The organism is Jeotgalibacillus terrae, from assembly GCF_016908195.1.
Classification (GTDB): Bacteria; Bacillota; Bacilli; order Bacillales; family Jeotgalibacillaceae; genus Jeotgalibacillus; species Jeotgalibacillus terrae.
Genome location: NZ_JAFBDK010000012.1, coordinates 1 through 108,108, shown reverse-complemented (window position 1 = coordinate 108,108; position 108,108 = coordinate 1). Strand labels below are relative to the sequence as shown.

Sequence of the window (108,108 nt, the reverse complement as noted above, 5' to 3'; positions counted from 1 at the left end):
TTTATGTGGATCTCGTATGGCAACGGTGGATCAAATGGATGTCATTGGTGGGTCAAAAAGATGGCAACACTGGATCTATCCCTTGGCTGTAGTCATTGGAAGATTTAATCTTTTCACTTGCCCGTTCTAGCATCTTATAAGGATTATAGATCACCTCATTTTTCCCCACTGCGAGAAATACCGGCATTGTAAGTTTTTCAAGCTCCTGATCCTTAAACAGTTTTGGCGGTGTCATTACATATTCCCATTGCACAAATTTTTGTCCGTTATAATATACTTCAAAAAGTTTTTGATTCTCAGGTTTTTTAATACTAGTCAGCCAATCGCAAAAATGCTTGATGACAATTGTTCTTGAAGGAATCATATTAGTAAAGAAAAGTCTGAAATAGAAGGAAATATTCATTCTTTTAATTGATGCTGCGGGTGAAAGTATAACGAGTGATTTTACTCTGTCAGGTTTTAGGCAGGCATAATTAATTGCATGCCATCCGCCATTTGAGTGACCGATAATTGATACGCTGGCAAATTGTAATTGGTCAAATACTTCTGTTATCCAGGAATCATAGTCTTCCCGCTCATTTAGATGCTCCTTTGTGTTACTCTGGTTAAACTCCCCTAAAACATCAATAAAGTAAAGTTCAAAATCATCAGCCAGTCTCTCTGCACACTTATACCATTCTAAAGAACTGAATCCAAAAGCATGAAAAAATACAAGCGGTTCTTTGCTTTGATCACCGGCAACGATGATTGATACATCACCAAATGATGTAGAAATTGTCTCCCGTTTAAATTGAACATCCCATAATTTAGTCATTTCATTATAAGCAGTCTGATAGATTTCATATCCTTCTTTGGATTTAAATCCTTTATATGCGTCTCCCACAATTCTCCCCCCTTTGCATTTATGTATACCCAAAAGTGCAAGATCTGAGCGAAAAAAATGTTATAACGCAAAAAAATTAATTAAAAACCCCTTAAAGCATTGAATGCTCTAAGGGGTTGAATATTAATACATTTCTAGATACTGTTCTCTCTCCCATGGGTGAACCTGTGTGCGGAACATATCCCATTCGATTTCCTTCGCTTCAACGAAGTGCTCAAAAATATGATCTCCAAGTCCGTCAATAATAACCTGGTCTTTTTTAAGCTCTTCAAGTGCTGCATAAAGCGTTCCAGGAAGATCTTTGATTCCTGCTTCTTCACGTTCCTCTTTATCCATCACGTAAATGTTTCTGTCGATAGATTCTGGTGGCGTTAAGCCGTTTTTGATTCCGTCAAGACCCGCTTTAAGCATAACAGCCATCGCAAGGTATGGGTTAGCGGACGGATCGACAGAGCGCACTTCAACTCGTGTACTCATACCTCTTGATGCCGGAATACGAACGAGCGGACTACGGTTTTGAGCTGACCATGCAATATAACATGGAGCTTCATAGCCAGGAACAAGACGCTTATATGAGTTAACTGTAGGATTAGTTACCGCCGTAAAACCTGACGCATGTTTAAGGACTCCAGCCATAAACTGCTTCATTGTCTCACTCAACTGGTTTTCACCATTCTCATCAAAGAAAGAGTTCTTACCATCTTTAAATAGAGACATATTAAAGTGCATACCAGATCCGTTTACACCAAATAATGGTTTAGGCATAAACGTTGCGTGAAGACCGTGCTTTCTGGCAATCGTTTTAACAACCAATTTAAATGTCTGAATGTCATCACACGCTGATACAGCATCTGCATATTTAAAATCGATTTCGTGCTGACCTGGTGCTACTTCATGGTGTGATGCTTCGATTTCAAAGCCCATTTTTTCAAGTTCGATTACAATATCACGTCGGCAGTTCTCACCAAGATCTGTTGGCGCTAGGTCAAAGTATCCGCCTTTATCGTTTAATTCAAGTGTCGGTTCACCGTTCACATCAAGCTTGAACAGGAAGAATTCCGGCTCAGGTCCAAGGTTAAAATCTGTAAATCCGAGCTCTTCCATCTCTTTAAGAACACGCTTCAGGTTATTACGAGGGTCCCCATCAAATGGAGTTCCGTCAGGGCTGTAAATATCACAAATCAATCTTGCAACTTTACCATCGCCAGCAGTCCATGGGAATACTACCCATGTATCAAGATCCGGGAAAAGATACATATCTGATTCCTCGATACGTACGAATCCTTCGATAGAAGAACCATCAAACATCATCTTATTGTCTAAAGCCTTTTCAAGCTGGCTTACAGGAATTTCAACATTTTTAATGGTACCAAGAATATCAGTAAACTGCAGTCTGATAAAGTTTACGTTTTGCTCTTTAGCCAATTTCATAACATCTTCTCTTGAATACTTACTCATTAATAATTCCTCCTGTTTTATGTAATTTTTAACGGAAAAATCTTGATAGATCTCCCGCTCGTAAATTGTTTTTGCTGTACTTACCATTACCCATCATTTCCTGTTTCAACAGTTTTTTCAGGTCGCTTTCTGATAAGTCAGGCTTTTTTGCACGTTTTTCTGCTTCGGCTTTTGTGCCATCCCCCAGGATCCGCTTAATACCAGCCATATTAACTCCCTGCTCAAGTAAATCTTTAATCTCAAGCAACTTGTCAATATCATTTAATGAAAATAGACGTCTGTTACCTTCTGTTCTGGCTGGAGATACTAAACCATGCTCTTCATAATAGCGAATCTGACGGGCGGTTAAATCGGCCAGCTGCATGACAGTCCCAATAGGAAATAGCGGCATGCTGCGTCTAATATCACTGCCCATCATACAACCCCTTTCTTGCTCGTCGACAACCTAACTATACAACATGTTAAATTTTCTGTCAACTACACGTGAGGTTTTATTACATAGAAATTTATTCACTATTTTTTTCTTCCCTGATTTCTAATGATATATGCATAAATTTAAAAACATTTTATTTTTTATTCAAAAAAAAGCAGAACTATCTATAGTTCTGCTGCGAAAAATGTATCTTTATTCCTGAAGCATTTTGTGAAGCGCCGCAGAAATTGCAATTTTAATATGCTCATAAGTTAAACCGCCCTGGATATAAGCGGCGTAGGGCGGTCTGAGCGGACCATCTGCTGACAGTTCAATACTTGAACCTTGAATAAATGTGCCGGCAGCCATAATGACATCGTCTTCATACCCGGGCATATAATCAGGATACGGTGTGAAATGTGAGTTGACCGGCGAAAATTCCTGTACACCCTGACAAAAAGCGATCATTTTATCTCTATCAGCAAATTCTACTGCCTGGATTAAGTCGGTTCTGTAAGCATCCCATGAAGGGGCAGTCTTTAAACCTGCTTCTTCTAGAAGTGCGGCAGTAAATACGGCTCCTTTTAAAGCCTGACTGACCACATGCGGTGCAAGGAAGAACCCCTGATACATTTCCTGTAATGCATTCAGACTGGCACCAGCTTCCGCTCCAATACCGGGCGACGTCATTCGATAAGCACATTTTTCAATCAGATCTTTTCTGCCTGCAATATAGCCGCCTGTCTTAGCAAGCCCCCCACCCGGATTTTTAATCAGAGAACCTGCAATCAGATCTGCTCCTGCTTCAATCGGCTCCTCTTTTTCAACAAACTCCCCGTAGCAATTATCCACAAAGATCACGACTTCAGGAAAGTTGGCTTTAATTTTCTTCACTGCATGACGGATTTCTTCAATCGTAATTGAAGGTCTTACAGCATACCCTTTAGAACGCTGAATACCCACAACTTTCGTATTTGATGTCATGTTATTCATAACAGCATCAAGATCAATCGCACCATCAGTAAGATCAGTCTGCTGATATGAAATACCAAAGTCTTTCAGGGACCCATTACCGTTACCTCTTAGACCGATAATTTCTTCCAGCGTGTCATAGGGTTTACCCGTTATATAATGCAGTTCATCTTCAGGTCTTAATACCCCAAAAAGCGCTATATTAATTGCATGGGTACCTGATATAATCTGGGGCCTGACGAGTGCAGCGTCTGCTTTAAATGTATCTGCATAAACCGCTTCAAGCGCATCCCTTCCCTGATCATCGTAGCCATAACCTGTTGTCGGATTAAAATGACTGTCGCTTATTTTCTGGTTTTTAAATGCCTGCAGCACTTTCAGCTGATTATATTCAGCTATGCGTTCAATTTCTTTGTGTTTATCTGAGATTTTCTCTTCAGCTTTATTTGTTAATTCAATCATTTCTTCTGTATAATATGTGTTTACATTCATTGAAATCTCCCTTTACCTTTTCCCTGCAAGCGGATGGTTCTCAGCTATAAATCCTTCAGCGATATAACATTCCTTATCTTCAAGAAAATCAAGTCTGACCAGCATACTTTCCTTTTTTAATTGAGCCAGAATCTTACCATCATCTGAAGCAATCATCATATGATAGGGTTTCAGTATCTGTTTTACTTCATGTTCTACCTTTTTCAATACTTTATGCTGCTCTTTTTTTGCTGCGCTCATTAACACAAATGGATCACTTGTATCAGCTACAAATGATTCTGTCAGTAAATCCTCTTTGTTATAAACAGTCATTCTCGGAATCTGCTCCATGTGAAGATCAGCGAGCAGCTTTTTTACTGTCGATTCGTGTTCAGCATGATTTTGATGAGAAGCATCGACGATATGAAGCAGTAAGTCTGCTTCATTCACTTCCTCTAATGTGGATCTGAACGAAGCAATTAACGAGGTAGGCAGATCTTTAATAAATCCTACAGTATCCGTCATGATCACTTCAAATCCGCTTGGCAGAACACATTTTCTTGATAAAGGATCGAGCGTGGCAAAGAGCTGATCCTCTTCATAGGAATCTGCATTAGTCAGCAGGTTAAACAGCGTGGATTTCCCTGCATTCGTATAACCGATTAAAGCCACTTGAAATGCCTGATTCTGCTTTCTCCGGTCACGATAGATCGCACGATGCCGGACAACCTGTTCCAGCCTCTTCTTTATTTCCCTGATTTCTCTTCTTATGTGACGTCTGTCAGTTTCAAGTTTTGTTTCACCAGGTCCCCTGGTACCAATCCCTCCACCTAGCCTTGACAGTTCGGTTCCCTGTCCTGCAAGCCTCGGCAGCATATATTCAAGCTGAGCGAGCTCTACCTGCAATTTACCTTCTTTGGATCTTGCACGCTGGGCAAAAATGTCCAGAATCAGCTGTGTTCTGTCAATTACTCTGGCCTCTAAAACTTCAGACAAATTTCTGTTTTGACTCGGTGAAAGTTCACTGTTAAATATAATCAGATCGGGCTGAAGCTCTTCAGCTGCCGCTGTCAGTTCTTCAAGTTTTCCTTTTCCAATATATGTAGCCGGGTGAACCTTGTCCATATTTTGAGTCACATTTAAGACTGAAACAGCACCTGCCGTTTCAGTTAATGCGTGTAATTCGTTCATTGATTCATTAAAATCATATTCTTCTCTATCAGTATTTACACCGACTAAAATCGCTTTTTCCAATTGCTTATCCAATCAAACACCCGCTTTCTATAATTATGTTAAAAGTTTTGAATGCTGCAGATTGAAATGCGTTCGATTCATGATACAATCAACTTTGGTTCAATTCAAGAGGAAGGGAGGATGATCATCAGTGACATGGGAAGTACTCAGCATGATTGGCACAATTGCATTTGCCATATCCGGGGCAATTATTGCTATGGAAGAGGAATATGATATTTTAGGGGTATATATCCTGGGGATCGTCACTGCGTTTGGCGGCGGTGCAATCAGAAATCTGCTGATTGGTGTTCCTGTAGCTGCACTATGGGAACAGGGGATGTTTTTCCAGGTGGCCCTTTTATCGATAACAGCTGTTTTTTTATTCCCTCATAACCTGCTGAAACACTGGAGACGATGGGGGAATATTTTTGATGCAATGGGCCTTGCAGCTTTTGCGATTCAGGGCGCACTGTACGCTGTTGAGATGAATCATCCTCTCAGTGCAGTCATTGTTGCCGCTGTTTTAACCGGTAGCGGAGGCGGCATCATACGGGATCTTCTCGCCGGAAGAAAGCCTCTCGTTTTGCGTGCTGAAATATATGCAGCATGGGCAATACTTGCAGGTTTTGCCGTGGGACTTGGTATCGCTTCAGAGCCATGGCAGCTTTATATACTATTTGTCATAACGACTGCCCTCAGAATCCTTTCATATCTATATAAATGGCGTCTGCCATTTAAATCTATTCATACAGCACCATCCTAAGCAGGACATCACTAGATCTCCTGCTTATTCTTTTTATATTCAGCCATTCCTTCCATCACGTCTTCTTCAGTAATCAGCATACAATCCTTTTTAGTAAGCGACTCATACTTTAATAGCCTGACTGCCTGCGCTCTGATGATACACTCGGTCAGATTCCTGACGAATCTGGCATTACCATCACTGCTGTCCTGTTCTCTGATCAGCTGCACCAGCCGTTCATTTGCAATCTTTGACATTTGATAATCTCTTTCACTGAACATACTGTTTGCAATCCTGTTAAGTTCATTAAGCCGGTAATCAGGAAAATAAAGAATATGAGAAAATCTGCTTTTCAGGCCAGTATTCATCTTAAGAAAACCTGTCATCTCCTTTTTGTAACCTGCCAGCACACAAATGAACTGCTCATTTTGATCCTCCATATGTTTAACCAATGTATCAATCGCTTCTCTTCCGAAGTCCTTTTCTCCCCCTCTTGAAAGAGAATACGCTTCATCAATAAACAAGACACCACCTTGCGCTTTTCTGATTAAGTCCCTTGTTTTTAGCGCAGTATGTCCAATGTATTCCCCTACAAGGTCAGCACGCTCAGCTTCCACCAGATGACCTTTTTCAATAATTTTCAGGTCTTTCAGGCATTTTGCCATAACTCTCGCTGCTGTTGTTTTGCCTGTTCCCGGATTTCCGTAAAACAGCATATGGTGCGTCTGGATATTAGTCTTCAAACCAAACTCTGCACGTTTTTGATTAATGACAGACCAGGCAGCTATCGATTTCAGGGCATCTTTCACCTGATCGAGCCCAGTAAAAGATTTAAAAGCCCGCTCAATGAGTGCACCTTCCTGACTTTCAGGCTGCTGAGATGAATGTTTCTGGCTTATGATAAATTTTACCTGCCCGTTCATAATTCACCCTCTTCTGAATGACTCAGTGATTCATTATATGAACAGGTTGAACTTCAATGATTAATGGAGCACAAATAAAAAAGAACGCCCCAGGGCGCCTTTTTTACTCTGCTTCAGTTTGAATGGCAACATTTTTAGAAGGAACAAATGTTGAGATTGCGTGTTTATAAACGAGTTGCTGCTTTCCTTCAGATTCCAGCATGACAGTAAAATTATCAAACGCCTTAATCTGACCCCGAATCTGAAAACCATTTAATAAAAATACAGTTACAAATGTATTTTCTTTTCGTAATTGATTTAAAACCTGATCCTGAATATTAACAGCTTGTTTCATCTGAGCGCCTCCTAAAATTGACTGTCTCTATATGTTCGCCTCAAATTACTAATTTCCTGCAAAATAATCAATTATTTCTTTAATCTTCTTTTCTCTGTTTTCAGTCATGTCAAACCACGTAAAGCGCATTTTGTTACGAAACCACGTTAATTGCCTCTTCGCATACCTTCTTGAATTCTGTTTAATCTTATCAACTGTCTGATCATAACCCATTTTACCTTCAAAGTAATCATAAAACTCTTTATAGCCAATCGCCTGTACAGAAGTTACTCCTCTGATACCGGCATCATAGAGATCCCTCACTTCAGCTTCTAGTCCTGACTGTATCATTAAATCAACCCTCAGGTTAATCCTCTCATACAAGACGTCTCTATCCATATCAAGGCCAATCAGCTCGTGATGAAAGAGAGGCTCAGGCTGCTGCTGTTCTTTTAATTCTGAGGGACTTTTACCAGTACTTTTGATTATTTCAAGCGCTCTTATCACTCTTCTTACGTTGTTAGGATGAATTTCAGCTGCTGCTGTGGAATCGAGTTCAGAGAGTTGTTTGTGCAGATCAATACCTGCTTCGTGCTCTTTTTCAAGTTCTGCCCTGATCTCATCATCTTTTCCCTTATCAGAAAACTGATAGTCATATAATACCGACTGAATATACAACCCTGTGCCACCTGTCAGAACAGGAACCGCGCCCCGGTCGTGCACTTCTCTGATTTTCTCTCTGACAGCCAGCTGATATTCAGCTGCAGAAAAAGACTGATCAGGTTCTTTAATATCAAACAGATGATGAGGAACTCCATCCATTTCTTTCTGAGTGATTTTTGCCGTTCCTATATTGAGACCTTTATATACCTGCATAGCATCACCATTAATTACTTCACCGTTTAAAGCTTGGGATAGTTTGATACTTAATTCTGTTTTCCCTACAGCTGTTGGTCCTGCGATTACAATTACTTTGTTTATCATTGTTTCTCCTTGTTTCTCTGTATATTAATCCATGTTAAAACGTCAGTCATAACCCGCTCAGATATTGTTTCATTGATCATTTCATGACGGCCGTTCTCATAAAGCAGTACTTTTACAGAACTCAATCCAGCTTCAGTATACATACCGGCAGATTTAAATACCCCTTTACCAAAATCACCTACCGGGTCATTTGCACCACTTACAAATAACAAGGGAAGATCTTTTCTGATGTTTTGGTTATCCTTTGTTTTATAAATCATCTGGATCCCATTAAATAACGTTTGATAAAAGCGGTTGGTGGAAACAAACCCGCACTCAGGATCATCTATATATCGCCTTACTGCCTTTTCATCAGATGACAGCCAGTCAAAAGGAGTGTTAGATTCAGGAAAAGAACGATTATAGCCGCCAAATGATAATTTATTTAATAACGCAGCTTTTTCAACAGGTTTATAGCGGCTCAAAACACCTGCAAGCATAGTAGCAGGGACACCGATTAATCCAAGCGGTCCGTTTGTGCCTGACAAAACTACACCGTCATAGAGCTTCGAATACAACTGCATGACTCTGCGGGAGACAAAAGAACCCATACTGTGTCCAAATAAGAAAACCGGTTCATTCTCAAACTGTTTTCTCACTTCAATGACATCAAGTGCCAGGCGATTAAAGTCGACATGTTCTCCGTAATCACCATACATCCCTGATAATTCAGCTGTCTTTCCATGACCCCGGCAATCATGGCCAATCACATGATATCCTGCTTTATTTAAAAATTGTGCAAAATCTTCATAACGGCCAATATGCTCTGCCATTCCATGACAGAGCTGTATTGATCCGTTTATGTGTGACTGGTCAGAACGCCACACGACTGTGTAAAGGTTCTGACCATCTGATGTTTTGGTGTAAAATGATTCTTTCATCAAAGCACCCCGGTTCACCGTTATTTTACTGGTTCAACTGCATCCTGAAGCTCTTTTTCAAGTTCTTCTTTATAAGTCTGATATGCAGATTCACTCCAGCCCAACAGGTTTTGCATTAATCTTAACACAACTTCCTTCTGCTGGTGAACAGCGTTAATATCAAAAAACAGTCTGCCGGTTCTGCGGATAAAGAAATCGACAGGTTTTACAGTCATCTCTTCCTGGATTGCATAGACAACTTCAGCATAAAGAACTGGTGTCATAGGCGCAGTCAGGTTCATCCCCTTTGCAGCATGCGCAAGCGTATACAGCTTATCCGCATTTGTACCGTAAAACTCAGCAATCTTTTTGCCTTCCTGCTCTGTTAAACCATATTGAAGCGCTTCTTTAGCTTTACGTTCAATAAATTGACGATAGCCTTTAGATCCGCCAAAATCAGCTCCTGATAGCGGCATGTTTTTGGTTTTACCTTTAGGGAATGATTTTTTCGCTTCTTTTTTCAATCGCTCCGCTGCAAGGTCCACTACGTGTTCAGCCATTTTGCGGTAACCAGTGAGCTTACCTCCCGCAATTGTGATCAGGCCGCTGTCGTGCTCCCATACTTCATCTTTACGGGAGATTTCAGAAGGATCCTTGCCTTTTTCAAAGATCAGTGGACGTACACCAGCCCAGCTCGATTCAACGTGATCCTCTGTTACATTGACTTCAGGGAACATATAATTGATAGCATCAATGATATATCGCTGGTCTTCATAGGTCATTTTAGGGTTTGCCGTATCTTTATCAGTGCCATAAAACGTATCAGTGGTACCGATATATGCTTTTCCATCTCTCGGGATCGCAAACATCATTCTTCCATCAGGCGTATCAAAGTAAAGTGCCTGATTCAGCGGGAATACTGACTGATCAAGAACCAGGTGCACCCCTTTTGTCAGCTGAAGCTCTTTGTCATTTGTTGAATAATCTTTATTTCGCACTTTATCAACCCATGGCCCAGCAGCATTAATCACTTTTCTGCCTAAAATGGTCTGCGTGGTACCATCCAGCTGATCTTTCACTTCTATACCTGACACTTTTTTCTTATCATATGTGAAGCGTTCAGCTTTTACATAATTAATAAAGTCTGCTCCATTTTCAACTGCTTTTTTAATGATTTCCATAGTCAGTCTTGCATCATCTGTACGGTACTCAACGTAGTAGCCCGCTCCTTTAAGTCCTTCCTGTTTAACCAGGGGCTCTTTTTCAGTCGCTTCCCGGGCACTGAGCATTTTTCTCCGTTCCTGCTTTTTAACTCCCGCTAAATAGTCATAAACGCGCAGTCCGACTGAAGTCGAGAACTTTCCGAATGTACCGCCTTTATGGATCGGCAGCATCATCCATTCAGGAGATGTTACATGAGGAGCATTTTCATACACAATCTCTCTTTCTTTACCTACTTCTGCAACGAGTTTCACTTCAAACTGTTTTAAATATCTTAAACCGCCATGCACGAGCTTGGTAGAACGGCTAGATGTACCGCCGGCAAAATCCTGCATTTCAATTACTGCCACACTCATACCGCGCGTAACAGCATCGAGTGCGATACCTGCACCCGTGATGCCTCCTCCGATAATAACGAGGTCATAAACTTCTTCAGACATTTTTTTTAATTTCTCTGCTCTGTTCACACTTGAAAAATTCATCGTATATTTCCTCCTTCATATTAACTGCTAAAACGAAGTGACAATTTAATCAGCTTCAAAAAATTGTAAAAGTAAAAAAAGAGAGACCGAATCCATATGAATAATTCCATAATGAATCCAGGCCTCTCTGCTCTCTACCCCGTTTATTAACTTACAATCATTTTATCATAAAACAGGATTACTTAAAAGCCTGAGCTGCCTTCACTGCTTTTTGCCATCCTTCATACAGTTCCGCACTGCGCTCCTGGTCCATACCAGGTTCAAATTCTTTATCAGTCTTCCACATTTCCGCAATTTCATCTTTACTTTCCCAGAAACCGACAGCAAGACCTGCAAGATAAGCCGCTCCGAGTGCAGTTGTTTCACTGATAACAGGTCTTTCTACATCCGCATGCAGCAGATCACTCTGGAACTGCATCAGGAAGTCATTCTGAACAGCTCCGCCATCCACGCGAAGTTTCTTCAGTTCAATACCTGAATCTTTTTCCATCGCATCAAGGACATCTTTCGTCTGATAAGCAAGACTTTCAAGTACGGCACGAACAAAATGCTCTTTTGAAGTACCGCGTGTCAAACCAAATACTGCTCCTCTGACGTCACTATCCCAATAAGGTGTACCAAGACCGACAAATGCAGGAACAACGTATACGCCGTCAGTAGAGTCTACCCGCTTTGCATAATCTTCACTCGCTGCAGCTGTTTTTAACATGCGCATTCCGTCACGCAGCCATTGAATCGCACTGCCGGCCACAAAAATACTGCCTTCAAGTGCATATTCCACTTTCCCGTCAATTCCCCACGCAAGTGTTGTCAACAGGCCACTGTCTGATTTAACTGACTTTTCACCTGTATTCATCAGCATAAAACAACCTGTTCCATAAGTGTTTTTAGCCATTCCCGATTTATAACAGGCCTGACCAAATAGAGCAGCCTGCTGGTCGCCTGCCGCACCGGCAATCGGAATTTCCTTTCCAAAGAAGTGGTGCGGTGCTGTCGTACCATAAACTTCTGAGGACGGCTTTACTTCAGGCAGCATTGACTCAGGAACAGTCAGATGTTCCAGCAACTCTTTATCCCACTTCAGATCATAGATGTTATACATCAGTGTTCTCGAAGCATTGGAGTAATCAGTTACGTGTGCAGCACCGCCAGTTAACTTCCAGATTAGCCAAGTGTCAATCGTTCCAAATAACAGATCACCATTATCAGCTTTTTCTCTCGCACCATCAACATTATCTAAAATCCATTTTACTTTAGTTCCCGAGAAATAAGCATCTATTAATAGGCCGGTTTTGTCTCTGAATGTATCATTTAAGCCCTGTTCTTTCAGTTCATTACAAATATCTGCGGTCTGTCGCGACTGCCATACAATCGCATTATAGATCGGCATACCTGTATTTTTATCCCAAACAACTGCAGTTTCACGCTGATTTGTAATGCCGATCCCTTCAATCTGATCCGGTTTTACTTCTGATTCTGAAAGTACTGAAGCGATTACAGAAAGGATCGAACCCCAGATTTCATTTGCATTATGTTCTACCCAGCCAGGTTTTGGAAAAATCTGCTCGAATTCCTTTTGAGCAATTTTGACAATCTCACCTTTCTGATTAAAAAGAATCGCTCTTGAACTTGTTGTCCCCTGATCGAGTGAAAGAATAAACTTTTCCATACATATTACCTCCTGAGTATTATTGAATTAATTTTGTTTGTTTCTGATCAACTAAGTACGCACCGAGCAGACAAACGACAATGATCCCTGCCATTACCCAGAACATGATGTGAAAATCCCCTGAGAATATATATCGGTAAAATAGACCGCCGAATGAGCCGCCAAGTGCCGGTCCGAGAATTGGAATCCAGCTGTAGCTCCAGTTAGAATTACCCTTCCCGCTGATCGGTAAAACAAAATGCGCAATTCTTGGTCCCAGATCTCGTGCAGGATTAATCGCATAACCTGTTGTCCCACCTAACGAAAGACCGATTGCTACAATCAGCATACCTACAATAAACGGGTTCAGCCCTTCAGTAAAATCATTCGCGCCAATAAACAGAATTCCTGCAACTAAAATGAATGTGCCGATAATTTCACTTAACAGATTTGAAAAGTTGTGCGGGATCGCCGGGCCAGTTGAAAATACCCCAAGCTTTGTACCTTCATCCTCAGTTTCTTTCCAATGCGGTAAGAAATGAAGCCATACCAATATCCCACCTATAAATGCACCTGCTACCTGAGCCACTATGTACCCCGGTACCTTTAACCATTCCAGGTCCCCATTGAATGCAAGACCCAATGTCACAGCCGGATTCAAGTGAGCACCACTGAACTCCCCGACTGCATAGACACCCATTGCAACCCCGAGACCCCAACCAAAAGCAACCGCTACCCATCCGGCACCTTCAGCGAGAGATTTTTTCAAGTTTACGTTTGCTACTACACCGCCACCAAACAAGATCAGAATTGCTGTTCCAATCAATTCTGCGATATATTCATTCATATCTGATCCTCCTTCCGGAAAAGAAAAAGACTCACAGAATCCCCCTTTTTGTTAAATGCAGGATCTGTGAGTCTCTTAGTCTCTTCACGTCTTATTAACTTGTAAACGATATTATCAGATTTTGAAAACGCTGTCAAACTATTTCCCGAAATATGACCACAACTCTTTTGATGAGGTTGTGATCGCACTCGCACCGGCTTCCAATGCTGAAAACACTTCATCATGATGATCGATTAACCCGCCGGCTATAATCGGTTTACCAGTCTCTTCTTTCATTCTTCCAATCATTTTTGGAATCACTCCAGGAAGCAGTTCAATGTAATCGGGATCAGAGTGTCTGATCTGTTCAACACTTCTTTTAAAGGCATTTGAATCGATGACAAAAGTCCTCTGAATCGCTTTAACATTTAGTTCACGCGCTCTTTTTATGACATTTTTTCTGGTAGATATAATTCCGTACGGTTTAACTGTCTGACATATATATTCAGCAGCATATTCATTATTGGATAAACCCTGAATTAAATCCATGTGCAAAAACATTTTTTTATCATGCTGATTAGCATACGCGAACACGCTCTTTAGCATGCCAACGTGAAGGTCCAGAAAAACACCATATTCAAATGAATACTTCAGCATTTTATCAAAATCCTTCATCGAATGAATTGCCGGAAGTATTTTTTGTTCTCCTATTTCCATGGGGCACATCCTTTACAAATTTAAAATTACATCACCCGTTTAAACATTTTTTCCATCTCATACGATGAAAAATGAATCACAACCGGTCTGCCATGCGGGCAAGTAAAAGGATCATTACATTCAGAAAGCTGACTGATCAGTGATTCCATATCATTTTGAGTTAAATAGTGATTTGCTTTAATTGATTTTTTACAACTCATTAAAATCGCTGCTTCTTCTCTTAATTTATACCGGTCTATCTTTTTTTCAGTCAGAATCTGCTCGATCATGTCTTCAATGATCCCACTTTCTTCACCCTTTGGAAACCACACAGGATGTGACCTCACAATTAAACTGTTACCTCCAAATTCTTCCGCTTCAATCCCGGATTGATAAAGCAGATCAATATCTTCTTTAATTCTGAGAAATTGATCAGGTGGAAAGTCAAACGTAATGGGTACTAGCAAATCCTGCATCTCATGATGATCCTCAGCAAGCTTTTCCCTGAAATACTCATACTTGATTCTTTCCTGTGCCGCATGCTGATCTATCATATACACTCCATCTTCACTCTGACAGATAATATACGTGCCATGAGCCTGTCCGATAACAGACATATCCGGCATCCTTTTTCTTTCAGGTTCAGCTGTTTTTTCAGGTCCGGTAATTTCAGGACTTGCAGGGACTGGTCCGGTTGCTGCCCGCTCGTCAAAGAGCTGTTCCTCCGGCGCTTTCACATCAGTCATTTCAGCACTGGTTTCTTTAACCGTTTCGGACTCTTTGTAACTGTTTGTGGGTTTCGCAGCTTGTACCTTCCAGTCAAATGAAGTCTGCTCAGAAACTTTTTTAGGCTCTTTCTTTTCACTTACCCCGCTTGGAATTAATGTTTCATTACGGAATGAACGTTTCAGTGTTTCACCAATGACATGCTGCAATTCTTTCTCTTTACTGAACCTTACTTCCTGCTTGGATGGATGAACGTTAACATCGACTAACAGCGGGTCCATTTCCACAGACAAAAGGATGACAGGAAACCTCCCGATCGGAAGGAGCGTTCTGTACCCTTCAAGCACAGCCTGTGTGAGCCCATAATTCTTAATATACCTCCCGTTCACTAAAAGAGAGATATAACTCTTTGAAGCACGTGTGACTTCAGGGTATGCTGCCCACCCTGATATTTTAAAGTCGAGCGACTCTCCTTCAAAAGGAATCATTTTCTTTACAGTCTGCATCCCATAGATTGCAGATAATACCTGTCTAACGTCACCCTGACCATTTGTGTGAAGGAGCGTTTTACCGTTGTGAATAAGCCTGATCGAGATTTCAGGGTGAGAAAGCGCCAACCGGTTAACGATATCACTAATATTGCCGAGCTCCGTATTAATGGTTTTCATATATTTCAGCCGTGCAGGCGTGTTATAAAACAATTCCTCCACTTTAATATCCGTTCCTTTTCTAGCAGCAGATGCCTCCCGGCTGATTAATTTTCCACCATGAATGACTGCTTTTGTCCCCTGATCACCTGTTGAAGAAGTGATTTCCACTTTAGCCACTGAAGCAATACTTGGAAGCGCCTCACCCCTGAAGCCAAGCGTTTTAATTCTGAAAAGGTCATGCTCGTTTTTAATTTTACTGGTCGCATGCCTTGAAAAAGCTTTAAGCAGATCTTCTTCTAATATACCGTCTCCGTTATCCTTAATTCTGATTTTAGAGAGCCCCGCTTCTGTAAGATCAATTTCAATAATGGTTGAATGGGCATCAATGGCGTTTTCCATGAGCTCTTTTACAACTGAAGCAGGACGCTCCACTACTTCTCCGGCAGCAATTTTATTGGCCAGAAATTCATCAAGCTGCTGAATGTTTCCCATCATCTGCCCCTCCTTTTATGATTTGGCTAACAGTTTTCCCGCTTTTTTCTGAAGCTTATATAGTTCATTCATTGCTTCCATAGGTGTCATTTCAAGTACGTTTATTTTCTGAATGTCTTTCAGTATTTTTCTATCATCCTGATTGGACTTCTCGGGCAGTTCGAACAATGTTAACTGCTCTTTATCTGTATGATGTTTTTCAGCTTCGAATTCTGAGAGCAGTTCATTGGCACGCTGGATCAGTGTAGATGGAAGTTCAGCCAGTTCGGCAACATGAATACCATAACTTTTATCAGCAGGTCCTTCTTTCACTTTATGAAGAAAGATTACTTTCCCATCCTGTTCAGCTGCTGCAACATGAACATTTTTTAATCTATCAAGCTTCGATGACAATTCAACCAGTTCGTGATAATGCGTGGAGAAAAGTGTTTTGGCACCAATTGAATCATGTACATATTCAATAATTGCCTGCGCAAGGGACATGCCGTCATAAGTGGACGTTCCACGGCCGATCTCATCAAATAAGATGAGACTGTTTTCAGTTGCATGATCAAGTGCATGTTTTGCTTCAAGCATTTCGACCATAAAAGTACTCTGTCCACTCACCAGGTCATCTGCCGCCCCGATTCTTGTAAAGATCCGGTCAAAAACAGGCAGCTCTGCATGATCAGCCGGCACAAAACAGCCAATCTGCGCCATCACTGCAATCAGTGCCACCTGACGCATATAAGTGCTCTTACCGGACATATTTGGCCCTGTAATCAGCAGCATGGAACGCGATTCATCCATATCGCAGGAATTAGGCACGTATTCATTGATATCCATTACTTTTTCAATAACCGGATGTCTTCCTTCATCAATATTGAGTATTTGACGGTCTGAAAACACAGGTTTTACATAATGTCTTTTTTCACTTACAAATGCAAATGCCTGCAGTACATCAATTTCACTAATATCTTTTGCAAGCTTTTGGATACGCGGAATTTCTTTTTTCACCAGATCCCTTACAGTTTGAAAAATACGATGTTCAAGTTCAACTGACTTTTCCTCCGCCTGTAAAATAAGCGTCTCTTTTTCTTTCAGTTCAGGCGTTATAAAGCGTTCAGCATTTGCGAGTGTCTGGCGTCTCTCGTAGCGATCATCATCTAAAGCAGCAAGATTCGCTTTTGTCACTTCAATATAATAACCGAATATTCTGTTGTAACCGATTTTGAGCGACTTAATGCCTGTCAGTCCTTTTTCTTTCTGTTCCAGTTCAGCAATCCATTTTTTCCCGTTTCTGCTTGCATCTTTATATTCATCAAGTTCTGCAGAATAACCGTCTTTAATAAAATTTCCATCTTTAATTGTAATCGGAGCGTGCTCATCAATTGCTGCCTCCAGCAGATCTGCAATCTCAACGCAGGCATCCATTGACTCTCCCCGCTTATTTAATCCCGCATCAGGTATGTCCTTCAACTTCTCTTTTATAAAAGGAACCTGCTGAAGCGATCTTTTCAGCTGCAGCAGATCCCTCGGACTGACTGAGCCGAATGATACCTTCCCGGCAAGTCTCTCAAGGTCATATACATTCTGCAGCTGTTCCCTGAGTGATTCTCTTTCAAAGAAATGATTTTTCAGACTTTCAACCAGTGACAGTCTTTCATATATTTCCGATCTGTTGATAAGAGGCCGCTCAACCCAGGCTTTTAGCTGCCTGCTTCCCATTGCTGTTACAGTTTCATCAAGCAGCCAGACCAGTGAACCTTTTTTTGCACCGCTTCTGCTGTTCTCAGTCAACTCGAGGTTACGCTTAGAATTCGGATCAATCTGGAGGTAAGAACTGACTTCATACGGTTCTGTCAGCTGAAGATGGTCCAATGATCTTTTCTGTGTATCTGCAGTGTAATGAAGGAGAAGACTGATCCCCTCTTTTATATCCTGACCCTGCAGATTTTCAAGAAGTGATTCATTAAAGTTCAGAGAATCAGCACTCACTTTAGAAATCGCTGCATGTCCACGATCTCTGAATGTCTTTATAAATGAATCGCTGACGGTTGAAGGAAAAACTAATTCTTTCGCCTTGATTAATGCCATCTCCTGAATCAGCAGATCAACATTTGCTACCACCGCCGCTTTAGACTCTCCTGTAGACAAGTCAAGATAAGCAATACTGTAACGCCCTCCTGAACATTCAACTGCGGCTCCGAGAAAATGATTCTCTTTTTCCTCAACTGCATTGACCGCTGTACCCGGTGTAATCATTTGAACGATTTCCCGTTTTACAACGCCCTTAGCCTGCTTGGGGTCTTCAGTCTGTTCGCATAAAGCAACTTTATATCCTCTTTCTACAAGCTTTTCTATGTAAGCAGCGGCTGAATGATAAGGCACACCGCACATCGGAATTTTATCCTCCGCTCCACCGCCCCTGGCTGTCAGAGTAATTTCAAGCTCTTTTGATGCTTTTAAGGCATCATCAAAAAACATTTCATAAAAATCACCGAGCCTGAAAAACAAAAAGGCATCAGGAACCTCTGCTTTAATTCTTAAATACTGTTGCATCATAGGTGTATACTTCGTCAAAACTGCTCTCTCCGTTCATAACTTTTTATAGGAGAAAGTATAGCACAAATCCATTCTTTTCACTTTAAATACAGTCAGTGAAAACTTGCTGGAAAAATTAAAAAAACACTGCCCGGAGACAGTGTTCTATTCATTACCATAAACTTTAGTATTAATATGTTCGAGCCCTTCATCGATCTCATAGTCATCCCAATCATCATCGAGATGATCCCTGGTAAAAGCAACGCGTACTTTTGTCTCTCCCACACATTCAGCCGCAATCTCACGTTCAGCATGGACAATAATATGCTGTCCGTGCTCATCAATCTCAGCTTCAAGACAGTTAGGCTGCTGCAGTACTCTCGCAATAACTTCATGATCATCTCTTATATCCTTATCGCGGTACCTGAGACTGATATCATCCTGGTAGGTCACACTTTCAATTATGACTGAGGTTTTCGTGTTGTGATGATGGGAATACCAGACGTTTACCTCATATGACCCTTTAACCTCTACCTTATCCCCTGACTTTTTAGCCGCATATTTATGGTTGATAATCCAGCACCCGAGAATACTCGAAGGCTTATGAGGCGGCTGCACAATATGCTTTGATTTCACATACTTTCTTCCTTTTGCCACTACAGACTTCGTAATAATTTCACGATATTCAGTCACAAAAGCGGCCTCCTTTCGTTTCTCACTTATCTTATGCACCCACTTAAAAACATGTGTCAATCACCCGGATCTATATAAATAACAACGTTATTATTTATACTATAGTTATATGAAGATTGTTATCGTGTTTAATCACTTGTATAATGTAAATAATAATAACGTTATTATTTTTAAGGGTGGTGTTATAGTGACAGTCACTATAAAAGATATTGCAAAAGCGGCTAACGTCAGTTTCTCAACAGTTTCTAAAGCTTTGAATGATAGTCCGCTTGTTAAAGAACCCACAAAACAGATGATTATCAGTATCGCCAAAGAAATGGGATATGAGGTTAATACGGCTGCTAAGATCCTTGCAACCGGTAAATCTAATTCAGTGGGGATCTACTGTCCGGATATCAGCAGACCGGAATATGCTGAATATAGTCAGGAAATCAGCCTCCAGCTTAAAAACAGAGGATTTCTTCCGTGTATTTCATCATCAGGTTTTGAGGATGCCAAAGAGTTGTTCACGCGGTTAAAAGCAGCAGCAGTTATTACAATCGATCAAAATGACATGTCTTTCAGCGGAATTGAATGTAATATCCATGCATTCGGATATAACGAAGAGTCAAACCACCACTCATTAAAAAAAGAAGCAGCTGCAAAAGCAGCTAACCTCTTATTCAAAACCGGACATCAGACAGTACTGGTTGTAAGTGAGTATTCTGATTCAGACTGGCTATACCGCGAGTTCAAAAATGTCGCATTAAAATCCGGCAATCATCCGCCTTCTATACATCATCAGCGTATTAGCTACAACACAGATGAGTTCTTCGCATCTATGAGATCTATACTCGATCATATGATGCCGGATGCGGTTGTATGCACGTCAGGAAAAATTGCTGAACTAAATCTTCTCGTTACAAACGCACTCGGACTTAAAGTACCTGAAGATTTGTCAATTATGGGCTATGATGAACTGATGAACTCCACCTCCCCTGTTTCACTTTTCGGTTTACATATTCATAAACTGGCGGAGAGAACAGCAAATGAAGTGTACAACTTTTTAAATCAACAGGAAAATAATTATGTAAACCTCTCCCCTGGGTTTATGCTCAATTACACAGTAAAGCTCCAATAACAACGTTGTTATTGGAGCTTTACTTAATTATTTATAATTTTTTCATATGCTTCTTTGTCCAAATGAGCTTCTGTTTTGCTTAGAACTGATAACACTTCTTCTCTGTCATTTTCATTTACATAAAATTCGATTAAGTAATGAAAAGTCTCCGAGGAGTCAGCTTCACTTATTGCGTCACGATCAGTTATTACACCAGTTTGAGGTGCTGAGCTTGAGCTGAAGCTTAAAGCCGGTAAAAGGAATGGATTGCGATCTGTATCAGGTATAGCATCAATTCTCGGATCTCTGATTGGACACCTTTGTAAAGATGCCAGAGCTGATTCCGCGTCGCTTTCTGTTTTAAAATACGCCTGTAAGTGATGTTCCATATTACTCCTCCTAATGTTCGATTTACCCATTATTACCCTGCTGGTGTTTCTTTAAACTATTGAAAGCAGCTTAAGGATTGATATTTTGGATATCATCATAAAAGCCGGGACCACTTTTTAGTGATCCCGGCTTCTAATTTTAAAAGAATCCAAGTTTTTTCGGGCTGTAGCTGACAAGCATGTTTTTTGTCTGCTGATAATGATCAAGCATCATTTTATGATTCTCACGACCGATACCTGACATTTTATATCCGCCAAATGCTGCGTGCGCAGGATATTGGTGGTAACAGTTTGTCCACACACGCCCTGCCTGGATGCCTCTTCCGAATCTGTAGGCTGTATTCACATTTCGCGTCCAGATGCCTGCACCCAGACCGTAGAGCGTATCATTCGCTATTTTCATCGCTTCTTCATCGTCTTTAAATGTTGTCACAGATAGAACAGGTCCAAAAATTTCCTCCTGGAAGATCCTCATATCATTTGTACCTTTGAAGATTGTTGGCTGAATGTAATATCCTTCAGCGAACTCACCTTCTTTTTTATTAATATCTCCACCAGTGACCAGTTCAGCACCTTCTTCTTTACCAATTTGAAGATAGGATTGAATTTTTTCCATTTGTTCTGTTGAAGCCTGTGCACCCATCATTGTATTAGGATCGAGCGGGTTACCAGTATTAATTTCTTTAACCCTCTTTACTACTCTTTCCATGAATGCATCATAAATATCTTCATGAACCAGTGCGCGCGAAGGACATGTACAAACTTCACCCTGGTTTAGAGCAAACATGAGTAAGCCTTCAACGGCTTTGTCGACAAATTCATCATCCTGATCCATAATATCTTTAAAGAAAATGTTCGGTGATTTACCACCAAGTTCAAGCGTTACAGGAATCAGGTTTTGTGAAGCATATTCCATAATCATTCTGCCGGTAGTTGTTTCCCCTGTGAACGCAATCTTTGCAATACGTTTACTTGAAGCCAGCGGTTTACCTGCTTCAAGTCCAAATCCATTGACGATATTTACGACACCCTTAGGAAGAAGATCTCCTACAAGTTCCATCAATACCAGAATAGATGATGGCGTCTGCTCAGCAGGCTTCAACACGACACAGTTACCTGCAGCAAGAGCCGGAGCAAGCTTCCAGATCGCCATTAATAACGGGAAGTTCCATGGAATAATCTGACCTACTACCCCAAGCGGCTCGTGGAAGTGATAAGCCACAGTATCATGATCAATCTCTCCAAGCGTTCCTTCCTGTGCACGAATTACACCTGCAAAGTATCTGAAGTGATCAATCGCCAGAGGCAGATCGGCATTCAGTGTTTCTCGAACGGCTTTACCATTTTCCCACGTTTCAGCAACTGCGAGCATTTCAAGATTTTCTTCCATGCGGTCTGCAATTTTGTTTAAAATGACTGACCTTTCTGTAACTGACGTTTTACCCCAGACATCTTTAGCAGCATGTGCAGCATCCAGCGCTTTTTCGATGTCTTCTTCAGTTGACCTTGCCACCTGACAGAAAACTTTTCCGTCTACCGGAGATGGATTATCAAAATACTGCCCCTTAACCGGAGCAACCCATTCCCCTCCTATGTAATTCTCATATTTATCTTTAAAGTTTACTAATGAACCATCAGTATTCGGATTTGCATATGTCATGTTTATTCCCCCTGTTTTTTCAGCTTTCTTCCCTTTAATTAAAACAACGGCCCTCCTTTTTGTAATCGCTTACATTTATACAGTTAAAATAATGACTTTTTTAAGCCATACCTCATTTTTATCAAATATTATGATCATTGTCAATTTTCTGAACATAATATCATAAAAAAGCAGCAGGGAAATCGTAACCCTGCCGCTTTTTACCATTATGAACAGCTGCCGCCTGCACCATTTTGAACCTGTGCTCCTGTTTCACCTTTTAGTACATCTCCGCCTGTCTGACGGATAATTTCGTCCGTTACCGTATTGGATACCGTGTTAGCAACCATTTGCAGAAGATCATTCACTTCAGTCTGCGATTGTTTAAATTCCTGTACAATCGGAATCTCATCAATTTCTTTTTCAACTTTTTCAATCTTTGCTTCGATCATCTTAAGTGCTTCGTGCTTACCGTAATGCTGAAAGTTAACAGCTTGTTTTTGAAGACTTTTCAAGCTTGCAATTTTTTCTCTGATTTTCTGGTTTTCCTGAATCTGAGCTTCCGCACGCTTAAAGAAGTCCACTTCTTCAGTCTCTGTAATCATTTGTGCAAGATCTTTAGCTTTTGCGATAATTTCTTTTTTTGTATATTTCTTTTCCATTATCCATTCACCCCTGCTGGTTCTTCTGCTGTGACCAATTCACCATTCAGGCTCCAGGTTTTAGCATCTGTTATTTTTACCATGACTCTGTTTCCGACAATTTGTTTTGGACCCCTGAAGTTAACAAGTTTACTTGTTCTTGTATAGCCGGAAAGCACTTCAGGATTTTTTCTGCTTTCCCCTTCTACAAGCACTTCCATTGTTTGTCCTTCAAGATTCTTCATTGCTTTTAATGACATTTCATTTACTAAGTTATTTAAGCGCTGCAGACGCTCTTTTTTAACTTCCATTGGCACATTATCTTTCATACGCGCAGCAGGTGTTCCTTCACGCGGAGAATAAATATAAGTAAAGGCTGTTTCAAAACCAACTTCTTTATAAAGTGATAATGTTTCTTCAAACTGTGCTTCCGTTTCATTCGGGAAGCCGACAATAATATCAGTCGTTAATACAGCACCAGGAATGGCTTTTTTGATTTTAGCTGCAAGCGTCAGGAATTGTTCACGCGTATATTTTCTCGCCATTAACTTCAGAACTTCCGAAGACCCGTGCTGCACCGGTAAATGGATATGCTCTACCAAGTTACCGCCTTTTGCAAGTACTTCAATCAGATAATCATCAAAGTCTCTCGGGTGACTTGTTGTGAACCTGATTCTTGGAATATCAATTTTACGGAGTTCATCCATCAGCTGACCAAGCCCATAATCCATATCCTTTAAATCTTTTCCGTATGCATTTACGTTTTGGCCCAGCAGTGTAATCTCCTGATATCCCTGTGCAGCAAGGTGTCTGACTTCCTGAATAATGTCTTCAGGCCTCCTGCTTCGCTCTTTCCCTCTTGTATAAGGGACAATACAATAGGTACAGAACTTATCACAGCCATACATGATATTAACCCAGCCCTTGATCGCACCTTTTCTTACTTTCGGAAGGTTTTCAATGACGTCTCCTTCTTTGGACCATACTTCAATCACCATTTCTTTACTCATATATGCTTCATTCAGAATGTTAGGGAGCCTGTGAATGTTATGAGTACCGAAAATCATATCGATGTGCGGATGCGTTTTAAGTATTTTGTTGACGACTGATTCTTCCTGGGACATACACCCACAAACACCGATTAGTAAATCCGGCCTTTCAAGTTTCAGTGGTTTCAGATGCCCGATTTCACCAAACACTTTATTTTCAGCGTTTTCACGAATCGCGCATGTGTTCAGTAAAATGACGTCCGCATCTTCTGTCGTGTCAGTTGCTTCATACCCAAGCTGGAGGAAGATCCCCGCCATAACCTCGGTATCATGTTCATTCATCTGACAGCCATACGTGCGAATATAGAATTTTCTGCCTTCGCCCATCCCTTGAAGTTTCTCATCTATTTTAAAATCTTCATGATAGTTTACATCTTCTTTACCGCGTCTTTTGGCATCTTTTAACGATGGCGGGCTGTAGACAGTCTGGAAGTATTGACTGTAGTCTTTTTCCTTTTTCTGTCCAGGAGATGTCTGAGTAGCCTCTTGACTGGCAAGTCGCTGCTCTTCATTCATCTGAAATGTCCCCTTTCTATCTGAATGATCCTGAATGCTTTTAAAACCCGAAGCGGGTATCAGGACCTTTATATTCATGTAAAAAACCCATGTTATCTAAGTATAAATGGTAAGTGACTGACTGACAACATTCTCCTTACTGTTGTCGCCAAATTGACTCAATTAGCTGGACTAACGTTTTAAAAAGCGCACGCTGCCTGAGCGTGCGCTTAAAAATTTACATAAATTCTTTCACCAGATGATTAAAATAATCCTCATCTAAGTTCAGGTTCTGATGGCTTAACGGTTTTTCATCATACCCGTCAATCAACTCCTGGTAAGAAGGCTGTTCAGAATCATGATAAATCAGGCCTGTTACAAGGCCATCATGCTTCATTAACATCTGCATTGCCGATTCTTTATTGCCGTGATCGTAATCTTCAATATCTGAAAGTTTCACCAGATTTTCTTTAAACCAGTCATAAGTATTGACTTTATTATAAGTCACACAAGGGCTGAATACGTTAATTAATGAGAACCCCTTATGGTTGAGCCCCTGTTCAATCAGACTTGTCAGTTCTTTTAGATCAGACGAAAAACCCTGGGCTACAAAAGTTGCACCGGATGTTAATGCCATTTCCATCGGGTTAATAGATGGTTCAATCGCGCCCTTCGGTGTTGACTTGGTTTTAAAACCTGCAGAAGATCTTGGAGATGTTTGTCCTTTAGTTAACCCGTATATCTGGTTATCCATCACAATGTAGGTCATATCAATGTTTCTTCTGATTGCATGAATTGTATGACCAAGGCCAATGGCGAACCCGTCACCATCCCCGCCTGAGGCGATGACTGTCAGGTCACGGTTAGCCATTTTCACTCCCTGAGCCAGCGGCAGCGCGCGGCCGTGAATACTATGGAAACCATAAGAATTAATATAACCTGAAATACGTCCGGAGCAACCGATTCCTGATACGACTGCCAGATTTTCTGGTGTCAGTCCAACGTTTGCTGAAGCGCGCTGTATAGCTGCCTGCACTGAGAAATCCCCGCAGCCGGGACACCAGTTTGGTTTTACGTTATTTCTAAAATCTTTAAATGTCACCATTTATATCAGCTCCTTTGTTAACAGCTCAACCTCAGATGGCAGAAATGGTGTACCGTCATATTTTTTTAAGCTGTGAATTTTTGCAGCCATACCAACATTCATTTTAATCAGCGATGCAAGTTGACCTGTAGCATTATGTTCAGCTACCACAACTTTTTTCGCACTTTCCATTAAAGGCAATAATTTATCCGCCGGGAACGGATGCATCAGCCTGATATGTGCATGATTGACTTTCAGACCGTCTGCTTCAAGTCTTTGCTGCGCTTCTTCTAAAGCTCCTCTGGTGGAATTAAAACCAATTAACAAAATGTCTGCTTCGCCGTGCTTGGCATTATCAATATCTACCGCTTTATGAAGTTCCACATGCTCAAGTTTTCTCATCCGTTTATCCATTTGCATCTGACGGTTTAAAGAGGATTCAGACGGTTTACCTGTCTCATCGTGCTCTACACCTGTAACGTGATGAATACCGTTTTTCATCCCTGGAAGTACACGCTTTGACACACCATCTTCTGTGAGTTCATAACGTTTAAAATACTGTTTCGGTTCGAGTTCATCAAGTTCACCTTCATCTGAAACGAGTTTACCGCGGCCAATTTGAACTTTAGCGTAATTGAGCGGATCTACAGACTGCTTTCCTAATGAAAGCTGCAGGTCTGATAACACAATAACCGGACACTGATAAGTTTCTGCAAGGTTGAACGCGTCAATCGTGTCATAGAATGCCTCTTCAGCGGTACTTGGAGCAAGTACGATCTTCGGGATATCTCCGTGTGAGCCATAGATCATCTGCATAAGGTCAGATTGTTCCTGCTTTGTGGGCAGCCCAGTGGATGGGCCGCCACGCTGTGTATCAATAATCACCAACGGCTGCTCCGTCATACCTGACAGACCAATTGATTCCATCATCAGTGAGAGACCTGGGCCTGCTGAAGCTGTCAACGCTCTGACGCCTGCATAGTTAGAACCGATTGCCATCGTTGCGGCTGCGATTTCATCTTCAGTCTGAATGACTGCTCCGCCGAGCGCAGGCAGTTTTTTAATCAGATACTCCATAATCTCAGAAGCCGGAGTAATTGGATATGCCGCCATGAATCTTACGCCTGCTGCTATAGCACCAAGTGCAATGGCGTCATTACCGATCATATACATGCGCTGAATGCCATCAGCTTCAGCGAGTTTATGTGAACCTCTCTTTTCACCAAGCAGTTCAGAAGCTGACCTAAAGCCCGCTTCAATCGCCTCCATGTTTTTCTGGACGACGACTTCCCCTTTTCTTTTAAATGTCTCCTGCAATACCCCTGTGAATACTGCGACCGGGAGATCCATGATTGCACACGTCGACCCAATTGCAACCATGTTTTTCATCAGGGAGGTACCCAGGCCGGACGCAATTTCTGTAAATGGAACGATAATCAGCTCCGCCTGACAATCATCAGGGTTAACGGGCTTAAATTTTGCATCAGCAATAATAATTCCGCCTGATCCCATTTCATGATAATTAACATCGATTGTTTCCTGATCAAAAGCTACTAATATATCAAGACGGTCTTCTACCGCTCTTACTCGTTTTGTACTCACTCTGATTTTATTATTTGTATGACCGCCTTTAATTCTTGAAGAAAAGTGACGGTATCCATACAGGAAGTAACCAAGACGGTTCATAGCCATAGAGAAGATTTCCCCGGTACTCTCGATTCCTTCTCCCTGCTGTCCGCCTACTTTCCAGGAAAGCTGCTGTTTCATATTTTATCTCTCCTTAAACTTACGCATTATGTATAAATTCATCATTGATCATTCTATCATGTTTAAAGGGCAGAGACACCTTTTAAACAGGCCTGAAGACAAATTCAACCCTTAGAACGAAAATTAGTTGACATAATATATTTATCGTACACAAAGAAGCTGTGACGATATCGTCACAGCTTCTTTACATCTAACGGGGTTCAATAATTAATTTGATGGCGGTTCTTTCTTCACCTTCGATCTGAATATCTGTAAAAGCAGGTATACAGATCAGATCAATGCCGGACGGAGCTACAAAACCACGTGAAATTGCCACTGCTTTTACTGCCTGATTCAGCGCTCCAGCTCCGATCGCCTGCACTTCGACGAATCCTTTTTCTCTTAACACTCCTGCTAATGCTCCTGCCACTGAATTTGGATTCGATTTGGATGATACTTTTAATACATTCAACTGCAGTTCTCCCTTCCTCAACCGCTAACGTATGCTAGTGTCCATTCACTATATTCTGAATCAGGGGAAGTTATGCAGGATTGCGGGAAACTCAATTAAAATGGATGGTCCTCATTAATTAATAATCTTTCAATTGATTCCGCCTTGCCCGTTTTACGGTTCAGACTAATCAGACAGCCGCTTAGTATCGCGCGCCCGGTCTTAGGTACCTCGAAGCGTGAAGGAAGACCTGTAACAAATCTTTTTAATACGGCCTCTCTCTCCATACCCAGGATGGCATCATATGGTCCTGTCATTCCTACATCTGATAAGTATGCAGTACCCTCAGGAAGAATACGGTTATCAGCAGTCTGAACGTGTGTATGTGTTCCAACGACTGCAGATGCTTTACCATCGAGATACCAGCCCATCGCCTGCTTCTCGCTTGTAGCTTCAGCATGAAAGTCTACAAATACAAAAGGAGTCTGTCTTTTCGCTTCTGTAACAGCCTGCCTTACAGCCGGAAATGGATCATCAACCGGGTTCATAAAAGTCCTGCCTAATGCATTTACAACAGCAACTTCTGCACTACCTGCCTGAAAATAGCGAATCCCTTTTCCGGGCGTGCCTTTTGGATAATTTAGAGGTCTTACAAGCTGATCAGCTTTATCTATAAAGTTAAAAAGATCTTTATTGTCCCACGTATGATTTCCCAATGTGATGATATCTGCTCCTGCACTAAGGAGCTGATCATAAATTTTTTGCGTAATACCTCTGCCTGATGCAGCATTTTCACCATTTACGATCGTAATATCAGGACTATGTCTTTCTTTTAGCTGAGGAAGATACTCTTCAACCATTTCTCTTCCGGGTGAACCTACTACATCTCCAATAAAAAGTAATTTCATGTTATGCCTCTTTCTTCGTTTACTTTATTCAGCTAAACTTTAGCACGATTAAAGACGGGTTTCAACTTCACTAAAGCATATAAGTCCTGAGCCCGCACAAAAAAATAGCGTTGCACCTAAAAGGCACAACGCTATTTTTATTTTGCGTATTCTACTGCTCTTGTTTCCCGAATCACTGTTACTTTGATGTGACCTGGATAATTAAGCTCTTCTTCAATTTGCTTTCGGATATCTCTTGCAAGGCGATGAGCAGTTAAATCATCGATCTGTTCAGGTCGCACCATGATACGAATTTCTCTACCTGCCTGAATCGCGAATGACTTCTCTACACCTTCATATCCTTCTGAGATCTCCTCAAGCCGCTCAAGGCGTCTGATATAGTTCTCAAGTGTTTCACTTCTTGCACCAGGGCGCGCTGCTGAGAGGGCATCTGCAGCAGCAACCAGTACTGCGATAACAGATGTTGCTTCATAATCTCCGTGGTGAGAAGCGATACTGTTAATGACAACAGGGTGTTCTTTATATTTCGTAGCAAGCTCAACGCCAATTTCAACATGGCTTCCTTCTACTTCATGGTCGATTGCTTTCCCGATATCATGCAGTAGTCCTGCTCTTCTTGCAAGTGCTACATCTTCACCAAGTTCTGCTGCGAGCAGACCTGAGAGATATGCAACTTCAGTTGAATGCTTCAGAACATTCTGGCCATAACTCGTACGATATTTTAACCTTCCGAGAATCTTAATCAGATCCGGGTGGAGGCCGTGAACGCCGATATCAAATGTCGTCTGTTCACCAATCTCACGAATATGTTCATCCACTTCACGTCTTGCCTTATCAACCATTTCCTCAATTCTTGCTGGATGAATACGTCCGTCCTGAACAAGTTTTTCGAGGGCAATTCTTGCTGTTTCTCTTCTGATCGGATCAAATCCTGATAAAATAACCGCTTCCGGCGTATCATCAATAATCAGATCGATACCTGTCAGTGTTTCTAGTGTTCTGATGTTTCGTCCTTCTCTTCCGATGATGCGTCCTTTCATTTCATCATTCGGCAGATTTACGACGGAAACAGTGGTTTCAGCTACATGGTCTGCCGCACATCTCTGAATTGCCAGTGAAAGTAATTCTCTTGCTTTCTTCTCTGACTCTTCTTTTGCGCGGTTTTCCTGTTCCTTCACCATAATTGCAATGTCCTGTGACAGTTCTTTCTCAACCTGATCCAGTATAATGGCCTTCGCTTCTTCGCGCGTCAGACCGGATACACGTTCAAGTTCAAGCTCTTGCTTTTGAACCATCTCCTCCACTTTGCTTTCCATCTCTTCAATATGTTGTTGTCTTTCATGCAAAGACTGATCTTTGCGTTCCTGCATAGACTCCCGCTTATTAAGCGAGTCATCTTTTCGATCCAGATTTTCTTCCCGCTGCATCAGGCGGTTCTCCTGCTTTTGCAACTCATTTCTGCGTTCACGAAGTTCTGCTTCAATTTCTGAACGAAGCTTATGATTCTCGTCTTTCGCTTCAAGCAGTGCTTCTTTCTTCAGTGCTTCTGCTTCGCGTTTCCCGTTAGCCAGGATTTGTTCTACAGTACCTTTTGCACCGCCGACTTTAGCATCCATCATGAATTTGTGAATCAAATACCCAACAATCACACCGACGATAATGCCAATCAAAATGAAGGTGATTTCGAGTCCTTCCATCGTATTCACCTCCTCTTGCTATTTTCTTTTCACACTTTGTCTTTTCAGGATCTCCTGAATGTCTTCAGAAGACTTCATGACATTTACTAATCAATTAGAAAAATTGAAAAATATACAATCTTAATTTTAAGTCTGCAAATTTTCATTGTCAAGTAACCTAGAATAATCTGCCTCATAAGTTTTCATAAGAAAAGAGACAGGAATCATTTTCCTGCCTCTTTTTTACAATATTTACTCTTCATCAAGCAGATTGAAATCTTCAGCCTCTGCTTCATTCTTTTCATTTTCAGGCGCTTTGTGAGCCTGATCCATACCGTGATGCTCACGGATTTTGAGAAGGATCTGCTGACGAAGTTCCGTATTTTCTTTCAGGAACTGCTTCGCATTTTCTCTTCCCTGTCCAAGACGTTCTCCTTCGTAAGAGTACCATGAACCGCTCTTTTGAACGATGTCTGCCTCTGAACCAAGGTCAATGATTTCTCCTTCTTTAGAAATCCCTTCCCCGTACATAATATCAACTTCTGCAATACGGAATGGCGGTGCAACCTTATTTTTGACAACTTTAATACGCGTTTTGTTACCCACCATGTCATTACCCTGCTTCAATGTTTCAGCACGGCGCACGTCAAGACGGACAGATGAATAGAATTTAAGCGCGCGTCCACCAGGTGTTGTTTCAGGACTGCCGAACATCACGCCGACTTTTTCACGGATCTGGTTAATAAAGATTGCGATTGTATTCGATTTGCTGATTGCACCTGAAAGTTTTCTGAGGGCCTGAGACATCAGTCTTGCCTGAAGACCGACATGGGAATCACCCATTTCGCCTTCGATTTCTGCTTTAGGAACAAGTGCTGCTACTGAATCGACAATAACGATTTCAACTGCGCCACTTCTTACTAATGCTTCAGCGATCTCAAGTGCCTGTTCGCCGGTATCCGGCTGGGATAACAGAAGCTCATCTATATTTACACCCAGTTTTTGAGCATAAACCGGGTCAAGCGCATGTTCTGCGTCTATAAAAGCAGCCTGACCGCCATTTGCCTGAACTTCAGCAATTGCGTGCAGTGCTACTGTTGTTTTACCTGAACTTTCAGGACCGTAAATTTCAATTACACGTCCACGTGGATAACCGCCAACACCAAGTGCTGCATCTAAAGATACAGAACCACTTGATACAGTGTTAACTCTTCTGTCAGTCTGTTCTCCAAGCTTCATAATAGAACCTTTTCCGAACTGTTTTTCTATTTGCTTAAGCGCCATATCTAGCGCTGCCTGACGATCACTCACATAAATTCCTCCTTTAATATAGACGCCTTAGATGACGTCTCATAACCTAACTCTACTATACTCCTTTTGCGAACAGATAACAAGCAAAAAGCGAACATTTATTCGCATTTTTTTATAAAAGCAGACTTATGCCTTCACGCTGAGTAAAACTTATTTATTTTCACTTACGAACGGCCCTTTGTTTTGCTCAAGAAGCTGAATGAGGGCATACATTCCGTGTTTTACTGCTCTGATTCTTTTGAAATTACGATCACCCTTCAGCGTAACCATAAAGGAAGATACCGTTTCTTTGTAGGAGACACCTATCCAGACTGTACCTTCAGCAATCCCATTATCATCTCCAGGTCCGGCAACACCTGTAAAACTGATACCTATATCGCTTGAGAACCGCTCCTGTACTTTGATTGCCATATTCTCAGCACATGCTCTGCTGACTGCCCCGTACTGTGTAAGAAGATCTCCGGGCACGTCAAGAACCTGTTCTTTTATATTGTTATTATATACTGTCAGGCTTCCCGAGAGATATTGACTCGCACCGGGAATAGACGCGAGTTCAGAGGAAAACAAGCCGGCAGTCAGGCTTTCTGCTGAAGCTATTGTAAGACCTTTTTCTGTAAGCAATTCAGAGGTTTTATACAGCAGATTATGAGCGTCATAGCCGTAGCAGAATTCCCCTACTCTTTGTTCAAGCTTATGAATCATATCATTTACTAGTTTTCGTCCTGTTTCTTCGTCATCACTTGAAGAAGTGATTCTGAGTGTTACTTCCCCATCTTCAGCTAACGGTGCAACCGTCGGGTTCGTCTGTTGATCCAGAATATCTTCAATTCGTGACTCGAGCTCAGCTTCCCCTATTCCGAAAAACCTCATTACTTTCGAATAAATTAAACGGCTGCTGTTATTGGTATTTAAGTAAGGAAGCAGCTGATTTGCAACCATCGGCCTCATTTCTCTCGGAGGACCTGGAAGGAGAACATAAGTGATTCCCTGTTTTCGGGCAACCATTCCTGGCGCCATTCCATAAAAGTTAAACAGTACGTGACTGCCTTCTAATACAAGTGCCTGTTTTTTGTTGTTATCAGTCATTGGTTTACCGACCTGAATATAATACTGCTCTATTGCCTCCAGAGATTTTTCATCATATGAAAGACTGCAGCCAATATGAGCGGCTGCAGTTTCCTTTGTCAGATCATCTTTTGTTGGACCGAGTCCACCGGTAATCACAATTAAATCAGAGCGGCTTTCTGCAGTTTCAAGCGTTTTTAAGAGCCGGTTCTTGTTGTCACCAATAACCGTATGATAATAGACATTGATCCCTGACTCTGCAAATCTTGCAGAGATGTACTGCGCATTCGTATTGGCAATCTGTCCTAAAAGCAGTTCTGACCCTACTGCAATTATTTCTGCATTCATCAAACCATCTCCTTACTTGGAGTCGCGGAAAGCTCCCCAGTTTTTAACAAAATAATCCACACCTGACCAGACTGTAAAGATCGCAGCGATATAAAGTGTAATGATATCAAACGGGATATTAAACATCGTAAAGAATATGTTGTGCAGCAGCAGAGCAGAAATCGCAACAATCTGCATCCACATTTTAATTTTACCGAGCATGGCAGCAGCATGTACTTCTCCAGAGCCTGCTAGAACGAGTCTGAGACCGGTAATAGCAAACTCACGTGAGATAATCAGGATCACAATCCATGATGGGGCCATTTGAAGCTCAACCAGAATAATGAGTGCTGCAGAAACGAGCAGTTTATCTGCAAGCGGATCAAGGAATTTCCCCAGGTTTGTCACCTGGTTAAACTTTCTCGCATAATAACCGTCAACCCAGTCAGTAGATGCTGCAAAAATAAATATAAGTGCTCCGATCAAATGGCTGACAGGCATGTCAGCGCCAAGCAAAGTAATGTCTCCCCAATTAAAATCAACTAGCATAATAATCATAAATAACGGAATAAGAAAAATTCTCGATATCGTAATTTTATTCGGTGTATTCATAAAACCTCTCCTCTTATATCCTGTAATTTCTTATTATTAAATCATTTCCTTATTTATTATGTAAACAAACCCTGATCAAAAAAATAGTCATCGCACTGGATGACTATTTATTGATTATGAAGGGTTTTGTACCTGGAATACCATATTTTGAGGAGTGACATCAGTTAAGCCGAACTCAACCTGTTCACCGTTAATTTCCACAGTCGTACCTGGAACACTGCCAATTCTTAACCTGAACCAGTCAAGTTCAGCTGCGTCAAATGTGTACGTGCCGGAAATTTCTTCTCCTACAAGCTGTTTGCCTGACTGATCTGTAATACCTAACCAGGTTGTATTCGTATTGATCGTTACTGTCAGACCTTCAGTAGAAGTCACCTGAAAGTTTGTTGTCTCGCCCTCTGTACCCGTGCTCTCAATCGTCAGAGGCGGCGTTTCAGGCTCTTCTGGCGGCTGTTCAGCTTCCACAGGTTCTTCTGCCGTGTCCACACTATCACTTTCAGGGCTGTTTTCCTGATCTTCAGCACTGTCTTCAGGCTGATCAAGAGAAACCGGTTCTTCCTGCTGCACTTCTTCATTTTCAGCTGGCTCCTGGGCATCTGATGCCATGAATGTCTGAACAAGATAATACGCCAGGACAAAAATTCCAATCACAAAGATCGTCATCACTGCCGTTGGGATAAACCTGAAAGCAGCAGAAGATTTTTTGCTTGGACCTCTTGTTTTGACTCTGGAAAGCTGTGAGGGGACATTGTCATCATGATTAGATGGAATGTCTTTTGAATAAGTCTCAAAAAGTTCCTCTGCATCAAGACCAACAGCCTCGGCATACTGCTTAATAAAAGCCCTGACATAAAATGCTCCGGGCATCATTGAATAATCTCCTTCTTCAATTCCCTGGAGATATCTTTTTTGTATTTTCGTTAAGCCTTGAAGCTCTTCTAAAGAGTACCCTTTTGACTCTCTTGCTTCTTTAAGTCGGCTTCCTAGTTCTGTCAATGTTTACACCTGCCAATACTTAAAATTCAAATTCCCCAAAATCGCCGAAATCAGATCCGCTGAACATTGTATTCTTATGCATTAATTCGTATGTAATTTCTTCATCCGGATCATGTCTCAGCTCTATAATATAATCGAAATCCTCAATGGTATATTCGCTGTTTTCAACAAATATATCGGGATGTTCAATTACTTTTATTGATGGCATCCGCATAATTTCACGGACTAATTGCCAGTGTTTTTCTGATGCACGTCTGGTCGATACGACCCCATCAATAATAAACAAATTATTTTCATTGTATTCATCTTCAATTAATTTATCACGAACAGTCTGTTTTAATAATGTAGATGAGACGAACAGCCATTTTTTATTCGCACATACACTTGCCGCTACAATGGATTCTGTTTTCCCTACTCTAGGCAGACCGCGGATTCCAATCAACTTATGGCCATCCTGTTTGTATAGCTCTGCCATAAAATCAACCAGTAAGCCAAGTTCATCACGGATAAACCTAAACGTTTTTTTGTCATCTGCATCCCTTTGTATATATCTGCCATGACGGACTGCCATTCTGTCACGCAGTTTCGGTTCTCTTAGTTTAGTCATTTGAATCGTATCCATTGTTCTTAGGATCAGTTCAAGCCTGACAATCTGCTCATCGCTCCGGGCTAACAGCAGCATACCTCTGCGACCCTCATCGACACCATTAATCGTCACGATATTGATTGAAAGCATCCCCAGAAGGGAAGAAATATCACCAAGCAGACCGGGACGGTTTTTTTGAATTTCATACTCGAGATACCATTCCTTTTTCTCCATGGTGCCAGCTCCTTAATATAAAAACTTTCCTATCTATATCGTTAATAATAAAGCATTTACATGGAATAGAAAAGGAAAAACAAAAAATGCTTCGAAATAAGCAGAAAAATGCCTTCCTTTGTCGACAGGAAGGCATTTTTAAAGATTAATGACTGACAGAACCGCCGGCTAAACGGATCATCAGATTAGCAAGTACATGCTGCTCATTTTCATCTGCAGCTTTCCATAGATCAGCAAGTACTCTTTCCTGCTCATTTTTAGGATCCACATTTTTAGCTAAATAATCCCCGATCTGAAATGCTACCTCTGACATTTTCTCTTTTTCCATACCGGTTTTCTGAGCAGTAATCACTTTTTCACCAAGGAAGTCTTTCCACTGTTGCCAGTTATCAAGAATTGACATATATACTCCTCCTTTACTGATGCACCATCCGGGCTCATCAGTAGTATGTACTGCTTGTGAAGTAAATATGCCTCTCAGCTGTACCAGCCGCCGTTAACTGACAATACGTGAGATTGAATGTATGAAGCACGGTCACTCATTAAGAATATAATGGCTTCTGCAATTTCTTCTGGTTCAGCAAACCTGCCGGCAGGAATTTCCTGTTCAATTCCGCTTATCACTTCTTGTGGGTAATGAGCAGTCATATCTGTTCTGACGGCCCCGGGTGCCACCGCATTCACTCTGATCCCGTTTGGCGCAAGTTCTTTACCAAGCGCTTTAATAAATGAGATCTGAGCACCTTTAATTGCAGAATACATGACTTCATAGGAGGCTCCGGTTTCACCCCATACCGAACTGACAAAAACAATTGAAGCACCTTTTTTATGGCGCATATTCGGAATCAGCTTTTTAAGCATTCTTGCAGGCTGATAAAGGTGAACGTTCCATAACATCTCCATTATCTCATCCGATGTATCTTCAAACAGCCCCTCATAATGCAGCCCTCCTGCATGTACAACTGCATCAGGCTGCAACGAAAAGCTGATTGCCTGATCGACTTCTGCCCGGTCATTCAGGTTTAATCTAAGCGGAATCAGCTGATCAGCTTCTGCTGCGAAATCTTTTAAACGTTCGATGCTTTCATGGTTGCGATAGTATTGGCCTATGACAGTATGGCCCGATAATAAAAGCTTTTTGCTTAATTCAAAGCCGATACCTCCACTGCTTCCCAGTACCAGAACAGTTTTAGGCATTTTCTTTAGGCAATATATAGAAGCTTGTAATCCTGTCTTCCTGTACTAGCGAAGAGAAAGCTTTATGCACATCATCAAGTGTCAGTGTTTCAAGAACAGGTACAGCTTCAAACAGGTCCATATCATTGAATGCATATCTTGTGAATTGGTTGGCGATAAATTCAGGGGAATTAAGTGACCTCAGGAATCCGCCAATATTCTTTTTCTTAACTGATTGCAGCTGATCTTCTGTGATAGAAGGTGACTGGACTTCATTTAATAGAATTTCTTTTATTTGAGCAGATAATTTTTCAGGATCAGGTGTGTTACTACCCACTAGTGCAAAACCAAAGTTATTTTCCTGTGTAAAATCATATGAAAAGTGATCGTCAATTAACCCTTCATCGTAAAGTGACGTGTAATGCTTAGAGGTTTTTCCAAACAGAATATCAAGCGCTGTATTCACTGCCAGTTCTTTTTTCATCAATTCTTTTCCACTGATCTCTTTAGCATCAGACTTAATCCCAACCATACATTTTGATACCTGTACATCCATCTTTAACTCATGGTGTACTCTATTTACGGTATCCGGTTCATCTGCGAATCTTCTGTTAATTGTTTCTTCAGGCTCAAAGCTTTTTGCAGACTGATTATCCCTCACATGGTTCATGACTTCCTCGGGATCCACTGCCCCCACAATAAAGAGCATCATATTAGAAGGATGATAAAACGTATTGTAACACTGGTAAAGGTGATCTTTAGTAATCTCAGAAATCGATTCAACAGTTCCTGCAATATCCACTTTGACAGGGTGATTTTTAAACATATTTTCTATCGCCCCAAAATATAGCCGCCAGTCAGCGTTGTCATCATACATCGTAATTTCCTGACCGATTATACCTTTTTCTTTTTCAACCGTTTCTTCAGTAAAGTAAGGAGCCTGGACAAAATCGATCAGCACATCAAGGTTCTTTTCAAAATTGGATGTACTTGAAAACAGGTATGCAGTTCTTGTAAACGAAGTAAAGGCATTTGCAGAAGCTCCGTTCATACTGAATTTCTGAAACACATCGCCTTCTTCTTTTTCAAACATTTTATGTTCGAGAAAATGTGCAACACCATCCGGCACACGGATATAATCTTCTTCACCGAGTGGGATAAATTGATTATCAATGGAGCCGTATTTTGTTGTAAAGGTAGCGAAAGTTTTATTAAAATCTTTTTTAGGAAGAATACATACCTGCAGACCGTTAGTCATTTTTTCAATATATAGTTCTTCATCCAGCTGAGCGAACATTTTTTTATGCACTTTCAGCCACCTCCTTTGCCGTCAAAATATAAGTAGTATCTTTCAGCAGTTTTTTAGCCGCTTCTGTCACATCTTCTTTGGTTACACGGTCAATGCCATCAAACCAGTCCTGAATCTTTACAGGTATGCCTGCGGTTTCCCCCTGATACAGCACTTCGATTATGCCTCTTGGGGAGTCAAGTGTTTCAAGCATCTGATTTGTCATAACCGCCTTGGTCTGACTTAACTCCTGATCACTGATATCACCATTTTTAATGGCTTCAAGCTGCTCTTCAATGATCGTTTCAGCGCGTTCAATTTTTGCCGGTTCCACACCTGACATAATGACAATCAGGCCTTTATGACTCTCAAGACGGCTTGCTGCATAATAAGCCAGGCTTTCTTTTTCACGCACATTCATAAACAGTTTAGAATGCGGGAAGCCGCCAAGAATCCCGTTCATCACTGCCATTGAAAGATAATCGCTGTCTCCGTAAAAAGTATTTGATCTGTAGCCAATATTGAGTTTACCCTGTTTGATCTGCTGTTTTTCAATTATTTTTTTCGAGTCTTCTATTGCGATATTTTTTTGAATGGCTTTAACATTGTCTCTTGAAGCAATGGAGAACTTCTCCTTACAAAGCTCTTCCATTTGTCCGCTGTCGATATCCCCTACAATATACAGGTCTACTTCATCACTTGAGATCATCTGTTGATAAGCTTCCATCAATTTTTCGGGTGTGATTTTTTCAAGTTCAGATTCTATACCGTTTGGATGCAGAGCGTATGCCTCTCCACTGCACATTTCCTCTACGAGACGCTGAGATGCGTAGCGCATCTTATCATCTTTTACTGCTTTTAATTTTTGATTAAGTGTTCTCTTTTCCGACTCTACAACTTTTCGGCTGAACGCCCCGTCTTCTAACAAGGGGTGAAATACCATTTCATTTAATACGTTCAGTGCCTGTTCTGTTAAAGGCGTATTGTCCTGAAGATATTTTTCATTTGCAATATCCACGGCAAAAGTCAGGATATGATACTCACCCTTTTTATTCACGTCTACCGATGCACTGGCACCATACAAATCGTCAAGATGACTTCTGAATAAAGCTGTCGTCGGCCACTTTTCAGTACTGCTTTGCAGCACATATGGTAATAATGCTCTCGCAGTCACCTTTTCTTCTGATAAAAGTGATTTAAATTTTAAAACTAGCTGGTTTGTTTTAAACTTTTTTGTTTGAATGATCCTGATGTTCAGTCCATCCTGTCTGATCTTCATCTCGTCTAGTTGCATACATGTTCCTCCCGGTTGTGAAGTTGCATTAGTAGTATTTATATTCACTATCATCACTATACATTTCCTGATACCTTTACAACAAGCATTTATCATTAAATGAAAAAAACCGCCTGATCAGAATCAGACGGTTCATTCATTTTATCGGCTGCCTTTAATATAGGGCTGTCCGTTTGCTTTAGGTGCATCGGCGCGTCCGATAAATCCTGCAAGTGCAAGGATTGTCAGGATATAAGGAGCTGACAGTAATATCCAGTTCGGCACATCTGCAAGGAATGGGAAACTTGATCCGATAATTGCCAGAGACTGAGCAAGACCAAAGAACATTGCTGCTCCCATGGCACCAAGCGGATGCCACTTACCGAAAATAACGGCTGCAAGTGCAATAAAGCCCTGTCCAGTGATCGTACCGGCACTGAAATCCTGGGTAATAGTCTGTGCATACACACCACCGCCAAGACCTCCAAATACACCAGAAAGCACAACAGCGATATATCGCATTTTATATACGTTAATCCCCATCGTATCAGCAGCCATCGGGTGCTCCCCTACAGAACGCAGGCGCAGGCCGAATGGCGTTTTGAATAGAACGAACCATGCAATGATCGCAACAAAAATTGCAAGGTAAGATGTAATATAGTTATTAAAGAAGATAGGTCCGATAATTGGAATATCATACAGTAATGGTATTCTCTCATAATAAAGCGGCTGAGGAATTTTTGGGGTCTGACCTGCTCCATACCAGTCCTTTATTAAGTATACACCGAGCCCTAGTGCGAGGAAGTTAATTGCTACCCCGCTGACAACCTGGTCTGCACGGAATGATACGGACGCCACTGCGTGCAGCAATGAAAATAAACCTCCGACAATCATTGCGATTAAGAGTGCAACCCAAGGCGTTGCCCCTCCAAGAGTCGATGCAAAAGTAATATTAAATACAACTGCAGCAAAGGCACCAATGACCATCAGACCCTCAAGACCAATATTAACGACACCAGACCGCTCTGAGAATACGCCGCCGAGTGCTGTAAAAATTAGCGGGGCTGATGCAAATAGCATGGATTTTACTAATATTTCAAACGCTGATAAAACATCCATTTATTTTGCCCCCTTTTTAAGACGCTGCAACAGATACGCAATAATGTAGCTTGATGCAACAAAGAAAATAATAATGGCAATAACGATTTCAACAAGCTCAGTTGGTACACCTGACTCAAGAGGCATAATCAATGCACCCTGTTTTAAAATACCAAATAATGCTGCTGCCAAAATGACACCTGAAGCGACGTTACCACCAAGCAGTGCTACCGCGATCCCGTCAAAACCTACGCCTGAGAATGCACCGTGAATGAATCCGTAACCGAATGTTCCAAGCCCTTCCATCGCACCGCCGAGACCTGCAAAAGCGCCTGAGATAACCATTGAAAGGATAATATTACGGTTTACATTCATTCCTGCATATTCAGAAGCATGCTGATTAAAGCCTACTGAGCGCAATTCAAAACCAGTTGTCGTTTTTTCAAGAACAACGAAATAAATAATAGCTGCTGCGAGCGCAAGGAATATCCCATAGTGCATAGTGGAAAATTCAGTCAGCGTTTCGAAAAATGGTGACTTAAGTGATGCGGATTCAGGTACGCGTTCTGTTGTATTCTGCTCATCAGAAATGACATAACGTACTAGGTAGTTACAAAGATGAAGTGCAATATAGTTCATCATAATCGTAACAATTACTTCATGAACGCGAAGTTTTGCTTTTAAAAGACCCGGAACAAATGCCCAAAGCGCACCTGCTGCCGCACCTGCAAGAACGGCCATTGGCAGGTGAATAATTTTCGGCAGATCAAATGCAAGACCTACCCAGACAGATGCAACCCAACCAACTAAAAGCTGACCTTCCACACCGATATTAAATAGTCCAGTACGGAATGCAAATGCGACTGCAAGTCCCGCAAAAATATAGGGTGTAATCTGTCTGACTGTTTCACCGATATAAAATCCTTCTCCAAGCGAACCGCTCAGTAAAGCTGCATACCCTTCAATCGGATTATAGCCTGAAACCAGCATTACAATGGCTCCAACCAGTAAACCGAGGATAACAGAGATAACAGGGATCAGGATTTTCTGCCATCTGTTAAATTGACTAAACATTCTCTGTCTCACCTGCCTTATTCTTAGAACCCGCCATCAGTAATCCGAGCTCCTGTTCAGTTGTTGTCTTCGGGTCAACAATTTCAATAATACTGCCATCGTAAATAACAGCAATCCGGTCACTTACATTAATAATTTCTTCAAGTTCAAATGATACAAGTAGAACCGCTTTGCCGTTATCACGCTGTTCAATCAGACGCTTATGAATAAACTCAATTGCACCTACGTCAAGTCCGCGCGTCGGCTGTGCAGCAATCAAAAGATCCGGATCTCTATCAACTTCGCGTCCAATAATCGCTTTCTGTTGATTACCGCCTGAAAGTGCACGTGCAGGAGTGTGTTCAGATGGCGTACGGACATCGAATTCCTGAATCAGTTTTTTAGCTTGCTTATTAATCTCTTTATTATTCAGCATACTGTATTTAGAATACGGCTTATGATAATACGTCTGAAGCACCATATTATCGCCGATTGGGAAGTCAAGTACCAGACCGTGCTTGTGTCTGTCCTGCGGAATATGACCAACCCCGGCTTCTGTAATTTTTCTTGTTTTATATGAAGATAGATTTTTTCCGTTCAGCTCGATTTTACCGGAAGTAACTTTTCTGAGACCTGTAATTGCTTCAATCAGTTCTGACTGACCATTACCGTCTACTCCGGCAATACCTACAATCTCACCGGCACGCACAGTGAGGTTAAGGTCCTTTACTGCATTCACTCCACGTGAATCTTTTACATTTAAATTAGTAACCTCTAAAACATTGTGCTTTGGATTAGAATCAGTTTTATCTGTTTTAAAAGTGACTTCTCTTCCAACCATCAGACTTGCAAGCTGAGTTGGTGTTGTCCCTTCTACATCCAGCGTATCAATCCCTACACCTTTTCTGATTACTGTTACTCGATCACATACCTCAATAATTTCTTTCAGCTTGTGGGTGATCAGAATAATCGACTTACCTTCAGCAATTAATGTTCTGAAGATCTGAATCAGTTCTTTAATTTCCTGTGGTGTCAGAACAGCTGTCGGTTCATCAAAAATCAGGATTTCTGCTCCGCGGTACAGCGTTTTAAGGATCTCTACACGCTGTTGCATTCCAACTGATATATCTGCAATTTTAGCCCTGGGATCTACTTTTAAACCGTATCGGTCTGAGATTTCCTGTACTTCACGTTCAGCTCTCTTCAAATCAATATTGATCCCATTTTTCGGTTCCATTCCAAGTACAATATTTTCAGTTACAGTGAATGTATCAACAAGCATAAAGTGCTGGTGTACCATCCCGATCCCAAGGTCGTTTGCAACATTCGGGCTTGTAATTCTCACCTTTTCACCACGAACTTTGATCTCACCCTTCTCAGGCTGGTACAGGCCAAACAGAACATTCATCAATGTTGATTTCCCTGCTCCGTTTTCACCTAAAAGGGCATGTATTTCGCCTTTTTTCAATTGAAGCGTAATATTATCATTTGCTACAATCCCCGGAAACTCTTTTCGGATGTCGAGCATTTCTATTACGTAGTCCATCCGTTATCACTCCTTTATTTATCGTGCAGTGGTAGGTTGAATGAGGTCTGACTTCTTTTTCCAGACCCTCTTGAAAAATGCTAAATGAAGAAGGGACTTTGTTCCCTTATTCAGTTAGCATTCTTGCAAAAAAAAAGGGAATTTCGGGACTGTGTCAGCCCCTCCATTCCCTATGCATTTGTTATTACTCAAGAGTAGATGGCACTTCAATTTCACCATTTACAATTTGCTCTCTATAATTAGCTATCTCATCAAGGATTTCCTGTGAAAGGTTGTCCTGGCTATCAGAGATTGCAATACCATCTTCCTGAATTCCATACTCAATTACTTCTCCGCCCGGGAAGTCGCCTTCCATTGCACGAGTTGAGATGTCCTGAACTGCTACGTCAACACGCTTAACCATTGAAGTAAGTGTTACATTGTCTTCTCCAACCTGTCCTTCTTCCCACTGATCACGGTCAACTCCGATTACCCAAACCTGACGATCCGGATCCTGCTGCTTCAGGTTTTTAGCTTCTGTGAATACGCCGTTACCCGTTCCGCCTGCTGCGTGATAAATAACGTCAACGCCTGAACCATACATAGAAGCAGCAATCTGCTGACCGCGTGCTGCATCATTAAAGTCACCAGCGAATTCAATCTGAACATCTGCATCAGGGTTAACTGCTTCAACACCAGCCTGGAAACCTGCTGCGAACTTATTGATCAGGTCAGATTCAACACCGCCAACAAATCCAATTTGATCTGATTCAGTTGCCATACCAGCTGCAACACCTACAAGGAATGAACCTTCATGCTCTTTAAAAGTGATTGATGCCACATTATCGCCTTCAGATACATCATCAATAAGAGCGAAGTTTGTATCAGGGTTTTGACTTGCTACCTCAGTTAGTGCCTGATTCAACAGGAAACCAACACCAAAAACAAGGTCAAAATCATTACGTACAGCTGTATTCATGTTTGTCACATAGTCAGCATCACTGTTTGACTGGAAGTACGTATAACCGTCTGTACCTTCTTCAAGACCATTATCAGCACCGAACTGCTGAAGACCTTCCCAGGCAGACTGGTTAAATGACTTATCATCTACGCCGCCAGTATCTGTTACCATTGCTACTTTGAAGTCACTTGTTTCTTCTGTGCCTTCACCGCCTCCTGCAGAACCTTCATCTGAACCTGTATCCGCTTCTTCGTCGCTTCCACAAGCTGCAAGAACTGTACCTGCTGCAAGAATCATAGATAGTGCTACTCCGTACTTACGCTTTTTCATTTTGGTACCCCCTAAAAATTTTTCGTGTATTAGTAGGAATGCATAAATGCATTAAACACGCTTACGTACAACATGAAAACTGAACCGGTCAGCTTTAAAGTAATTTAAAGAATATAAAACCGGCTGATCATTTTCATCAAAATGCAGCTGCTTTAAAACCAATAAAGCAGTTTCCGGTTCACAACCTAGAATAGGAGATACTTTTTCATGATAGCCCGCGGGTTCAATGTGGGTAATTGCATAAGATATGTACATCCCCCCATTTTCCTCAAGCAATGAAAAAATAGACCTGTCCTGGTGTGTGAATGAAGTCGGCATCAGGTCTGCCGGAATTTTATCAATGCAGTAAACAACCGGATCCCCGTTTGCAGTTCTGACCCTTTCGATAACTGTCATTTCATCTTCAGGGGAACATTTAAAGCGGTTCATGTCTTCATCTGTCGGCTGATGAATCGTAGAACTCAAAAATACAGTTCCAGGTTCCATTCCTGCCATACGTATCATATCTGTCACACTGTACAGCTGTTCGATACCTGATGAAAACAAAGGCTTTGCATTGACAAATGTACCTACACCGTGGCGCCTGACTATTCTGTTTTCTTCTTCCAGAATTCTGAGCGCTTCCCTGAGTGTAGCCCTGCTGATCCCTAATTGCCTGGATAATTCAAACTCTGAAGGGAGGCGTTCCTTCTCTTTGTAAACGCCTTTGTCGATATCTTTCTTCAGTCGGTCTATCACCTGAAGATACAGATGCCGATTATCTGATTTAATAGTCATATAAAGACACCACCAACTCTTTTGACATCAGACATCTGATGTATTTCATTCCTACTAATCGAAAATACTATAACACTTTTCGTTTTGAAAAGGAATACAATTGTGTAGTTTTCACAAAAATTCTTTCTATTGTGTTACACAACAATTACATTTGTTACAGATTTTATATATAATCTGCATAAAAACCCTTTTTAATGTTAAAAAAAGGTATAAAATCAATTCTTTGTAACGTTATAGTATTTTTGAAAGCGGTAACAATAGTATATCTTATTGCATATATTCTTGTATATAGGTCAGACATCAAATGTCTGATTTTTTTTAGAAAGAATAATATTTTTTAAAAAAACTGGAATGCAGTGCATTCCAGCTTGAAAAATCACTCTTCCTGTGCGCCTTTAGAAATCAGAACAGTTCTCGGTTTACTTCCTTCATATGGACCGACTATACCCTGCTGCTCCATTGCATCAATTAATCTTGCAGCACGCGTATAGCCGATTCTGAACCTTCTTTGAAGCATCGAGACAGAGGCAGTCTGCATATCCGCTACAAGGTCAACTGCATCGGAATACAGCTCATCATCAGACTCTTCAGGTTTAGAATCATCAACTTCATCCGGAATCATTTCCTCCTGATACTGTGCTTTCTGCTGTTCGATTACTGCATTGACAACGGTTTCGACCTCTTCATCACTCAGAAAAGCCCCCTGGACCCTGACTGGTTTATTGGCACCTACAGGCATAAACAGCATATCCCCGCGGCCAAGCAGTTTTTCAGCTCCACCGGTATCAAGTATTGTGCGGGAATCAATCTGTGAAGAAACTGCAAAAGCGATTCTTGAAGGAATATTTGCTTTAATCACTCCGGTAATGACATCAACTGAAGGTCTTTGAGTTGCAATGATCAAATGAATCCCCGCCGCACGTGCCATTTGTGCTAGCCTTGTAATAGAGTCTTCCACATCATTTGAAGCAACCATCATTAAATCAGCCAGTTCATCAACAATCACAACAATAAATGGAAGTTGAGGCTGCTTCTCATCATTTTTTTCATTATGCTTTCTTACATATTCATTATATCCTTCGATGTTTCTCGTACCAGTGTGCGAAAACAGATCATATCTGCGTTCCATCTCACTTACTACCTTTTTGAGCGCCTGAGAAGCTTTTCTGGCATCTGTCACAACAGGTGCTAAAAGATGCGGGATTCCGTTGTAGACGTTTAACTCAACCATTTTTGGATCAATCATCATTAATTTTACTTCATGTGGTTTTGCACGCATTAAGATTGACACGATGATCCCGTTAATACATACCGACTTTCCGCTTCCGGTTGCCCCGGCTACAAGCATATGCGGCATTTTATTCAGTTCAGCAGCTACAGCTTCACCCGTAATATCACGGCCAAGCCCTATCAGCAGTTTGGCTTCTTCTTTTTTACTCTTATTTGCTTCAAGTACCTCTCTCAGTGAGACCATTGCCACTTCAGAGTTAGGCACTTCAATTCCAATCGCAGACTTGCCGGGAATCGGCGCTTCAATCCTGATGTCTTTTGCGGCTAGGGCGAGCGCTAAGTCATCGTTAAGATTCACAATTTTACTCACCTTGACCCCGACATCAGGATGAACCTCATACTTAGTTACTGCCGGACCCAGGTGAACCTGAGTTACTTTTGCTTTTACACCAAAGCTTTGAAAAGTTTTTTCAAGTTTAGATGCATTTTTCTGTATGGCTTTATACTCACTGCTCTGATCTGCATGAGGCGGCATTGCCAGCAAATCAAGTGCTGGTACCTGATACTCTTTATTTTCAACCTCTTCTACACCCGGTGAAGAGGTAAACTCTTCAAGTGCAGGGTCATGCGTCTCTTCTTCGTCCTGTTGATCAGATAACTCAGTCTGTACTGGTTCCTCCCGGTGAACAGGTGCAGCTTTTTCAGCAAAGCTTGAAATCAGAGGCTCAAAACCATCAGATTCTTCTGAGTCGTCGTGCTCAATCACTGGATCAGTTTCAGGCTGCTTAATAGAAGTCCGGCGTCTTGAAGTGCGGGTTTGTTTTATTTTTTCGTCCTTAGCCTGACGCTTTTCTTTTATCCATTCTGATAAACTTTCTTTCATATCGTTAAATCTGGCAATGACCCAGACCGCGATCATTCTGCCGGTTTCCCCGATTGACCGGCCTGAAATTAATAATAAACCAATGATGATAAATACAGCAGCAACGATTTTTGAACCGGTTGAAGCAAAGAGCAGATTAAAAATAGCATAAATAAGTGCACCAGCCATCCCGGCTCCTGCATTCACCGTAAAATCATCCATAATAATCCGATGCGTCTGGACAAGTATACTGTTGTTTGTAATCAGATTTTCACTGCTCAGCTGATCAAAAAGCAGAATGTGGCTGAGCAGGAAAATTCCGGTCAATATGAGCAGACCGCCTCTCATTTTAGACCCTTTTAAGACAGGCAGTTTTCTATACAGAATCACGTATACTGATGTCAATATAATAGCCACTGGTAAAAGAAGCTGAAAGTTCCCAATCAGATAAGTAAAAGTTAATGTAAGCAGTTGTCCTGCTGCACCAAGTCTGAATGCTGCTATCAGTGCAAGTGCAATCATTACAATACCGGTTAATTCATATGTAAAGGCAGAATTTTTCTTTTTGGACCTTTTCGTATTCTTTCGCGTGGCAGTTTTTCGATTTGCTGTCTTTCTTTTGGCTTCAGCCATACATCTACCTCCTTTTCCGGCTGAAAAAAACAGACAGAATAACTTCTGCCTGTTTTGAATGCTCAGTTTTAGTGACTTCACACTTCCATAATAATAGGAAGAATCATTGGTCTGCGTTTCGTCCGTGTATATAACAGATGGTTCAGGGAGTCCCTGATTTCCTGTTTAATTCCGGACCAGTCAAATGTACGGTTTTCAACATTTTTTTCAACAATATTTCTAACAGCCGTTACTGACTCTTCCATCAGCTTTTCTGACTCTCTGACATAAACAAAACCGCGGGAAATTACTTCAGGTCCAGCAGCAATTGTTTTCGTTTTGCGGTTCAGGGTTACGACTACCAGCAATACACCGTCCTGTGAAAGAAGTCTTCTGTCACGTAACACGATATTCCCTACATCACCGACACCTTTCCCATCAATTAATACATTACCCGTCTGGACTCTGCCGCTCATTTTCATCTTGCCGGACTGATATTCAACAATATCGCCTTTATCTGCAATAAAGATGTTAGAGCGCGGAATACCCATCTCTTCAGCAAGACGTCCGTGTGTAATCAAATGACGGTATTCACCTTGAATAGGGATAAAATACTTTGGCTTCATCAGGTTCATCATCATTTTCAGATCTTCCTGACTGCCATGCCCTGAAACATGAACATTCTTACTCGAAGTCAGTACAGTTGCGCCTGCTTTTGTCATTTCATTAACAGAACGGTATAAGTATACTTCCATTCCAGGTGATGGTGTAAATGTAATCAGCACAGTGTCACCTTCTTGAATATTTACAATCGGATGCGTCTGATTTGCCATACTTTCCATTACTTTAAACGGTTCATCATGAGTACCTGAAAGAATAATAACAATTTCGTGATCATTATACTGATCAATTTCGCTTGGTTTAATTCTTGTTTCTTCATCATAAGTCAGGTGTTCAAATCTTGAAGCTACGTTTACAACGCGCTCAGCCGCTTCTCCAATGACCGCTACTTTTCTGTTACTTACAGTTGCTGCATCAAAAATCTGTTGAATACGGATCAGGTTTGAAGCATAACATGTGACAATCACTCTGCCGTTTGCATGAGTGATACTGTTTGATACATGTTTTTCAATGACTGATTCTGATGTTGTGTGCCCGGGTTTTTCAGCTTCAGTACTATCTGAAAGCAGCGCAAATACACCCTTATCACCAAGTTTAGCCATTTTACCGATGTTCGATGCATATCCGCCTCTTGATGACTGATCAAATTTGAATTCACCGGTATGCACAATTGCACCTTCTGAGGTGTGAATGGCAATGCCAAGTGAATCCGGAATGCTATGTGTTGTATTAAAAAATGTAACATTAACAGAATCAAATTTCATGTTGCTCTTTTCATGTACAGTATAAAATTTAACCCGATCTTTAAAGCCGTATTCTTTTAATAATGCTTTTGCTAGGGCAACTGTCAGTTTTGATCCGTACACAGGCACCTTTACTTTTTCAAGCAGATAAGGAAGCGATCCGATCGAATCATCATGACCATGTGTCAGAAAGATTGCTTTAACACGCTCTTTATTTACTTCGATATACTGGAAATCCGGAATCACAATATCGATTCCAAACATCTCATCTTCCGGGAACATAAGCCCGGAGTCTATAATGAATAAATCCTCGTCCACTTCAATTACATACATGTTCTTTCCAATCTCGCCTACACCGCCGAGAGGAATAATTTTTAATTTTTCATTTTTCTCTTTAGACAAACTGATTTCCTCCTACAAAAATGTTATCCGACCTTTTGAAACAGCTGTGTTCATTATACTGTAAGTTTGGAAAACTGTACACGTATTTATCACCTCGGCTCTATGAAAGTCGCCTTTTTGGCCGTCATTAATCAAAAAGGTCTTTTTCCGAATTGGAAAAAGACCTGCCTGTTGGATCTTAGTCAATATCTTTCATGTGTGCTTCAAACTTTTCAACTGAAGCAGTTAAAGACTGCGCTTCATTTTCATCGAGTTCAATAAGTGGCAGTCGCACGCCTCCGCATTGAATACCTTTTTGATTTAATACCGCCTTAACAGGTGCCGGGCTTGGCTGAGCAAATAATGCTCTTGTAAGCGGCAGGAGTTTTTGATGAATCTTTGCTGCTTTTGCCAGCTCTCCTGCTTGAAATAAACGGATCATTTCCTGCATTTCATTTCCTGCTACATGTGATGTAACAGATACAACACCAGCACCACCGATTGAAAGAAGCGGAAGTGTCAGGCCGTCATCACCGCTGTAGACAGAAAAGTTCTCATCTGTTCCTGCAATAATTTCAGTCATCTGATCGAGGCTGCCGCTCGCTTCTTTAACTGCTGTTATATTAGGTACTTTGGACAATTCAATTATCGTCCCGGGCTCAATATTAACAGCAGAACGCCCTGGTATATTGTATATCATCACCGGGAGATCCACTTTTTCAGCTACCTTAGTGAAATGCTGGAACAAGCCTTTCTGGCTCGGTTTACTGTAGTAAGGAGCGACAAGCATAATTGCGTCTACTCCTGCTTCTTTTGCTGCGAGTGTCAACTTGATTGTTGATTCAGTATTATTCGTCCCTGTTCCGGCTACAACCGGTATCCTGCCGTTAACTATTTTTACAGTCTGCTTGAACAAATTGATTTTTTCTTCAAAAGACAGTGTCGGCGATTCCCCCGTGGTTCCTGCTACAACAAGGGAGTCGGTGCCATTTTCTATTAAATAATTGATCAGCTTTTCCAACCTGCTGTTATCAATATTATTTTCCTGGTCAAATGGAGTAGCCATTGCAGTTGAAACTCTGCCAAAGTTCATTTTCTTCACTCCTGTACGGTTGCTGGTTCTGGATTAATAAAAAATTGATGGAGAAGCTGCTGGGCATGCTCTGAATCTGCATGATCCACAAGTACCCAGAAAGTCATATGACTATCAGCTGTCTGCCAGATGTTAATATTGCTTTTAGTCAGCAGTGACACGATAGAAGAAGCCACACCCGGCCGGCCGGCGATCCGCGTTCCGATCAGGGCAACTTTTGAAACATGATGTCTGCTTTTAAAATAAATATGCTGTTCATCTAAAGTACGTTTTAATTCAGGATAATCATCCTGATGTATAGTAAATTTCACTTCAATCGGCTGAATGGATATCAGGTCTATACTGATATTTTTTTCAGCCAGCATTCTGAATATTGCATCGCAATCCTGTGCCTGTACTGCAATCTGTACGAGGTGATCAATTGCTGTAACGGAATGAACTGATTCTGTCCGGGGATGCAGACCAATCCATGTCCCGCCATCATCCGAAAGATCCCCGGTCCATACCGGAATATTGCCTTTTCTGGCCCATTCAACTGCTTTAGGATGAATCACTTTTGCTCCCTGATGAGCAATATGAAAAGCTTCGTCATAAGATAGGGATTGAACTATTTTTGCCTGATCAACAATTCTTGGATCCCCACTCATAATTCCCGCAACATCTGTATATAATTTGCAGTATAAGGCGCTCACACTTGCTGCAATCGCACAGGCAGACGTATCACTGCCTCCGCGGCCCAATGTGGCAACCCTGCCATACTGATCTTCCCCCTGAAAGCCCGGAATGATGATGACATCAGTCTGCTGCAATTCAGTGAAAACTGAGTGTGTATTCATTGAACAGATATCAGCATCATACACATTGTCTGTTTTCAGACCTGCCTGTTTTCCTGTCAGGATCTCACACTCAACTCCGGCATGATGCAGGGCTGAAGAGAATATAGCCGCTGATATGATTTCTCCGCATGAAAGCAGCAGTGATCTCTGATGAGGCGGTATACTCAGCGGTTCAGCAAGCGATAACAGCGTATCTGTGGAATACGGTGCTCCTATTCTCCCGATAGCTGATACGACAATAATCACCTGATTTTCGAGTTCGAGTTCCCTTTTTACACAGGATACTGCCTGCTCTCTTTTCCATGAGTCTGATAGCGACGTTCCACCAAATTTCAGTACTGAAATTGGCAAAGTAACGCTCCTCTCTTAAAAGCGCGTGACAGTTATACGAGTTTAAGTTTGATCAGACTCTCTGCGATCTGTACTGAGTTCCACGCAGCTCCTTTTAATAAGTTATCTGAAACGATCCACATATGGAAGCCATGGTCTTCGTCAGGATCTTTTCGTACTCTTCCCACGAATACATCGGTTTTACCTGCAGCAGTGCTCGGCATTGGATACTCCTGCTGATCAGGGTTATCCTGCAGTGTAATACCCGTTGCTTCTGAGAGAATACGGTGGATATCTGCTGTATTTTTTCCTTTTTCTGATACTTCTATATAAACTGACTCCGCGTGACCGGTCTCGACTGGTAATCTCACACATGTAGCTGACACTTTCAATGTAGGCATATGCATAATTTTTTTCGTTTCGTTAATCATTTTCATTTCTTCAAACGTATAGCCATTTGTATCAAAGACATCAATTTGCGGCACTGCATTGAATGCAATCTGGTAATGCTTTTTATCTCCTTTTACCGGTAAAACACTGGCCTTTGGCTCTTCCCCGTTCAAAATAGCCTGTGATTGTTCTTTCATTTCATCAATTGCCTGCACACCCGCTCCTGACACAGCCTGATATGTCGAAACAATTACTTTCTCAAGACCCAATTCTTTTCTGATCGGTTCAAGCGCTGCAACCATTTGAATGGTCGAACAGTTCGGGTTCGCAATGATCCCTTTATGATGCTGAAGATCAAGTTCGTTTACCTCAGGAACTACGAGTGGCACATCTTCATCCATTCTGAAGGCACTCGTATTGTCAATGACAATCGCACCGCGTTTTGCAGCTTCAGGTGCCAGTTTCTTTGAAATGCTGCCTCCTGCTGAAAACAGTGCTATCTGCACGCCATCAAAGCTTTCCGGTGTTGCTTCTTCAACTGTTACCGGTGCCCCATTGAATTGAATTGTCTGTCCTGCTGATCTTGCAGAAGAAAGGAGTTTAATTGATTCAACCGGAAAATTCCTCTGCTCAAGCATTGCGAGCATCTGAGTTCCTACTGCTCCTGTTGCTCCTACTACTGCTACGTTATATCCTGTACCCTTCATTTACAAAACTCCCTTCCACTCTTTCCCTGTAATGCGTTAGACAGGTAAAGCACTAATGTGTATTCATACAACACATTGTATCATTTATGCTTTCCTTTTCTCAATCTCTTTTATTTAATAAAGTGATAACCGGCTGGAGCTGTTTGCCTTTTAGCGCCTGAATGACAGTTTCCGGGATCTCATCCATATGTGCCACAAGGGAATTAGGCTTATTCTCAGGATCATCCTGACTGAAAGGAACGAAATACAGATTTTTCGCTGCCATCAGTCTCATGAGGTTCACACCGTTTAATCCAAGACCATCATTGGTCGAAATTGCAGCTACTACCGGCTTATGATTACGCATAGTGGCCTTTGCCGCCATTAGTACCGGAGAGTCTGTCAGTGCATTTGCAAGCTTTGACAGTGAATTCCCTGTCAATGGCGCAACCACCATGCAGTCTAATGGCTTCACAGGGCCAAGTGGTTCTGCGTCCGGAATGGTTCTGATACATTTTGCTCCTGCAGCTTTTTCTATTTTTTGAACCCATTCCTCCCCTTCACCAAACCGTGTATCTGTTGTCTGCATTGTATAACTGACGACTGGTACAATTTCTGCTCCCAATTCCTTTAATCTGATTAATTGAGGCAATACTAAATGGTACGTACAATGGGAACCTGTAAAACCGAAACCTATTCTCTTATTTTCTAACACTGTTTATCCTCCTTTTTCAATGACCAGATCGAGAATCGCCTCTGCAAGTATTTCACCAGCAGTTTTTGGTGCCACCATACCGGGAAGGCTCGGCGCCTCAAGATATTGAAGATTCATTTTACTTGCAATCCTGCGCTGTTCAATCGAAGGATCAGAAGCCAGTTCTATTAAAAAAATCCCAGGTTTGCAGGCTGACATCGCATTTTCGGTTATGATTGTATCCGATGGAATTGTATTGACCCAGATATCAGCCTGCGCAATAAATCTGTTCAAATCTTTTAAATGCTTCCCGTCAACTCCGATTTCATTCAGTCTGGCTATTTCTGTTTTAACTGAAGAAAGAGCTGTAACATTGGCACAGAGGGAATGAAGCACTCTTGCAAGCGTTATGCCAACTCTCCCTCCACCGGTTATCACAATGTCTGATCCATGAATGGTGTAATCAGTATGCTGAATAATCAGCCAGAGGATGCCTTCAGCAGTTGGAATAGAATTTGAAATCGCAATAGCATCCTCTTCAAATAAATAGATGAATTTTTTATTGCTCCGTTCTGTCCATGGCGTTCTGATTCCTGAGAAAATCAGGCAGTTTTCATGCAGCTGATCCAATTGTTCATAATCTATTGACAGATTTTCAGCGCTGAAAGAGGATCTTATTTCACCTGAGGAGCTGATTCCACTCACAGGAAAAATGATCGCATCCAAACTGTTAAATGGGATCTCATCAATCTTCGCTTTTCTGTAACCGGGTTCTGTCATGTTCAGCTGATCAAATCCACAGAGATATACTTCAGCACCTATTTCACACAATTTTTCAGCAATGACAAGCTGTCTGGCATCTCCACCGATCACCGCTGCCTTTTTGCGGTATAACTTCTCATTGACCATACCATCACACTCACTTCATTCATCATTATTCTCCGGTATTGTATGTAATTGCTGATCATCTTGTGAACGATTTGAGCTTATCAGTATTAAATCTTTACCGACTGCATGGACGTTTTTCCATGGAATCGCATATTCTTCTTTTGCCCGGTTAAATGGGTTTGATTTCCCTGATGGAATGAGCAGATTAACCAATTCTCCCGTACTTTCATCAAATTCGATGTCTGCATTACCCAGTACACCCATCCGTTCTGCCTGATTGATATCAATAATTTCTTTTCTGTACAATTCACTCATTCTCATTAAAAAGGCCTCCTTTAAGAGCTGTTTCATTATATGTATGCCACGAAACAAGTACATATAAATAAAGACTATATTAAAGCTTGCTGGCGATTTACGCAGCGCGTGCGGTGAGCCCTGCTGGAGTCGGTCCCCTTCCGCTGCAATCACCAGATGTACTAAAACAAGGTTAGACTTTATTAATCATAGCCAAAATAAAAAAAGCCCGGACATCAGTGTCCAGGCTCCTGTTATAATCATTATAAAGTTCATAGTGAAACTTTTTCTCCATGGGGAGAGATAACTGATGAAGCGAAGTTTCCGCCGAGAATTTGATCAGCAATTTTTTTGACAGACGCTTCGGACACCAGGTCGATTTTTTCTATCATTTCATCCATCGAGCGGTGTCTGCCGAGCATCAGTTCATTTTTGCCGTTTCGGCTCATTCTCGCATTCGTACTTTCAAGCCCCAGTACGAGGTTGCCTTTGAGCTGCTCCTTTGAAGAGTCCAGTTCATCCGCAGTTAAACCGTCAGCTTTCAATTTTGAAAGGGTCGACTGGATCGTATCATACAGTTCGTCAAGCTGTTCTGCACCAGTACCTGCATAGATTGTCAGCAAACCACTGTCCCGGTGAGCCGAGTGATATGAGAATACTGAATAGGCAAGACCCTTATCTTCACGTACATCCTGAAACAACCGTGAAGACATACTGCCTCCGAGTACATTGTTCAGTACAATCAGGCTGTACGTATCCTCATGTCCAATTGGCAAGCCATCAAACCCGAGGCACAGGTGTGCCTGTTCAGTTTCTTTTCTCCTGGATAAATGAGTGTAGTGAAACTCAGGAATTTCATTATCTTTTTTATCTTCAATTGAAGATGTATAATCTTCGAACAATGATTCAATTTCCTTAATAAAATCAGGTCCAATATTACCTGCCGCTGAGATCACCACATCTTCAGGACGATACATCTCATATACATATTTTTTCAGATCCTCACTGGTAAAGGACTTCAGCGTTGATTCTGTACCAAGTATCGGATATCCAAGCGGATGCTTACCATAGACTGCTTCACCAAGCAGATCATGAACGATATCATCAGGTGTATCCTCATACATCTTAATTTCCTCAAGTACGACGTTTTTTTCTTTTTCAAGTTCTTCCGGGTCGTAGACTGAGTTAAAAAACATATCTGCTAACACGTCTAACGCATGCTTCGCATGATTATCAAGCACTTTTGCGTAAAAGCATGTATATTCTTTTGACGTGAATGCATTGACATGCCCGCCAATTCTGTCAAATTCCTCAGCAATTTTTCTTGCAGAACGTTCCTTGGTTCCTTTGAACAGCATATGTTCAATAAAATGGGAGATCCCGTTATTTTCCGGCGTTTCATCTCTAGAGCCTGTACCTATCCATATGCCGACTGCAGCAGATCTGACTGACGGGATATGTTCATACACAATTCTCAGACCATTTTTGCAGGTGTAACGTGTAATCATAAAAAACATCTCCTAAACTTAATGCACTTAATGAAATATTCTACTATGGTTCGGGATATTTTTCACTTAAAAAAGCTTTATATCGTGCAAAAAGTAAGCATTTAATATTATATTCCATTATTTAAATTAAACTGCATAGAAAAACCGGCTAAGCAGCCGGCTTTTATCTTACTTCTGTTCTTCTCTTTCTTTCTGTTCTTTCAGTACAGCTTTACGTGAAAGATTTACTCTGCCCTGGTTATCGATCTCTGTAACCTTCACTTCGATCTGATCGCCAAGTGACAGAACATCCTCAACCTTGCTTGTACGCTCTTCCTGCAGTTCAGAGATATGGACAAGTCCATCTTTACCGCTGAAGATCTCAACAAAGGCACCAAACTTCTCAATGCGTTTTACCTTACCAAGATAGTTTTGACCCACTTTTGCTTCTCTCACCATATCTTCAATGATCTGCTTCGCTTTCGCATTCATTTCAGAATCAGCTGATGCGATAAAGACTGTACCATCCTGCTCGATATCAATTTTAACACCTGTTTCTTCAATAATCTTATTGATTGTTTTACCGCTCGGCCCAATTACATCGCGGATTTTATCAGGCTTAATTGACAGCTGGATAATTTTAGGTGCGTATTCTGAAAGTTCTGTTCTAGGTTCGCTGATTGTGCTGAGCATAGAATCAAGAATATGCATTCTGCCTTCTTTTGCCTGCATCAGTGCTTCTTCAAGAATTTCTTTCGTCAGTCCATCAATTTTAATATCCATTTGAAGTGCAGTGACACCTTTTGCAGTACCTGCTACTTTAAAGTCCATGTCCCCAAGGAAATCTTCCATACCCTGAATATCTGTCAGGATTGTATAATCTTCACCTGATTTAACAAGACCCATTGCAATACCTGCTACAGGCGCTTTCAACGGAACACCTGCATCCATCATTGCAAGTGTACTTGCACAGATACTCGCCTGTGAAGTAGATCCATTTGATTCAAGTACTTCTGATACAAGACGGATCGTGTATGGGAATTCTTTTTCATCAGGAAGTACTTTCTCAAGTGCGCGCTCACCAAGGGCACCGTGACCAATTTCACGACGGCCAGGTCCTCTGATTGGACCAGTTTCCCCAACGCTGAATAACGGGAAGTTATAGTGGTGCATAAAACGTTTTGATTCCTCAAGCCCAAGGCCATCTATAATCTGTACGTCACCTAAAGGTCCAAGTGTTGCAATACTTAGTGCCTGGGTCTGTCCACGTGTGAATAGACCTGATCCGTGTGTTCTCGGAAGTGTTCCAACTTCTGAAGAAAGCGGACGGATTTCATTCGGCTTACGGCCATCAGGGCGCAGCTTGTCCTGAGTGATTTGACGGCGTACTTCAGCCTTGACCATCTGATCAAGCGCTTTTTTCGCGTCCTTCACGTAATCCTCACCAGCTTCCTCTTCTTCAAGGACAGCAAGCACTTCTTTTTTAACCGCTGAGATTGCTTCATCTCTGGCATGCTTTTCATGTGTCTGAACAGCTGAAACCAGCTTTTCACCAGCCATGTCCTGCATTCTGCTGACGACATCTTCATTCAGCTCAGCTAATACGATTTCACGCTTCTCTTTACCGCACGCAGCAACGATCTCTTCCTGGAAAGCAATCAGCTTTTTGATTTCTTCATGTCCAAACATAATCGCTTCAAGCATCTTCTCTTCTGATACTTCAAACGCTCCTGCTTCAACCATGTTGATTGCATCCTTCGTACCGGCAACAATCAATTCCATCTCACTCTTGTTCTGCTGGTCAATTGTCGGATTAATAATGAATTCTCCATCAATTAATCCAACCATGACGCCTGCAATCGGACCGCCGAATGGAATATCAGATACACTTAGAGAAAGTGAAGAACCTAACATTGCTGCCATTTCTGATGAGCAATCCTGATCCACACTCATGACCATACTCATGATCTGAACATCGTTACGGAATCCATCAGGGAATAAAGGACGGATTGGACGGTCAATCAGACGGCTTGTCAGAACTGCACGTTCACTTGGACGACCCTCACGCTTAATAAATCCACCCGGGATTTTACCTACTGAGTACATACGCTCTTCATAGTTGACTGTTAACGGGAAAAAGTCCAGTGGTTTAGGCTCTTTAGAACCAACCGCTGTACTTAATACGACTGTATCGCCATAACGGATAAGAGCTGCACCGCTTGCCTGCTTTGCGAGCTGACCTACTTCAACTGTAAGCTCTCTTCCTGCCCAGTTGGTTGTAAAAACTTGTTTATTCTGATCCATCTAAAAACTCCTTTCTTCATTAACCATAGTAAATCTGCAATACGTCTTTTCACTATGTACAAATACTTGCTTTTTTATCCTAATAAAAAAGCGGGACGAGGCCCGCTTTTCATCATTACTTCATTCTTATCGACGAAGACCAAGCTTGTTGATCAGTTCGCGGTAACGAGCTACGTCGTTATTACGAAGGTAAGTCAACAGGTTACGGCGACGTCCTACCATTTTGAATAGTCCGCGGCGTGAGTGGTGGTCTTTCTTATGAGTGCGAAGGTGCTGGTTCAGGTTGTTGATGTCTTCAGTAAGAATTGCTACCTGAACTTCTACAGATCCTGTGTCGCCTTCGTGCGTACGGAATTCCTGAATAATTTCGTTTTTACGTTCTTGTGTAATAGCCATGATAAATAGCCTCCTGTAATTTTTATTAAAATCCCCTGTTACCGAGCAGACGGCGGAGTAACCGCGATGCCAAGCAAAGGTTCATTCGTACATAAAATATACTACCATAAGCAGTGGTGTGATGCAACCTGTGTATCTTCAGCGCTGATCAGACAAGATGTGAATTGCTTCATCTTTATCCTTTTCAATTTGTGCAATCAGTTCATCAATACCATTAAATTTCTTTTCACTTCGGATCCGTTTGAGCCATTGTACATTTACCTTCTCACCATATATGCTTTCGCTGTAATTAAATAAATGAACTTCCACACTCAGCGCAGCCTGATCCGGATCATTGAATGTTGGTTTATATCCTACATTGCATATTCCATCATACCATGTATTCTGAATTTTCATTCTGACAGCATATACACCTGTAGAAGGGATTAACAGACCATTCAGTGTTTCAATATTCGCTGTTGGAAAACCGATTTTCCGGCCTCTCTTTTCACCATGGATCACAAGTCCTTCCGTTTCATAAAAGCTTCCAAGCAGATGGGACGCAATTTCTACATCTCCATGTGCGAGCAGTTCACGGATTCTTGTGGAACTGATTTTCTCGTCATGATCCACCTGCTTTTCAACGATTGTAGATGTGAAGATGCCTCTTGCATGAAAAGGGAGTGTCTCCATTTTTCCTCTTCCGAATTTACCGTAAGTATAGTCAAAGCCTGCAGTGATATGTACGGCATTCAGACCAATCAGATATTGATCTACAAACTCCTGGGGTTCAAGTGAAGCAAAAGCAGAGGTAAATCGGACAATCAACACATAATCAATTCCCATTTGATCGATTTTACTGATTTTCTGGTCTACTGATGACAAATACTCAACGCTCTTCTTTTTTGAACTCAATACAACCGAGGGGTGAGGGTCAAATGTCATTACAGCACTTTTGACACCGTGAGTATCGGCATATTCCTTCGCAGTTTGGATGACTTTCTGATGACCTTTATGCACACCATCAAAAAACCCAAGAGCGATTGACAACGGAGGAAAATCATCTTTGTTAAATTGATGCGGGTGATGAAGCGTATATACTTTCATAACGTTTCCTTTCTCATCCTGTCCAAATCACTTTTACCGGCTTAATCAGACCGGCTTTTTCCGGATGAAGGTGATAAATAGCTAAAACTGTATTCTCATAAAACACAGCAACCGGTTCTCCCATCTCACCAGTCCATTCTGCGGGAACCTCGAGCACCGCACCGTGTTTCACTTTACTAGCAACTTTATCACTTACTGAGAGCTTCTTCAAACCACTTAACCCGAGTTCTGCAGGTTTTAAGATTTCTCCGGGATGCTCAAGTGCTGCAAGCTGATCGAGTGTGACACAATCAGAAGCTGTGAATTGTGCAGAAGAAGTCCGCGTCAATTTCTTCATGTGCGCCGGATAGCCAAGTATTTCCCCGAACATTACAGCAAGCGTCCTGATATAAGTACCTTTACCGCATTTGATATCGGCTGAAAAAGTAAAAGTTTGATTCTCTTCATTATAGAAGAGTGAAGATTCATCAATCACAATCTCATGGATCTTCACAACCCGTGTCGGACGTTCGATGGTTTTTCCTTCCCTTGCGTATTCATAAAGTCTCTTCCCTTTCACTTTAACTGCTGAATACATAGGAGGCGTCTGTTCAATATCCCCGGTTAATTGTCCGGCTGCTGCAAGCAGATTATCAAGGCTGATCCGTTGTGGAACATCCTTTTTATTCACTACAGGACCCGAGGCATCTTCAGTTTCAGTTGATTCACCTATGACAATCTGAGCTCTGTAAGATTTACCTGCTTCTGTTATATATTCTGCTATTTTAGTGGCACGCCCAATACAGATTGGGAGTACGCCATCGACGTCAGGATCAAGTGTACCAGTATGCCCGACTTTTTTTGTTTTCAATATTTTCCTTACTTTAAATACACAGTCATGAGATGTCATGCCTGGGTCTTTCCACAAAGGGAGAATACCATTCATTTGAAATTACTCCTTTCATTTAATTACATGCTAAAAAAGGCAGACAGAATAAGATCTGCCTGCCTTTTACTTATTCGCGTTCTTTTAAGTCTCTGATCAATGATTCAATACGGTTACCCGTCTCAATTGATTCATCAAATTCAAACAGCAGTTCAGGTGTTTTTCTCAGCCTGATTCTCTGTCCAATTTCAGAACGGATAAACCCTTTTGCTTTAGCAAGGCCGCGCAGCGTATTCTCACGCTGTTCCTCGTCCCCAAGAACAGTTATATAAACAGTTGCCTGCTGAAGATCACCTGTTACTTCAACATCTGTTACTGTGACAAAACCGATTCTTGGATCCTTTATTTTGCGGCCAATAATATCGCCAAGCTCTTTTTTCATTTGTTCTCCGACTCTGTTTGAGCGCAATGACATAACATGCCACCTCTTATCAAGAAAATTTATTTCCGTTAAAGACGTTCTAACCGGGAAGCGACAGGCTCCCATTCTGGAAATGACTCCATAAAAGAGACTGCACGATGTATTTCTGCTTCAGCAGCCGTATAATCTGCTGCTGCTGAAACAAGTTCAATCACAGTGCGCTGCCACTTATCCTGATAGTCTGTCTCAGCAGCGGAAACATTATACCTTTGCTTTACCCTGTTAAGGACCCGTTTTAACACAGATCGTTTTTCTTTTAATGAGTGTGAAAGAGGTAAATGAAATTCACATTCAGCACGGACAATCATTAGCGCTTAATTTCTTCCATCACAAACGCTTCAAAAATGTCCCCTTCTTTTACATCATTATAATTTTTAAGGGTGATACCGCACTCATAGCCTTTTGCTACTTCTTTAGCATCATCTTTGTAACGCTTCAGCGTATCAAGTTCGCCTTCAAAGACTACAATACCGTCGCGGATCAATCTGACGCCGCTGTCACGGGTGATTTTGCCTTCAGTTACATAACTTCCGGCAATTGTACCAACTTTCGATACTTTGAATGTCTGGCGTACTTCAGCCTGTCCGATTACTTTTTCTTCGAACTCAGGATCAAGCAGTCCAGTCATTGCTGATTCGATCTCTTCAATGACTTTATAAATGATTCTGTGAAGTCTTACATCAACCTGCTCTGCATCTGCTGCACGCTTCGCGTTTGCATCCGGACGTACATTAAATCCGATTACGATCGCATTTGATGCTGCTGCAAGTGTGATATCTGATTCAGTAATGGCACCAACTGCTGTATGAATAATTTTAACATTTACGCCTTCAACTTCGATCTTAAGAAGTGAAGCAGCAACGGCTTCGACTGAACCCTGCACATCACCTTTTACGATCACGTTCAGGTCTTTCATTTCACCCTGCTTCATTTGTTCAAACAGGTTATCAAGTGATACGCGTGTTTTTTCTCCGCGCTGAGCCTGAAGTGCCTGCTGCGCACGTGATTCACCGATTGAACGAGCAGTTTTCTCATCTTCAAACACAACAAAACGGTCTCCTGCAAGCGGAACATCATTCAGTCCAGTGATTTCGACTGGTGTTGAAGGGCCTGCTTCTTTCACACGGCGGCCAACATCATTCACCATTGCACGCACACGTCCGAATGTCGTACCGACAACGATCGGATCTCCAACGCGAAGTGTACCGTCCTGTACCAATAGTGTAGCCACTGATCCGCGACCCTTATCAAGTTCTGCTTCAATTACAGTACCCATTGCACGTCGAGTAGGATCTGCTTTAAGCTCTTCAACTTCTGATACAAGGCCGATCATTTCAAGCAGACTGTCAATACCTTCGCCTGTTAGTGCTGAAACTGGTACGAAGATCGTGTCTCCGCCCCACGCTTCAGGTACAAGTCCGTGTTCAGTCAGTTCCTGCATCACACGGTCAGGATTAGCTGAAGGCTTGTCCATTTTATTCACAGCGATAATAATCGGTACTTCAGCAGCTTTAGCATGGTTAATTGCTTCAACTGTCTGTGGCATAACGCCATCATCAGCTGCTACTACAAGAATTGTAATATCAGTAACTTTCGCTCCACGTGCACGCATTGTTGTAAATGCAGCGTGCCCTGGTGTATCAAGGAAAGTGATCTTCTTATCATCATTTTCAATCTGATAAGCACCGATATGCTGGGTGATTCCACCAGCTTCGCCTTCAGTTACTTTTGTTTTACGGATTGAATCAAGAAGCGTTGTTTTACCATGGTCAACGTGCCCCATGATCGTAACGACTGACGGTCGCTCAACAAGCTTGTCAGCATCTGATTCTTCATCGAAATATGTTTCAAGATCCGTTGAATCAATCAGAATTTCTTCTTCAACTGCTACGCCGTAATCATCACAGATCAGCTCGATTGAGTCTTTATCAAGTTCCTGATTGACTGTTGCCATTACACCAACCATGAACAGCTTTTTCACAATTTCAGAAGGTTCTTTGTGAAGCTTCTTAGCAAGTTCAGCTACTGTTAATGATTCTGTAAATGTAATTTTTTCAGGAAGCTCTCTTGGCTTCATTGGTGTTGGTGTGAAAGGCTGCTTGTTTTTTTGATTGCGGTTATTCTTGCCACCACGGTTGTTTTGACCGGGACGCTGCTGACCGCCACGGCCTTTACCGCCCTGGTTGCCCTGTCCGCCTTTACCGCCGCGGTTATTCGCCTGAGGACCGCCGCCTTTACCACGGTTTTGTTGATTATTCTGAGCCGGGCGATTCTGGCTTTGCGGCTTATTCTGGCTTGCAGGTTTGTCCTGTCCGCCTGTGTAAGCCTTATCCAATTTCGCAACAGCCTCATTTTCTAATGCTGCCATATGGTTCTTCACTTCAATATTCATTGTTTTTAATTTATCAATTACTTCTTTACTGGTGACATTTTGCTTTTTAGCGTATTCATATACACGTACCTTACTCATTCGTTCACCCCCGTTAAGATTCGTCGAGCAGTGAGATCAGTTTATCCGCGAAGCCTTTATCAAGTACTGCAACGGTAACTCTTGCATCCTTGCCAATCAGTTGTCCGAGCAGATAACGGTCTTTAACCGTTCTGACCGGAACTTTATAAAACGATGCTTTATCAGTCACTTTTTTCATCGTGTTTGCTGACGCATCCTCTGAAAGCAGGACTAGCTTTGCTTTGCTGTTCCTGACCTCTTTTATTACTAATTCTTCGCCTGATATAACTTTTCCTGCCCGAGTCGCAAGACCCAGTAATGACATCCATTTAGGCTGATTCATTTACTTAGATCCCGCTTCCACTAATTCAAGAAGCTCGTCGTACAGCTCGTCCGGTACTTCTGCTTCTAAGTGGCTTGATAATACATTTTTCTTTTGAGCTTTTAAAATCGCATCTTTATCTTTAGATAAGTATGCGCCACGTCCTGATTTCTTTCCAGTAAGATCAATTGAAACGACCCCTTCTTTTGAACGGACGATGCGGATCATTTCTTTTTTCTCTTTCATTTCATGCGTTGCAACACATTTTCGTAAAGGTATTTTACGTTTTTTTGTCACTTGAATGAACTCCTTTACTCGATGTCATCTTCCGGATATGAGAATGAATTTTCCATATCTTCATCTGAGAAAAGCGGTTGATCATCACGCGGGAAGATTCCCATTTCACGTGCGTCAGTTTCACTCTTAATATCAATTTTCCAGCCTGTCAGCTTTGCAGCAAGTCTTGCATTCTGACCGCGCTTACCAATCGCAAGTGACAGCTGATAATCAGGGACTACGACTGTCGTCGCTTTATCTTCTTCATTCACCTGCACATCAACAACTTTTGACGGGCTCAGTGCGTTGGCAACAAAGATTGTCGGGTCTTCTGACCACTCTACAATATCAATCTTTTCACCTTTTAGTTCATTGACGATTGCCTGAACGCGGCCGCCTTTTGCACCAACGCAGGCACCTACAGCGTCAACCTCTTCATTATCAGAGTGAACAGAGATCTTTGAGCGGTCTCCGGCTTCACGTGACACTGACTTAATCTCAACCGTCCCATCGAAAATTTCAGGCACTTCGATTTCAAACAGGCGCTTTAAAAGACCAGGGTGCGTTCTTGATACGAAGATCTGAGGTCCTTTAGTTGTTCTTTCAACTTTAGTGATATACACCTTAATGCGATCGTGCGGTTTATATGATTCGTTAGGCATCTGCTCATTCAGTGGAAGCAGGGCTTCAATCTTGCCGAGTGCCACGTAAATAAACCTGTGGTCCTGACGCTGAACAATACCTGTCATAATATCATCTTCACGGTCAACAAATTCAGTATATATAATGCCGCGCTCTGCTTCTCTTACACGCTGCGTGACAACCTGCTTGGCAGTCTGAGCTGCAATACGTCCAAAATCGCGTGGCGTGACCTCAAGTTCTACAATATCTCCCACTTCATAAGCAGGATCGATTTCATGAGCATCGTCAATAGAGATCTCAAGGCGTGAATCAAATACTTCATCCACTACTTCTTTCCTTGCAAATACACGCATTGACCCGTTATCGAGGTTTAGGTCAACACGAACGTTTTGTGCCTGATTAAAATTGCGCTTATACGCAGATACAAGTGCTGCTTCAATCGCATCGATCAGGACATCGCGTTCAATACCCTTTTCCTTTTCAAGGTATATCAGCGCATCAAGTAGTTCAGTACTCATTCTTTTCTCTCCTTTCACCAGTTAAAATGTAACGGCCAGTCTGGCTTTTGCTACTTTTTCTTTCGGAACTGTTACTTCTTTTTTTCTCGTTTTGATGGTTACATTTATCGTTAATGACTCTCCATCATATTTGTCCAGTACGCCTTCGATTTCTTTCATCCCTTCGATTGGTTCGTAGGTTTTGACATACACGTGTTTGCCAATCGCGTTATGAAAGTCTTTTTCCTTTTTCAGAGGGCGCTCAGCACCTGGAGACGAGACTTCAAGAAAATAGTTCTGCTGAATCGGATCCAGTTCATCCAGTTTTTCGCTCAGGCGTTCACTGACAATCCCGCACTCTTCAATATCAACGCCGGGTTCTTTATCAATGAATACGCGGAGAAACCAGTTAGACCCTTCCTTCACAAACTCCACATCTACTAGTTCAAGGTTCATATCTTCTAGAATTGGGTTTACAAGTTCTTCAGTTAGTTCAGTAATTTTACTCATCTGTTTCCTCCATTATTCTCTGAAAAATGCCTGAAACAACACAAAAGAGCGGGCGGCACCCACTCTTTTGACGTCAGAGTTATCTAAAACATTTCCGTGAATATAATACCATATATAGCGAACCCGTGCAAATCGCTTAAAACAGCGATAACTGGTTCTGATCAGGCAGTCCAGCAAGGCATCCCTGTGAATCGAGATATTCGATAATCGTCTTGGATACTTTACCGCGCTTCTGAAGATCCTCCTTCGATAAAAACTCACCGTTTTTCCTTGCTTCAACGATATTGATCGCTGCATTTGTTCCAAGGCCCGGAATTGCGTTAAACGGAGGGATCAGAGAGCTGCCTTCAATTTTAAACTCTTTGGCGTCAGATTTGTATAGGTCCACCTGTTTAAAAGTATACCCTCTCTCCACCATTTCAAGACAAAGTTCAAGTACAGTCAGTAAACTTTTCTCTTTTGGAGCAGCATCAAGCCCTTTAGCGTTGATCCCCTCAATTTTAGCTTTAATTGCCTGTGATCCGCCTGCCATTGCTTCAAGATCAAAGTCCTCAGCTCTGACTGTAAAGTATGCTGCATAGTACATAATCGGGTGGTGAACTTTGAAGTAAGCAATTCTTACAGCCATCAAAACATAAGCGGCGGCGTGGGCTTTAGGGAACATGTACTTGATTTTTTTACATGAATCAATATACCAGTCCGGTACACCGTTATTCTTCATATCCTCTTCCCACTCAGGAGAAAGACCCTTCCCTTTACGGACAAATTCCATAATTTTAAATGCTAGTGAAGGCTCCAGTCCCTGATAGATCAGGTACACCATAATATCATCACGGCACCCGATTACATCAGACAGTTCGCAAATCCCATTATGGATCAGCTCCTGCGCATTCCCTAGCCATACATCAGTTCCATGTGACAGACCTGAGATCTGGACAAGCTCAGAAAATGTTGTAGGCTTCGTATCTTCAAGCATCTGTCTTACAAAGCGTGTACCAAACTCCGGAATACCGAGTGTACCGGTTTTACACATGATCTGTTCTTCAGTCACTCCAAGTGATTCAGTACCGCTGAAGATCTTCATCACTTCAGGGTCATCTGTTGGAATGGTTTTAGGATCTATTCCTGATAGATCCTGAAGCATTCTGATCACAGTCGGATCATCGTGACCGAGAATGTCGAGCTTCAACAAATTGTCATGAATTGAGTGAAAGTCGAAGTGTGTGGTCTTCCATTCTGATTCACTCGCATTTGCCGGGAACTGAATTGGTGTAAAGTCATAGATATCCATATAGTCCGGAACAACAATAATACCGCCCGGGTGTTGACCGGTTGTACGCTTTACACCTGTACATCCGCCTGCAAGTCTTTCAACCTCTGCACCTCTAAAATGGAGATTATTGTCACCTGCATATCCTTTCACGTAACCGAAAGCTGTCTTGTCTGCTACGGTTCCAATTGTTCCAGCACGATATACATAATCTTCACCAAACAGCACTTTTGTATAGTTATGGGCGACAGGCTGATATTCACCACTGAAGTTAAGGTCAATATCAGGCACCTTATCTCCTTTAAATCCAAGGAACGTCTCAAACGGTATGTCCTGACCGTCTTTAATAAAAGGAACGTTACACTGAGGACAATCCTTATCGTCAAGGTCGAACCCTGAACCGACCGAGCCGTCGTTAAAGAACTCAGACTGCTTGCACTCAGGACAGACATAATGAGGCGGCAGCGGATTAACCTCAGTAATCTCAGTCATCGTCGCAACAAATGAAGAGCCGACAGATCCACGTGATCCCACCAGATAACCGTCAATCAGCGATTTTTTAACAAGCTTATGAGAGATGAGGTAAATAACGGCAAAACCATGTCCGATAATACTCTTCAACTCTTTTTCAAGCCTTGCTTCAACGATCTCCGGCAGCTCTTCCCCATAGATGCTGCGTGCCATTCCATAACTCATTTCACGCATCTCTTCATCTGCACCTTCAATTTTAGGTGTATAAAGTTCATCTTTGATCGGTGTGACATCTTCAATCATGTCAGCAATTTTATTTGTATTATCAATCACAATTTCTTTTGCCTTATCTTTTCCGATAAACGAAAAAGCATCAAGCATCTCATTCGTTGTTCTGAAATGGACATCTGGCAGCTTATGACGATTTAATGGATTCGCCCCGCCCTGTGAAGCGATCAGAATCTCTCTGTAAATTTTATCTTCTTCATTTACGTAATGAACGTTTCCTGTAGCAACCGCCGGAATGTTCATCTTATCTGCGAAATCTACAACTTTTTGAATGATTTCCTTCAGGTTGTTTTCATCTCTTACAAGCTCCAAATCTATCAGGTGCTGATAAGCTGCAGGCGGCTGCACTTCTATGTAATCATAAAAGTCCGCAAGCTCTTCCACTTCTTCAGGAGACTTCTGCATCATCCCTTCAAAAATCTCACCCTTATCACATGCAGAACCGATCAGTAAGCCTTCTCTGTGCTTATTCAATAGAGATCTTGGGATACGCGGAACCCGGTAAAAATACTCCAGGTGTGAGATGGATACCAGCTTAAACAGATTTTTCAAACCAGCCTGAGTCTGAGCGAGTATCGTGATATGGTTCGGCCTTGCCCGTTTGAACGCATCACCTTCACCCATATAATCGTTTAGCTGGTTATGGTTTGTAATGCCTTTTTCTTTTGCTTCTTTTAACAGCCTTGCAAGAATATAGCCGGTTGCCTCCGCATCAAATATTGCACGGTGATGCTGAGTCAGTTCAACGTCAAACTTCTTGGCGAGCGTATTCAGACGGTGGTTCTTAAATTCCGGGTGTAGAAATCTCGCAAGTTCAAGCGTATCAATGACAGGATTAGACGCTTTATCCATTCCTGCCCGCTTATAGCCGACATTTAAAAAGCCCATATCAAATGAGGCATTGTGCGCAACAAGCGTATCCTGACCACACCACTCATTAAAATCTGCGAGTACATCTTCAATTTCAGGTGCATCCCTGACCATATCATCTGTAATCCCTGTCAGGTTAATCGTCGTAGCTGACAGAGGATGATGAGGATTTGCAAACCGTTCAAACCGGTCTATAATCTCCCCTTCTTTTACTTTCACCGCAGCAAGTTCAATAATTTTATCGTATACGGCTGATAAACCGGTTGTTTCAACGTCAAACACAATATAGGATTCAGTTTCAAGATCTCTGTCTGCAGTATTGTAAGCAATCGGCACACCATCATCCACGAGGTTTGCTTCAAGCCCGTACAAGATTTTAATATCATTCTTTGCACCGGCCGCGTGAGCTTCAGGGTATGACTGGGCTACTGCGTGATCTGTAATTGCAACAGCTTTATGTCCCCATTTTGCGGCCTGTGAAACCAGAGAAGAAACAGACGACACAGCGTCCATTTGACTCATTGGCGTATGAAGATGAAGTTCTACACGTTTCTCTTCAGATGTATCCTGTCTGAGTACAGGCTGGATTTCCATTACATCATTCGCGATCATGACAAGGTCTCTGACAAAAGTATCGTTTTGAATAGACCCTTTTGCTCTGACCCACATGCCTTTTTTAAGCTGCTGCATAATTGCAGCGTCCTCTTTATCACGGGAAAACATCTTCACAAGTATTGAATCAGTATAATCGGTAACTTTGAATGTTAATAATGATCTTCCGCTTCTGAGTTCTTTCACTTCAGCATCAAACACGAGTCCCTGAACTGCAATTTTACGCTCTTCTTCCTGAATCGTCTTAATGGCTACAGGTTCATCCGGTTTAATTGAATACCCGATTGCAACCGGGCCTGTGTGTGTGTCAGCTGCATTTTTCTGATCTTCAAGCTTCTGCATTTCAACAAGTGCCTGCTTTGCCCATTCTTCTTCTTCTTTTCTCTTGGATTCAACAAACGCCTCATACTCTTCATTTGATTCATCCTGTGATACTTCAGTATGCAGGACAAACGGACCGAATCCCCATTTTTCAAATGCACTGTTTAAAATATCAGCATACTTATTCTTTATTTGCGAACCCTCGGTTTCATTTGACACTTTAATCGTAATTTTGTTGCCGTTCACTTCAGGTTTTTGTACTGTCAGCAGCTTCAGTAAAGGTGGCGCAATGCCCTGCAGTTCTTCAAGACACGTTTCCCAGTAATCAAGCACTGTATCCGCACTGACATCAGCGTTTTCGTGGCGGATCGTAAAAGATACATCTGCTATATGCTGAAATGACTGATTCAGTCTGACTGTAAAGTCCTTCATTACCTTGCAGGGCACAACAGTACGGAGCCCGAACACAAAGTGCCACTTCTTATCTTTTTTGTGTACTGCAAGCTTTTCAATTTCAGCTCCTTCAAAATGATCTGCGTACAGATCACCGGTCATATCCAATTGAGTCAGTAACAGCCGGAACTTTTCCTTTTTTGATAAATCAGTACCCATGTTTCCTCCTTTTTGAGACAGCAAAGGCTGGTGCATGCACCAGCCTCAGGTTTTAAAAGTTTTCAGGATTAATCATTAGAAAGCTGCCGGAAAATCTCCTGAAGTTTGTCTGTTAACTCTTCTTTTTGAACTTCATATGATTCACCGTTGCTTCTGATCTTAATTTCTACGATACCTTCTGAAGCACGCTTGCCTACAGTGATTCTGACAGGCAGCCCCATCAGATCAGAATCTGCAAATTTTACACCTGCACGTTCTTTTCTATCATCAAGCAGCACATCATAACGGTAATCTGTTAACAGCTTGTAAAGTTCCTCAGCTGTCTGTGACTGTGTCTCATCCTTCATATTCACTGCAATCAGATGAACGTCATAAGGCGCAATATTGCCAGGCCAGATCAGACCGTTTTCGTCATTAAACTGCTCAGCCATAGCTGCTAATGTACGGGAAACCCCAATACCGTAACAACCCATGATCATCGGATTTGAACGTCCATTTTCATCAAGAATTGTTGCATTCATTGGTTCACTGTATACAGTTCCCAGCTTGAATACATGTCCGACTTCAATGCCGCGTGCAAACTTAATCGTTCCATTGCCATCCGGAGAAGGATCTCCTTCTACAACGACGCGGATATCGGCATACTGAGATACTTCAAAATCTCTTCCTGCCTGCAGGTGCTTATAGTGAACGCCTTCCTTGTTGGCACCTGCAACGATATCACCCATTGCTTCTACAGCATTGTCTGCAATGACAGTAACCTCTTCAGATAGTCCAACAGGCCCGATTGAGCCCGGCTTCACGCCCGTATATTGCATCGCCTGCTCTTCTGTAGCAAGTTCAGCCACACGGCCATTCACAGCGTTTTTCACTTTCACGTCGTTTACTTCATGGTCACCGCGGACTAAAACAAGAACAGGTTTTTCATCGACGATAAAGAGCATTGACTTTACAGTATTTTCTTTATCAGTTCCAAGGAAATCTGCTACTGCTTCAATCGACTTCTGATCAGGTGTGGATACTTCCTCTTTTTCCTTACCGCTAGGGCTCTGCTTGTCATATTGCTTATTAACTGCAGCCATTTCAAGGTTCGCAGCATAATCAGATGAATCAGAGTAAGCGATCGTATCTTCACCAATCTCTGAAAGCACCATGAATTCATGGTTGTCTTTGCCTCCGATGGCGCCTGAATCAGCCAGCACTGCACGGAAATTCAGACCGCATCTTCTGAAGATGTTTTTATAAGCTTCAAACAGTTTATCGTATGCTTCATCCAGGCTTTCCTGAGAAGCATGGAATGAATAAGCATCTTTCATCAGGAATTCTCGCCCGCGCAGCAAGCCGAATCTTGGACGCTTTTCATCACGGTATTTTGTCTGAATCTGATAAAGCGTCAACGGAAGACGCTTATAGGATTTCACTTCATCTCTAAGAAGGCTCGTAATCATTTCTTCATGCGTTGCTCCAAGTGCGAATTCACGTTCATGACGGTCTTTCATCCGCATCAATTCAGGTCCATATGTGAACCATCTTCCTGATTCTTCCCACAGTTCAGCAGGCTGTAGAGCCGGCATCAGCATTTCCACACCGCCCGCTGCGTTCATTTCTTCACGGATAATGTTCTCCACTTTCTGAAGCACCTTTTTTCCTAAAGGAAGAAAAGAATAAATACCGCTTGCGTTTTGTCTGATGTAGCCCGCTCTCAGCAGAAGCTGATGACTTTTAACATCAGCTTCTGCAGGCGTTTCTTTTAAAGTTGGAATTAACGTTTGACTTTGTTTCATAACTGGCACCTCTAACTCTCTGTTATAAGAAATATCTCTGAATGTCGTTCCATGTCACAACGATCATTAAAAGCATGAGTAATGCAAAACCGACAAAATGGACCATTCCCTCTTTTTGACGGTCAATCGGTTTACCTCGCAGCGCTTCCACTCCGAAGAATAATAATCTGCCTCCATCAAGGGCAGGAAGCGGGAGCAGGTTCATAATACCGAGATTAATACTCAGTACTGCCCCCCACTGCATCAGCTGATAAACACCTGCTGCAGCGACTGCTTCTGTATTTTTATAGATCCCTACAGGACCTGCTAAGGCATCAATTGAAAACTGGCCTGTAACTAATTGTCCAAGCAGATTGAAGATCAGCACGGTAAATTCATAAGTCCGTTCAGCACCATAGGCAATACTCTGGAAGATGCTCGGAGACTCTATCAGGTCATTATAAACACCCATTATACCCTGCGTTACCTCTTCATCACCATTTTCATAAACTTCCGCTCTTGGTGTTACTTCAAAGGTTAATGGCTGACCGTCTCTGACTACGTCGATCGTCAATTCTTCTCCAGGGGAATCACTGATAATATCTGTAAGGTCTGTCCAGGTAGTAATCTCCTTACCTGCAATCGCAGTTACAACATCTCCTTGCTGAAGTCCCGCTTCACTTGCAGGATCTCCTTCAATCACCTCACCCAATATCGGCTCTTCATTCGGAACACCGGCAAGCATAGCAAGTACCGCTAACACGACAAATGCTAATACAAAGTTCATCGCTGGACCCGCAAAGATCGTCAGGAAACGCTGATAAAGCTTTTTCGAGTTGAACTGTCTATCCCATGGTGCAATCTGCGTTTCAACACCGTCTTCAATGAATACAGCCTTCTCTGAAAGCTTGAAAATCTGAAGTGTTTCTTCTCCTTCTTCATAACCTTTGATGTATAACTCTTTATCAAGGTCTGCATCGGCTACTTCCACAACGCGAAGATCAGGATAGCGATCTTTATTATTTAAAATAACTTTTTCTACCTTTTCATCCTCACCAAGAATCAGACCTGCTCTGAAGCCCGGTTTTAATTCAAGCATTTCTGCATCTTCCCCGGCCATTCTTACATAGCCGCCGATCGGAAGCAGACGGAGTGTGTACTGCGTCTCATTCTTTTTAAAGGCAAGTATTTTCGGTCCCATCCCGATTGCAAATTCACGGCAGAGAATGCCTGCTCTTTTTGCAAACACAAAATGACCAAGTTCATGGAAAAATACAAGCGCCCCAAAAATTATTATAAATGCGATGACAGAATTCATCGTCACAACCACCTTTTACATTGTTATGTCCTGTGAATACGGACTTTAACCCATTGTAGCACGTTATAAAAAACTGGTGGCAGTTTCAGCCTTTAAAATCCGCAAGAATTTTTGAACGTGTTTCCTGATCAGTACCGATAATAGTAGCCAGATCAGGATTTTGAATCGGATCATGCGAAGCCATTGCTTTTTCAATCACATTTTCTATATCCAGAAAGCTGATTTTTTCTTCTAAAAAGAGTGCAACTGCTGCTTCATTCGCTGCGTTCAGAACGGTTGTCATCGTTCCGCCGGTCCTTCCCGCCTGGTAGGCAAAATCAATGCATCTGAATCGTTTGAAATCCATCTCAGAGAAGTGCAGTTTGCCGATTTCCTCAAGCTTCAGACGCTGATCTGATTTATGGACAAACCGGTCAGGGTAGCTGAGTGCATATTGGATCGGCACCCGCATGTCGGGTGTGCCAAGCTGTGCGATGACAGAGCTGTCGTGGAATTCAACCATTGAATGGATGATACTTTCCCTGTGCAGCAGAACATCAATTTTATCGTAAGGGAGATCAAACAACCATTTCGCTTCAATGACTTCAAGCCCTTTGTTCATCATACTTGCAGAGTCAATTGTAATTTTTGCCCCCATCGACCAGTTAGGATGATTAAGTGCATCTTTAACCGTAACGCCTTCAAGTTCACTTCGGGTTAAGTCCCGGAAGCTGCCTCCCGATGCTGTGATCACAAGTCTCTCTATATTTTTATGCTGTTCCCCCTGAAGCGCCTGGAAAATCGCAGAATGCTCACTGTCTACAGGTAAAATGGTTACGCCATGTTCAGCTGCCTGCTGCATGATAAGATGCCCTGCTGTAACCAGTGTTTCTTTATTGGCAATAGCAATTGTTTTTTTAGCCTTTATTGCTTCAAGCGTCGGTTCAAGCCCCACACTTCCTAGTACTGCATTAACGAGCAGCTCAGCTTCCGGATGTACGGCTGTTTCAATCAGCCCTTCGTTACCGGACAGCACCTGAATTTTCCCTATGTATTCTGCCGCGAGTACGTCAGCATCTTCTCTATTTTGAACTGAGACAAGTGAAGGGCCAAATTCCTCAATGATCTTTCTTGCCTGATCGATATTTTTCCCTACTGAAAAAGCAACTAACGAGAAACTGTCCCGGTTAGCTCTCAGTACATCAAGCGTTTGAATGCCAATCGACCCCGAAGCACCCATCAATGATATCTTCTTCATATATAAAAAGCTCCTTCATCAGATTAATTGCAGGATATGCATGAGAGGCAGCACAAATAACAGGCTGTCAAAACGATCAAGTAATCCCCCATGACCCGGAAGAATATTTCCAGAGTCTTTTACGCCGTAATGCCTTTTCAGTGCAGACTCCACGAGGTCACCAATTTGACCGAATGCAGATAAAATAATACTTGCTAACAACAGATACCAAAGCGCTGTATCCAGTGGTACAAGGAAATAAAGGACCAGCACGCCTGCAAGCGCACTTATAATTCCGCCTATAAAACCTTCAACTGTTTTATTCGGACTGATATCAGGCCAAAGCTTTTTTTTACCCATCGATTTTCCGATAAAATAAGCACCTGAATCAGTTGACCAGATAATAACGAGTGCATATATAACCCAGAATATCCCTGATCCGTCTTCTACATTTCTTGTTTCAATGAAATAGTAAAAGCCGATCCCTACATAAAGCATCGCAAAAACAGCAAATGCTGCATCATCAAATGTAAAACGGTTCTTTTTCAGCACTGTATATACGAGCAATAGTAATACTGATAACAACGCCGTCTCTATTTTGGAATAATTGAGCTGATTTAATAACTCATAGTATTCATTTGGCAGCAGAAAAATCCAGAGCGTAATCATGGAAATCGCACCCGGGATTGATCTGAACTGAATAGAGCGCATTCTTAATACTTCATATAGTGCAACGGTTGCTATAAAGTAAATTCCAGCGATAAAGAAGAGGCCGCCCGCCCATACGACTGGAATAAACAGTGCTGCAGCAAGTACACCTGTTATAATTCTCTGTTTCATGTTACGTCCTCACTTTTTAAACCGCCAAATCTCCTGGAACGCTTTTGAAAACCTTCAATTGCTTCAATCAGGTGTTCACCTTTAAAGTCTGGCCACAGGACATCAGTAAACCAGAATTCAGTGTAAGCGAGCTGCCATAGCATAAAGTTGCTCAGCCTGATCTCTCCACTTGTCCTGATTAAAAGGTCCGGGTCTCCCAGGTGCGGAGTCATTAAATAAGAGCTAAAAATGTCATCATTCAGCTCTTCAGGATTTTTTTTACCTTCTTTTACATCTATAGAAAAAGCTTTTACTGCCTGTAGAATTTCATTTCTGCTGCCATAGTTCAGCGCAAAATTAAGAACGAGTCCATCATTTTGAGCCGTCTTTTCAATTGCCTGGTCAACAGCTTTTAATGTGTGAACCGGTACCTGGACGCGATCTCCCATCATCTGAACCTGTACATTCTCTTCAATCAGTTCAGGCAAAAATGTACCGAGAAACTCTTCAGGCAGCTTCATAAGAAATTCAACTTCCATTTTTGGTCTGACCCAGTTTTCAGTAGAAAAAGCATAAAGCGTCAGTGCTTTTACACCGAGTTCATTTGCTAACCTTGTGATCGGTTTTACAGTCTTCATTCCTTCATGGTGGCCGGCCACTCTCGGAAGTGCTCTTTTATTTGCCCATCTGCCATTACCATCCATTATAATGGCGATATGTTCAGGTATTTTATAGTTTTTACATTCAGAAATTCGTTGTAAAAGGGAGTCCGGCTCTTTCAAGGACGTCCATCTTTTCATTTTTTCGAGCATTGTACATCCCCCATTGGTGTTTGCATATTTTATGCTAGTCCTATCATATCAAATATATACTTGAAAATGTTACCTTGTTTTGAAATGGGGTAAAACAAAGAAAAGGCTGGGACAAATATGTCTCAGCCTTTTCAAGCGGTGCACTGTGCCCCAGTACTAGTGAATAAAAGTGCCCTTAAACTTCAAGGATTTCCTGTTCTTTCACTTTAGCAAGCTCATCGATTTTAGCGATATGCTCATCAGTCATTTTCTGAACGTCATCACTGTAACCGCGTAGATCGTCTTCAGTAATGCTTCCTGCTTTTTCCTGCTTTTTAAGGTCATCATTGGCATCACGGCGGATGTTACGGATGCCAACTTTAGCTTCTTCAGCTTCCTTTTTAACCTGCTTAGCCAGATCACGGCGTCGCTCTTCAGTTAATGCAGGAATCGTGATACGGATTAGTGTACCGTCATTAGCCGGGTTCAGGCCAAGGTCTGATTTCTGAATTGCTTTTTCGATATCTCCAAGCGCAGTCTTATCATATGGAGTAATCTGAAGAAGTCTGGCTTCAGGTACTGAAATTGAAGCTACCTGATTGATTGGCGTTGGAGCACCATAGTAATCCACCTGAAGCTTATCAAGCAGAGAAGCACTTGCACGGCCTGCTCTGATGCTCGCAAGTTCACGTGAGAAAGATTGAATTGCCTTAGACATTTTGTCTTTTGTTTCATTCATCGTCTGTTGTGCCATTATTTTTTCCCCCTGACAACTGTGCCGATTGGTTCACCAAGTGCAGCACGTTTTATATTTCCATTCTCCATAATTGAGAATACTATGAGCGGGATATCATTGTCCATACATAAGGATGAAGCTGTGGAATCCATAACAGCTAAACCGTCCTTAAGCACATCCAGGAATGAAAGCTCATCATACTTTACAGCTTCTGTATCAACCTTAGGATCTGCTGAATACACACCATCTACATTATTTTTAGCCATTAAAATGACTTCCGCTTCAATCTCAGCTGCTCTAAGTGCAGCAGTTGTATCTGTAGAGAAGTAAGGATTTCCGGTACCGGCTGCAAAAATGACAACGCGCTTCTTTTCAAGATGTCGAATGGCTTTTCTTCTGATGTAAGGTTCTGCCACCTGCCTCATTTCAATGGAAGTCTGAACACGGGTTTCAACCCCTGCATTTTCAAGACTATCCTGAAGTGCCAGTGAGTTCATCACTGTTGCAAGCATTCCCATATAATCTGCAGAAGCTCTGTCCATTCCCATTTCACTGCCGATCTTACCGCGCCAGATATTACCGCCGCCAACAACGACTGCTACTTCCACACCGAGATCAGACAGTTCTTTAATCTGTTCGGCAACAGATTTAATGATCGGAGGATGAATACCGAAACCTGCTTCACCTGCAAGTGCTTCACCACTTAATTTTAATACCACTCGATTGTATCTTGATTTACTCATAGAGTCCTCCCGTATGGTTCATTTTTTCCAAAAAAGAGGGAACACAAAGTGTCCCCGCCTGTTGTTTTAAATAAAAATTATTTTTTCACCTGGCTCATTACTTCATCAGCGAAGTTGTCCTGGCGCTTTTCAATACCTTCTCCAACTTCATAGCGGACGAAATCAGTCAGCTTAGCGTTGTTTGAAGATAGGAATTCTTTTACTTTCTGATCAGGATTCTTTACGAATGGCTGATCCACAATGCAGATTTCTTCAAAGTACTTGTTCAGACGGCCTTCAACCATTTTAGCAACGATATTTTCCGGCTTGCCTTCTTCAAGTGCCTGCTTCGTAAGAATTTCACGCTCTCTGTCAGCTTCTTCCTGAGAAACCTGGTCGCGTGAGATGAACTTAGGGTTAAGGGCAGCAGCATGCATTGCTACATCTTTTGCTACCTGCTCGTCAGTTGTACCTTCAACTACTGAAAGTACGCCGATTCTTCCGCCCATGTGAAGGTATTCACCAAATGCAGCGTCATCACCTTTTGTGCGTACTTCAAAACGGCGAAGGCTGATCTTTTCACCGATTTTACCAACGTTAGCAGTAATGTAGTCTCCTACTTTCTGTCCGTTGCTCATTTCAGTTTCAAGTGCTGCGTCAACAGACTCAGGCTTTGCAGTAAGAAGGTGATCTGCTAATTCGTCACCAAGCTTCTGGAAACCTTCGTTTTTCGCAACGAAATCAGTTTCAGAGTTAAGTTCAAGAATCACTGCATCGTTGCCGTTACTCTTGATGAATGTAAGACCTTCAGCTGCGATACGGTCAGCTTTTTTAGCTGCTTTTGCAATTCCTTTTTCACGAAGGAAGTCAATTGCCTGATCCATATCTCCATTTGTTTCCTGAAGTGCTTTTTTGCAGTCCATCATACCTGCACCAGTTTTTTCACGAAGTTCTTTAACCATTTGCGCTGTAATAGCCATGAAATTTCCTCCTTATATCTGTTAAAAATTCATTTTTATCCTTTAAAAAAGGTGATAAGGGATTTTCCCGCTTATCACCTTTTCAAATTTATTACTCAGCAGCTACTGCTTCTTCTTCCTCTTCTTCAACCTGCTTTGATTCAAGAATAGCATCAGCCATTTTTGAAGTTAGAAGTTTGACAGCGCGGATCGCGTCATCATTTGCAGGAATTACGTAGTCGATTTCGTCAGGATCACAGTTTGTATCAACGATACCTACGATTGGAATGTTCAACTTGATTGCTTCAGCAACAGCGATACGCTCTTTACGAGGATCGATGATGAATAAAGCATCAGGAAGCTTCTTCATGTCTCTGATTCCACCCAGGAATTTAACAAGACGCTCATATTCTTTTTTAAGCTGAACTACTTCTTTCTTCGGAAGTACTTCAAACGTGCCGTCTTCTTCCATCTTTTCGATTTTCTTAAGACGGTTGATGCGAAGCTGGATTGTGTCAAAGTTTGTTAGCGTTCCACCTAACCAGCGCTGGTTGATGAAGTGCATACCTGCACGTTCTGCTTCATCTTTAACAGACTCCTGAGCCTGCTTCTTAGTACCAACGAAAAGGATTTCTCCTCCGTCAGCAGCAACTTCTTTCACGAACTTGTAAGCTTCTTCTACTTTTTTAACCGTCTTTTGAAGGTCAATGATATAGATTCCGTTACGCTCCGTGAAAATATACTTCTTCATTTTTGGGTTCCAACGGCGTGTCTGGTGGCCGAAGTGAACTCCTGCTTCTAGCAATTGTTTCATTGAAATTACTGACATAGTGTTAGTTCCTCCTTGTGGTTATTCTCCTCCGCTCCGGTCATTTACAGGTCGGAAACTGCTTAATCCAAGCAGCACCATCCGCCCAATCACGAAGCGTGTGTATTAACACCGTTAATTACTATACCACATAAAAAAAAAGTCATCAAGTGATTATTGATGACTCTTTTTGTCTGACTGCTGTCTGAATTTAAGCATAAGCTCTATTTCAGTCTTTCCTTTATTAAGCGTTCGGGCAATCTCTTCTATTGACTGGCCTTCACGCTCCATTTCTTTTGCCCGGTCGCTTACAGTGAGCTGTTTTGGTTCAGGCTTTTTATAAGCTGTTTTAGCAAGATTACGTGAAGTCTTAACCATCAGTGCACGCTCTTCAGCTTTTACAGGCTCCGGCCGGATTTCAGTTTTTTCCGGAGACTGACTTATTTTTTCGAATTGCTTTAAAAACGCTTCATTTTCATCTTTCATTTCAAGCAGGTAGCCTGTAAATGTCTGCTCAATTTCATTCAGCGTTTTTTCATGCTGTACCTCTTTACTGATCAGACGGTTCTGTCTCATGAATAAAAGATAAATTGAAAGAAACGCTGCGATATTGAAAATAATAGACAGGATTAATAAAAATAAAATCATGATAACTCCTTTTCAGCCTGAGAAATCCATTCTTCTTCCTTTAAAGGGGTGCGTTTCGGCAGCTGAAGTTTTGCCGGTTTGCTGCAGCTCCTCATCCGGCTGATTTCTTCTTCGCTCACCCTTTTCACGTTCGCGCTTTTCTTTGGTTTTCTCACTTTCTCCGTAACGGTTTACACTTTCCTGCTTCCTCAGCCGTTCTTTTTCAGCAATTGCAGCGACCTGACTCTGATTAATATTACTTTGCTGTTGCTGCTGATCTGCAATTTTTCCGGCATCCACCGTTTTCGGTATAGCTACCTGCAGCCCAATCAGTTTGTGACCCAATAGAACCCGCTCCTTTTAAGACCGGCTGTATTCAGTAGCCAGCAATTTTCTTAATTTGAACAAGCATTTTGAATGGATTTGTGAAATACGTGACGTTGAGAGATTCATAACTTCACCAATTTCAGTCAGTGTCAGTTCCTCCGTATAAAAAAGACTTAAAACAGTTTGTTCTTTTTCATTCAGCTGAGAAATGACGCCGGCTAAATCCTGCAGTAACTCATTTTTAACTAGCTGTTCTTCAGGCAAAACTGTATTCTGATCCTTTAAAGTAAATGCTGTAGCTTCATCGTCCTGATCACCGGACTGATCGTCCATGGAAAGAACATTTGCAAAAAGATGCTCCTGTGTGATCTGGTATACTTCTTCAACTGGCATATCGAGTGCAGCTGCAACTTCCTGTGCTTCGACATGTCTGAGAGACTGCTGCTCAAGTTCTTCAATCTTCGCATCAACTTTTTTTGCTTTCTCTCTTGCAGACCTTGGCATCCAGTCCTCTTTTCGCAAGCCATCGATAATTGCACCGCGGATACGGAATGATGCATACGTATCAAATTTTAAATCTCTCGCCGGATCAAATTTCTGCAAAGCATCCAATAAGCCCATCAAGCCAAGACTTTTTATATCATCTCTTGATACATTTTTAGGCAGCCCTGCACTGATCCTCTGGACATGGTACTGCACGAGGGGCATATACCGCTGTACAAGCATATCTCCCGCATGAGAATCTCTGGAGGCAGTCCACATCTGCCAATAATATTTTTCCTGATCATCAACTGACTGATTCATGGCAAGCCTCCTTAAGACCTGTAATTTTAGGATCTGAATATAAAGACTGATTATATATATTTCCTATTATATCAAAAGGAGTGGCTTTTGTGTTTTCCCAATTAAAAAAGAGCCACTCAGGCTCCAGATTAAATCACTTTTTCTCCGACATTGACTGTTCTTATATGAAGACTGGTAGTGACCGGATCAAACTCTATGGTACGTCCACTGCTGCCACCGGTGTCTTCACTGACGATTTTAATTTTAAATTGAGATAATGCCTCTTTAACTGCGTCCACATTCCGGGGACCGATTCTCATCGTATCTTTTTGCCCTGCAAACTGGAACATCTGAGCACCGCCGGCAATTTTCGCTTTTAACCGTGACGGCGGAAGGTTGAGCTGTTCAATCAGGTGCGGAATGCCTGTATCAGCAAACTTCGCAGGATTAATTTCTCCGGACCTTGCCAGAGAGGAATCGGGCAGCATGACATGAAGCAGCCCTGCTTTTTGACTTCTGCTGTCATATAGAATAACCCCGACACATGATCCCAGCCCTGAAGTTCTGATTGTATCAGGTGGAGATACTGTACCTGAGTCTGCTATCCCCACCTTAATGATGTTTTTTATCAAATCAATCTACTCCTAAAGATCGAAACAGGATCTTAAATGATTCAGGATCCGGGAGAAGAAAAAATTGGCCATTTGCTCCTTCTCGTTTTTCCCCATCATCAGTAAGCTCTGTATCAATTACAATTACTTTGTCCCCTGCCTGTGAAAGCTCCACAAGTCCGAAACTGATTATCGCGCCTGCCATATCAATTGCAATAGCAGGAACTGTCGGATAAAGGTTCAGGTTTGTAAAGTCAGATAGTGATGACAGATAAGATCCGGATAAAATATTCCCCATTTCCTGAAGAGCTGACAGACCAAGCTCTGATTCCCCGATGTCATCAAAATTAAATGATTTATTATTCGTCAGTGTCCTGATAAAACTTTCAGCCTGAGTTGTTGAAAGAATGAAAAACATACTGCCAGTCATTTCACCTTCAATCCGGAGAAATACACTGACAACAATATTTTCAGGTCCACCTGCGATATCCATCATTTCATCAAAAGAAACGACTTTTACGTGCGGAACGGCCATATCAACTTTGTTACCAAGCAATGCTGACAGAGCAGTCGCAGCATTACCGGCACCAATATTTCCGATTTCCCTTAATATATCCAGGTGGTATGCGGTAATGTCATCTTCATAACTCATGCAGCGTTCTCCAGCACTTTATCAAGTTGCAGTAAAATAAGAAGTCTGCGGTCAATTTTTGCTACCCCTTCAATAAAATCTGCTTCAATACTGCCGACAACATTCGGCTGAGGTTCAATCGAATCAGATGAGAGGTCAAGTACATCATTAGCTGAATCTACAATAAAGCCTACTTCAATGTCACCTATATTCACAATAATGATTCTTGTATGTTCATCTTCTGTGCCATCTTCGAGAGAAAAGCGTTTTCTGAGATCAATAATCGGTGTAACGACCCCTCTTAGATTGACCACACCACGCACATAAGAAGGAACACCCGGCACCCTCGTAATATGCATTACTTTTTCAATTGACTGGACGTTTTGCACTGGTACTGCATACTCTTTATTTACAAGCTGAAACACAATTACTTTCAGATCATGATCCTGATTTGACATTTACTGCACTCCTATCTGCTATGAATTTCATTTCATCAAAATCGTTTATTGAATCAGTGCATTACAATCTACGATTAATGCAACCTGACCGTCACCAAGGATTGTTGCACCGGAAATAGCAAATACGTTTCCGAGATAATCGCCGAGAGATTTTAATACAACTTCCTGCTGTCCGATAAATGAGTCTACTACCAGACCGGCAAGTTTTTCACCTTTGCGGACTATAATCACTGAGTGAATGTCTTCAGTATTTTCTTTTTTGACATCAAATGTTTCATTCAGGAAGACAAGTGGAACCACTTTTCCTCTGAAATCAATGACACGCTGGTTATGCGCATGCAGAATTTCTTCATCCTTTACAATTGCTGTTTCAATGATTGATGAAAGTGGAATAGCAAACTTTTCTTCTTCAACCTCTACGAGCATAACTGAAATAATTGACAGTGTTAATGGTAGCTGGACTGAGAAAATCGAGCCCTGTCCTTCTGTGGAATGAATGGTAATAGAGCCACCGAGTGATTCAATGGTCGTTTTTACTACATCCAGGCCAACGCCTCTGCCGGAAATGTCTGAAATAGTCTCGGCTGTAGAGAAGCCTGATGCCATAATCAGTTCGTATACCTGGGAGTCAGTCAGCGTTTTTGCCTGCTCCTCTGTGACGATCCCTCTTGACAGCGCTTTACTCAGTACTTTCTCTTTACTGATGCCTGCTCCATCATCTTCAATTTCAATAAATACGTGATTTCCGCTATGATAAGCCCTAAGCTGGATTGTACCTTCCTCAGGCTTTCCTTTTTCTTTACGTGCTGCAGGAGATTCAATGCCGTGATCAAGCGCATTTCTCAGCAGGTGAACAAGCGGATCACCAATTTCGTCGATAACCGTTCGGTCAAGCTCTGTATCCTGACCGCTGATTTCAAGTGAGATCTGTTTATTAAGGTCACGTGCAAGCTGACGCACCATTCTCGGGAAACGGTTGAATACTGTTTCCACCGGTACCATACGCATTGTCAGAATGATCGACTGAAGATCTCCGGAGATCCGGGACATCCGTTCAACGGTTTCATTCAGTTCTCCATGATTCAATTCTTTAGAAATCTGCTCAAGGCGACCACGGTCAATGACAAGTTCTTCAAATAAATTCATCAGAACATCAAGACGGTCAATATTCACACGGATTGTTTTATTTGAAACAGCCTGTTTCTGGGTTTCTTTTGACGACTCTTCTACAACAACTTCCTGTGTGACAGCAGCTTCCTGCGCTGCCTTTGGTTTTTCTTCTACAGCTTCAAGGTTTACTGCAGCCGCTTCAGCTGATTCAACTTCTGAAACTTTCAGAACGCTCTTCTCAATAAAATCTTTTTCTTCTTTTGAAGCAATTGTTACACAAAATTGCTGATCAAAGTTTTCTTCTTCGAGTTGATCAACTGTCGGATTAGACTTAATGACTTCTCCGATTTTTTCGAGCACCTCAAATACCATATATACACGTGCAGCTTTTAATAGACAGTCATCTTTCAGTTTCACAGTCAGTTCATATGCTTTATATCCCTGCTCCAATGATTGTTCGATAACAGTCCTTTCAAACTCATCATATTGAATGGAGGAATTGTTTGCAGCTGCAGCCTTTGGAGCCGGTTCGCCTTTTTGAATCGCTTCAAGCAGGCTGAGTGAGCGGGATACGTCTTTTTTCCCATCTCCGCCGGATGCAATGGAAGCTGTCATGTCTTCAAGGTCATCTACTGCAGAAAAAAGGGCGTCCATGACAGCAGTCGTGACTGAAAGCTTTCCGTTTCTGATATCATCCAGAACGTTTTCCATATTATGAGTCAGACTTGCCAGGTCTTCATATCCCATTGTTGCTGACATACCTTTTAACGTATGTGCGGACCTGAAAATCTCATTTACAATTGCAATGTCTCCAGGATTTTTTTCAAGTTCAAGCATTTGAGTATTACAGTTTTGCAAGTGGTCTTTACTTTCTTCGATAAAAACTTCTAAGTACTGGTTCATTTCCATGTTGGACTCACCCTTCTGCTATTTTGACAATTCTGTTTGCAATCCCTTCAAGCGGCTCCACATATGTAACGAGTCCCGTTGCCTGAGCAGCTTTAGGCATTCCATATACAACACAGGTTTCCTGCGCTTCTGCAATCGTCTCAATATGTTCTTTGTGGTTTAATTGTACCAGACCTTTAGACCCATCTGCACCCATTCCAGTCATAATTACTGCAATTTTTTTTATTTCCTTTAAATTTGCAGCAGATTGGAAGAGAAAATCAACTGAAGGTCTGTGCCCGCTTAGAGGCGGTTCTTTACTCAATGACAATGAAAGATGTGTGCCCTGCTGATTGATATTCAAATGGTAATCACCTGGGGCAACATATGCGCAGCCATTGATCAGCTTATCTCCATCTTCAGCTTCCTTAACTTTCAGTTGTGAAAGCTGATCAAGCCTTTGAGCTAATGATTTTGTAAATCCGGGCGGCATGTGCTGCACAATAATAACTGGCGCATTCAGATTACCGGGCAGATGAGAAAGAACTGTCTGCAGGGCTCTTGGTCCACCGGTTGAAGTACCAATTAATACTACGGCCGGATAATGTCTGTCAATTCTACTATCGACCTTTTTCAGGCTTTTTTTACTAGTTTGCACGTCATTTTTTATGAATGGCTCCAACGGACGCGGTTTTTTTAAATGTGCTTTTGAAGCATACAGAACTTTTTCAATTAGTTCATCTTTAACCAGATGAAGATCTAGTGATATAGTCCCGGAAGGTTTTGCTATAAAATCCACTGCCCCGTAATCCATGGCTAAAAGAGCATTTTCGGCTCCTTGCTTTGTTGTACTCGACAACATGATAATCGGCAGTGGATTCTCTTTCATTATGTGTTTCAATGCTTCTAAACCGCTCATAACCGGCATTTCAACATCCATTGTAATAACATCCGGTTTTAAAAGACGGATTTTTGCAATAGCATCCTGACCATTTCTTGCAGTCCCGACCACCGCAATTTTTTCATGTTCTGATAAGAAATCCTGAACAAGCTTTCTCATAAATGCAGAATCATCTACAACTAATACTTTAATGATATCCTGTACCATTTTTCCACCTCACTTTTTTCTAAAAAAAGCTGAAAGTCGATCTGTAAACCGGCTTTTACTGTGATGGATTTCTCTATCCTGCTCCGCAATATAAGCTGCAGTCATGTTTTTAAGCGTCCTTGAAGCAGGAGACTCTGGATAAAGCTTGGTAAAAGGTGTCTGATTGTTAACTGACCTTCTGACAGATGGATCTTCCGGAATACTGCCGAGCAGCCGCACCTTTTTATTCAAGAACTTATTCATCGCAGCTTCCAGCCGTTTAAGAGCTGTCTTACCCTCTTCAGGATTCATGACCCGGTTACATAAAAGAGCAAATGCTTTATCAGAATCTTTCATATGGATAAATTTCATCATAGAATAGGCATCCATAATTGATGTCGGTTCGCCTGTTGTAATGACAATCACTTCATCAGCTGCCATGATCAGTTCAAGGCCGTTCTCAGATGCCCCTGCCCCCATATCAAAAATCAGATAATCATAGGATTTCTGAAGCTCTGTAAAACCTTTCATCAGGCGTTCGATTTCAAGATCTTTCCACTCTACCATTTTACTCAGGCCGGAACCGCCGGATATATAAGATAAATTATCTTCAACCTGAACGACTACATCTTCAATCGATCCTGTGCCTTCGAGGTAATGAATAATCGTACTCGCTGATGACTTACCTAGTAGAATATGAATATTTCCCATCCCTATATCCATATCCATCAGCAATACTTTATTTCCTTTTGCAGCAATTTCAGAAGCAAAATTAATAGAAAAATTCGATTTACCCACTCCACCTTTACCACTGACGACAGCAATCGTCTTTCCTGAAGGATCACTCATATGCAGCATCTTCTGCCTCAATGTTTCTGCCTGGTCCATCAGCTATACACACCTTTAACCATCATTTCACTAACTCTCCTGTAGGATGCTTCTTCTATGTCTTCAGGTACGGCCTGCCCGTCTGTCAGATAAGAAGCACCGATACCGCTTTCTGTCATTACATGATAAGCAGGACCGACTGTTACACTTTCATCACATTTAGTAAATATCAGTCCCTGAATATTAATATCATTAAACCGTTCATAAATAGCGGCCATATCTTTATATTTCGAAGTCATTGACAGGACAAGGAATGTCTGAATATCAATCTCAAAATCAATTGTTTTTGCAAGGTCTTCAACATATTGCACTTCACGATAGTTTCTTCCTGCAGTATCAATTAATACATGATCAAAATCTTTGAATCTGTTTAGTGCCTTTTCAAAATCATCACGGCTGTATATTACTTCTACCGGTACATTTAATAGTTCGGCATACGTTTTCAGCTGTTCAATTGCACCAATTCTGTATGTATCAGAAGTAATAAAACCAATCTTCTTCTGATCTTCCATTACAAGTTTTGCTGCAAGCTTTGCAATTGTGGTGGTTTTACCTACGCCCGTCGGACCGATCAGACTGATGTACTTTTTGGATGCATCAATGCCTGCGTGAGTCTGCTGCTGAAGGGACTTTCTGATATAGTCCTCAGTCCACTCTGAGAGCTGCTCTGTTTTAGGCGTTTCCTGCCACTGCTCATACATCTTCTGTCCTGTTTCAAGGAGCCAGGAGTCTTTAAAATCCTGATCTTTTAGCTTTTCAAGAATGGACCTGACAGGCTGAGGGAATTCCTGATAGCCTGTCTGATTAACAGAAAGCGCACTGACCATTTTTTTTAATTCCTGTATTTCTTCTTCAAGCTTTTTGTCTTCCGGTCTTAATACCTTTTTTTCTGCAGTAGCTGCTGTTTCCATAGCCGCAGAAGGCTCAGGCTGGTCCAAGCCGGCCACTACTTCTATCTGCTTTGTTTTAAAAAGCCCTAAAAAGCCGCCTGTATAGGTTACTTTGGAATTCAGAATGACTGCATCACTGCCTAGTTCTTTACGAATCTTTTTCATCGCTTCAGGCATTGTAGGCGCCGTTACTTTTTTCATCTTCAATCTATATTCACCACCCCGACGCTTTGGACTTCGACATTCGCTTCTAATTCATTATAAGATAAAATTGGTATTTGAGGGAAATACCTTTCAGTAAGCTGTCTAATATACATTCTGACTGCAGGTGAACACAGTACAATCGGTGTCTGCTCAGTCATTGACAGCTGTTCGATCTGCTGGGCCATTGATTCAAGAATCCGCTGTGAATCATTTGGATCTAGTGACAGGTAATTACCATGCTCAGTCTGCTGCACGTTATCTGCAGTCAGCTTTTCAACACGGCCTGACAATGTGATCACTTTCAGCGTATCTCCAGGATCCGCAAACTGACTTGTAATCTGTTTTGCAAGTGACTGTCTCACATATTCAGCAAGTACGTCTGTATCAGACGTCATTCTTGCGTAGTCCGCAAGTGTTTCAAAGATAATCGGCAGATTCCTGATTGATACATTTTCACGCAAAAGCTTTGACAGTACTTTCTGAACATCCCCCACGCTTAGTGGAGATGGTGTCACTTCCTCTACGAGTATCGGATAGGATTCCTGCAGGTGATCCACAAGCTGTTTGGTTTCCTGACGGCCTAACAGTTCATGTGCATGCCCTTTAATCATCTCAGTGATATGAGTTGAAACAACTGACGGCGGGTCAACTACTGTGTAACCGAGCATCTCTGCCTGATCCTTCACAGATTCATCGATCCATTTAGCAGGTAAACCGAAAGAAGGCTCGATTGTATCGATTCCTTCAATAGAATCCTCATCACCCGGACTCATCGCCAGATAGTGATCTAGCAGCAGTTCTCCTTTTGCCACTTCATTACCCTTAATTTTCAGACGGTACTCATTCGGCTGAAGCTGAATATTATCTCTGATACGGACGACCGGAATGACAAGACCAAGCTCAAGTGCCAGCTGACGTCTGATCATAACGATTCGATCTAACAGATCCCCTCCCTGATTGGCATCAGCAAGAGGAATCAGGCCGTAGCCGAATTCAAATTCTATCTGATCTACATTCAACAGACTGACTACGCTTTCCGGACTCTTCATTTCATCAGTTGCTGTTTCTTCTTCCGTTTCAGTAAACTCTTCAGTTTCAAGCTTCTTCGCTTTGGATAACGTATATCCACCTATTACGAGAATCAGAGCAATTGGAAGTGTTAAAATATTACTAATCGGTGTGAATATACCTAAAAGGGCAATTGTAGCACCTGCAACATACATGATTGGACCAAACGAGAACAGCTGTGATGTGATATCCTGACCGAGGTTTCCGTCAGAAGCAGCACGCGTTACAACAATACCGGTAGCTGTTGAGATTAAAAGGGCAGGAATTTGCGAGACAATTCCGTCACCAACTGTCAGCAGCGAAAACTGATTAGCTGAATCTGCTAGTGTCATCCCCATCTGCACGATACCGATTACCATTCCCATTATGAGGTTAATCATTACAATAATAATACCGGCAATTGCATCTCCTTTTACGAACTTCGTGGCACCATCCATGGCACCATAAAAGTCTGCTTCACGCCCTACTTTCTCACGGCGTTCTCTCGCTTCAACCTCTGAGATCATACCGGCATTTAAGTCTGCATCGATACTCATCTGTTTACCCGGCATCGCATCAAGTGTAAAACGAGCCGCAACTTCAGATACACGCTCAGCACCCTTAGTAATAACGATAAACTGGATAATAATCAAGATAATAAATACGACAATACCAACTAAAATGTTTCCACCGGTAACGAATGTACCAAAGGTTTCAACAACTCCTCCTGCTTCCCCTCTGCTGAGAATGGCACGGGTAGTTGACACATTCAGACCAAGCCTGAACAGTGTTAACAGCAGGATCAGTGATGGAAAGATCGCAAATTCAAGCGGCTCTTTCATATTCATTGAGGTCAGCAAAACAATCAGACCAAGTGTTATATTAATGATAATGAAAACACTCAGCATCCACGATGGAAGTGGGATAACCAACATGGCAATAATAAGTATGACACTGGCGAGTATTGCTAAATCTTTTCCTTTCATGCCGGTCCCCTTTCAAGCATTACACTTTGTTTTTTATCCGGTATACATAAGCAAGTATTTCAGCAACAGCCTTGAAAAACTCCTCCGGAATCGGGTCTCCGATCTCCGCCTGATCATACAGCGCTCTTGCAAGCGGGCGGTTTTCAACAGCAATTACATCATTTTCTTTTGCTATGGTTTTTATCTTCTGAGCGAGAAAGTCCACACCTTTTGCTACAACTACCGGTGCTTCAAACTCCCCGTCTTTATATTTCAAAACAATCGCATAGTGAGTCGGGTTTGTAATGACAACATCAGCGTCCGGCACTTCAGACATCATCCGTTTCATTGCCATCTCCCTTTGCCGCTGTTTAATTTTCGACTTAATCAGCGGGTCACCTTCCGTGTTTTTGTATTCATCTTTAAGGTCCTGCTTGGACATTCGGATATTTTTTTCAAAATCGTATTTTTGATATAAGTAATCAAGAATTGCTAATATTACCAGAAGTGTAGAAGCAATAAGCCCCATCTGGACAGTCAGACTGCCTGCTACCTGTAATGTAGATTCAACAGGCAGTAATGAAAGTTCTAGTACATCTTCAATACTGAACCACAATACAAGGAATGTTGTCATTCCGACTAATGAAATTTTCAACACAGATTTTGCAAGCTCCACAAGTGCTCTTGCAGAGAAAATTCTTTTTAAACCTTTAATAGGGTCAAGCTTTGACAACTTAGGTTTCAGTGGATCAGTTGAGATTAAAAAACCAATCTGGAGGTAGTTCCCCACAATCCCGCCAACAGCTGCCACTGCCATAATCGGCAGGACAATCCATGCAACCTCAGAAAGCATCTCCGTATATACAATTACTGCAGTATCAGGTGTAACTGGGCGTTTGATATAATCCATCAGTGGTACAGCAACCAGATTCAGCATTCTCTCCTTAAACCATCCACCTGCAAAAAATAGAAAGAAAAATACACTGAACAGTATAAAAGCTGTATTCACGTCTTGGCTTTTTGCAACTTCCCCTTTTTTCCGGGAATCCTGTCTCTTTTTCGGGGTGGCTTTTTCGGTTTTTTCGCCTGCAAAATACTGCAGGTCAAGCCTCAGTCTCATTATCTATCAGCCTCCCAGCGTGATCATTAAATCTCTCATCACTACAAAGATCAGGTCAAAAAGCCGCTGAATCACCTGAAATGTTACACCCATAGTTACGATTAACACGATAAATGCAACCGTGATCTTAATCGGAAAACCGATTACAAAAATATTGAACTGCGGTGATGTTCTCGCAACAATCCCAAGAGCAATATCAACCAGAAACAATGTAGCAACAACTGGTGCTGCCATCTGAAAGGCAATAACAAAAGTTGCTGAAAAAGCTTTAATAATGAGTTCAGCTGTCATAGGGTCTCCAAATCCAAGGGTGACCTGATCAAGCGGTATATACTGATAGCTGAAAAAGATTCCATCAAGTATGAGGTGATGCCCATTGAGTGCAAGGAGCAGCAAAAGTGCCAGCGTGTATAAATACTGACCAATCAGCGGACTCTGCGCACCTGTCTGCGGGTCAATCACATTCGCCATCGCAAAACCCATCTGGAAATCTATAAAGTTACCACCGATCTGAATAGCTGAGAGAATAATATACGCGATCAATCCAAGAAACAGTCCGACTGCAGCTTCTTTAATAATGAGTAAAATGTATTCACCGTTTATATCAAACGGTTCTGCATCCAGGGTGTAATACATCATCCATGAAAGCAGTATAGCCAGCCCGATCCTGTGCGTTGCCGGGATCGTACGGTGGGAAAATAACGGCATTGTCACAAAGAAAGCTGACAATCTGACGATAATAAGTAGTAAAATTGTCAGTCTGGGGTATAATTCTTCCATCATTTAACCGATATACCTAGTAAGATTAGTGAAAATATCCGAGGCATAACTGACAAGCTGTGTCAGCATCCAGGGTCCGAAAAAAATCAGTGCCACCATAACTGCTATAATCTTCGGAATAAATGCAAGCGTCTGTTCCTGGATCTGCGTGGTTGCCTGAAATATACTGACCAGCAGACCGACGACTAATGCAACAAGCATTAAAGGCAGGCTGATAATCAGCGTGATCCAGACGCCGCGCTCTGCTATGGCAATAACCATTTCTCCATTCATTTCAATTCACCCACCTAAAAGCTCTGCAGCAATGACTGCATGACGAGATACCAGCCGTCTACAAGAATAAACAGCAGGATTTTAAAAGGCAATGAAATCATTACCGGCGGAAGCATCATCATCCCCATTGACATCAGGACTGATGCAACAACCATATCAATCACCAGAAACGGTATAAACACCATAAAACCCATTTGGAATGCGGTTTTAATTTCACTTAATGCAAAAGCAGGTACCATGACCGTCAGTGGAATATCCTGTATGGTTTCTGGCCTTTCAGCTTCTGTATAACTTAAAAACAGTTCCAGATCTTTTTGCCGTGTATGCTGACTCATAAAATCCTTAAATGGAATGGAAGCTTCCTCATAAGCGGTTTCAAGATCTATTTCTTCATTAAATAAGGGTGTTAATGCCCTGTCATTCACTTCACTCATAACAGGCGCCATAATGAAAAAGGTTAAAAAAAGTGCAAGTCCTACAATTACCTGGTTTGGCGGCATCTGCTGCGTTGCGAGTGACGTTCTGACAAATGATAGTACAATGACAATTCGCGTAAATGAAGTCATCAAAATCAATATACCCGGTGCCAGTGACAGGACAGTCAGCAACAGCAGCAATCTGACTGAAGTTGCTACATCATCGGGAGGACTGTCATTAAAAAACTGTATGAACTCATCCATCTTCATTACGCTCCTTGCTTTTTACTCTTTCGAACACTTTCTTGCGTTCTGCATGATGCTGATCCAACTGATCCTTAAACAGGCTGCCAAATGACTGCTGATCGTCTGTCTTCCGGCCAGATTTTCTATTTTTCATTTTTCCGATTAAACCAATCACAGGACTTTCTGCAAGTGGTTGATCCTGATCAAAATATGATTCCAGCTCAGCCATTTCTTCAGGCGAAGTGATCTCTTTGATCAGATTCACATCCTCACCGACACCCAGCACATAATAACTGTCTGCAATTTTTACGATCTGAACTGAACGGTTCCCGCCAAGCGTTGTTCCGCCCATATTTTTAATCAGTCTACTCTGCTGGTAGTTTTTTGTTTTACTGTTTACGAACTTCAGCAGTGCGTACAATAGAATAATGACCAGAGCAAGCGCACCGATTAGCCTGACAAATGTCCAGACGTTAATGCCCTCCGGTTCACTTTCTTCTCCAAGTGCGGGTACTTCCTGTTCAGCGCATTCCTCAGACGGATTATCGCCCATACAATCTGAAACATTCCCCGGACTTGCAAATAAAATTTGCTCTCCCCCTGTTAAAACCGCCAACAGAAGGAGAACAACGAATAATTTTTGAAACATACCCATCAACCTATCGCTTTAGAAATTGCCTCAATCACGCGGTCAGCCTGGAACGGCTTTACAATAAAGTCTTTTGCACCAGCCTGGATGGCATCAATTACCATTGCCTGCTGACCCATTGCTGAACACATGATAATTTTTGCAGAACCGTCAATTTTTTTGATTTCTTTTAACGCTGTAATACCATCCATTTCAGGCATTGTAATATCCATCGTTACAAGGTCCGGTGACGTTTCCTTGAATTTTTCTACTGCCTGTGCACCGTCAGCAGCCTCACCAACTACTTCAAATCCGTTCTTTGTTAAGATATCCTTGATCATCATGCGCATGAATGCTGCATCGTCTACAATTAAGATTTTCTTCGCCATGTCATTTTACCCCCAGCTATATTAGCGTAATTTATTTAAACGGTCTGACTTACTGACAATATCCGTCAGCCTTACTCCGAAGTTTTCTTCGATAACAACCACTTCACCTTTAGCAATGAGTCGGTTATTCACTAATATATCAACCGGTTCTCCTGCAAGTTTATCAAGCTCAATGATCGAACCTGATGTCAATTCAAGAATCTCCTGAACAGAGCGCTTTGTTCGGCCAAGCTCTACAGTTACCTGAAGCGGAATATCAAGCAGAAGATTCAGGTTTCTTGACTCTCCTGCACTAAGACCAGGACTGTCAAACTGTGTAAATTGTGCCGGCTGAACATCTACTGATCTTTCAGGAGCACGGTCTCTATTAAGCTGAACACCTGTGTCTTCTGGTAATCTTGAAGGCTCAGGGTCTCTTTGCGTTTGCGGGACTGATTCACTGCGCTCAGGTGCTGCCTGACTCTCTGCTGCAGGTCTTTCTGCTACAGGCGCCGATGCTGCCGCTTCATTCTCAGCTGCGGCCTGTCCTCCACCGCCCATCAGCTGCTGTACAAGCGACTGACCAAACTCAAGTGGAATCAACTGCATAATATTAGAATCTATCAGAGTACCAATCCGTAAATTAAACGATACCTGAATGACATATTCTTCATCCGGCAGGTTTTCCATGCCAGCTTTATTTTCAAGGTCCATCAGATCAATGCTTGGAGGTGAAATATCCACCTTAACACCAAAGATCGTTGACATTGAAGTGGACGCAGATCCCATCATCTGATTCATTGCTTCCTGCACAGCGCTCAGCTGAATTTCACCGAGGTCATCTGATGGATTTGTTCCATCTCCACCAAGCATCAGGTCAGCAATGACAGCTGCATCAGACTGCTTGATCACTAGCAGGTTATTTCCTTTTAATCCTTCTGTATAATGCACATTAATTGCGACGGAAGGATGAGGAAACGAATTTGAAATATCTTCAGTCTTCACCACGGTTACAGTCGGAGTTGTAATATCAACTTTCTGATTTAACAGCGTAGAAAGTGCTGTCGCTGAACTTCCGAAAGATATATTGCCTATTTCACCGAGCGCATCAATGGCCACCTCATCCAATTGTTCAGATGGAGTGCTTTCTTCTGTTTCAGGTTCATCATCAGCGCTGCCATTCAGCAACGCATCTATCTCATCTTGGGAGAGCATGTCATCACTCATCATCGTCCTCTCCTCCTTTCACTTCATCAATAATTTGAACACCAATCTTTTTCCCGAGCTGACCAGGCTGCGCGATGAATTTCGGCACATCGCCGATCTTCAGTACAACCGGGTCATCGAAGCGGTGATTCAATTCAAGTACATCACCGACTTCAAGCATCAAGAACTCTTCAATCGCAAGCATGGAAGTTCCAAGTTCAGCTGATATCGGCAAGTCTGCTTTTTTAACACGCTTTTCAAGCTGCAGCTGTTCTTCAGGAATCAACTCTTTTTTCTGAGACTGCATCCAGTGCTTGATTGAGAGATTCGGCATAATTGGTTCTAAGACCACATGAGGCAGGCAGATATTCATCATACCCGTCGTCTCACCGACAACTGTATTTAGCGATATTACAACCACTGTTTCATTCGGTGATATTACCTGAAGAAATTGCGGGTTTACTTCAAAGTCCGTTAAAATCGGATCAATTTCAGCAACATTTCCCCATGCTTCTCTTAAGTTATCAAAAGCTCTTTCAAACAGTGTGGACATTAACTTCGTTTCTATTTCTGTCAGGTTATCAATCTTGCTGACACTTGAGCCATGTCCGCCAAGAATTCGATCCATCATTGCATAAGCGATATTTGGATTGATCTCCATCAGAATTTTCCCATCAAGCGGCGGCACTTCATACACATTCAGAATCGTCATCTTTGGGACAGAGCGGATGAATTCCTCATAGGGAATCTGATCAACTGATGCCACATTTATTTGAACATATGTCCGGAGCTGGGCAGAGAAAAACGTTGTGAGCAGTCTGGCAAAGTTTTCATGGATTCTTGAAATACTTCTGATCTGATCTTTTGAAAACCTCAGTGCCCGTTTAAAGTCATAGACTTTAACCTTTTTTTCCTGCTCTTCCTTTTTGATCTCTTCCGCTGACATCTCACCTGTTGAGATGGCTGATAATAATGCATCTATTTCATTTTGCGAGAGAATATCTCCAGCCACGCAATTTCACCTCCGTCCATCTGCATCTTTCATTATTGAACGACAATTGATGTCGTATAAACCTGAATGACTTCACCTTTTTGAATGAGCTCATCCACACGGTTTTTCACTACGTCTTCAAACGCATTTTTTCCCGCGCTGCCTTCAAGGTCAGCCTTATTCATTTCAAGCAGTTCATCTATTAAAATATCTTTCACCTGAAATTCGAGTTTTTTTAACTCTTCAGCAGCATCTTTACTGTCTGTCTGAATAGACATAGACACTCGCGCAAAGCTGCTTCCACCGATATTTGTGGTTACTTCCGGTATTTCAACTGTCGCTTCCACAATTTCATCTGCAGACAGTTTTACTTCTTCCTCTTCCTCTTCTCCATCACCCGCAAGCTGATTTGTCACAACTAAAAAGATAATACCCAGCAGCGTAATCGATACGAGAATGATGAGCATTGTTAACAGCAGCTTATTCTTCATCTGCATCATCCTCCCTTAAATGAGTCATATTCAATACGTGTATGGAACGGTAAAAATCAGTAATTTTACTTTTCACATCCGCCATTGAATCTTGAACAATATATTTCTTACCATTCGTCAGCGTAATCGTGGTGTCAGGAAAAGCCTCTACTGTTTCGATATAAATTGCATTAATCATAAATTCCTTGCCATTGAGCCTTTTTACATAAATCATAAAAGCCGGCGCCTTCATATCTTCAGGAAGGCGCCGTCACCCCCTCACACGGATTATCGCTTCAGATTAACAAGTTCTTCTAAGATTTGATCAGATGTTGTAATAATACGCGTATTCGCCTGGAATCCACGCTGCGCTGTGATCATTTCAGTGAATTCCTCTGAAAGATCGACGTTGGACATTTCGAGTGCGCCGGAAGAAATCGTCCCACCAGCATCAGCTGATGTTCCAACGTTAGCAACACCAGAGTTTACTGACTCCTGGAATACGTTATTGCCAATCTTCACAAGGCCGGATGGGTTGTTGAATCTGGCAATTGATAGAGTCGCCATTTCACGAACCTGTCCATTAGAGTAAACAGCGTTGATTGCGCCGCCTGCTGATACACTGAAGCTGTCCAGTGTCCCTTCAAGGTTACCGTTCGCTCCCATTTGAGCTGAAATTTCACCTTCGTTATTTGTGAGGTTTTCAAGATTCACCACCATAGGGTTAGGTGCACCTAAAAACATATCCTCATAAGCTGCTCCTGTACCATCCATACGTAATACTTCTATTGAATTGTCAGGGTTATTTTCTCCAACAGCATCAGCTCGATTGTTATATAGACTAGCCTCACCATCAGCATTAAAGCTTAAATATTTAGTTGTAAATTTATCCACTGCTGGATTTAGATCTTCAAGTTCATGGTTTGTAAATCTTAATTCCCAAGTATCATCTCCAGCCATTTTCTCCATTCTTACTTCAACTGTATGCTCTGTTCCCTCGTTATCTACTATTTTCATTTGTTGAGTTTTTACAAATGGGTTTGCTACACTTACAACTACATTTGATGCTAAATTTCCTGAAAGACTCATTTCGTTTGTTTCCTGTGCCGGAATAACTCCACTACTATTAACCACAATATCTTCCTGAACACCGTTCACAAACTGCTGAACTCTATAACCCTCACCAGTTACAAGCAGCCCACTTTCGTCAAGGTAGAAATTACCGCCGCGTGTATATAAATCTTGTCCACCTGGAGCTGATACTACGAAGAACCCATCTCCGTTAATCGCTAAGTCAAGTGAACGTCCTGTTGTCTGTAGTGAAGCCTGTGTCTGCACACTGTCAATGGTTGCCGTTACTGAACCAAGACCTACTTGAAGTGCGTTCTTTCCTCCACGGCCTTCCTGCGCAGCAGATGCACCCTGAATCGTCTGGTTCATAGCTTCCTGAAAAGTCACGCGCCCCTTTTTAAAACCAAACGTATTTACGTTTGCGATGTTATTACCAATTACGTCTAGTTTTGTCTGGAAGTTTTTAAGTCCTGCGATACCTGAATACATTGAACGAATCATTGTTAATTTTCCCCTTTCGTGAGCCGCTTCTGTCGGTCAGCTGGCTCTAAGGCTCCTTTATCTAAGGTCCGCCTATTCTAAAATGATGGTGCCATCAATGTCCGTGAATATTTGGTCGTTTAAGTCTTTCTTGTCCATTGCAGTGACGACTGTACGGTTTTTAATGCTGACAATGAGTGCTGCCTGTTCAAGCAGAACGAGTGAGTCTTTTACACCTTTACTGTCTGCTTCATTTACTTTATCCGTTACTCTTTGCCACTGATCCGGTGTGATTTCAATATTTCTTGCTGTTAATCTCTCATTTGCATGTCTGCTGAATTTCAGCTCGCCCTCTATAACCTGCTGAAGCTTATCTGCAAACCCGGATTGCTTGATCTGTTTTTTGACAGGAGCAGCCGGTGGTGTATGAATCGGGTTAAATCGGATATGCTCCATATGCTCAAATCCTTTACTGTGCGATTTTAATCAGCTCATCAGCTGTAATTCGCTGTTCATCTGCTGTGTGCAGCCAGATTGCGCCGTCTTTTCTTGATACAGATACGACTGTGCTTTCAAGCTCTTCATCTTCTTTCATCCAGCTCACTTTTTTACCAATCATCATGCTGGCCTGCTGAAGTGAGTCCTGCAGTTCGCCTTTATTGACTTCAGATACGTTACCCGGTGTCAGCGTTGTACCATCTTCAAGAGTAAATTCAACTGAACCGCCTTTGAACTTAACGGTTTCAACAATGCCTTTACCGTTTGACGCTACTTCTTCCCCATCAACTGTCTCCATTTTGTCCCACTTTACTTCTTTACCGACAAATTCATTGTATTGAATCAGTGCAGTCTGTTCCTGCATTGATGCAAACTTTTCAAATGATGTTGCCATATTAGTCATCTGTTCAAGGCTTGAGAAGTTTGCCATCTGTGAGATAAACTCTTTATCTTCCATCGGCTGGGTTGGATCCTGGTTTTGAAGCTGAGCAATGAGCAATTTTAAAAACTGATCTTTACCCATTACCTGATCTTTTGCTTCAAGTTTCTTTTTTTCAAGTGAAGATAAATACAAACCTTCGTTAATACCTTTTATTTCCAATATTTACACCTCAATGTTTAAGAATATGTCATGGAATGAAGTCTGTTCATCCTCTGACTGATTCTGTCCGCTTTGCTGATCGTGCTCTCTGTCACGGTGATCAGTCTGCTGATCGTTTTTACCGTCTTTATCAAGTCTGGTCTCAGTCTGAGTCTGCATGATCTCAATTTTTTCAACCTGCAGCTGCTGGGAAGTAAATGACTGTCTGAGCTGATGAAGCTGTGAGTCAATCATGTCTTTCGCTACCGCTGTTGAAGCGATAATTCGCGCTGTCATCATCCCGTCTTTCTGAAGAAGCTCAATTTTGAGTGTCCCCAGATGTTCCGGCTGAAGTCTGATCATCAGCTTTTCAGTCCCGTTTACTTTCCCGAACTTTGCTTTTTGCATAATGTTTTGGAACTGTTCCATCAGCTGTTGCGCTGAGTCGGGCTGTTTTACAGGCTGGAGCGACCATTTAACCGGTGCGCTCTGAAGCTGAAGTGACTGCAGGTTAATCATCTGCTGGTCGTTTTTCACTGTTTCAGGTTTAACAGAAACATCAGCATTTTGGTTTTTTTCACCGATTAGCTGGGTAAATTGAATACCAGTCCGATTTTTTAGTAAAAGCAGTTCAGGCGACTTTTGTTCAGCTTTCTGCTCAGCAGGCGTGATGTTCTTCATATCTTTAACTACTGCTTCAAATACTTTTTGAATACTGCCAAAAATCTGCTGAAGCTGACTGTTTTGCTGCTTCAACACTTCCTGATTCCGCATAGGCTGTTTTTCCTGAAGCAGTGTCAGACCCTTGACTAAAGCAAGTAGCTTTAAAGCTTCAATCGGCTGGGCAACTTGACTGTTGGTTTCTTTAGCAGGTTGCTCACCTGAAGGTTTTACAATTTGAAGCTGCTCAATAATCTGGCGGACAAACTGTTCCGGATCCGGAATGTTTGATTCTTTCAGCTGAGGTTCTACATTTTCTGCTTTCTCTGACATCGGCTTTACGAACAGATTAATAACTGCCTGCACCATCTCCCCGGCCGACACATCAGAAAGCTCTTCAGTAACTTCAGGGCTGATCCCCGCTGCACTCATCAGTTCCTGCGGTGTCATCTCAAGTAATTCCTCTTCTGAAAACAGTGTGAACAGCTGCTTGATTTCAGGGAACAGCTCTTTTACTTCAGTCATGAATTCAGCCAGGTCTTCAGACTGTGCTATCCCATTCAGCTGACTCAAAATTGTTTCAAGACCTGATACTTCACTGTTTTCAATCAGTTCAGGAATTTTCTCGCCAAGTCCTGCAAGGATTTGACTGAAGTCTGTACTGCCTGACATAAGTGATGATTCTTTTACACTTCCAAGCTGCTGGGGTGCCTGTACACCCTGTAATGTTAGATTTCCGATCAATTCGTTTTCACCTCCTTTCAAGTTTTATTGTGTACGCGTTGAGATTAGTTCAGTGTACCGGGCAGCTTCTTCAGCAGTCATGGCTGAAAAGATCTCTGCAACATTTTCAGCTGACAGATTTGACAGGATTCTGATTGCATCTTCATCATTCAGATTGGTGATGATCGGTGCTGCTTCACTGCCTTTCATATCTTCATAAACCGATACAACTTCGGCAAATTCCCTGCCGGCTGATTCCTGTTCATTTTGCAGCTGTTCAATTTCTGTCTGCAGCCTTTCCTGTTCTTCTATCAGCAGGTCATTTTCATCTTCTAGACTGACCATTTCCTGCTCAAGGCGTGAAATCAGTACCTCTTTTTCTTCGATCTGTGCCTGCAGGCTTACGATTCTTTCTTCAGGGTTCGCAGGCGCTTCTTCAGCAGGCTGTTCTTCTCCTGTAAAAGGAATGTCGATACCAGCTTCTTCTGCTTTTTCAAATATATTAATATCAAGAATCGACAACACGATAAGCGCTATAAAGATCAGAAAGAGAAAAGGCACAAAAATCAGCAGAAAAAACACCTGGAACTTACCGGGTGACTTTGTCTCTTCAGCCTCACTCCGGATGGATTGCTTTTGCTGTTTTTGCTTCATTCAAATCACCTGTTTCTGCGGTTCATAAACTGTGCGATAGACAATTCGTTCATCTGATCTCTGTCAGCCTGTTCCTGCTCTGCAAGAAACCGCTTTTTATCATGTTCCCTGATTTTTTCATATTTCTTAACTTCAATATTTCTTTCCATCAGCCGGTGCTCATGACGCTGCATATTGGTACGCGCGTCCACCACCAGCTTTTGCTGGTAAGAGATGCTCTTTTCAATATTGGTTAGAAACTGCTGACCATGTCTGAGTGATTGTACCGGTATGCCGGTCTGGATCTGGTTCGTCTGGGATTCTTCCATTAATTCTTTCTTTTTTAACAGCTCATATAATTTTTGAGCCATTTTTTCAAAAGAATCAACTGAATCCCTATAACGGTCTTCAGCTTCCTGTTTTTCTCTCTCTCTTACTGTCAGCACGCGTTCAAATCGATATTGATAAGCCATTTAAGATCCCTCGCCTTTTTCTGATAACTGGATTAACTGCCCTGCTGTATCAGACAGCTGTATTTTTTCATCAGTTGACTGTTTCAAAAACTTTTTGATCACCGGCTGATATCTGATTGCTTCATCGATTTCTTTTGAAGAACCTTTTTTGTATGCCCCGATATTAATCAGATCTTCAGCCTGCTCATACGTACTCATCATGTCACGCATTTTCTCAGCGGCTTTCAGATGTTTTTTATCTACAAGGTGATTCATCAGACGGCTGACGCTTTTTAACACATTAATTGCCGGATAGTGACCTTTGTTGGCAATTGTGCGGTCCAGTACGATATGGCCGTCTAATATTCCTCTTACTGTATCGGCAATCGGTTCATTCATATCGTCACCATCAACGAGTACAGTATAGAAAGCTGTAATACTGCCGTGCTCGTTTGTGCCAGTCCGTTCAAGCAGCTTAGGCAATAGACCGAATACAGAAGGCGTATAACCTTTCGTTGCAGGCGGTTCTCCGACTGCAAGTCCGATTTCTCGCTGAGCCATTGCAACGCGGGTAACGGAATCCATCATCAGCATGACATTCAGTCCGCGGTCCCTGAAATATTCAGCAATTGCAGTCGCCGTCAGCGCTCCTTTGATTCTCATCAGTGCCGGCTGGTCGGAAGTTGCAGCGATAATAATACTTTTCTTTGCACCTTCAGGACCGAGATCCCGCTCGATGAACTCTCTTACTTCACGCCCACGCTCTCCGATCAGGGCAATCACATTCAGGTCCGCTTCAGTATTCCTTGCAATCATACCCAGCAGCGTACTTTTCCCGACACCGCTTCCTGCAAAGATTCCGACTCTCTGACCTTTTCCTACAGTGAGCATCCCGTCAATTGCCTTCACACCGACCTCCATAATTTCATCTATTGGCGGTCTTGTAAGCGGGTTAGGCGGTTCCTGTTCTGTCGCCACCTGTCTCATTCCTGCAGGAAGCACGCTGTCATCGATCGGATATCCCATCGGATCTACAATTTTGCCGATCAGTGCTTCTCCCACACTGATCTCAAGTGGTTTCCCGCTCGCTTCAACAATACAGCCGGGGGCAATATCCTGAACGTGTGTAAAAGGCATCAGCACGACCATTTCGTCTTTAAACCCTACTACTTCAGCTTTAATCCGGATTGTCTGTTTTCTTGCACTTGAATGTACATGTATGTAACAAACTTCTCCTATTGAGCTTTCAGGTCCCTGTGACTCGATCATTAATCCGATGACTCTCTTAACCTTGCCGTAATGACGGACTGTTTTAATAGATGATATATGCTGAATCAGTTCTGCTGCTTTCATTTCATACTCCCCAGTATCTCAGAAAGTCCGGCTTTCAGTTCGGTCAGCTGGGTATCGATACTGATATCGATCCGTCCGTTAGCCGTTTCAATAAAGCACTTATACGGTTCAAGTTCTTCTTCAGGGTAGATGTAGAGCTTGACATCAGTCGGGAAAATAGCGAGCAGTTCATCTCTTTCCTCCTGAAGAAATGAAAATTGCTGAACTGCTGTATAGATTTTCACTTCTTTCATCTCACGCGCTTCTTTCACACCTTTTTTTACAATCGGAAGAAAACTCTCAGGTGATTCTTCAAGCTTTTGGGACAGGATTTTCTCAGCCGCTCTCATAGCTAGTTCCAAAATTACTAATTCATTTTCTTCGAGATGAGCCTGCAGCGTACCTTTAGCTGATGCGACGACCTCCTGTGCTTCTGCAATCAGGTGAGAAACGTCATCGTATCCCTTGTTACGTCCTTCCTCATAGCCTTGAGCAAAAGCTTCTTCATAAGCCTGCTTTTGCAGCTGTTCTTTCTCTTGTGCCCACTGTTCTTTTTTCTGATCGATGGATGCAAGCATCTCCTCTGTCTGTTGGTGTACATCTTCGAGCAGCTTTTGCGCCTGGTCGCTTGCATCCATTACAAGACGATTCGATTCACGTCTTGCCTGTTCGACTGTCCAGGACAAAGTATCATCTGAATGCGTGATATCAGGATTGATCTGTCTGAATGGAATGGCTTTACCTGCAGCCTGTACTTCTCCGACAAAACCGGATTTTATGATTCTAGACAATCACATCATCTCCCCCGCCGCGGGCAACAATAATTTCTCCTGATTCTTCAAGTCTTCTGATCACAGCAACAATTCTGCTTTGTGCTTCTTCAACGTCACGCAGTCTGACAGGTCCCATATACTCCATCTCTTCTTTAAAGTTCTCTGCCATACGCTGTGACATGTTTCTGAACAAGACATCTTTCACATCATCTGCAGATACCTTCATTGCAAGAAGCAGATCCTCATTTTCACAGTCTCTGATGACACGCTGGATAGAGCGGTTATCGAGTGTAACAATGTCTTCAAATACAAACATTCTCTTTTTAATCTCTTCAGCAAGTTCAGGGTCCTGAATTTCAAGTGAATCGAGAATTGTCTTCTCTGTTGCGCGGTCAACGCCGTTCAGCACTTCAACGACTGATTCTATTCCACCCGTTTCAGTATGATCCTGCTGCACTGTACTTGAGAGCTTTCTTTCCAGTACAGATTCAATTTCACTGATCACTTCAGGGCTTGTACTGTCCATCATTGCAATTCTTTTTGCAATATCTGCCTGTACATCCTGTGGCAGGTTAGAGAGAATCTGACCTGCCTGCTGCGGATTCAGGTACGATAAGATCAGGGCAATCGTCTGTGGATGCTCATTTTGAATAAAGTTAAAGATTTGCATCGGATCAGCACGCTTAGCGAAGTCAAACGGTCTTACCTGCAGCGAAGACGTCAGTCTATTTATGACTGCACTAGCCTGGTCAGCACCCAATGCCTTCTCAAGCACTGACTTTGCATAACCTATTCCGCCCTGAGAGATATAATCCTGCGCTAGTGCAATATTATGAAATTCTTCTAAAATATCTTCCTTAACTTCTGATTCTACCTTTTTCACACCAGATATTTCCAGCGTCAGTCGCTCAATTTCTTCCTCATCCAGATGTTTATAAACAGAAGATGCTACATCAGGGCCGAGGGAGATGAGCAGGATCGCTGCTTTTTGTTTCCCGGTTAATTCTTTTTCTCTTCTAGCCACCTATAACACTCCTATTCATCTGCAATCCAGGATCTGAGCAGCTTAGCAAACTCTTCAGGCTTTTCTTTCGCCATTTTTTCAAGCTGCTTTCTTTTCAGCGTTCCTTCTGTTTCTTTTTCATCATTCACATCCGGCACATCAATTGGTTCCTGTACCTCAGCAAACATTTCTTCTTCAATCACTTCCTGCTGTCTGCGTGAACGAACAATGAAGAAGATCAGACCGATAATTACAAGTAGCAGTACTCCTCCTAGGATATATGCCCATAATGGAATGACAGGAGTAGGTTCTGCTTCAGCAAAGTCCGCTCTGCCATTTAACGTCTGTGCAGAAACAAACACTTTATCTGCAATTTCTTCCGGCGTCAGTTCAGCTGAAACATCTGCATCTAAAGACGTGCTGATAATCGTTTCAAGCATCGTTTCTATATCAGCTACAGTCTGTGGTGGAAGTGATGCAGGATCATCAGGGTTTGGCGGTTCCACCATTACCTGGAACCCAATGTCACGAATCCGGTACGGACTCTCAACGATTTCTCTTCTGATTCTGTTTACTTCATAATTTACAGTTTCTTCTTCACGTTCATAATCACCGTTGCCCCCGGCACCTTCTACAAAGCCTGTCAGGTTGTCAGCAGGGTCTTCGCCTTCAGGTACACCGCCTGCTGCGTCAGTGCCTTCAAACGTTTCATTAATCCGTCTTGCACTGACTTCAATGCCTTCCATATTTTCTTCATCTACAGGGGTAACTTCATTCACTTCACGGTTTTCCTGGTCAAAATCAATATCAGTTGAGACACTCACAACTACTTTATCCTGACCAACAAGTGAACCAAGCATCATCTGTACCTGGCGCTGCAGATCTCTTTCTATCGTCTGCTGAAGTGCCATCTGATCTGTCAGGTTCACACCGGCAAGTGATGAATTCTGATCCTTCATATCAAAGTACTCAAAAAACTGATTCATAATAACGATATTTTCAGTAGGAAGGTCCGGTACGCTTTTTGAAACAAGATGGTAAAGCGACTGAACCTGTCCTTCATCAAACTGATAACCAGGTTGTGTATTCAACACAACAGAAGCTGAAGATTGTTCTGGGTTATCATTCAAAAATACGCCCTGTTCAGGAATTGTGATCATCACTGTTGCGTCCTGTACACCATCAATACTTTTCAGCAGTGTCGCTATTTCCGTCTGCATTGCATCCACATGCATGACTTTAAACTCATTATCTGTCATACCAAAACCGGCATTATCACTAAAAAACGAGTAATCTATATTCCCTGTATTCGGAATTCCCTCAGCAGCCAGTTCAACCATTAAGTTTTCCGCCTGCTCTTCGGGTACTAGAATGGCTGTCCCGCCTTCTGTTATTTCTGAAGGGATTCCTCTGCCATCAAGTGTTTCTTTAATCATTCCGGTTTCTGAAGGTGTTAGGTTACTATACAGTGGCACTAACGTCTGTCTCGTTGTGAATATTGCTGTAAAGACAATTATTAAGATGATAAGTGCTGCAAGTCCGCCAAACAAAGCCCACTGTTTTTTAGTTCTAGTGCCGGTGAATGTCTTAACTCTCGAAAAAATCTGATTAAATCTCTCGTTCATGACAATCCTCCGGTCTCACATTGAAAATCTGCTTTGTTATACTGGCATTCTCATAATTTCCTGATACGCTTCTACTGCTTTGTTTCTCATCTCCATTGTCAGGTTGAGAGATACAGATGCTTTTTGTGAAGCGATCATGACATCATGAAGTTCAACGTCTTCACCGTTGATCATCCGGGTCGTCATTTTATCACTTTCAATTTGTGCAGCATTTACTTCATTAATAGAATCCTTTAACATTGCAGCAAAATTCTGCTGAGCATTATAAGGAGAAATTTTTGTTGAGTTTTGTGGAACTGACGGACTTAATAAATTTAACCCCGCCGTATTGATCTGTTGAATAGCCAAAAGTTCATCTTCCTCTCAGGTTTTAAGATCGTCCAATCTGCAGCGCCTGCATCATCATGGATTTATTCGCATTAAAAACTGTTACATTTCCTTCATAAGACCGTGTAGCTGACATTAGATCCACCATCTCACGCAGCGGATCCACATTCGGCATTTCCACGTATCCTTCTTCATTTGCATCAGGATGCTCAGGATCGTACAAAAGTTCACCCGGTGTGTCGTTATCCTCAATAATTCTGGACACAGTCACACCTTCTCCGGCGTTAGAAGGTCTGTTCATCGCTGTATTTAAAAATGATGAGAAGTGATCGCCCTGAGGCTTTAATACGACAGATTTCCTCTTATAAGGCTGCCATTCGCCATTTTCAAGCGTTGCTCTGGTCGTATCAATGTTTGCCATATTAGATGAAATAACATCCATTCTGAGACGCTGTGTCGTTAAAGCTGATGCAGTTGTATTCATTGAATGAAACATTGTCATTACTGTCCGCCTCCTCTGATTACACTGTTCAGAGATCCGAATTTGCCGCTGATCCTTGATATCAGTGAATTATAGTAGATCTGATTTGTAGCAAGATCCGCCATTTCTTTATCCATATCTACGCCATTTCCGTTTTCTCTGACACTGTATGGACGACTGCTTATATTCGTGCCACCGCTATCCTGATTCGACAGATCAAAATGCAGCGGATTTTTCTGCGATTGGTTTGATGACAGTTTCATTTCATTCTGTAACATTGCGTGGAAGCTTACGTCTTTAGACTTATAGCCTGGTGTGTCAACATTCGCCACATTATTTGCAATGACTTTTTGCTTAACTGCAGAATAGTCCAGCCCTCTCTCAAGAGAACTGATCGTTCCGGAAAACAAGTCCATAAATACACCTCAATTCCTTGTATTTCGACATCTTGATTAATTTTCAGACAATATAAAAAATCACTTATACATCATTTTAATGGTAGGACCATTGATAGTCTACACTTTATTGGTAAAGTTTTATAGTTATAAAGATCTATTTTTAATAAACAGTTCTTTTGTATCAGTTTAAATTTTAGAACAAATGTTTTTTATTTATCGTCTACAAAAACTGGAATGTCTATTACAAAGCCTTTTTGAGACGTTATCATTTTGAAACGTTTCATCCATATTTATCCTCTTAATTTTCTGTCTTTTTACGACATTTTTCACATTTTGGACAAATATATATACAAACAAAAAAAGAACCGATACACACTGATATGCTCCCTCCATAGTAGACAGAGAAATAATAAAAATTCTCTACTACTATGAAGGGGGCATTTTTGTGTCTAAAAGGACGACTGGCCATAC

At 41.9% G+C, this 108,108-nt stretch carries 105 protein-coding genes; 2 read left to right on the top strand and 103 right to left on the bottom strand.

The window, feature by feature from the left end; all coding sequences use genetic code 11:
* Positions 1–52: 52 nt before the first annotated feature.
* The 5 genes from JOD21_RS12935 to hflX form a co-directional block, all read right to left on the bottom strand.
* Positions 53–883: an alpha/beta fold hydrolase gene (locus tag JOD21_RS12935; RefSeq protein ID WP_204730012.1), complete on the bottom strand. Its 831-nt coding sequence runs from the start codon at positions 881–883 to the stop codon at positions 53–55.
* A gap of 123 nt (positions 884–1,006) precedes the next feature.
* Positions 1,007–2,341, bottom strand: coding sequence for a type I glutamate--ammonia ligase (gene glnA / locus JOD21_RS12930; protein WP_204730011.1), 1,335 nt, complete (start codon positions 2,339–2,341; stop codon positions 1,007–1,009).
* 28 nt (positions 2,342–2,369) lie between these two features.
* A complete protein-coding gene (locus JOD21_RS12925; protein ID WP_204730010.1) occupies positions 2,370–2,756 on the bottom strand; it encodes a MerR family transcriptional regulator in 387 nt (128 codons plus the stop codon).
* A gap of 210 nt (positions 2,757–2,966) precedes the next feature.
* Positions 2,967–4,217: a methionine gamma-lyase family protein gene (locus JOD21_RS12920; RefSeq protein ID WP_204730009.1), complete on the bottom strand. Its 1,251-nt coding sequence runs from the start codon at positions 4,215–4,217 to the stop codon at positions 2,967–2,969.
* Between the two features lie 12 nt (positions 4,218–4,229).
* The gene (hflX, locus tag JOD21_RS12915) at positions 4,230–5,462 is read right to left on the bottom strand and encodes a GTPase HflX (RefSeq protein ID WP_204730008.1); all 1,233 of its coding nucleotides are present in this window, start codon (positions 5,460–5,462) and stop codon (positions 4,230–4,232) included.
* 118 nt (positions 5,463–5,580) lie between these two features.
* On the opposite strand from hflX, the gene JOD21_RS12910 reads away from it, so the two are divergent.
* Positions 5,581–6,192 (top strand): TRIC cation channel family protein, encoded by a 612-nt coding sequence (locus tag JOD21_RS12910; RefSeq protein ID WP_204730007.1) that lies wholly within the window; start codon positions 5,581–5,583, stop codon positions 6,190–6,192.
* Between the two features lie 11 nt (positions 6,193–6,203).
* Here JOD21_RS12910 and JOD21_RS12905 read toward each other — a convergent pair whose 3' ends face one another.
* The 11 genes from JOD21_RS12905 to cotE form a co-directional block, all read right to left on the bottom strand.
* Complete coding sequence (locus tag JOD21_RS12905; protein ID WP_204730006.1) at positions 6,204–7,094, bottom strand: AAA family ATPase; 891 nt, start codon at positions 7,092–7,094, stop codon at positions 6,204–6,206.
* A gap of 103 nt (positions 7,095–7,197) precedes the next feature.
* Complete coding sequence (gene hfq, locus JOD21_RS12900) at positions 7,198–7,428, bottom strand: RNA chaperone Hfq (protein WP_041122480.1); 231 nt, start codon at positions 7,426–7,428, stop codon at positions 7,198–7,200.
* Positions 7,429–7,476: 48 nt separating this feature from the next.
* Entirely contained in the window at positions 7,477–8,391 is a 915-nt protein-coding gene (gene miaA / locus JOD21_RS12895) for a tRNA (adenosine(37)-N6)-dimethylallyltransferase MiaA (RefSeq protein ID WP_204730005.1), read from the bottom strand.
* Positions 8,388–9,311: an alpha/beta fold hydrolase gene (locus JOD21_RS12890; RefSeq protein ID WP_204730004.1), complete on the bottom strand. Its 924-nt coding sequence runs from the start codon at positions 9,309–9,311 to the stop codon at positions 8,388–8,390. The genes miaA and JOD21_RS12890 overlap by 4 nt, the downstream gene beginning before the upstream one ends.
* A 20-nt stretch (positions 9,312–9,331) precedes the next feature.
* Positions 9,332–10,993, bottom strand: coding sequence for a glycerol-3-phosphate dehydrogenase/oxidase (locus JOD21_RS12885; protein WP_204730003.1), 1,662 nt, complete (start codon positions 10,991–10,993; stop codon positions 9,332–9,334).
* Between the two features lie 178 nt (positions 10,994–11,171).
* A complete protein-coding gene (gene glpK / locus JOD21_RS12880; protein ID WP_204730002.1) occupies positions 11,172–12,662 on the bottom strand; it encodes a glycerol kinase GlpK in 1,491 nt (496 codons plus the stop codon).
* 19 nt (positions 12,663–12,681) lie between these two features.
* A complete protein-coding gene (locus JOD21_RS12875; RefSeq protein ID WP_204730001.1) occupies positions 12,682–13,488 on the bottom strand; it encodes an MIP/aquaporin family protein in 807 nt (268 codons plus the stop codon).
* 138 nt (positions 13,489–13,626) lie between these two features.
* Positions 13,627–14,178, bottom strand: coding sequence for a glycerol-3-phosphate responsive antiterminator (locus tag JOD21_RS12870; RefSeq protein ID WP_338032904.1), 552 nt, complete (start codon positions 14,176–14,178; stop codon positions 13,627–13,629).
* A 32-nt stretch (positions 14,179–14,210) separates the two neighbouring features.
* Positions 14,211–16,031: a DNA mismatch repair endonuclease MutL gene (gene mutL / locus JOD21_RS12865; RefSeq protein ID WP_204729999.1), complete on the bottom strand. Its 1,821-nt coding sequence runs from the start codon at positions 16,029–16,031 to the stop codon at positions 14,211–14,213.
* Positions 16,032–16,046: 15 nt separating this feature from the next.
* Positions 16,047–18,593: a DNA mismatch repair protein MutS gene (gene mutS / locus JOD21_RS12860; protein ID WP_204729998.1), complete on the bottom strand. Its 2,547-nt coding sequence runs from the start codon at positions 18,591–18,593 to the stop codon at positions 16,047–16,049.
* Between the two features lie 126 nt (positions 18,594–18,719).
* Positions 18,720–19,247 carry an outer spore coat protein CotE gene (cotE, locus tag JOD21_RS12855; protein WP_204729997.1) on the bottom strand — a complete coding sequence of 176 codons (528 nt, stop codon included), beginning with the start codon at positions 19,245–19,247 and terminating at the stop codon, positions 18,720–18,722.
* Positions 19,248–19,434: 187 nt separating this feature from the next.
* Here cotE and JOD21_RS12850 point away from each other — a divergent pair, with 187 nt between their 5' ends.
* On the top strand, positions 19,435–20,367 hold the full coding sequence (locus JOD21_RS12850; protein WP_204729996.1) for a LacI family DNA-binding transcriptional regulator: 933 nt from the start codon (positions 19,435–19,437) through the stop codon (positions 20,365–20,367).
* 23 nt (positions 20,368–20,390) lie between these two features.
* Here the strand turns inward: JOD21_RS12850 and JOD21_RS12845 are convergent, their stop codons facing one another.
* The 87 genes from JOD21_RS12845 to flgB form a co-directional block, all read right to left on the bottom strand.
* Positions 20,391–20,735, bottom strand: coding sequence for a hypothetical protein (locus tag JOD21_RS12845; RefSeq protein ID WP_204729995.1), 345 nt, complete (start codon positions 20,733–20,735; stop codon positions 20,391–20,393).
* Between the two features lie 139 nt (positions 20,736–20,874).
* Complete coding sequence (gene adh, locus JOD21_RS12840) at positions 20,875–22,395, bottom strand: aldehyde dehydrogenase (RefSeq protein WP_204729994.1); 1,521 nt, start codon at positions 22,393–22,395, stop codon at positions 20,875–20,877.
* Between the two features lie 206 nt (positions 22,396–22,601).
* The gene (locus tag JOD21_RS12835; RefSeq protein WP_204729993.1) at positions 22,602–23,036 is read right to left on the bottom strand and encodes a YlbF/YmcA family competence regulator; all 435 of its coding nucleotides are present in this window, start codon (positions 23,034–23,036) and stop codon (positions 22,602–22,604) included.
* Positions 23,036–24,580, bottom strand: a complete 1,545-nt coding sequence (gene miaB / locus JOD21_RS12830; protein WP_204729992.1) for a tRNA (N6-isopentenyl adenosine(37)-C2)-methylthiotransferase MiaB — start codon at positions 24,578–24,580, stop codon at positions 23,036–23,038. The genes JOD21_RS12835 and miaB overlap by 1 nt, the downstream gene beginning before the upstream one ends.
* 217 nt (positions 24,581–24,797) lie before the next feature.
* Complete coding sequence (locus tag JOD21_RS12825) at positions 24,798–25,664, bottom strand: 2-oxoacid:ferredoxin oxidoreductase subunit beta (protein ID WP_204729991.1); 867 nt, start codon at positions 25,662–25,664, stop codon at positions 24,798–24,800.
* The gene (locus JOD21_RS12820) at positions 25,665–27,410 is read right to left on the bottom strand and encodes a 2-oxoacid:acceptor oxidoreductase subunit alpha (protein WP_204729990.1); all 1,746 of its coding nucleotides are present in this window, start codon (positions 27,408–27,410) and stop codon (positions 25,665–25,667) included.
* 190 nt (positions 27,411–27,600) lie between these two features.
* A complete protein-coding gene (locus JOD21_RS12815) occupies positions 27,601–27,861 on the bottom strand; it encodes a stage V sporulation protein S (protein ID WP_041122465.1) in 261 nt (86 codons plus the stop codon).
* Between the two features lie 95 nt (positions 27,862–27,956).
* The gene (locus tag JOD21_RS12810) at positions 27,957–28,748 is read right to left on the bottom strand and encodes a TIGR00282 family metallophosphoesterase (RefSeq protein WP_204729989.1); all 792 of its coding nucleotides are present in this window, start codon (positions 28,746–28,748) and stop codon (positions 27,957–27,959) included.
* Between the two features lie 137 nt (positions 28,749–28,885).
* The gene (gene rny, locus JOD21_RS12805) at positions 28,886–30,445 is read right to left on the bottom strand and encodes a ribonuclease Y (protein WP_204729988.1); all 1,560 of its coding nucleotides are present in this window, start codon (positions 30,443–30,445) and stop codon (positions 28,886–28,888) included.
* A 231-nt stretch (positions 30,446–30,676) separates the two neighbouring features.
* Positions 30,677–31,735 carry a recombinase RecA gene (gene recA / locus JOD21_RS12800; protein ID WP_204729987.1) on the bottom strand — a complete coding sequence of 353 codons (1,059 nt, stop codon included), beginning with the start codon at positions 31,733–31,735 and terminating at the stop codon, positions 30,677–30,679.
* A gap of 150 nt (positions 31,736–31,885) precedes the next feature.
* Positions 31,886–33,148, bottom strand: a complete 1,263-nt coding sequence (locus tag JOD21_RS12795) for a competence/damage-inducible protein A (RefSeq protein WP_204729986.1) — start codon at positions 33,146–33,148, stop codon at positions 31,886–31,888.
* 12 nt (positions 33,149–33,160) lie between these two features.
* Positions 33,161–33,739: a CDP-diacylglycerol--glycerol-3-phosphate 3-phosphatidyltransferase gene (gene pgsA / locus JOD21_RS12790; protein WP_204729985.1), complete on the bottom strand. Its 579-nt coding sequence runs from the start codon at positions 33,737–33,739 to the stop codon at positions 33,161–33,163.
* Positions 33,740–33,853: 114 nt separating this feature from the next.
* On the bottom strand, positions 33,854–34,735 hold the full coding sequence (locus tag JOD21_RS12785) for a helix-turn-helix domain-containing protein (protein ID WP_204729984.1): 882 nt from the start codon (positions 34,733–34,735) through the stop codon (positions 33,854–33,856).
* Between the two features lie 19 nt (positions 34,736–34,754).
* Positions 34,755–35,555: a DUF3388 domain-containing protein gene (locus JOD21_RS12780; RefSeq protein WP_041122458.1), complete on the bottom strand. Its 801-nt coding sequence runs from the start codon at positions 35,553–35,555 to the stop codon at positions 34,755–34,757.
* A 145-nt stretch (positions 35,556–35,700) separates the two neighbouring features.
* Entirely contained in the window at positions 35,701–35,958 is a 258-nt protein-coding gene (locus tag JOD21_RS12775) for a DUF3243 domain-containing protein (RefSeq protein ID WP_041122457.1), read from the bottom strand.
* Between the two features lie 74 nt (positions 35,959–36,032).
* Positions 36,033–36,752: an elongation factor P 5-aminopentanone reductase gene (gene ymfI, locus JOD21_RS12770; RefSeq protein ID WP_204729983.1), complete on the bottom strand. Its 720-nt coding sequence runs from the start codon at positions 36,750–36,752 to the stop codon at positions 36,033–36,035.
* On the bottom strand, positions 36,745–38,040 hold the full coding sequence (gene yfmH / locus JOD21_RS12765; protein ID WP_204729982.1) for an EF-P 5-aminopentanol modification-associated protein YfmH: 1,296 nt from the start codon (positions 38,038–38,040) through the stop codon (positions 36,745–36,747). Before yfmH ends, ymfI begins: the two co-directional genes overlap by 8 nt.
* Complete coding sequence (yfmF, locus tag JOD21_RS12760; protein WP_204729981.1) at positions 38,033–39,313, bottom strand: EF-P 5-aminopentanol modification-associated protein YfmF; 1,281 nt, start codon at positions 39,311–39,313, stop codon at positions 38,033–38,035. Before yfmF ends, yfmH begins: the two co-directional genes overlap by 8 nt.
* A 141-nt stretch (positions 39,314–39,454) precedes the next feature.
* Positions 39,455–40,411: an ABC transporter permease gene (locus JOD21_RS12755; RefSeq protein ID WP_204729980.1), complete on the bottom strand. Its 957-nt coding sequence runs from the start codon at positions 40,409–40,411 to the stop codon at positions 39,455–39,457.
* Complete coding sequence (locus JOD21_RS12750; RefSeq protein WP_204729979.1) at positions 40,412–41,464, bottom strand: ABC transporter permease; 1,053 nt, start codon at positions 41,462–41,464, stop codon at positions 40,412–40,414.
* Positions 41,457–42,989, bottom strand: coding sequence for an ABC transporter ATP-binding protein (locus JOD21_RS12745; RefSeq protein WP_204729978.1), 1,533 nt, complete (start codon positions 42,987–42,989; stop codon positions 41,457–41,459). The genes JOD21_RS12750 and JOD21_RS12745 overlap by 8 nt, the downstream gene beginning before the upstream one ends.
* Before the next feature lie 184 nt (positions 42,990–43,173).
* A complete protein-coding gene (locus tag JOD21_RS12740) occupies positions 43,174–44,259 on the bottom strand; it encodes a BMP family lipoprotein (protein ID WP_204729977.1) in 1,086 nt (361 codons plus the stop codon).
* 51 nt (positions 44,260–44,310) lie between these two features.
* Positions 44,311–45,036: a GntR family transcriptional regulator gene (locus JOD21_RS12735; RefSeq protein ID WP_204729976.1), complete on the bottom strand. Its 726-nt coding sequence runs from the start codon at positions 45,034–45,036 to the stop codon at positions 44,311–44,313.
* Between the two features lie 376 nt (positions 45,037–45,412).
* Positions 45,413–47,761: a DNA translocase FtsK gene (locus tag JOD21_RS12730; protein ID WP_204729975.1), complete on the bottom strand. Its 2,349-nt coding sequence runs from the start codon at positions 47,759–47,761 to the stop codon at positions 45,413–45,415.
* Between the two features lie 77 nt (positions 47,762–47,838).
* Entirely contained in the window at positions 47,839–49,506 is a 1,668-nt protein-coding gene (locus tag JOD21_RS12725) for a ribonuclease J (protein WP_204729974.1), read from the bottom strand.
* A 178-nt stretch (positions 49,507–49,684) separates the two neighbouring features.
* Positions 49,685–50,578: a 4-hydroxy-tetrahydrodipicolinate synthase gene (gene dapA / locus JOD21_RS12720; protein WP_204729973.1), complete on the bottom strand. Its 894-nt coding sequence runs from the start codon at positions 50,576–50,578 to the stop codon at positions 49,685–49,687.
* Between the two features lie 5 nt (positions 50,579–50,583).
* Entirely contained in the window at positions 50,584–51,765 is a 1,182-nt protein-coding gene (locus JOD21_RS12715; protein WP_204729972.1) for an aspartate kinase, read from the bottom strand.
* A gap of 32 nt (positions 51,766–51,797) precedes the next feature.
* Positions 51,798–52,841 carry an aspartate-semialdehyde dehydrogenase gene (asd, locus tag JOD21_RS12710; RefSeq protein ID WP_204729971.1) on the bottom strand — a complete coding sequence of 348 codons (1,044 nt, stop codon included), beginning with the start codon at positions 52,839–52,841 and terminating at the stop codon, positions 51,798–51,800.
* A 100-nt stretch (positions 52,842–52,941) separates the two neighbouring features.
* Positions 52,942–53,535, bottom strand: coding sequence for a dipicolinate synthase subunit B (locus JOD21_RS12705; RefSeq protein WP_204729970.1), 594 nt, complete (start codon positions 53,533–53,535; stop codon positions 52,942–52,944).
* 3 nt (positions 53,536–53,538) lie between these two features.
* A complete protein-coding gene (dpsA, locus tag JOD21_RS12700) occupies positions 53,539–54,423 on the bottom strand; it encodes a dipicolinate synthase subunit DpsA (protein WP_204729969.1) in 885 nt (294 codons plus the stop codon).
* A 15-nt stretch (positions 54,424–54,438) separates the two neighbouring features.
* The gene (locus tag JOD21_RS12695) at positions 54,439–54,723 is read right to left on the bottom strand and encodes a YlmC/YmxH family sporulation protein (RefSeq protein ID WP_204729968.1); all 285 of its coding nucleotides are present in this window, start codon (positions 54,721–54,723) and stop codon (positions 54,439–54,441) included.
* 245 nt (positions 54,724–54,968) lie between these two features.
* Complete coding sequence (locus JOD21_RS12690; RefSeq protein ID WP_204729967.1) at positions 54,969–56,204, bottom strand: M16 family metallopeptidase; 1,236 nt, start codon at positions 56,202–56,204, stop codon at positions 54,969–54,971.
* Between the two features lie 168 nt (positions 56,205–56,372).
* Positions 56,373–58,487 (bottom strand): polyribonucleotide nucleotidyltransferase, encoded by a 2,115-nt coding sequence (gene pnp / locus JOD21_RS12685; protein ID WP_204729966.1) that lies wholly within the window; start codon positions 58,485–58,487, stop codon positions 56,373–56,375.
* 126 nt (positions 58,488–58,613) lie between these two features.
* Positions 58,614–58,883: a 30S ribosomal protein S15 gene (gene rpsO, locus JOD21_RS12680; RefSeq protein ID WP_039808972.1), complete on the bottom strand. Its 270-nt coding sequence runs from the start codon at positions 58,881–58,883 to the stop codon at positions 58,614–58,616.
* A 138-nt stretch (positions 58,884–59,021) separates the two neighbouring features.
* Entirely contained in the window at positions 59,022–59,969 is a 948-nt protein-coding gene (gene ribF, locus JOD21_RS12675; protein ID WP_204729965.1) for a bifunctional riboflavin kinase/FAD synthetase, read from the bottom strand.
* 13 nt (positions 59,970–59,982) lie between these two features.
* Positions 59,983–60,894 carry a tRNA pseudouridine(55) synthase TruB gene (gene truB, locus JOD21_RS12670; RefSeq protein WP_204729964.1) on the bottom strand — a complete coding sequence of 304 codons (912 nt, stop codon included), beginning with the start codon at positions 60,892–60,894 and terminating at the stop codon, positions 59,983–59,985.
* 70 nt (positions 60,895–60,964) lie between these two features.
* On the bottom strand, positions 60,965–61,309 hold the full coding sequence (rbfA, locus tag JOD21_RS12665; RefSeq protein WP_041122438.1) for a 30S ribosome-binding factor RbfA: 345 nt from the start codon (positions 61,307–61,309) through the stop codon (positions 60,965–60,967).
* Positions 61,310–61,344: 35 nt separating this feature from the next.
* Positions 61,345–61,557, bottom strand: a complete 213-nt coding sequence (locus JOD21_RS12660; protein WP_380270029.1) for a DUF503 family protein — start codon at positions 61,555–61,557, stop codon at positions 61,345–61,347.
* A 65-nt stretch (positions 61,558–61,622) separates the two neighbouring features.
* Positions 61,623–63,785 carry a translation initiation factor IF-2 gene (gene infB, locus JOD21_RS12655; protein ID WP_204729962.1) on the bottom strand — a complete coding sequence of 721 codons (2,163 nt, stop codon included), beginning with the start codon at positions 63,783–63,785 and terminating at the stop codon, positions 61,623–61,625.
* A gap of 13 nt (positions 63,786–63,798) precedes the next feature.
* Complete coding sequence (locus JOD21_RS12650; RefSeq protein WP_204729961.1) at positions 63,799–64,107, bottom strand: YlxQ family RNA-binding protein; 309 nt, start codon at positions 64,105–64,107, stop codon at positions 63,799–63,801.
* Positions 64,108–64,383 (bottom strand): RNase P modulator RnpM, encoded by a 276-nt coding sequence (gene rnpM / locus JOD21_RS12645; protein ID WP_204729960.1) that lies wholly within the window; start codon positions 64,381–64,383, stop codon positions 64,108–64,110.
* Positions 64,384–64,397: 14 nt separating this feature from the next.
* Positions 64,398–65,522, bottom strand: coding sequence for a transcription termination factor NusA (gene nusA / locus JOD21_RS12640; RefSeq protein WP_204729959.1), 1,125 nt, complete (start codon positions 65,520–65,522; stop codon positions 64,398–64,400).
* Positions 65,523–65,543: 21 nt separating this feature from the next.
* Positions 65,544–66,011, bottom strand: a complete 468-nt coding sequence (gene rimP, locus JOD21_RS12635; RefSeq protein ID WP_204729958.1) for a ribosome maturation factor RimP — start codon at positions 66,009–66,011, stop codon at positions 65,544–65,546.
* A 136-nt stretch (positions 66,012–66,147) separates the two neighbouring features.
* Entirely contained in the window at positions 66,148–70,455 is a 4,308-nt protein-coding gene (locus tag JOD21_RS12630; protein WP_204729957.1) for a PolC-type DNA polymerase III, read from the bottom strand.
* Between the two features lie 68 nt (positions 70,456–70,523).
* Positions 70,524–72,239, bottom strand: a complete 1,716-nt coding sequence (locus JOD21_RS12625; RefSeq protein WP_204729956.1) for a proline--tRNA ligase — start codon at positions 72,237–72,239, stop codon at positions 70,524–70,526.
* Positions 72,240–72,261: 22 nt separating this feature from the next.
* Positions 72,262–73,536, bottom strand: a complete 1,275-nt coding sequence (rseP, locus tag JOD21_RS12620) for an RIP metalloprotease RseP (RefSeq protein WP_204729955.1) — start codon at positions 73,534–73,536, stop codon at positions 72,262–72,264.
* 85 nt (positions 73,537–73,621) lie between these two features.
* Entirely contained in the window at positions 73,622–74,773 is a 1,152-nt protein-coding gene (gene dxr, locus JOD21_RS12615; RefSeq protein WP_204729954.1) for a 1-deoxy-D-xylulose-5-phosphate reductoisomerase, read from the bottom strand.
* A gap of 18 nt (positions 74,774–74,791) precedes the next feature.
* Positions 74,792–75,592 carry a phosphatidate cytidylyltransferase gene (locus tag JOD21_RS12610; RefSeq protein WP_204729953.1) on the bottom strand — a complete coding sequence of 267 codons (801 nt, stop codon included), beginning with the start codon at positions 75,590–75,592 and terminating at the stop codon, positions 74,792–74,794.
* Positions 75,589–76,383, bottom strand: coding sequence for an isoprenyl transferase (locus tag JOD21_RS12605; RefSeq protein WP_204729952.1), 795 nt, complete (start codon positions 76,381–76,383; stop codon positions 75,589–75,591). Before JOD21_RS12605 ends, JOD21_RS12610 begins: the two co-directional genes overlap by 4 nt.
* Positions 76,384–76,558: 175 nt before the next feature.
* Positions 76,559–77,116 carry a ribosome recycling factor gene (frr, locus tag JOD21_RS12600; RefSeq protein ID WP_204729951.1) on the bottom strand — a complete coding sequence of 186 codons (558 nt, stop codon included), beginning with the start codon at positions 77,114–77,116 and terminating at the stop codon, positions 76,559–76,561.
* A complete protein-coding gene (gene pyrH, locus JOD21_RS12595) occupies positions 77,116–77,841 on the bottom strand; it encodes a UMP kinase (protein WP_204729950.1) in 726 nt (241 codons plus the stop codon). The genes frr and pyrH overlap by 1 nt, the downstream gene beginning before the upstream one ends.
* A 77-nt stretch (positions 77,842–77,918) precedes the next feature.
* Positions 77,919–78,800, bottom strand: coding sequence for a translation elongation factor Ts (gene tsf, locus JOD21_RS12590; protein WP_041122423.1), 882 nt, complete (start codon positions 78,798–78,800; stop codon positions 77,919–77,921).
* 91 nt (positions 78,801–78,891) lie between these two features.
* The gene (gene rpsB / locus JOD21_RS12585) at positions 78,892–79,608 is read right to left on the bottom strand and encodes a 30S ribosomal protein S2 (protein ID WP_204729949.1); all 717 of its coding nucleotides are present in this window, start codon (positions 79,606–79,608) and stop codon (positions 78,892–78,894) included.
* Between the two features lie 153 nt (positions 79,609–79,761).
* Positions 79,762–80,235, bottom strand: coding sequence for a hypothetical protein (locus tag JOD21_RS12580; RefSeq protein ID WP_204729948.1), 474 nt, complete (start codon positions 80,233–80,235; stop codon positions 79,762–79,764).
* Between the two features lie 12 nt (positions 80,236–80,247).
* On the bottom strand, positions 80,248–80,559 hold the full coding sequence (locus JOD21_RS12575; protein ID WP_204729947.1) for a hypothetical protein: 312 nt from the start codon (positions 80,557–80,559) through the stop codon (positions 80,248–80,250).
* A 15-nt stretch (positions 80,560–80,574) separates the two neighbouring features.
* The gene (locus tag JOD21_RS12570) at positions 80,575–81,345 is read right to left on the bottom strand and encodes a FliA/WhiG family RNA polymerase sigma factor (protein ID WP_204729946.1); all 771 of its coding nucleotides are present in this window, start codon (positions 81,343–81,345) and stop codon (positions 80,575–80,577) included.
* 128 nt (positions 81,346–81,473) lie between these two features.
* Entirely contained in the window at positions 81,474–81,962 is a 489-nt protein-coding gene (locus tag JOD21_RS12565) for a chemotaxis protein CheD (RefSeq protein ID WP_204730016.1), read from the bottom strand.
* On the bottom strand, positions 81,958–82,587 hold the full coding sequence (locus JOD21_RS12560; protein ID WP_204729945.1) for a chemotaxis protein CheC: 630 nt from the start codon (positions 82,585–82,587) through the stop codon (positions 81,958–81,960). Before JOD21_RS12560 ends, JOD21_RS12565 begins: the two co-directional genes overlap by 5 nt.
* A complete protein-coding gene (locus JOD21_RS12555; RefSeq protein WP_204729944.1) occupies positions 82,584–83,024 on the bottom strand; it encodes a chemotaxis protein CheW in 441 nt (146 codons plus the stop codon). Before JOD21_RS12555 ends, JOD21_RS12560 begins: the two co-directional genes overlap by 4 nt.
* A 45-nt stretch (positions 83,025–83,069) precedes the next feature.
* Complete coding sequence (locus tag JOD21_RS12550) at positions 83,070–85,043, bottom strand: chemotaxis protein CheA (protein WP_204729943.1); 1,974 nt, start codon at positions 85,041–85,043, stop codon at positions 83,070–83,072.
* 7 nt (positions 85,044–85,050) lie between these two features.
* A complete protein-coding gene (locus JOD21_RS12545; RefSeq protein ID WP_239581576.1) occupies positions 85,051–86,130 on the bottom strand; it encodes a protein-glutamate methylesterase/protein-glutamine glutaminase in 1,080 nt (359 codons plus the stop codon).
* A 9-nt stretch (positions 86,131–86,139) separates the two neighbouring features.
* Complete coding sequence (locus JOD21_RS12540; RefSeq protein WP_204729942.1) at positions 86,140–86,997, bottom strand: MinD/ParA family protein; 858 nt, start codon at positions 86,995–86,997, stop codon at positions 86,140–86,142.
* Complete coding sequence (flhF, locus tag JOD21_RS12535; protein WP_239581580.1) at positions 86,997–88,088, bottom strand: flagellar biosynthesis GTPase FlhF; 1,092 nt, start codon at positions 88,086–88,088, stop codon at positions 86,997–86,999. Before flhF ends, JOD21_RS12540 begins: the two co-directional genes overlap by 1 nt.
* A gap of 2 nt (positions 88,089–88,090) precedes the next feature.
* Positions 88,091–90,124 (bottom strand): flagellar biosynthesis protein FlhA, encoded by a 2,034-nt coding sequence (gene flhA / locus JOD21_RS12530; RefSeq protein ID WP_204729940.1) that lies wholly within the window; start codon positions 90,122–90,124, stop codon positions 88,091–88,093.
* Positions 90,125–90,143: 19 nt separating this feature from the next.
* Positions 90,144–91,223 (bottom strand): flagellar biosynthesis protein FlhB, encoded by a 1,080-nt coding sequence (gene flhB / locus JOD21_RS12525; protein ID WP_204729939.1) that lies wholly within the window; start codon positions 91,221–91,223, stop codon positions 90,144–90,146.
* Between the two features lie 6 nt (positions 91,224–91,229).
* Positions 91,230–92,003 carry a flagellar biosynthetic protein FliR gene (fliR, locus tag JOD21_RS12520; protein ID WP_204730014.1) on the bottom strand — a complete coding sequence of 258 codons (774 nt, stop codon included), beginning with the start codon at positions 92,001–92,003 and terminating at the stop codon, positions 91,230–91,232.
* A gap of 3 nt (positions 92,004–92,006) precedes the next feature.
* Entirely contained in the window at positions 92,007–92,276 is a 270-nt protein-coding gene (fliQ, locus tag JOD21_RS12515) for a flagellar biosynthesis protein FliQ (protein WP_041122409.1), read from the bottom strand.
* 14 nt (positions 92,277–92,290) lie between these two features.
* Complete coding sequence (gene fliP, locus JOD21_RS12510) at positions 92,291–92,956, bottom strand: flagellar type III secretion system pore protein FliP (RefSeq protein ID WP_041122408.1); 666 nt, start codon at positions 92,954–92,956, stop codon at positions 92,291–92,293.
* Entirely contained in the window at positions 92,949–93,587 is a 639-nt protein-coding gene (locus JOD21_RS12505; protein ID WP_204729938.1) for a flagellar biosynthetic protein FliO, read from the bottom strand. The genes fliP and JOD21_RS12505 overlap by 8 nt, the downstream gene beginning before the upstream one ends.
* Positions 93,588–93,592: 5 nt before the next feature.
* A complete protein-coding gene (locus JOD21_RS12500; protein ID WP_041122406.1) occupies positions 93,593–93,955 on the bottom strand; it encodes a response regulator in 363 nt (120 codons plus the stop codon).
* Between the two features lie 21 nt (positions 93,956–93,976).
* Positions 93,977–95,161 carry a flagellar motor switch phosphatase FliY gene (fliY, locus tag JOD21_RS12495; protein ID WP_380270055.1) on the bottom strand — a complete coding sequence of 395 codons (1,185 nt, stop codon included), beginning with the start codon at positions 95,159–95,161 and terminating at the stop codon, positions 93,977–93,979.
* Positions 95,154–96,152, bottom strand: coding sequence for a flagellar motor switch protein FliM (fliM, locus tag JOD21_RS12490; protein ID WP_204729936.1), 999 nt, complete (start codon positions 96,150–96,152; stop codon positions 95,154–95,156). The genes fliY and fliM overlap by 8 nt, the downstream gene beginning before the upstream one ends.
* Positions 96,153–96,184: 32 nt before the next feature.
* Positions 96,185–96,622, bottom strand: coding sequence for a flagellar basal body-associated protein FliL (fliL, locus tag JOD21_RS12485; protein ID WP_204729935.1), 438 nt, complete (start codon positions 96,620–96,622; stop codon positions 96,185–96,187).
* Entirely contained in the window at positions 96,612–96,836 is a 225-nt protein-coding gene (locus JOD21_RS12480) for a flagellar FlbD family protein (RefSeq protein WP_204729934.1), read from the bottom strand. Before JOD21_RS12480 ends, fliL begins: the two co-directional genes overlap by 11 nt.
* 53 nt (positions 96,837–96,889) lie before the next feature.
* Entirely contained in the window at positions 96,890–98,173 is a 1,284-nt protein-coding gene (gene flgF, locus JOD21_RS12475) for a flagellar basal-body rod protein FlgF (RefSeq protein WP_204729933.1), read from the bottom strand.
* Positions 98,174–98,245: 72 nt separating this feature from the next.
* Positions 98,246–98,608, bottom strand: coding sequence for a TIGR02530 family flagellar biosynthesis protein (locus JOD21_RS12470; RefSeq protein WP_204729932.1), 363 nt, complete (start codon positions 98,606–98,608; stop codon positions 98,246–98,248).
* 13 nt (positions 98,609–98,621) lie between these two features.
* Positions 98,622–99,251: a flagellar hook assembly protein FlgD gene (flgD, locus tag JOD21_RS12465; protein ID WP_239581575.1), complete on the bottom strand. Its 630-nt coding sequence runs from the start codon at positions 99,249–99,251 to the stop codon at positions 98,622–98,624.
* Between the two features lie 3 nt (positions 99,252–99,254).
* Complete coding sequence (locus tag JOD21_RS12460) at positions 99,255–100,634, bottom strand: flagellar hook-length control protein FliK (protein WP_204729931.1); 1,380 nt, start codon at positions 100,632–100,634, stop codon at positions 99,255–99,257.
* A 24-nt stretch (positions 100,635–100,658) separates the two neighbouring features.
* Positions 100,659–101,267: a MotE family protein gene (locus tag JOD21_RS12455; protein ID WP_204729930.1), complete on the bottom strand. Its 609-nt coding sequence runs from the start codon at positions 101,265–101,267 to the stop codon at positions 100,659–100,661.
* Positions 101,268–101,272: 5 nt separating this feature from the next.
* Positions 101,273–101,719: a flagellar export protein FliJ gene (gene fliJ, locus JOD21_RS12450; RefSeq protein WP_041122398.1), complete on the bottom strand. Its 447-nt coding sequence runs from the start codon at positions 101,717–101,719 to the stop codon at positions 101,273–101,275.
* A complete protein-coding gene (gene fliI, locus JOD21_RS12445; protein WP_204729929.1) occupies positions 101,720–103,051 on the bottom strand; it encodes a flagellar protein export ATPase FliI in 1,332 nt (443 codons plus the stop codon).
* Positions 103,048–103,821: a flagellar assembly protein FliH gene (gene fliH, locus JOD21_RS12440; protein WP_204729928.1), complete on the bottom strand. Its 774-nt coding sequence runs from the start codon at positions 103,819–103,821 to the stop codon at positions 103,048–103,050. Before fliH ends, fliI begins: the two co-directional genes overlap by 4 nt.
* The gene (gene fliG / locus JOD21_RS12435; RefSeq protein ID WP_204729927.1) at positions 103,814–104,827 is read right to left on the bottom strand and encodes a flagellar motor switch protein FliG; all 1,014 of its coding nucleotides are present in this window, start codon (positions 104,825–104,827) and stop codon (positions 103,814–103,816) included. Before fliG ends, fliH begins: the two co-directional genes overlap by 8 nt.
* A gap of 11 nt (positions 104,828–104,838) precedes the next feature.
* A complete protein-coding gene (fliF, locus tag JOD21_RS12430; protein WP_204729926.1) occupies positions 104,839–106,431 on the bottom strand; it encodes a flagellar basal-body MS-ring/collar protein FliF in 1,593 nt (530 codons plus the stop codon).
* A gap of 36 nt (positions 106,432–106,467) precedes the next feature.
* Positions 106,468–106,779 (bottom strand): flagellar hook-basal body complex protein FliE, encoded by a 312-nt coding sequence (fliE, locus tag JOD21_RS12425; protein ID WP_084218648.1) that lies wholly within the window; start codon positions 106,777–106,779, stop codon positions 106,468–106,470.
* Positions 106,780–106,801: 22 nt separating this feature from the next.
* A complete protein-coding gene (flgC, locus tag JOD21_RS12420; protein WP_204729925.1) occupies positions 106,802–107,260 on the bottom strand; it encodes a flagellar basal body rod protein FlgC in 459 nt (152 codons plus the stop codon).
* Positions 107,260–107,655, bottom strand: coding sequence for a flagellar basal body rod protein FlgB (gene flgB / locus JOD21_RS12415; RefSeq protein ID WP_204729924.1), 396 nt, complete (start codon positions 107,653–107,655; stop codon positions 107,260–107,262). Before flgB ends, flgC begins: the two co-directional genes overlap by 1 nt.
* Positions 107,656–108,108 lie beyond the last annotated feature (453 nt).

Coding starts and splice junctions, on each gene's coding strand:
- JOD21_RS12820 (WP_204729990.1), bottom strand. CDS start 27,410: ATGAAACAGCAGCTTTCCTGGAAAGTAGGCGGACAGCAGGGAGAAGGA.
- JOD21_RS12630 (WP_204729957.1), bottom strand. CDS start 70,455: ATGGGTACTGATTTATCAAAAAAGGAAAAGTTCCGGCTGTTACTGACT.
- miaB (WP_204729992.1), bottom strand. CDS start 24,580: ATGAATGAAGAGCAGCGACTTGCCAGTCAAGAGGCTACTCAGACATCT.
- JOD21_RS12690 (WP_204729967.1), bottom strand. CDS start 56,204: ATGATTACACGTTACACCTGCAAAAATGGTCTGAGAATTGTGTATGAA.
- JOD21_RS12755 (WP_204729980.1), bottom strand. CDS start 40,411: ATGGATGTTTTATCAGCGTTTGAAATATTAGTAAAATCCATGCTATTT.
- fliY (WP_380270055.1), bottom strand. CDS start 95,161: ATGAGTGATGACATGCTCTCCCAAGATGAGATAGATGCGTTGCTGAAT.
- JOD21_RS12470 (WP_204729932.1), bottom strand. CDS start 98,608: ATGGAGCATATCCGATTTAACCCGATTCATACACCACCGGCTGCTCCT.
- JOD21_RS12695 (WP_204729968.1), bottom strand. CDS start 54,723: ATGAGAATGAGTGAATTGTACAGAAAAGAAATTATTGATATCAATCAG.
- JOD21_RS12775 (WP_041122457.1), bottom strand. CDS start 35,958: ATGTCAATTCTTGATAACTGGCAACAGTGGAAAGACTTCCTTGGTGAA.
- JOD21_RS12745 (WP_204729978.1), bottom strand. CDS start 42,989: ATGGACTACGTAATAGAAATGCTCGACATCCGAAAAGAGTTTCCGGGG.
- JOD21_RS12555 (WP_204729944.1), bottom strand. CDS start 83,024: ATGTCAAATCAGGATCATGATCTGAAAGTAATTGTGTTTCAGCTTGTA.
- JOD21_RS12905 (WP_204730006.1), bottom strand. CDS start 7,094: ATGAACGGGCAGGTAAAATTTATCATAAGCCAGAAACATTCATCTCAG.
- JOD21_RS12480 (WP_204729934.1), bottom strand. CDS start 96,836: ATGATTTATGTAAAAAGGCTCAATGGCAAGGAATTTATGATTAATGCA.
- rbfA (WP_041122438.1), bottom strand. CDS start 61,309: ATGTCATTGCGCTCAAACAGAGTCGGAGAACAAATGAAAAAAGAGCTT.
- adh (WP_204729994.1), bottom strand. CDS start 22,395: ATGACATATGCAAATCCGAATACTGATGGTTCATTAGTAAACTTTAAA.
- JOD21_RS12885 (WP_204730003.1), bottom strand. CDS start 10,993: ATGAATTTTTCAAGTGTGAACAGAGCAGAGAAATTAAAAAAAATGTCT.
- JOD21_RS12540 (WP_204729942.1), bottom strand. CDS start 86,997: ATGGACCAGGCAGAAACATTGAGGCAGAAGATGCTGCATATGAGTGAT.
- JOD21_RS12570 (WP_204729946.1), bottom strand. CDS start 81,345: ATGAATCAGTCAGTTGATGATCAGGAAAAATATTATTGGCAGATGTGG.
- fliR (WP_204730014.1), bottom strand. CDS start 92,003: ATGGAAGAATTATACCCCAGACTGACAATTTTACTACTTATTATCGTC.
- JOD21_RS12580 (WP_204729948.1), bottom strand. CDS start 80,235: ATGATTTTATTTTTATTAATCCTGTCTATTATTTTCAATATCGCAGCG.
- dxr (WP_204729954.1), bottom strand. CDS start 74,773: ATGAAGAAGATATCATTGATGGGTGCTTCGGGGTCGATTGGCATTCAA.
- nusA (WP_204729959.1), bottom strand. CDS start 65,522: ATGAGTACTGAACTACTTGATGCGCTGATATACCTTGAAAAGGAAAAG.
- JOD21_RS12545 (WP_239581576.1), bottom strand. CDS start 86,130: ATGGTACAGGATATCATTAAAGTATTAGTTGTAGATGATTCTGCATTT.
- fliL (WP_204729935.1), bottom strand. CDS start 96,622: ATGAAGAATAAGCTGCTGTTAACAATGCTCATCATTCTCGTATCGATT.
- fliP (WP_041122408.1), bottom strand. CDS start 92,956: ATGGATGAGTTCATACAGTTTTTTAATGACAGTCCTCCCGATGATGTA.
- frr (WP_204729951.1), bottom strand. CDS start 77,116: ATGGCACAACAGACGATGAATGAAACAAAAGACAAAATGTCTAAGGCA.
- dapA (WP_204729973.1), bottom strand. CDS start 50,578: ATGAACTTTGGCAGAGTTTCAACTGCAATGGCTACTCCATTTGACCAG.
- fliJ (WP_041122398.1), bottom strand. CDS start 101,719: ATGGCTTATCAATATCGATTTGAACGCGTGCTGACAGTAAGAGAGAGA.
- rimP (WP_204729958.1), bottom strand. CDS start 66,011: ATGAGTAAAATTACTGAACTAACTGAAGAACTTGTAAACCCAATTCTA.
- glpK (WP_204730002.1), bottom strand. CDS start 12,662: ATGGAAAAGTTTATTCTTTCACTCGATCAGGGGACAACAAGTTCAAGA.
- JOD21_RS12560 (WP_204729945.1), bottom strand. CDS start 82,587: ATGAGTTATGAAGATGACATTACCGCATACCACCTGGATATATTAAGG.
- rpsB (WP_204729949.1), bottom strand. CDS start 79,608: ATGTCAGTAATTTCAATGAAACAATTGCTAGAAGCAGGAGTTCACTTC.
- ymfI (WP_204729983.1), bottom strand. CDS start 36,752: ATGCCTAAAACTGTTCTGGTACTGGGAAGCAGTGGAGGTATCGGCTTT.
- glnA (WP_204730011.1), bottom strand. CDS start 2,341: ATGAGTAAGTATTCAAGAGAAGATGTTATGAAATTGGCTAAAGAGCAA.
- JOD21_RS12890 (WP_204730004.1), bottom strand. CDS start 9,311: ATGAAAGAATCATTTTACACCAAAACATCAGATGGTCAGAACCTTTAC.
- hfq (WP_041122480.1), bottom strand. CDS start 7,428: ATGAAACAAGCTGTTAATATTCAGGATCAGGTTTTAAATCAATTACGA.
- ribF (WP_204729965.1), bottom strand. CDS start 59,969: ATGAAAGTATATACGCTTCATCACCCGCATCAATTTAACAAAGATGAT.
- JOD21_RS12740 (WP_204729977.1), bottom strand. CDS start 44,259: ATGAAAAAGCGTAAGTACGGAGTAGCACTATCTATGATTCTTGCAGCA.
- JOD21_RS12605 (WP_204729952.1), bottom strand. CDS start 76,383: ATGCTCGAAAAAATGAAAAGATGGACGTCCTTGAAAGAGCCGGACTCC.
- flgC (WP_204729925.1), bottom strand. CDS start 107,260: ATGACAATGTTTCATTCAATGAATACAACTGCATCAGCTTTAACGACA.
- JOD21_RS12825 (WP_204729991.1), bottom strand. CDS start 25,664: ATGGTGACATTTAAAGATTTTAGAAATAACGTAAAACCAAACTGGTGT.
- asd (WP_204729971.1), bottom strand. CDS start 52,841: ATGAAGGGTACAGGATATAACGTAGCAGTAGTAGGAGCAACAGGAGCA.
- yfmF (WP_204729981.1), bottom strand. CDS start 39,313: ATGCAACTAGACGAGATGAAGATCAGACAGGATGGACTGAACATCAGG.
- pnp (WP_204729966.1), bottom strand. CDS start 58,487: ATGGATCAGAATAAACAAGTTTTTACAACCAACTGGGCAGGAAGAGAG.
- JOD21_RS12845 (WP_204729995.1), bottom strand. CDS start 20,735: ATGGAACATCACTTACAGGCGTATTTTAAAACAGAAAGCGACGCGGAA.
- flgB (WP_204729924.1), bottom strand. CDS start 107,655: ATGGACTTGTTTTCCGGAACGATCAGTTCTCTTGAGAGAGGGCTGGAC.
- JOD21_RS12920 (WP_204730009.1), bottom strand. CDS start 4,217: ATGAATGTAAACACATATTATACAGAAGAAATGATTGAATTAACAAAT.
- mutL (WP_204729999.1), bottom strand. CDS start 16,031: ATGGGAAACATTCAGCAGCTTGATGAATTTCTGGCCAATAAAATTGCT.
- miaA (WP_204730005.1), bottom strand. CDS start 8,391: ATGATAAACAAAGTAATTGTAATCGCAGGACCAACAGCTGTAGGGAAA.
- fliF (WP_204729926.1), bottom strand. CDS start 106,431: ATGAACGAGAGATTTAATCAGATTTTTTCGAGAGTTAAGACATTCACC.
- rseP (WP_204729955.1), bottom strand. CDS start 73,536: ATGAATTCTGTCATCGCATTTATAATAATTTTTGGGGCGCTTGTATTT.
- fliI (WP_204729929.1), bottom strand. CDS start 103,051: ATGAAAGCAGCAGAACTGATTCAGCATATATCATCTATTAAAACAGTC.
- JOD21_RS12505 (WP_204729938.1), bottom strand. CDS start 93,587: ATGTTTCAAAAATTATTCGTTGTTCTCCTTCTGTTGGCGGTTTTAACA.
- pgsA (WP_204729985.1), bottom strand. CDS start 33,739: ATGAATACACCGAATAAAATTACGATATCGAGAATTTTTCTTATTCCG.
- JOD21_RS12610 (WP_204729953.1), bottom strand. CDS start 75,592: ATGAAACAGAGAATTATAACAGGTGTACTTGCTGCAGCACTGTTTATT.
- pyrH (WP_204729950.1), bottom strand. CDS start 77,841: ATGAGTAAATCAAGATACAATCGAGTGGTATTAAAATTAAGTGGTGAA.
- JOD21_RS12550 (WP_204729943.1), bottom strand. CDS start 85,043: ATGGAAATGAACCAGTACTTAGAAGTTTTTATCGAAGAAAGTAAAGAC.
- JOD21_RS12650 (WP_204729961.1), bottom strand. CDS start 64,107: ATGAATCAGCCTAAATGGATGTCATTACTGGGTCTTGCGACTCGGGCA.
- JOD21_RS12455 (WP_204729930.1), bottom strand. CDS start 101,267: ATGAAGCAAAAACAGCAAAAGCAATCCATCCGGAGTGAGGCTGAAGAG.
- rpsO (WP_039808972.1), bottom strand. CDS start 58,883: ATGGCTATTACACAAGAACGTAAAAACGAAATTATTCAGGAATTCCGT.
- JOD21_RS12875 (WP_204730001.1), bottom strand. CDS start 13,488: ATGAATGAATATATCGCAGAATTGATTGGAACAGCAATTCTGATCTTG.
- rny (WP_204729988.1), bottom strand. CDS start 30,445: ATGGAAGGACTCGAAATCACCTTCATTTTGATTGGCATTATCGTCGGT.
- JOD21_RS12735 (WP_204729976.1), bottom strand. CDS start 45,036: ATGACTATTAAATCAGATAATCGGCATCTGTATCTTCAGGTGATAGAC.
- flgF (WP_204729933.1), bottom strand. CDS start 98,173: ATGATTCGTTCAATGTATTCAGGTATCGCAGGACTTAAAAACTTCCAG.
- infB (WP_204729962.1), bottom strand. CDS start 63,785: ATGAGTAAGGTACGTGTATATGAATACGCTAAAAAGCAAAATGTCACC.
- JOD21_RS12625 (WP_204729956.1), bottom strand. CDS start 72,239: ATGAAACAAAGTCAAACGTTAATTCCAACTTTAAAAGAAACGCCTGCA.
- truB (WP_204729964.1), bottom strand. CDS start 60,894: ATGAATGGTATTCTCCCTTTGTGGAAAGACCCAGGCATGACATCTCAT.
- JOD21_RS12750 (WP_204729979.1), bottom strand. CDS start 41,464: ATGTTTAGTCAATTTAACAGATGGCAGAAAATCCTGATCCCTGTTATC.
- JOD21_RS12500 (WP_041122406.1), bottom strand. CDS start 93,955: ATGGCGAAGAAAATCTTAATTGTAGACGATGCAGCATTCATGCGCATG.
- tsf (WP_041122423.1), bottom strand. CDS start 78,800: ATGGCTATTACAGCGCAAATGGTTAAAGAACTTCGTGAAAAAACTGGT.
- flhF (WP_239581580.1), bottom strand. CDS start 88,088: ATGAAAAAAGTAACGGCGCCTACAATGCCTGAAGCGATGAAAAAGATT.
- JOD21_RS12795 (WP_204729986.1), bottom strand. CDS start 33,148: ATGAATGCAGAAATAATTGCAGTAGGGTCAGAACTGCTTTTAGGACAG.
- dpsA (WP_204729969.1), bottom strand. CDS start 54,423: ATGGTCAATGAGAAGTTATACCGCAAAAAGGCAGCGGTGATCGGTGGA.
- JOD21_RS12835 (WP_204729993.1), bottom strand. CDS start 23,036: ATGGAAAAGAAATATACAAAAAAAGAAATTATCGCAAAAGCTAAAGAT.
- JOD21_RS12780 (WP_041122458.1), bottom strand. CDS start 35,555: ATGGAGAAAAAGGAATGGTATCTCGAGTATGAAATTCAAAAAAACCGT.
- fliQ (WP_041122409.1), bottom strand. CDS start 92,276: ATGAATGGAGAAATGGTTATTGCCATAGCAGAGCGCGGCGTCTGGATC.
- JOD21_RS12730 (WP_204729975.1), bottom strand. CDS start 47,761: ATGGCTGAAGCCAAAAGAAAGACAGCAAATCGAAAAACTGCCACGCGA.
- JOD21_RS12810 (WP_204729989.1), bottom strand. CDS start 28,748: ATGAAATTACTTTTTATTGGAGATGTAGTAGGTTCACCCGGAAGAGAA.
- flhB (WP_204729939.1), bottom strand. CDS start 91,223: ATGAGACTGAGGCTTGACCTGCAGTATTTTGCAGGCGAAAAAACCGAA.
- JOD21_RS12925 (WP_204730010.1), bottom strand. CDS start 2,756: ATGGGCAGTGATATTAGACGCAGCATGCCGCTATTTCCTATTGGGACT.
- flhA (WP_204729940.1), bottom strand. CDS start 90,124: ATGAAAGGAAAAGATTTAGCAATACTCGCCAGTGTCATACTTATTATT.